This is a genomic window from Halomonas rhizosphaerae, from assembly GCF_030010555.1.
Classification (GTDB): domain Bacteria; phylum Pseudomonadota; class Gammaproteobacteria; order Pseudomonadales; family Halomonadaceae; genus Halomonas; species Halomonas rhizosphaerae.
In genome coordinates this window covers 112766-222670 of the sequence record NZ_JASCQP010000021.1, presented here as the reverse complement: position 1 = coordinate 222670, position 109905 = coordinate 112766, and the positions used below count along the sequence as shown (strand labels likewise).

Below are 109905 nucleotides of genomic sequence, written 5' to 3'. Positions count from 1 at the left end.
TACCTGAGACATCTTGTCGGCCAGCATGCTGTGTGCAGACATGCAGTAGCCGCAGCCATTGAGTCGGCTGACGGTCAGGAAGACCACTTCCTGCTCGGGCGGCGCGAAACCGGAGTCCTCGCGGAACAGCTCGTAGCCATGCAGGTAGGTGCTCAGCACGCCCGGAGCCTTGGCCATGCCCTCGTACATGTTGGGCACGAACCCCAGCTTGGCGTTGGCCTGCTCGAGCAGCGGCTTCGCCTTGGCATCGGCGTTGTCGAGGGTCTGGGGCGCGAGTTGCATCTGATAGTCGGCGGACATGGGTGTGTCTCCTTCGTCGTGGTGGGTACTGCCGTTGCGCCATTTATGGACTGATCGTTCCAGAAATGGCGAAAGAGAAGAGGGGAGGATCAGCGTCGCAGGCCGTCCAGAAGCAGCTCTACCGCCTGGCCGGCCTGCCCGGCATCCGCCCCGCTCTTCAAGAGGGTCCTGAGCCCGGCCATGCCCATCGTCAGGTAGCTGGCCAGGGCTGCTGCATCCCGTTCCGGGGCGATCTCACCCTCCGCCTGGGCCCGCGTCACTGCCAGCTGGAACAGTGCCGTGATGGCGGCGATGCTCTGGCGGGCATGCTGCGAGGGGGGGCCATCATGTTGGCCGAGCTCGCTCGCGGAGTTGAAAATCAGGCATCCCAGGGCAGCGCGATCACTGCCCGCTTCCTGTGCCGTCTCGCGAAACAGGGACGCCAGGAAGGCCATGGCCGAGGGGGCTGCCTCGAGGCGGCGTCCCAAGCGTCCCAGCAGGGACTCGCGATAGCGCCGCAGGGCTTCGAGGAACAGCTGCTCCTTGTTGCCGAAGGCCTGATAGAGACTGCTTCGTGAGAGATGCATGGCCTCGAGCAGGTCCCGAGTCGAGGCGTTGTCATAGCCTCGTGCCCAGAAGACCTGCATGGCGGCGTTGGCAGCCTCGTCCGGGCTGAATGCGATGGGGCGTCCTCGTCTCATGTCGACCAATTTAGTACCGATCGGTCCATAAATCAAGGCGCGACAGATCACGTTCCGGTTGCTATCGATGTAAGGAGCGTGTCGCAGCGTCGACAGAGTGGCCAGATACCACAATCACCAGCATCACGATCATGATGGCCGGACAGGAGATCCCGAGCATGACGGAGAAGCATTCGCCGACAAGAAGCTTCTGGCTGGGCGGCAAGCGCGCTGCCGAGCAGGACCGGTTCTTCCGTGAGGCCCTGGAACCCCTGGGCTGGCAGGTCGGGGACGAGCATGACTGGGACGCCGGTTGGATCACCGGCATGCCGGATGCCGCGCAGTTCCGGCGGGTCTCGCCGACGCGCAAGATGAACCACTTCCCGGGCAATGCGGCACTCACCGTCAAGAGTCGCCTCCATGACAGCCTCTCCACCCTTCGCGAGCGCATCCGGGAGAGCCATGGGGCCGACCACGAGCTCGTCCGGCGGCTGGCGTTCTTTCCCCGAGCCTATGTGATGCCCGGTGACTACCATGCGCTGCAGGAGGCCGCCCTGGCCGATCCCGCCCAGCGCTGGATCCTCAAGCCCACCAATGCCTCCAAGGGCAAGGGCGTGCGGGTGCTTCAGGATGTCGCCGAGGCGCCTCTCGCGCGGGACTGGCTGGTACAGGAGTATCTGGCCAATCCCCATACCATCCGAGGCCACAAGTATGTCCTGCGGCTCTATGTGCTGATCACCTCGCTGGAGCCGTTGCGCGTCTATCTCTACCGCCAGGGCTTCGCCAAGCTGGCCTCCGAGCCCTGGGATCCCGAGGATGCCGACAATCCCTATAGCCAGCTGACCAACCCGGACATCAACGCCCTGAACAGCCGTGCCGAAGTGCCGGTGGAGTTTATCGACCTGGAGCGATACCGGGCCTGGTTGAGAGATCAGGGGCACGACGACGAGGCCCTCTTCGCGCGAATCGAGGACCTGGTGACCCTGACCGCGATCTCCGCCGTGGATGCCCTGCGACGCCGCACGGCCGAGGCCGGCGCCGATCCGCGTGGCTGCTATGAGCTACTGGGACTCGACTGCCTGGTGGACGACACCCTCAAGCCGTGGATCCTGGAGTGCAACCTCAGCCCGTCGCTTGGCATCTGTGCCGCCCCGGAGACAGGGGGGCGCATCGAGGAGGCCGTCAAGGGCGGGCTGGTGCATGACCTGGTCTCGCTGGTTGATATCCCCGGACAGGCCCCGTCCGAGGCGGGCATTGCGGCGCAGGAGTCGGACGTTACTGCGCAGCTGGTCGTCGAGGCCGAGGCCGAGCAGGCTCGTGCCGGTGGCTTCCTGCGGCTGCTCCCGGCCGCCGACCCCGAGCGCTACCTGCCCTATTTCACGCTACCCACCTCGGCCGACCTGCGGCTGGCCGAGGCCCTCACGGGGCGCTCCCTGCCCCCCCCGCGGCTGCAGCGGCGCCACGTGGCGGAACTGGTCGACGAGGAGCGTCTCGCCCTCTATGACACGCGCCGCGGTCGCTACTACCGGCCCAACGACACGGCGACCCTGACCTGGCTGCTGGCGACCGAGGGGCTGGACCCCGATGCCATCGCCGATGAGCTGGCACGCGCCACTACCGAGGCGGGGGCACCGACGGAGAGTTCGGCACTGCGGCGCGATGTGTGGAACACCCTGCACGACTGGTGCCGTGCCGGCCTGCTCTGCCAGCAGGGCGTCGCACCGGCAGCGTTGCCGGAAGCGCGCGAGCTCCATGAGCAGACGATGTCGGTATCCCCGTCGGGGCGGGCCATGAGGCTCAGTCTGGACGGCCGTCACTGGGCCCTGGACGTGGGCAGCGGCCCCGCCATGGCGCGGTTGACGACATGGTTCGGCGAGCGGCTGTCACCGCTTGCCGATGAGGCGGCGAGCCGGCTGCCGCGGCTGGCGGTCCTGCGTGAGTCCGGCGGCTATGCCCTGGCCACCGACGACCGGTTGTTGGCCTCGCGGCTGACGCTGGCGCAGCTGGGCCCGGTGTTGACGGCGCATCTGATTCGCCAGGCCGCGATGCCTGGCCGACCGGTGGTCGACGCGGCCCTGCTGGTCACGCCGCACGGCAACGGGGTGCTCTGCCTGCTCCCCGACGAGAAGGAGAGTCGCGCCCTGTTGCAGCGGCTGCTGGAGGCCTCGGGTGGCGTGCTGACCCGCGGCGTACGCCTGGACCTCTCGGATCCGGCCATCGCCGAACCCCTGGACTTTCCGCTGCCGGGTGTCGCCGGCGTGACCCCGAGCGGGTTGCCCGACAGCGTGGCCCTTCGTGGCATGCTGCTGCCGGCCGAGGCATCTGCCGACCAGGCCCTCGCCCCGGTCGCCATGCTGGAGGCGCTTGGCGCCCTGCTGCCGAACTGCCTGACCGGTGATGGCCAGGCGCTGGATGCCCAGAGCGTGACGATTCTGGGCGACTGGCTCTCCTCCCTGGCCGTGTGCGCGTTGAGGGCAGGGCCAGGGGCGCCGGATGTCGCGTCACTGGCCGAATGGCTGGTCACCCGGATAGAAATCGCCCCTTCGGTCAACCCTCCCGCCATGGCGAGGGGGTAACAAGGGCATGAGCAACCGGTGATGCCCCCGGCATCGCCGTTGAAGAAGCCGGTCACGGGCCGGCGTCACGGCAAGACGACATGCCTGGCATGTCGCCCACCCTGTATCAAGGAGGTCATGATCATGACACTGCAAGACGAGAAGCGTCGTAGCCTGCTGAGTCGCCTCAGCCGTCAGCTGGGCTACACGGCACCGGCACTCGCCCTGGTCGCCAGCGGAGCGGCGTTCCAGGCCGTGGCCAGCGAGACGTCCCCCGAGCTGAACTACACCAACGGCGAGGAGGCTCCCCTGATGCTTGCCGAGGCCCACGCCGAGGGGGGCGCCGAGGGTGAAGCCAAGGCAGAAGGTGAGTACGAAGACATGGAAAAGGGCGAGGGCAAAGCGGAAGGTGAAGCAGAAGGGGAGGGTGAAGCAGAAGGGGAGGGTGAAGCAGAAGGCGAAGGTGAAGCAGAAGGCGAGGGCGAAGGCGAGGGCGAAGGCGAGGGGTGAGCCCTTCCTTCCCCATCAGCGGGAGACCAGGTCCGTCACCACGGTGGCGGCCTGGCTTTTTCCCTCTGCCGCTTCAGGTGATCCCCTGGCGTAACCCACAGTGGAACTCACAGGACTCTTGTCATGACATCACGTCACTCCCGGTCTTCTCCTGCCACGGCGCGTCTCGTCGAGGAGAATCTGCTGACCCTTGCACAGCTGAGGGGCATGGTTGCGGCCCTTACCCCTGAACGCTATCGAGAGGCATTCGGCGAGCACGGACGTCACACCCTGGGCAAGCATGTTCGTCACATCATCGATCATTACGATGCCCTCCTTGACGGCCTCGACCGAGGGGCAGAGGTCATCGACTACGAACAGCGCCAACGCGACGAGGCCCTCGAGCAATGGCCGCAGCAAGCGGCGAGGCATCTGGCCGCCGTCGAGGCTCGGCTGTCGTTGCTGGGCAGCGGACCTTCACCGGATGCGCTCACCCTGGCCTATCCCCTGGACGACGAGCGGCTCTCCCTGGCGTCAAGCCTGAACCGCGAGCTTGCCTTCCTGACCAGTCACAGCATTCACCACATGGCGATCATTGCCCTGCTGGCCGAGCAGTCGGGTATCCATCTGCCCGAGTCGTTCGGAGTGCATCCCTCCACGCTTCGCCACTGGCAGCGGGCGTCCGAGGAGCAGGCGCCACTCTCGCGGAGGAGTGCCTGATGAAGCGCGCGATACTGGCAACATGGCTGCTGGCGCTGATCCTGGCAGCCCCGGTCACCGCCGCCGAACCCCGTTGGCCTGACCAGGGGTGGCAGGTGATGCCCACCTCGCTTGCCTATGACGACCTGCTGGAAGCCCTGCGGGAGGCGGTCGAGGCCGAGGGCTTGTTCGTGGTGACCGAGGCCGGGCCTACCGAGGCCGCCGAAAACCGGGGTGTCACCATCCCCGGCAACCGGGTCGTGGGCGTGTTTCGCAACGACTATGCGGTTCGGATCCTGCGGCTGAGCGTCCCGGCGATGATCGAGGCCCCCATGCGCTTCTATGTCACCGAAAATGAGGAAGGCAGCGCCACGCTCTCCTGGAAGACGCCGACGCATCTGCTCGAACCCTACGTGGACGCGGCCGGCGAGGAACTGGAAACGGTGGGTCGCGAACTCGACACCCTGTTCGCTGCCATTGCTAAGCGTGCCACCGAGGAATCGGAGTGACCGGATCGAGCGTCACCTCGGGCACTTGAGGCGCTGACGCGTCGCAACCCCCTCCCTCGTTCGGCCAACTGCGGCCGTTCCTCCAGGACGGTCACGACGGCGGGTCGGCCATATCCTGCAGCGGTGATTGCGCCACCGCATCTTCATTTCCCGACCCCCGAGCCAGGACGATCGGACACTTGCCCGGTCCGGCCGACTTCCTTGTGTAAGGACACGCCGGCCTCGGCGACCGAGTGGCGGCGTCTCACTGGCGTGCCATGTCAGGAACGTCGAATCCACCATGGAGTATCGAGGAAGAAAGATGACCAAGACGTTGAGCCTGCTGCTGTTGAGGATCTCGCTGGGCGGTTTGCTGCTGATCTGGGGAGTCGACAAGATCGTCAATGTCGAGCATGGCCTCGCCATCGCCGACAATTTCTATGGCGGACTCATGGCGAGCGAGACCCTGCTGCCACTGGCGGGTGCCGTCCAGATGCTGGTCGGCCTGCTGGTGGTCATCGGCCTGGTCAGGCGCTGGGTATATCCTCTTCAGCTGATCTTCAACGCGGCGTCGCTGGTCGCGGTTAGTGCCTCGATCATCGATCCCTGGGGATGGTACCTGGAGGGCACGAATGCCCTCTTCTATCCTTCCCTGATCATCTTTGTCGCTAGTCTTGTGGTGATGGCCTTCCGGGAAGAGGACCGGCTGTCCCTGGATGCGGCCAGGCAACGCCCGGGCCCGGTCAGCTGGGAAGCACGTCGTCGTTGTAGCTGATGAGTGGCGATACGCGGCCACCGGTCGGTATCGCCGTCCGGGGTCAGGGACAGTCGGGCGGTTCGGGACTCGCGGAAAATGCCAGATGCGTGAACCAGGCCGTGGCATCCACCCCGGCATTGTCGCCGTCGCTCATCAGGGCGAGGCCATCGATGCTGTCCGGGCGACTCCCGAAGAGTCGCAGATAGTCCTCTCGGACATCCCTCACTTCCGCCACCCATTCGCCCACGCGCGCTTCACCACTCTGCAGGGCCAGCAGCTGGGCGCGTGAGGTAAAGGCATTGGGCCAGTCCGTGCCGGCAGGCTGGCTCGAGGCCCACACGTAGTTCACCGCCTCGACCTGCCAGGGCAGCAGCCCCGTCTTGCGAGCCACATAGACCCTGGCCGGGTAATCGTCACCCGACTTTCGTGTCTCGTCGAGCCCCTCATGTATTCCTGATACCTGCCAGCACCAATGCAGGTAAGGCGTCTCGCGAAGGTCGATCTCGCGTTCCAGGTATTTCGCCGAGGCCTGCTGCCGGGCGCTGGCCTGGAGGAGCCGAGTGCCTTGCCGCTCGATGACCCGGTACTCGGTCTCGCCCTCGAAATTTCGTGTCGGCCATGAGTGAATATCATCCGGCGAGAAGATCAGGTCATCTGCTGCGATGACCGGCCCTGCGACCAGTGTCGTCAAGGTTAGCAGGCAGCAGGGGGAAAAGGATCTGGTCATGGGAAAAGTCACTCCACGTATGTCAAGCGCCCTGGGTCGGATCGGTGGTGTCTCGAATGTCGTGTAACGTCATCACGGAAAAAGGGTTTCGTCATGTGATGAAGAGAAGGCGAAGTCTTACCGTGATAGAGCCGGATTCATCTCCTCGTTACGTCATAAAGTGATAAGGTTCTTCCGCTTTATTTTCTTGGATGGCGTCTCTTTTTTGGATGTATCGTAAGGATGATGGCCTCCAGTGCACCAAGTATCAAGACCTGATTAAAGGTCTTTTACTAGCCGAGAGTCACGAGGTGTAGCCATGAAAATTCGAACCGTATCATTGGCCATGATGGCCTTGATGCTGAGTGCCGTCCCCCTGATGGCGATGGACTCCGAGTATCAGGAGAAGCGTCGTCAGGCGTTGCAAGAGAAAAGTAAAAGCTCGGCCATTCAGGCGGAAAATGCCATCGATCAGCGGCGCGACAGGGAGGTGAGTCAACGTGGAGAAGGGCAGCATCGCCGGTCAGATGACGAATGGCAGCAGACGCGAGAAGCCCTGCGCTACTGGTGGAACTGATCCCCTGCCCTAGAGCAACTGACCCCGGACCTGATCCCTCAGGCCCGGGTTTCTTGCCTTGTGCGGGGGTCTTGGCCATCCTGAGAGGACATTCGCTGAAAGTGAGGAGATTCCATGCGCAAGACGCTGATCTGGACGGCCATTGCCATGTTCGTGGCTGTACCGCTGGTGGTGCAGGCGGAAGAGCATGGGGTGATGCACCTGCAGTCGAGCGACGATATCGAGCGTGTCGAGGAGCGGCTTCGTGAGGCCATCGAGGACAAGGGACTGACCCTGATGACCGTTGTCGATCACACCGCCAATGCGGAGGGCGTGGGGCTCTCGTTGCCGGCGACCCGTACCTTCATCTTCGGAAATCCGCAGGTGGGTACGCCGATGATGCAGTGCCAGGGAAGCATGGCGCTGGACCTGCCCCAAAAGATGGTGGTGCGGGAGACCGACGAGGGCGTCAGGCTGGAGTGGAATTCGCCACACTACCTGGCCGAGCGCCATTCACTGGAGGAGTGCGACCTGCCTCTGGACAAGGTCGCCGGTGTACTGGAGGGCGTGGCAAACGCTGCCGCAGGCCAGTGAGGCCAGACTGTGAAAGATTGACGGGCCTCAGTGCCCGTGATCGTCCCGCTCGGGGTCAAGTTCCGGGCCGAATCGCCTGCCGGCCTCATGAAGCAGCGTGAACTGTCTGTCACACTCTCGGCAGGCGCCGCACATGGAAAGGTGTAACCTCAGGGATACCCGTTCCTGGAAGTTGAGAGGGCGGTCCTGCTTGAGAGACATCAGGCGGGTCGCTTCCTTGCACATCATCATGCCGTTTCCTCCTTAAGCCAGCCCTTTTCGATGCAGGCCCTGAGTCGCAGCCGGGCGCGATGCAGTATCACCCAGCAGTTGTTCTCCTTGATGTCCAGCTCCCGGCAGATATCGTCGGTGGAGAGCCCCATCAGCTCGCGCAGGGAAAACACCCTGGCGGCGTTTTCCGGCAGGGCGATCATGCAGGCATCGAAGACCTGCCAGAAGTGCTCGGTCTCGAAAGCTGCCTCGGGCTCACCCCAACTGGAAGGGCGAGCACTCTCCTGCCAGCGGCCATTCTGCTGGAATTGTCGGTCGATGGCGTCGTCGTCGTCCTCATCCTCGAGGGGCTGCCAGCGTCCATGACGCTTCTGTACGCGCATGGCATCGAGGAGCTTGTATTTGAGGATGCCGAAGACCCAGGTCTCGTAACCGGATCGTCCGGCAAAGCTTTCATTCTTTTCGATGGCCGACATCATTGCCTCCTGTACGGCATCCTCGGCCTGGCTTCGATCACGCAAGTGCATGAGGGCGAAGGAGACCAGTCGTGGCCTGACAGCTGTAAGTCTCTGTAGCCTATCTTCTTTTTCGTTCATCTATGAGTCCCTCGTTCCCTATGCTGATGCTTGGACCGGATTCAGGCAAAGTCTAGCAGCTGGTGTCAGCCAGGGTACAGGATCTCCCGGGTGAGTCGTTCAAGTCAGGCTTTCCTTACAGGAATCGCAAGGTTTCCGACAGGAAAACTGGCGTCACTGTCGTCAGGAATCCTGCTGCTTTTCCTTGTAAATAATGTCGGGTTTTCGATGCTTGGTGGCAAGTATGTGGTTGACAGGAATGATCCGTTACTTCTTGAGTGATCGATGTCCTTTGTTTCTTATGTCAGGAGGTTTCCTTCCATCGACGTAGGAGATGATGTGGAGATGATCAGGCTTATTCCCGACCATGGGTGATGGGTCCGGCATGCCGGGTCATCGATAACGGCCGCCGGTCATCGAGATCAGGTGGGGATGATTCACCAGCCGATCGAGGTCCTCGGGCCTGTCCACATCCCAGAGGCGGGCGGGACATACCAGCCGCCAGTCCAGCTCATCGGCGCGATCGCGCGTCTGTGCCATGACGCGGTTCGTGCCCCAGTCGATGGCGGCGAAGAGGCGGTGGTCGGCTCGTCGGACCCCGACCAGCGCATAGCCGCCATCCTCCACCGGCAGGAAGACGGCGTCGGCGTCCGTCAGGGCCGCCTGGCAGCGCTTGAGCAGCGCAGGGGTGAGCGCCGGACAGTCGCTGCCGATCAGCACTCCCGGCGCGTCCATGGCCTGAAGGGCGTGGTACATGCGCTCTCCCAGGTCGCCCTCGGGCTGAGCGCGAAGCCTGATGCCATGCCGGTCGGCCAGTTCCCGGAACATGGGGTGGGCATGATCCAGTGCCGTCCACAGGGTGATGCGTTGCGGCGAGGTCGCCGCGAGGGCAGTGCCCACCGCATGCCGCAGCAGCCGCTCGTGCAGCCGGCAGGCGCCCTCGGCGCCCAGGGCCGGCATCAGGCGCGTCTTCACCTGTCCCGGAATCGGAGCCTTGGCGAGTATCGCCAGGGGCGCCTGGCCGCGGGTGTCAGCGGACATGGCGATATTCCCGGGCCAGGACATCCGCCGACGCCCCCCGCCAGTAGCGCCAGCGCAGTCGCCACATCAGCAGCAGGGTCCGCCAGACACCCTCTCGCGCCCAACGCCGTCCCGAGGTCGTCACCCTGGCGCGCAGGCAGGCCGGCGGCGATTGCCGCTTGAGTCGCCGCGACATCTCGATGTCCTCCATCAGCGGCTGGTCGGGAAAGCCGCCCGCGGCGTCGAAGGCCTCCCGGGTCATGAACAGCCCCTGGTCGCCGGTGGCGATGCCCGTCAGGCGTGAGCGCAGGTTCATGGCGCCGGCGATCACGGGCAGCAGCGGATGCCTCCCTTCCAGACGGACATCGAAGCGGCCCCACACGCACTGGCCTGACAGGGCCGACGCGATCGACAGGTCGGCGCGCGGGGGGAGTCGCGTATCGGCATGCAGGAACAGCAGGTGTCGTCCGCGGGCCTCGCGAGCCCCGGCATTCATCTGTCGGGCTCGGCCAGACGCTCGACGCAGTACCCTTGTTGCCAGGGGGCGGGCCCGGCTCACCGTATCGTCGAGGCTGCCCCCGTCCACGACCAGTATCTCGACGCCGTCGGCCTCCCAGGGCGTCAGACGGGTCAGCAACTCCTCGATGGTGGCCGCTTCGTCCAGTGTCGGGATGATGATGCTGAGCCTCGGCGTTTCCGGCATGCCGACGGTCCTCCTGATGCGCGTATCGGTGCTGTGATGCCTTGGGTCGGATCATCCGCCTCGGCCTTACAAGATGGCGGTGGCTGCCGCTCCTGTAAGGCGTCTTCCGACGATACGACAGAAACGCAGAGCCGCCGATGCCGGGGACAAGAGAAGGGCAGGTCATGAGGCTTCTTCACGCCTGGTGGCTCGCCCTGGCGTCATCCATCTCCTGAGTCGCCGGAGGGCCCCATCGATGTCCAACATGCTTGAACGCTGTGGTTATGGCCTCGGGTGCTGGCTCTCCTGCCCCAGACCCTGGCTCAGCCCCCAGTTACCCGTCGACGAGGGCGTGCAGGCATGTCTCGAGCCCGGTGATGTCCTGCTGGTCGAGGGCTCCTCGAGGATCAGCACGGTGATCAAGTACCTGACGCAGTCCACCTGGTCCCATGCCGCCCTCTATGTTGGCGAGGGTGGCTGTGCGGGGTCGGCAGCCTCGGTCCGGGGCGGCGGTTTTGTCGAGGCCGACCTGGCGGAGGGGGTGCGTGTGGTGGGATTCGATGAGTTCGAGGGCTATCCGCTGCGCATCTGCCGGCCGGTAGGCCTGGGGCGTCAGGACCTCGAGCGGTTGATCGCCTTTGCCTGCGGGCGCGTGGGTCACCGCTACGACCTGCGCAACATCCTCGACCTGGCCCGTTACCTGCTGCCCTTGCCCCCCGTGCCCACGCCCTGGCGACGGCACATGCTCGGGCTGGGCAGCGGCGATCCGACCCGGGCCATCTGTTCGACCCTGATCGCCGAGGCCTTCCAGTCGATTCGCTATCCGATCCTGCCGATCACCGTTGCGGGCGAGGCGAGGGTGTTCCAGCGCCGCCACCATACGCTGTTCACCCCCCGCGATTTCGATCTTTCCCCCTGGTTCGAGGTCGTCAAGCCCGGGCTGGTAGGGGGCTTCGACCCCCACGAGCTGCACTGGCAGGAACCGGCCTGAGCCCGTCTCGGGTCAGGGGGCCCAGAGGCTCAGTGGGACAGTTCGATCACCCGCCCACCGGCATCCTCGGCGTCTTCACCATCGTGAGTCACCAGCAGGCTGGGCAGGCCGGCCTCGCGCAGGCGGTCGAACACCAGCCGGCGCATCTCATGGCGCAGGTGGGTATCGAGCTTCGAGAAGGGTTCGTCGAGCAGCACCGCACAGGGGGCCGACAGCAGCAGGCGCATCAGCGCCACCCGGGCCTTCTGGCCGCCGGAGAGGGTGGCCGGGTCCCGGTCGCCGAACCCGGCGAGGCCGATGTTTGCCAGGGCCTTGTCGACCCGCGCGGCCTTGTCGGTACTGTCCCTGGGCATGCCGAAGCGCAGGTTGCCGGCTACCGAGAGGTGGGGGAAGAGCAGCGGATCCTGGAACAGCAGGCCGATGCCGCGCCGCTCGGCCGGCAGGCCGCTGATGTCGTGGCCGTCGAGCAGCACCTGGCCTCCGGCCCGGAACTCGGGCGCCAGGAAGCCGGCGAGATAGGCGAGCAGGGTCGACTTGCCCGAGCCGGAGGGTCCCATGACGGTGAGGACCTCGCCGGGGCCGATCTCGGCATCGAGCTCCACCAGGACCTGGTCGCCCAGCTGGATGCAGATATCACGAAGTTCGAGTCGATGGGTGGCGTTCATGGGGCTCCTTGCATGCCGCGCCGCCTCGACCATAGCAACCTGGGCAGGCCGACGGCGAGGATGAAACCCGCCAGGGGCAGACAGGCCTGAACCAGTGCCCAGACGCCGATCACCCGGCGGTTGCCGCCGGCGGCCAGCGAGACGGCCTCGGTGGTGACGGTGGTCACCCGTCCTCCCCCCAGCAGCTGGGTGGGCAGATACTGGCCGATGCTGACCGCCAGCCCCACGGCCAGGGCGGTGAGGATCGGGGCCAGCAGCATCGGCAGACGCACGCGCCAGAAGGCACCGTTGCACGAGGCGCCCAGCGTCAGCGCCAGCCGAGACCAGCGGGGGTCGAAGCGCCGATAGGCCTCCGAAAGCGAGAGGAAGACGTAGGGCAGCACGAACAGCAGGTGGCCGAAGGCGACCAGGGCGAGGGTCGGTCGGGTGCCGAGCTGTTCCATCACCACCGCCAGGCCGAACAGGAAGGCGATCTGCGGGACGATCAGCGGCAGGTAGAGCAGCCACAGGGCCCGCGAGGGGTGTCGGCCGGTCCGCTGCTCGTTTTCCAGTGCCGCCAGGGCCAGGACCATGGCGAGCAGCGTCGCGCACAGGGCGATCAGCGCCGTCGAGGCGACCGGCCCGGCCAGCGAGGGCAGGACCCGGGCCCAGTGTGCGGCGGTGAAACTTCCCGGCAGGGCGTCGGGGAAGCGCCAGAAGCCCGCCACGGAGTGGATCGCCAGGCCGGCGATGCCGAAGAAGGCGATCACCGTGGCCAGCAGGATCCACAGCTTGCCGGCGACATGCAGCCCCGTCTCGCCCCGGCGCCGTCCGCCGCGGGCGATCCAGCCGCCCATCAGCCTGGCCACGAGCCGCTCCAGTCCCCACCAGATCGCCAGTGCCGTGGCGGTGACGCCGAGCTGCAGGATCGCGCCGGCCGAGGCCAGGAAGCGCTTGTCGAGGTCGGGGTCGCTGAACCAGCCGAGGATCGAGACGGCCAGCGTCGGTGGCAGGGTGGGACCGAGGATCATCGCCACATCCACCACCGACGAGGCGTAGGCGATCACCGCGTAGACCGGCAGGCGGATCAGCGGATAGAGCGACGGGGCGACCACCTTCCACCAGGCCAGGGTCGGGCGGTAGCCCAGCGAGCGGGCCATGGCGACGCGCCGTTCGGGGTCGAGCTGGGGCAGGGCCGCCAGGCTCATCAGCAGCAGGAAGGGAATCTCCTTGATCACCAGCCCCGCGATCAGGGAGAGCCCCCAGGGATCCTGGACGATCAGCAGGTCCGGTGGACGCTCCCAGCCGGTCAGCCCTGGCGAGGCGAGTCGCGCGACCAGCCCCGAGGGGGCGATCAGGAAGGCCAGGCCGAAGGCCGCGGCGGCATGGGGAATGGAGAGCAGCGGCGAGACCAGTCGCCGGATCCAGCGGTCGAGCCGGCTGCCGGTCGCGGCGGCCAGGTAGAGCAAGACCACCGCCAGCGAGATGGCGGTAGCGAGCAATCCGCTGGCAAGGCTGATGGTGGCCGAGCGCCAGATGCCGGGCTCGGCGAACAGGGCCCGCCAGGGGGCGAGCGACAGGCTATCCCCGCCCAGGGCCGGCAGGTAGCCGAAGGCCGGCAGCAGGGCCATGCCCAGGCCGGCCAGGATCGGGGCAACCAGCAGCGCGACGAGCAGCACGGGGGCCAGGCGCAGCATCATCGAGCGGGCCTCGTCGCGGGAGCAGTCGGGTCGCGGTGTCTCGCCATCAGTTGCCGATGTAGCGGGCCTGCCAGGCATCCTGCAGGGCCGTCATCCAGCTGGGGTGCGGCTCGGGCAGGGTCTGCTGCAGGGCGCCAGCGGGCAGCATCGCCGGGTTGCTCTCGTCCAGGGTGAACAGGGCCCGGCTGTCGTCATCGAGGCGGGCCACGTCGAGCACGGTGCGATCCCCCCAGACGGCAAGGTCCTGCTTGTGTGCCTGGGCCTCGGGCGAGAGGAGGAAGTCGGCGACCACCATGGCGCCGGCCTTGTGGGGCGAGTTGAAGGGGATGGCCACGAAGTGCACGTTGCCCAGGGTGCCGTCCTGGGGCACATAGCTGCGCGTGCTGGGCGGCAGTTCGAAGTCGGCGACCGCCGCCGCCGGCTCCGAGGGGGTGAAGGTGAAGGCCATCGCCAGTTCACCGTCGCCCATCAGGCTGCGCATCTCGGGCCCGGTGGCAGGGAACTGTCGACCGCTGCGCCACAGGTGGGGGTGGAGCGCGTCCAGATACTCCCACAGCGGGGCAGTGATGGCCGCGAAGTCGCTCTCGTCGACCGGTGCGTAGAGCGCGTCGTCCTCGTCGGTCAGGGCGATCAGGGCCTGCTTCAGGAAGGTGCTGCCGGTGAAGTCGGGAATCCGCGGGTAGGTGAAGCGCCCGGGGTTGGCCTCGGCCCATTCCAGCAGGGCCTGGATATCCTGCGGGGGCGCCGCGACCTCGTCGCTGTCGTAGTAGAAGGTGATCTGTGCCCGGCCCCAGGGGGACTCGTACCCCTCGGTGGGCAGGGTGAAGTCGGTGACCACTTCGGGATTGTGCTCGGGGTGGGTGAGTGCGAAGTTCGGCAGCGCCTCGGCGAAGGGACCGAACAGCAGGTCGTTGGCCTTCATGGTGGCGAAGTTCTCGCCATTGATCCAGATCAGGTCGACATTGCCGTCGTCATGGTTGTCGGCCTGCTTTTCCGCCAGCACCCGGGAAACCGCCTCCGCGGTGTCGCCGACCTTGACGTGGGTGAGTTCGATATCGAACTGCTCCTCGACCCGCCCGGCGACCCAGTCGATATAGTCGTTGGTGCGCTGCTCACCGGCCCAGGCATACCAGTAGACCGTCTGGCCGCGCGCCTCGTCGAGCACGGCCTCCCAGTCCGACGGGTCGGGCGCGGCCGCGAGGCCCGTGGACGTGAGCAGCAGTGCCGGCAGAAGGGCGGCGAGCCGGGGGAAAGGAGCGCGCATCGCAGGGTTCCTCTTTTCTGGGGAGACAGCGTGAAGGGTCGGTCGAGAGGGCACGGGTCAATCGTCATCAGGGGCAGAGAGCAGGCGTGCCAGCACGCGACTCTCTTGCCGCACATGTTCGATCACGGCCCCGGAAAGGTAGTGGTCGACTCGGTCGCGGACGTGGGCGATCAGGGCATCGTCGCTCAGCTCGGCGGACCAGTCCTCGCCGCGGGCATGGGCGTCCCGGGAGCGAAGGTTACTGGCTCGCCACTTCGCGCACCAGGTCAGCGACCAGAGCCACATGGCCCGCCGGCTTGCCAGCAGCGTGGCGGCCTCTCCGTCGAAGCCCGTGGCGGCGATCCAGTGACGGTAGAAGGCGGCCACCTCGGCGGGGAGCAGTTCGGCGCGGCTCTGCAGGTCCCAGGTGGTGGAGGTGTAGAGGCTGGCGTGAGCCAGGTCGAAGCCCGCCAGGCCGTAGCGGCATTTCTCCAGGTCCACCAGCACCGCGCGTCCGGACTCGGTGACCAGGAAGTTGCCGGGATGGGCATCGAAACTGATCAGTCGGGGCTCGGCGCCAGGCCCGGGAGGCAGGCGTTCCGGCAGGGCGGCCAGCTCGGCCTCGATCAGCCCTCGGGCGTCGGCATCCAGTCCGGCCTGGTCGAGGAAGCGGGCCTGATCCCTGACCTCCTCGAGCATCGCCGCCCAGGGGTCGGCGGGTGACAGCAGTGGCGGGCGTGCCTCGGCATCGGGCACGTCCAGTACATGGAAGCTGGCCAGCGCCTCGGCGATGTCGGGAAGGTCATCCGGGAGCCTCGCCGGGCGACCGCGGATGGCACTGACCAGCAGCCCGCCACGGGGCAGCGCCGGGCCGGGTGGGAGGATGCCGTGAAGGGAGGGGGCATGGCCGCCCTGGCTGGCCCGGTCAAAGCAGGCCGCCTGGTAGTCGAGGTTGGCGGCGGGGTCGAGTCGCATCTGGCTCTGCTTGGGTAGTCGCGCCACCCAGTCGATCTGTTCCCGCTCGAGCCACACATGGTGATGGGCAAGACCCGTATCGGCCATCGGGTACATGGCCTGAATGTCCGCGTCATGACCGCCGTGGCGCAGGGCCACTGCCAGGGGATGGCAGAGGTCCGGTCGGGCCTGTGGCGAAGCGGGGCGAACAGCAATATCCGGCATGACGCTCCTCGGGTGATGTTGTGGCGGTCGGTGATGGATGGTCGTGCGGCGCAAGGTTTTCCTTACATACCGGGGGCGTCTTCCCCGGCAGCCCCCGATGGCCTGCTGCATGTCGGCAGGCTGTAAGCCTGGGGCATCGACATCGACATAGGGGAACCGTTGTGGGGTAACGGTGGAGCGAGGGCTCCGGATATCTCCTGGATGGACACAAGCGAAGGTGAACAATATGTCACAGCATGACGATAAACGCCGCAAGCTCCTGGGCCGTCTGAATCGGCAACTGGCCTACACGGCCCCGCTGCTCGCCCTGGCGGCGGGGGGTGCCGTCCTTCACGCCGCCGCAGGCGATGACGCGGCCGTTGCCGACGTTGCCTCGCCCTCCGATGCGTCCCTGATGCTGGCCAGCAACCATGCAGAGGGGGCCGCCGAGGCGCAGGGCGAAGCCGAGGGAGACGCCCAGGGCGAGGCAGAAGGCGAGGCCGAGGCAGAGGGTGAAGCGGAAGGAGAAGCGGAAGGAGAAGCCGAAGGTGAGGCGGAAGGAGAATCCGAGGGCGGCGCCAGCGCCGCAGTGGCCAGGCCCGAGGGGTATTCGCCGGCCTATAGCGAGACCGGCGACAATCCCCAGGAAATGCTGGCTCGCGGCGAGGAGCTCTATTACGACACCTCCCTGAGCAGCAACGGCCTTGCCTGCGCGAGCTGCCACGGCAGTGACGGTCAGGACATGGGCTACAACTCGACATTCGAGCAACCCTTCCCCCATCAGGTGGCGATGGCCGCCAACCAGTTCGGGATGTCGGAAGTGCACGCCGACGAGATGGTGCAGATCTGCATGGTGGCGCCGATGGCGGCCGAGCCTCTCGAGTGGGGCAGCGAGGAGCTGACGTCTCTGGCGGCTTACATGGTGGAGGTGCAGAAGCGCGTTGCCGGCGAACCCCATGACCTCTGAGCCCGGCTTGCGGCGCTGAACGCCCTCATCTCTGCACTCTGCCATCGTCCCCGGGTCCGCCAGCTGGCGGGCCCGACATCGGCTGACTGCGATGAAGCCACCTCAACCCCTTCGACTGGAGGCAGGCTGTTGTCGCCTCCGGGTCCACTGCCTACGCTGATATCGGTAAAGACTGAACCACTGCTCCCCGATGAGGTTCTCAGGGAAAGGCACTGGAGGGCGAGCACGAGATGACGAATCCAGATCGCAGGGGCATGGCCGGGCGCATCCTGATGCTGGTAAGCCTGCTGTGTCTGGCGCTCGGTGCGCTGCTGGCCTGGCAGGTGCAAGCGCAGCAGGGCGAGCGAATCGCTCTGGTGATGACGGTCGACGATGCCATCGGGCCGGCCATCAGCGACTATTTCCAGCGTGGCCTGGAACTCGCCGAGGAGCGCGATGCCGAGCTGGTCGTGGTGGAGATGGACACACCCGGCGGCCTCGATGCCTCGATGCGTTCGATGATCCGCGCCATGCTCACCTCCAGCGTGCCGGTGGCCATCTATGTCTCGCCGGCGGGTGCCCGGGCGGCCAGCGCCGGGACCTACCTGCTCTACGCCAGCCACGTGGCGGCCATGGCGCCGGCCACCCATCTCGGCTCGGCGACTCCGGTGCAGATCGGCGGCGGTGGCCTGCCTGGACTCGGCGATGACGATGACGGTGGAGAGGGCGACGCCCGGGCACAGGAGGCCGAGGATACCGACGAGCCGGCGACGGGAAACGAGGGGAACGCCGATGGCGAAGCGCCCGCCAGCGAAGGCGAGACCAGCGAAGAGGCCGGCGGCGACGACCGACGGCGTGGCGAGACGGCCATGGAGCGCAAGGTGCTGGAGGACGCGGTGGCCTATATCCGCTCGCTCGCCGAGCGCCACGGTCGCAATGCCGACTGGGCGGAGCAGGCCGTGCGCGAGGCGGTCAACCTTACCGACCGGGAGGCCCTGGAACAGAACGTCATCGACGTGGTGGCCACTGGCCTGGAAGATTTACTGACCCAGATCGACGGGCGCACGGTGGTGATGGAGGACGGCGAGCGTACCCTGGCGACCGCCGATCTTGCCGTCGAGCGCTTCGATCCGGACTGGCGGACCAAGCTGCTGGCCGTGATCACCAATCCCAATGTCGCCTACTTCCTGATGATCATCGGCTTCTACGGGCTGATCTTCGAGCTGTCCAATCCGGGCAGCCTGGTGCCGGGGACCATCGGCATCATCTCGCTGTTGCTGGCGCTGTTCGCCTTCCAGGTACTGCCGGTCAACTATGCCGGCCTGGCGCTGATCCTGGTGGGGCTGGGGCTGATCGTGGGCGAGGCATTGATGCCCAGTTTCGGCATTCTCGGGATAGGCGGCATCGTCGCCTTCGTGATCGGATCGGTGATGCTGATGGACGCGGACAACCTGAACATCTCGCTGCCGATGATCGGCGGCATCGCCCTGCTGGCGGCGGGTCTGATGCTGTGGGTGATGACCCGCTTCATCGGGCTGCGCCGTCGCGTGCCCCGGACCGGTCAGGAAGAGCTCGTCGGCAGCGAGGCCAAGGCACTCGAGGATTTCGCGGGACAAGGCCATGTGCGGCTGATGGGGGAGCGCTGGAATGCCCGCAGTACGCAGCCGCTGACCCGGGGTCAGGCGGTACGCGTGACGGCGGTCGACGGCCTGACCCTGGAGGTGGAGCCGCTCGACGCCTCGTCATGAGACGCTGGCAAGATCTCCGGCGCCAGCCGTCGCCGGACACATCGAAGGAGAGCAAGCCATGTGGATTTCCTATCTCGTTCCGGTCGTCCTGCTGCTCATGCTGCTGGCAGCGTCGATCCGTATCCTGCCCGAATACAAGCGCGGGGTGGTGTTCTTCCTCGGCCGCTTCCAGGCGGTAAAGGGGCCGGGCCTGTTGATCATCATTCCCGGCATCCAGAAGATGGAGGTGGTCGACCTGCGGGTGATCACCATGGACGTGCCCGAGCAGGACGTCATCTCCCAGGACAACGTCACCGTCAAGGTCAATGCGGTGCTCTACTTCCGGGTGGTGGACCCGGAGAAGGCGATCATCCAGGTGGAGAACTTCGTCAATGCCACCAGCCAGCTGGCCCAGACCACGCTGCGCTCGGTGCTCGGCAAGCATGACCTCGACGAGATGCTCTCCGAGCGCGACAAGCTCAACGACGACATCCAGGAGATCATCGACAGTTCCGCCGAGAGCTGGGGCATCAAGGTGGCCAACGTGGAGATCAAGCACGTCGACCTCGACGAGAGCATGATCCGCGCCATCGCGCGCCAGGCCGAGGCCGAGCGCGAGCGACGCGCCAAGGTGATCCACGCGGAGGGTGAGCTGCAGGCCTCCAAGAAGCTTGTTGAGGCGGCCAACGTGATGTCAGAGAACTCCGCCGCGCTGCAGTTGCGCTACCTGCAGACCATGAGCGACATGAGCAACAAGAACGCCTCGACTATCGTGGTGCCGCTGCCTATCGATCTGGTGGAAGCCTTCCGGCAGATGAAGGCCTCACCCGCGGCCAGGGCCCGTACTGGCGGAGCCACGCCGGACGATACCGACGCCTCCTGATCACGCCCTGCCTCGGCCTGGCGGTCGTGGCATCCCTTGGCGACCGCGCGCCGGAATGCACCGCAGCATATGTTCTGCTAGAATCCAGCGCTCTTGTCGTACGCACCCGTTGGACTTTCGTCTGATGGTGCATCCTTGATAAAGAGCAAGGGAACCCGCAGAACATGATGACTCCCCTGGCAGGGCTGGCCACGCCGCCCTAGCGCACCCCTTCCTACCTCCCGGCGATCCCACCGTCATCGGTGCGTCATCGCTCGACATCACGCTGATGTCCCGGGCGCCCCTGTGCGCCACTTTGCTTGCGATTTCCGCCTTCTCCTGAGTCCGCCATCGGCAACAGCGCCCGACTAGGGTGCCGGGGAGGGCATGTAAACGACAGGAGCTCGACGCCTCACGGCTCTCCACACCCCCTGACTGGACCGCAGCATGTACGAAAAAATGAAACTGAGTTGGTTCTCCAACCTCAAGGGCGACACCTTGGCGGGTATCGTCGTGGCCCTGGCGCTGATCCCCGAGGCCATCGCCTTCTCCATCATCGCCGGCGTCGACCCCAAGGTGGGCCTCTACGCCTCCTTCGCGATCTGCGTGATCATCGCCTTCACCGGCGGGCGCTCCGGCATGATCTCCGCGGCCACCGGCGCCATGGCGCTGCTGATGATCACCCTGGTCAAGGAGCATGGCCTGGAGTATCTGCTGGCCGCCACCCTGCTCACCGGTGTGCTGCAGATCATCGCGGGGTATCTCAGGCTCGCCGACCTCATGCGCTTCGTCTCGCGCTCGGTGGTCACCGGCTTCGTCAACGCCCTGGCGATCCTGATCTTCATGGCCCAGTTGCCGGAACTGACCGGCGTGACCTGGCACGTCTACGCCATGACCCTGGCCGGCCTGGCGATCATCTACGGCTTCCCCTATGTGCCGGTGATCGGCAAGGCCATTCCCTCGCCGCTGGTGTGCATCGTGGTGCTCACCGCCGTCTACCTGCTGACCGGCATGGAGATCCGTAGCGTGGGCGACATGGGCGAGCTGCCCGACAGCCTGCCGGTCTTCCTGTGGCCCGAGGTACCGCTCAACCTCGAGACGCTGATGATCATCCTGCCCTACTCGCTGATGCTGACCGTGGTCGGCCTGCTGGAGTCGATGATGACCGCCACCATCATCGATGACCTGACCGATACCCGGAGCGACAAGAACCGCGAGTGCAAGGGCCAGGGCATCGCCAACATCGGCGCCGGGCTGCTTGGTGGCATGGCGGGCTGCGCGATGATTGGTCAGTCGGTGATCAACATCAAGTCCGGCGGTCGCCGTCGCATGTCGACCCTGATCGCCGGTGTGGCGCTGCTGCTGATGGTGGTGTTCCTGGCCGACTGGGTTTCCCAGATCCCCATGGCGGCCCTGGTGGCGGTGATGATCATGGTCTCCATCGGCACCTTCAGCTGGAGCTCCATCAAGGACCTCAAGAAGCACCCGATGAGCACCAACATGGTGATGGTGGCCACCGTGGTGGTGACCGTGGGTACCCACAACCTGGCCATCGGCGTCTTCGTCGGCGTGCTGCTCGCCGCCATGAACTTCGCCAACAAGGTGGGCAACATCCTCTACATCGGCAGCGAGGAAACCGACGAGGGCACCGCGCGGGTCTACAAGGTGGTGGGCCAGGTGTTCTTTGCTTCCTCCGAGCGCTTCGGCAATGCCTTCGACTTCAAGGAGACGGTGGAGAAGGTCACCATCGACCTGTCACGCGCCCACTTCTGGGACATCACCGCCGTCCAGGCGCTGGACCGCATCGTGATCAAGTTCCGCCGCGAGGGCACCGAGGTGGAAATGATCGGCCTCAACGAGGCAAGCGCCACCATCGTCGACCGCTACGCGGTGCATGACGACCCCGAGGCCGTCGAGAAGCTGATGGGCGGCCATTGACCCGCCGGACGGATGATGTAGAACGTGAAGAGATGACCATACACGCCAGCTTCAGGACAAGACGATGACAGAACAGGTGATGGCCGCCATCGACGGCTCGAAGTTCTCGGAAGGAGTGTGCGACTACGCCGCCTGGGCCAGCCTGGCGCTGGGTGCCCCGCTGACCTTCCTGCACGTGGTGGACAACCACCCCCAGACCGCGGAGGCGGACCTTTCCGGCAATATCGGGCTCGGGGCCCGGGAGCACCTGCTCGAGGAGCTCTCCCACCTGGACGAGCAGCGGGCCAAGGTGGCTCAGGAGCAGGGCCGGCTGATGCTCAAGGCGGCCCGTGAGCGGGCCATCGAGGATGGCGTGGCCGAGCCCGCCGGCCGGCAGCGCAACGGCACTCTGGTCGAGACCCTGGAGGAGTTGCAGGACGAGATCCGCCTGCTGGTGATGGGCAAGCGGGGCGAAGGAGCGCATCAGGCCAGCGACCATCTGGGCTCCAATCTGGAGCGGGTAGTGCGCACCCTGCACCGGCCGATCCTGATGGTGCCCGATGCCTTCATGACGCCCGAGAAGGTCATGCTCGCCTTCGACGGCAGCAAGACCACCCGCAAGGGGGTGGAGATGCTGGCCAAGAGCCCGCTGTTCGACGGTATCCCGGTGCACGTGGTGATCGTCGGTGCCGAGACCGGTGACAACCGCTCCCAGCTCGACTGGGCGCTGAAGATGCTGCGTGATGCAGGTCACGAGGCCGAGGGCGCCATCCGCGCCGGGGAGGTGGAGGCCACCCTTCACGGCTACCAGGAGGAGCAGGGCATCGACCTGCTGGTGATGGGGGCCTACGGCCACTCTCGCATCCGCCACCTGCTGGTGGGCAGCACCACCACCTCCATGCTGCGCAAGGCCAAGGGCCCGGTGCTGCTGCTGCGCTGATCGCCTTCGCCTGCGGGAAACGACGCCGGCCCCCGGGCCGGCGTCGTCGCGTCAGGCCCCCCGGGCCTCGGGGCTCGCCAGCACGCCCTGGGCTAGCGCCCAGCCGATGACCAGCAACGCCAGCATGCCGACCAGGACCAGGGAGAAGGAGGCGCCCAGGTCCAGCGCCATGCCCAGCAGCGCCGGGGCGATGCCGGTGGAAAAGACCATGGCGGCGCTCAGGGTGGCGCGCACCGTGCCCAGGTGCTCGGCGCCCCACAGGCGCACCAGCAGGCTGGTGGCGATGGACTCCTGGGCCCCCATGGCGAGCCCCCCGCCTACCATCAACGCCCAGACGCCGGTATGGCCGCCGACGCTGATGGCCACGATCAGGGCCAGGCCGAAGGGCAGCAGGTAGAGCCTGGCCAGGCGTACCGGCCCCAGTCGGTCGACCCAGCGCCCACCCAGCAGGGCGCCGGGCAGCTTGGCCAGTCCCATGTTGGTCAGGGCCAGGGCATAGACGCCCAGCGTACTGCCCAGGTCCTCGGTCATGCGTGCCTGGTAGATGAAGAGCCCGGTCATCGTCACCGGCAGGATCATCAGCAGCGGCAGCAGCTGCCAGAACCGCCGCTCGCGAAAGGGGCGTGGACCGTCCTGGCGCCGGGTCCGGTCGGGTCGCCTGCCCGGGGCCTTCGGCCAGGGGCCGCGCAGCAGCAGCGGCACCCAGAGGACCGCCAGCACCAGCACGAACAGCCACCACAGCTGCCGCCAGCCCAGCCAGACCAGCAGGGCCGCCATCAGCGGTGGCAACAGTGTCTCGCCCAGCATGATGCCCATGCCGACCAGGCCCAGGGCGCGGCCGCGCAGGCTGACGAACTCGCGGCCGGCGAGGGTGTTGCCCAGGTGGGTCATCATCCCCTGGCCGCACAGGCGCACCAGGCCCAGCCCCAGTAGCCCGGTGATCCACCAGGGCGAGAGGGTGAGCAGCGCCACTCCGCCGAACAGGGTGCCGAGCACCACCAGCGCGAAGCGCCGCGGCGCCACCCAGTCGATGACCGGGCCGAAGCGCAGCATGGCGAAGCCGGCCATCAGGGTGACCAGGGCATAGGCGGTGCCGAACTGGCCGGCGGTGAGGCCCAGCCGCTCGGAGATCGGCGCCTGGAAGAGGCCGATGAAGAAGCTCTGGCCCAGGCTCGAGGAGAACATCGCCAGGAAGGCGATGCCCAGCAGCCCGCGATGATCCCGCAGCAGGGTGCGGTAACCCATGGTGACCTCCGGTGTGTCGTGACAGGCCTGACGGACGTGCGGCCGCAGGGCCGCAGTGGCAAGATGGAACCCCCGAGGCCGAGCGGCCGAAAGCGTCCTAGGGTAACAGCTGAACGCTGACGCATGGCGTCGTGCCAGCTGATCCGACGTTCCCGGAAGAGGAGGCGGTGATGAATCATCCTGAGCTGGATATGGACGCCGTGGTGAGGCGGTTGCATGCGCTGCGCGCCGAGTTGCTCGAGCAGAGCGATGCCAGCCGCGAATCCCGCGACACCGTGATGCTGGACCAGACCTCGGTGGGGCGACTGTCGCGGATGGATGCCATGCAGGGGCAGGCCATGGCCAAGGCCGAGGAGCAGCGTCGCCAGCTGGCCCTGCGTCGCATCACGGGGGCTCTCTCGCGCATCGAGAAGGGCGAGTTTGGCGAGTGCATCGAGTGCGGTGAATGGATCGGCGCCAGGCGCCTGGAAGGCGATCCCCTGGTGCTGAAGTGCATCGATTGCGCCGCGTGACGCCCGCGCGTGACGCGGCGGTAACCTGACCAACGGAGAGCGACCACGATGAGCATCGAGCGACACGACACCAAGGCACGCATGAGCCGCGCGGTGATCCACAATGGCATGGCCTGGCTATGTGGCCAGGTCGCGGGCCCCGAGGCTCGTCACGGCGACATCACCGAGCAGACCGAGAGCATGCTGAAGCGCCTCGATGGCCTGCTCGCCGAGATCGGTTCCGACCGCGAGCAGCTGCTCTCGGCGACCATCTACCTCAAGGACAGCCATGACTTTGCCGCCATGAACGCCGTCTGGGATGCCTGGGTGCCGACCGGTCATGCCCCGGCCCGCACCTGCGTCTGCGCGCCCATGCCCGCCGACGAGCTGAAGGTGGAGATCACCGTCAATGCACTGGTGCCGGGCCGCTAGCCGGAGCGGAGGCTAGCGCTGACAGGGGTCGTCGATGATGGCGGTCTCCCTTGGGCGCAGCCGTCGCGAGAGGGCGTCCACGGCGATGTTGAGTGCCGCGGTGATCAGCAGCAGGAAGAAGGCCACGTCGAACAGCAGGTACTCGAAGTTCGCGTCGATGTAGTAGCCCAGTGTGGCTACCCCCAGCATCCCCAGGATGGCCGTCTCGCGCAGGATCACCTCGGCGCGGTAGTAGAGCAGCGCCAGCATGCCCGGATAGAGCCGCGGCAGCAGTTCGTAGGCTAGCCGGCCCGAGGCGTTCACCCCCGGCATGCCCGGGGTGATGGCATCGGCATGGCGCGCGACCAGGAAGGCGATCAGCGCGCCGTTGTGCAGCGCCAGCGCCAGCCAGGCGGGCAGCAGCGACGGCCCCAGCAGCAGCAGGAAAAAGAAGGCCAGCATCAGCTCGGGCGTCGAGCGCAGGAAGATCAACAGGCCCCGCCCGGCCAGCCGGGTCGCCGGGTTGCCGAAGTGGCGGCAGGCCAGCGGCCAGAGTGCCAGGGCGACCAGCAGCGCGCCCACGCTGCCCAGCAGGCCGAGCAACAGGGTGTTGCCGATGGCCGGGCCCAGGTCGGGGATGCGGGCCAGCCACGCGATGAGGCCCCGCCAGTCGCCCTCGAGCAGCGCCGGGGGCCAGATGTCCTGGCTGACGAAGCGCCACAAGAGGCCGCCCTCGAGCGCCGGCCAGGGGCCCAGCAGCAAGGCCCCGCCAAGGGCCAGCAGCGGCATCAGCCGCCGGTGGCCCCACCAGGGCAGGCTGGCGATCAGCAGGTAGAAGAGCCACAGCAGGGCCCCGGCCTCGTGGTAGCGCCCCTCGCGGAAGGCAGTCTCGAGCTGGAAGCCCAGGGTCGGCAGGCCGACGAAGCCCAGCAGCACGCTGGCGCGCAGCGCGCACTCGAAGCGATAGCGGGTGTAGGCGGCGAGCCGGGTCCAGGCCAGCGGCAGTTCGGCATAGACGAAGCGCGACAGCCGGGCCACTCCCGAGGGCAGGGCATCACGCGGGGCGCCCGGTATCTGCTCGAGGGTCTCGGCATAGACCTTGGCGAAGATGCCGGCATAGGGGATCGCCAGGGCCATCAGGGCCGTGGCGGCCGAGAGGCCGAACACCTGCAGGAAGAGCAGTGCCCAGAACAGCTCGTGGATCGCCCGCACGAAGGCGCAGCCGGCGCGGACCAGCCGCGAGCGGGCGAACAGCAGCGCCAGGGGGAAGCCCAGCACCATCCCGCCCAGCGTTCCCCACAGGGCCACGGCGACCGTCAGGCCCAGCGCCTCCAGCGGTGATTCCAGTGCCCCCCAGGCGGGCCAGGCCAGCCCCCGGGCCATGCGCGCCAGCTCTGCCCAGGGGTCGCGGGTCAGGATCGAGAGGTCGGCGAAGGGCACCAGCACCACCGCCAGTGCCACCAGGGTCAGGCTGTGGCGGGCCAGGCGCACGCCGCCGCTCTGCCCGGCCAGCCAGCCCGGTCGGGGCTCCCGCGTGCGACGGTCGGCCAGGGTCATGGCCGGTCTCGGTCGGCGGCCTCGCGGGGCAGGCCATCGGCATCGGGGTAGAGGCCGTCCAGGTCGGCCAGGCTGAGCTCGCGGGCGGGGGCGTCGATCACCAGCCGGCCGTCACGCAGGCCCCACACCCGGTCGAAGTGGCTGAGGGCAAGCTCCCGCTGGTGGAGGGCGATCACCGCAGTGGCGTGGCGCGCCTCGATCAGCGCCAGCAGGCGCAGCGCCTGGTGGGGGTCGACGCTGGCCACCGGCTCGTCGCCGAGGAACAGCGCCCGCTGCTGGTAGAGGGCCCGGGCGATGGCGACGCGCTGGCGCTGGCCGCCGGAGAGCTGCCCGACCGGGCGGCGCATCAGCCCGGCCAGGCCCAGGGCATCGCAGAGCTCGGCGACCTGGCGCCAGGGCCCGGCCAGCGGGCGCACCAGGTTCCACAGGTTGGCCAGCGCCGAGTGCTCGGCCAGCCGCCCCATGTAGATGTTGTGATAGACCGCAAGCTGAGGCACCAGGCCATGCTGCTGGGGACACCAGGCGGCGGTGTCGCCCAGCTGCCGGCGCAGGGCGCCGAGCAGGGTGGACTTGCCGGCCCCGCTGGGACCGAGCAGGGCGACCCGCTCGCCGCGGCGCAGGCCGAGGTGCAGTCCCGGCAGCACCACCCGGTCGCCATGGCCCAGGTCGACGCCGGTCAGCGAGAGCAGCAGGTCGCGCGGCTCGCCCATCAGCGCAGCAGGCCGAGCTCTTCCGCGACGTCCTCGATGGGGGCGTAGAGGGCGTTGTCGGCGGGGATGAAGCCCTCGCGGGGGAAGCTCGCCAGCAGCTCGGGGTCGTCCATCTCCAGCAGGGCCGCGCGGACCTGCTCGGTGAAGCCCTTGCCGAACCGCGCATCGACATCGCCGCGCAGGGTCCAGTTGTAGTCCGGGTAGGGCGGGGTGGCCCAGATCACCGCGACCTTGTCGGTATCCACCCGACCGTCCTCCACCGCGGCCTCCCAGACGCTGAAGTTGACCGCCCCCAGGTCCCAGGTGCCGGCTTCCACCAGGGCGATGGTGCGCGAGTGGTCACCGGAGTAGCCGACCCGCGAGAACAGCTCGTCCGGCGCCTCGCCGAAGCGCTGGCGCAGGAAGTGCTCCGGCATCAGGCGCCCCGAGGTGGAGGTGCGCGAGCCGAAGGTCAGGCTCATGCCCTCGAGGGTGTCGGGCACCTCGTCGGCCCGCTCAAGGCCTGTCGAGCGGTGGGCGATGAGGTAGCTCCTGAACTCGGCATCCTCGCTGCCCTGGGCCAGGGCGATGGAGCCCGGAACCAGGCGGCGCGCCTGGACGCCGGAGAGGCCGCCGAACCAGGCAAGCTGGACCTGGTCGTTGCGGAAGGCGGTGACCGTGGCGCCATAGGACTTGACCGGGACGTACTCCACCTCCACGTCGAGGCGCCCCTCCAGGTAGTCGGCAACCTTGGAGAAGCGCTCGACCAGCCGCGACTGGTCCTCGTCGGGAATGGCAGTAAAGCGGAAGGTGTCGGCGGCGACGCCCTGGGCGAACAGGGCCAGGGCAACGGTGGAAGTGGCGAGCCAGCGCATCTCGGTCTCCGGAGTGGACGATAGGCTGGCCATTGTTGTGGCTCGGCGCCGGCCTGGCAAGTCGGGTGGCGCCTCAGGGCTGGTCGTCGCGCCCGCCGGCGGGGTAGCGTGTCGCCTTAAGGCTGTCCTTGATCTTCTTGAGGTGGGGCAGGAAGTCCTCGCCGCGGCGCAGGGTCACCCCGGTGGCCAGGACATCGATCAGCGCCAGCTGGATCATCCGCGAGGTCATGGGCATGTAGTAGTCGGTGTCCTCCGGGGTGGCCACCTCAAGGGTCTCGGTGCACTCGGCGGCCAGCGGCGAATCCGGTGCGGTGATGCCGAGCACCACGGCGCCGTTCTCCCGCGCGAGTCGCGCGATGTCCACCAGATCCCGGGTGCGTCCGGTCCAGGAGAGCACCACCACTACATCGCCGGTGTGGCAGGCGGCCGCCACCATGCGCTGCATCAGCACGTCCACATAGGCGGTGACCGGCAGGTTGAAGCGGAAGAACTTGTGCTGGGCATCCTGGGCCACCGCACCGGAGGCCCCCAGGCCGAAGAAGTGCAGCTGCCTGGCCTGGATCAGGTAGTCGACGACGCGCTCGATGCGCTCCGGGGTCACCTCGCGGCGGGCCAGGTCCAGGGCGGCGATGGTGGCCCCGAAGATCTTGTTGGTGTATTCGGCGGCGGAGTCGCCGGGTTCCACCGCCTGGCTGACGTAGGGGGTGCCGCCGGCCAGGCTCTGGGCCAGCTTGATCTTGAAGTCCGGGTAGCCCTTGGCGGCAAAGCTGCGACAGAAGCGGTTGACCGTGGGTTCGCTGACCGAGGCCAGCTGGGCCAGGGTGGCGATGCTCATGCTGGTGGCCGATGTCGGGTCGGCCAGGATGACGTCGGCCACCTTGCGTTCGGATCGATTGAGCTCGTCGAGCTGCCGTCGGATGCGGTCGAGCAGATCGTGTCGGACCATGAGCAGTGAAGTCTCCCTGACGACGGGGCGCCATCGGCGGCGCGGGGGTGAAACATGGGTGATGTGGTGATTTAACTACATTATGCTGGCTATGCAGAGCCGCGCGCAAAGGTCCTTCAGGGCAGGCCCGGTAAGGGCGCTGTGTTTGTTGTAAACTTACATAAATTGTTTGCAAGGCTTGCCCTTCGTGCGCTATTTTTAGGTAAGTTAACCAGATGGGGCGGACATGAAACAACGCAATCGAGCCGGCGAGGCCAAGCCCACCGACGCCGGCAGCACGGAAATCGACCTGGCACTGTTCGGTGCCCTGGGCGACCTGGCCCAGCGCAAGCTCTATCCGGCGCTCTACCAGCTCGACCGCGAGGGCCTGCTGGACGCCAATACTCGCCTGCTGGGATTGGCGCGCCAGGAGCTCGACCGCGAGGCCTTCCAGGCCAGGGTCGAGATGTCGCTCAAGACCCACGTCAAGGCCGAGGAGCTCGATCGGGCCGTGCTCAAGCGTTTCCTGGCCCGCCTGGACTACTTGCAGCTCGACTTCACCAGGCCCGAGGGCTATGGCGCCATTCGCGAGTGGCGCCAGCAGGGCCTGCTGCGTCCCATGGTGGTCTACCTCTCGGTGGGTGCCAAGATCTACGGCGATATCTGCCGTCACCTGGAGGCCAGCGGCAGCCTCGACGAACAGAGCCGGGTGGTGGTCGAGAAGCCCATCGGCTTCGACCTCGACTCCTCCGCCGAGATCAATGATGCCATCGGCGCGGTCTTCCCCGAGTCCCGGGTCTATCGCATCGATCACTATCTGGGCAAGGAAACGGTACAGAACCTCATTGCGCTGCGCTTCGCCAACCCGCTGTTCGGCACCCAGTGGAACCAGAACCACATCTCCCACGTGGAGATCACCGTGGCCGAGAAGGTCGGCATCGAAGGGCGCTGGGGCTACTTCGACGAGGCCGGCCAGCTGCGCGACATGGTGCAGAACCACCTGCTGCAGCTGGTCTGCCTGATCGCCATGGACCCGCCGGCCAACCTGGATGCCGATGCCATCCGCGACGAGAAGGTCAAGGTGCTCAAGGCACTCAGGCCCTTCACCGATGACATGCTGGGTCGCGACGTGGTGCGTGGCCAGTACATGGCCGGCACCACGGATGGCCAGGCCGTGCCGGGCTACCTGGAGGAGGAGGGGGCCAACACCGAGAGCCACACCGAGACCTTCGTGGCCATGAAGACCGGCGTGGCCAACTGGCGCTGGGCCGGGGTGCCCTTCTACCTGCGCACCGGCAAGCGGATGCCGGAGAAGCTCTCCCAGATCATCATCCATTTCCGGCAGCAGCCACACTACATCTTCGACCCCGACCAGCGGGGGCTCGCCGCCAACAAGCTGGTGATCCGCCTGCAGCCGGAGGAGGGCATCGCCCTGGAGGTGCTGACCAAGGACAGCGGCCTGGACAAGGGCATGCGCCTGCGCCGCGGCCCGCTGCATCTGGACTTCAACAGCGCCTTCCCCAAGACCCGTATCCCGGACGCCTACGAGCGACTGCTGCTCGAGGTCATGAAGGGGCAGCAGTACCTCTTCGTGCGCCGCGACGAGGTCGAGCACGCCTGGCAGTGGTGCGACAGCCTGGTCGCCGCCTGGGACGACCGCGACGAGCCGCCCCGGCGCTATCCGGCCGGTTCCTGGGGGCCCGTGGCCTCCATCGCCATGATCACCCAGGACGGCCGCAGCTGGTACGAGGACTACTGAGATGACCGACACGACACCCCTGCCCCGTGAACAGCTCTCCCGGCAGCTGGCCGAGGCCGTGGCCGAGGCCCTGCGGGTCGACCTGGCCCATCAGGACAACGCCCTGCTGGTGGTCTCGGGGGGCTCGACGCCGGTACCCTTCTTCGCGGCACTCGCGTCCTGCGAGCTGCCCTGGGAGCGCGTCCAGGTGACCCTCGCCGACGAGCGCTGGGTGGCCGAGGACGCCGAGGACAGCAATGCCCGCCTGGTGCGTGCCCACCTGCTGCAGGGACCGGCCGCCGCCGCTACCTTCGTGCCGCTGACCACCGCCGATGCCACTCCCGAGCAGGGCGCGGCCGCCGTGGCCGAGCGCCTCGCCGGGCTGGCCTGGCCGGCCAGCGTGGTGATCCTGGGCATGGGCGGAGACGGCCACACCGCCTCGCTGTTCCCCGACAGCCAGGAGCTGTCCCTGGCGCTGGCCACCGACGCCCCGGCGGTGGCGGTACGCACGCCGAGCCAGCCCCAGCCGCGCATCACCCTGAGCGCCGACCGCCTCCACCAGGCCCGCCGCCACGTGCTGCACATCACCGGTGGCAACAAGCGCGCCGTGCTGGCCAGGGCGCTGTCCGGCGATGACGTCCGCGAACTGCCGATCCGCGCCTTCCTGGCCTGTCCGCTGGCCACCTACTGGGCCCCTTGAGCTTCTGGAGACCATCATGAGCATCGACAAGCAGCTGCCCTCGACCCGCACCACCGAACTGGACAGCATCTGCCTCAAGGCCGAGGTAATCCCGGTGCTGGCCATCCAACGCATCGAGGATGCCGTGCCCCTGGCCCGCGCCCTCTTCGAGGGTGGCCTGACCGTCCTGGAGATCACCCTGCGCACCGACTGTGCCCTCGAGGCGATCAAGCGCATCAAGGAGGCGCTGCCCCAGGCCAGCATCGGCGTGGGCACCGTGCTGACGCCGGCCCAGTACCGCCAGGCCGAGGAGGTGGGCGCCGATTTTGTGGTGACGCCCGGCACGACCGAGGCGCTCTATCGCTACGGTGTCACGAGCCCGGTGCCGATGCTGCCCGGCGTGGCGACCGTCTCCGAGCTGATGACCGGCTGGCAGTATGGCTATCGCCGCTTCAAGTTCTTCCCGGCCGAGGCCAGCGGCGGGGTCAAGGCCCTCAAGGCCTTCGCCGGCCCGATCCCCGAGGCGCGCTTCTGCCCCACCGGCGGGATCGGAATCAACAACGCCGAGGACTACCTGGCGCTCAAGAACGTGATGTGCGTGGGAGGCTCCTGGCTCACGCCGAAGTCACTGATCGACGCCGAGGACTGGGATGCCATCCGCTCACTGGCCCGCGAGGCGGCGGAGCGCTTCCACCACTGATTCCCGTTTCCTGCTTCGGTAACCCTGTGCTCTCTCGACAGCTGGTTGCTGTCCCTTGCCCCGGCCCCGCCGGGGCTTTTTTGGCTCATGGTCTTGCTTGCACGCATGAAACGACCCCGGGCCGGCAAGGCCGGCCCGGGGTGAAGGCGGCGTGTCAAGGAGTCTCAGGCGCGCAGACGTTCCAGGTCGTCGCGATCCGGCAGGGCGGCATAGGCACCCGGGCGCGTCACGGCATGGGCGCCGCAGCGACTGGCGATCTCCACCGCGCGCCGCAGGAAGGACGTGTCGCGGTGCCAGTCGCCGTCGAGGCCCTTGTCGGCGTTGAACTCGGCGAGCTCGGCCAGCAGGCCGCCGATGAAGGCGTCCCCGCCCGCCGTGGTATCCACCGCCTGGACCCGGGGCGGCGTGACCCGCTCGTCCAGGCCGACGCCCTTCAGCATCACCTCCCCGGGGCCGTCGGTGATCACCGCGACCTTGACCCCGGCGGCGAAACGTTCGGCCAGCCAGCCCTCCCGGGGGTGGTCGGCGCGCAGGTAGTCGAGCTCGTCCGTCGAGAGCTTGAGCAGGTCGGCGGCATCGAGCAGCCGGGTGACCAGGCTGATGTCGGTGCTGCCGCTGGCCCAGAGGTTGTGGCGCAGGTTGGCATCCACGCTCACCAGGCAGCCGGCGCGGCGGGCCATCTCGGCCATGGCCAGGGTGGTCTCGGCGATCTCCGGCTCGGTCAGGCTGTTGCTGCAGAAGTGCACGATGGCCGGGTCGGCGAAGACGCCGGCGGGCAGGTGTTCCAGGCGATAGAGGAGGTCCGCGGCCGGCGGGCGGTAGAAGTCGAAGGTGCGCTCGCCCTCGGCATCGCGGGAGACGAAGGCGAGTGCCGTGCGTGCCTCGCGGGTGCGCACCACGCCGGAGGTGTCCACGCCATGGGCGGCCAGCTCGGCGACCAGGAAGTCGCCGAAGTGATCCTCGCCGAGCATGCCGAGGAAGCGGCTGGGCACGCCCAGGCGGGCGCAGGCCACCGCCACGTTGGCGGGGGCGCCGCCGGCATAGGGGGTGAAGGTCTCCGGGGCATCCGCTGGTCCATCCGGCGTGTCGCCGAGGCGGCTGGAAAGCAGGTCGACGAGGGCCTCGCCGAAGCTGATCACGGGGGTCATGGGGTTGCTCCCTTCTCTCGGCTCAGGGTGGTGCCCAGCAGGTGCTGGGCGCCGGGGACCAGCCACACCGGGTCGAGCCGGGTGTTGGCCGACTCGACGCACAGGAAGTGGCGGGCGGCCTCGATCGAGGTGTCCCCGGGGGGCGCGTCGCCGGGATGCCAGACCACGGCGGAATCGCTGCCCTGGCGGGCGATCCTCAGGCGGCGGGTGCCGTCGTCGAGACACAGCTCGGCATTGCTGCGGTAGATGCGATCGAGCGCCCCGCGCACCGCGAGTTCGCCCTGCTGGTCGCGCTCGGCGAAGTCGGCCAGCTTGTCCAGGTAGGTGGCGCCGGCCAGGCCCTCGATGCGGCAGGCGAAGGCATCGGCGACGGCCAGGTAGCTGTGCAGGGCCCCGGTGATCTTCACCGGGGTCTCCCCGACATGCTCGGTGATCAGTTCCACGTGCAGGCGCCGGGCGTTGGCCTGGATCACGGCGCGCGGCACCAGCTGGCCATGCAGGCGTTCCTCGGGCGAGAGGTGCAGCTCGACGCCCTCCTCGTGCTCGTCCACGGCATCCAGCCGCCACTGTGCCTTGCGCGCCGGGCCATGCATCGGGCCAGAGCGATCCGGGGACTCGTCGGCGGTGTTCTCGTCGGCGAACCAGGGCCAGCACAGCGGGATGCCGCCACGGATGGCTCCCGGCAGGGTCTGTGGCGTGGGTGTCACCCATAGCCAGCCGCCGGCCACCAGCGATTCTTGGCTCGCGCCTCGGCTTGAGGCACTGGCTCGCGTTGGCGCGTCTTCCGGACCGTCCGGGGCGCCGGTGAAAGGCAAGAAGTGAAGGACCTGCGCGCCCTGCAGCGAGACCGCCAGCTCTCCCCAGGCTTCATTGGCCAGCCACACCTCGCGGCCGGCCCACTCGGCACGGCGCTGGCCGCGGGTCTCGTCGATCAGGGTTCGCAGACTCTGTGGAATCATCATTCGGCCTCTTGCGTCGAGTTATTCGACCTCTTCGTTGTGCAGGGCCTCGGCGGCGCCCAGCAGGCCCGTCCAGGGCGCGGTGACCACCTGGACCGGGATGGCCCCGGTATAGGCACTCATGCGGCCCTTGGCGGTGAAGGCCTCGAGGAAGCGGCTCTCGGGCAGCCACTCCAGCAATCGCGGGAGGATGCCGCCGCACAGGGCGACCCCGCCGCGAGCTCCCATGGTCAGGGCGGCATCGCCGCAGACGTCGCCGAGGATCTTCAGGAATCGCAGCAGGGTATCACGGGCCACCCCGTCGCCGCCCGCCGCCGCCCGGGTGACCTCGGCCGGGGTGGCATGGCGGGGCGGGGCGCCCTTCAGCGAGCAGTGGGCCAGGTAGAGGTCGAGCAGCCCCTGGCCACAGAGGATGCGCTCCACCGAGACGCGGCCGTAGCGGTTGCGGAAGTGCCGCAGCAGGTTCTGCTCGCGTTCGTCGGTGGGCGCGAAGGTCACGTGGCCGCCCTCGGTGGCCAGCGGGATCCAGGCGTGTCGCCCGGGAAAGAGTCCCGCCACGCCCAGCCCGGTCCCTGGGCCGATCACCAGCCGGGCAGCGTGGGGGACCGCCTCGCCGCACTGCACGTCCACCAGGTCGCTGTCGGCCACATGGGGAACGCCCAGCGCCTGGGCGGTGAAGTCGTTGATGGCCTTGAAGAGGCTGAGTCCCAGCGCCTGCTGGACTTCCTCCCGGGAGAAGGTCCAGTGGTTGTTGGTCATGCTCACCCGGTCGCCGCGGATCGGGCAGGCGAAGGCCAGGCAGGCCTCGCGGGGGGCGGCGTCGCCGGTCAGCCCGACCCGGTCGAGGTAGTCGCGCACCGCTTCCACCAGGCCCGGGTAGTCGGCACAGGGCAGGCTCAGGATGTCGCGGGGCGCGAAGGTGTCCGGGGTCACCAGGGCGAAGCGCGCATTGGTGCCACCGATATCTCCGATCAGGGCAGGGCGCGTCATGGGCATGCCTCCGGACAGGCCGCGGCGGTAAGGGCGGCACCGTGGGCGCCACCGCTCTCGAGGGTTCCACCGATCAGGGCAGGGCGCGTCATTCAGGCGTCCTCGTCGTGGATCTGGCCCTCCTGGCGCGCCAGGTCGTCGGCCTCGAAGCCGCCGAACACCCCGGCCCCCTCCTCGCCGCGCATGGCCAGGTGGCGGAAGCCGCCGAACAGCTCGCGCCCCAGCCCCACGTGGTAGTGGTCAAGATCGCCGACCCGCAGCTCGCGCTCGGCCCATTCATGGGCGTCGATCTTGACCTCGAGGCTGCCGCTGTCGGCGTCCAGGCGCACGATATCGCCATTCTTGAGCTTTGCCAGCGGGCCCCCGTCCAGCGCCTCGGGGCTGATGTGGATGGCCGCCGGCACCTTGCCGGAGGCGCCGGACATGCGACCGTCGGTGACCAGCGCCACCTTGTAGCCCCGGTCCTGCAGCACGCCGAGGTAGGGGGTCAGCTTGTGCAGCTCCGGCATGCCGTTGGCCTTGGGGCCCTGGAAGCGCACCACGGCGATCACGTCGCGGTCCAGGTCGCCGGCCTCGAAGGCGCCCTTGAGGTCGTTCTGGTCCTCGAAGATGCGGATCGGCGCCTCGACCACGCGGTGCTCGGGCTTCACCGCCGAGACCTTGATCACCCCGCGGCCCAGGTTGCCGTCGACCACGGTGAGCCCGCCGGTAGGCGCGAAGGGTTCCTTCACGCCGCGCAGCACGTCCTCGTCGAGGCTCTTCTCGGGCCCTTCGCGCCACGTCAGCTTGCCCTCCTCCAGGAAGGGTTCCTGGGTGTAGGCGGTCAGGTTGGTGCCGAACACCGTGGGGATATCGCCGTGGATCAGGCCGGCGCCGAGCAGCTCGCGGAACAGGTAGCTCATCCCGCCGGCGGCCTGGAAGTGGTTGATGTCGGCCTGGCCGTTGGGATAGACCTGCATCAGGCTCGGCGTCACCGCGGAGAGGTCGGTGAAGTCTTCCCAGGTGATGGTCAGGCCGGCGGCGGCGGCCATGGCCACCAGGTGCAGGGTGTGGTTGGTGGAGCCGCCGGAGGCGAGCAGGCCGACGATGGCGTTGACGATGGCGCGCTCGTCGATCTGCTTGTAGAACGGGCGGTAGTCGCCGCCGGGCTCGGTGTTGCGGACCGCCTGCTCGGTGGCGTAGCGGGTCAGCGCCTCGCGCATCTCGGTGCCGGGGTTGACGAAGGAGGTGCCCGGCAGGTGCAGGCCCATCATCTCCATCATCAGCTGGTTGGAGTTGGCGGTGCCGTAGAAGGTGCAGGTGCCCGGGCTGTGGTAGGACGCCGACTCGGCCTCGAGCAGGTCCTCGCGGCTCGCCTTGCCCTCGGCGAAGAGCTGGCGGATGCGCGCCTTCTCCTTGTTGGGCAGGCCGCTGGGCATCGGGCCGGCCGGCACGAACATGGCCGGCAGGTGGCCGAAGCGGGCCGCGGCGATGAACAGCCCCGGGACGATCTTGTCGCACACGCCAAGGTAGAGCGCGGCGTCGAACATGTTGTGGGAGAGACCCACGGCGGTGGCCATGGCGATGACGTCGCGGGAGAACAGCGACAGCTCCATGCCCGGCTGGCCCTGGGTGACGCCGTCACACATGGCCGGCACGCCGCCGGCGAACTGGGCGGTGGAGCCCATGGCACGGGCGGCGGCCTTGATGGTCTCGGGGAAGGTCTCCAGCGGCTGGTGGGCCGAGAGCATGTCGTTGTAGGCGGAGATGATGCCGAGGTTGGCCGAATTCATCAGCTTCAGCGAGTTCTTGTCCGTCTCGCCGCAGGCCGCGAAGCCGTGGGCCAGGTTGCCGCAGGAGAGCTCGCCCCGGTGCACGCCGCGGCGGTGCTGGTCGGCCATGCGGCTCTCGTAGAGGGCGCGGCGTTCGGCGGAGCGCTGGCGGATGCGGCGGGTGACGTCGGCGACGGTGGGGTTGAGGGCGGGGGTCGTGCTGGCCATGGGTCACCTCGGAATCGAGTGTCGGTTGTCTTGTAAACTTACCAATAAAGCGTCCGGTTATTCGGCCATTCTACCCGGTAATCGGCAATTTTTGTAGTTTTATTACCGCTATTTTTGTGGTTGATAGACCGGCTCACAGGCCCAGCAGGCGCAGCCACCAGCGGCGCCAGGGCGGATCGAGCAGCCCCACGGCATTATGGCGTGCCTGGCGGAAGACGCTGCGCTGGTGACTGAAGCGCAGGAAGCCGGTCTCGCCCTGATAGGCCCCCATGCCGCTCTCGCCGATCCCACCGAAGGGCAGGGCGGGCACCACGTAGTGCCACAGGGTGTCGTTGAAGACCATGCCGCCCGAGCGAGTCTGCTCCAGCAGGCGGCGACGGCGGGCCGGGTCGTCGGTGAAGGCGTAGAGCGCCAGCGGGCGTGGCCCCTCGGCGACCCGGGCCAGGGCGGCGTCGAAGTCGCGCACCCCGATCACCGGCAGCCAGGGGCCGAAGACCTCCTCCTGCATGATCGCCAGGTTCGCGGTGGGGTCGACCACCAGGGTGGGCGGCAGCTTGGCGCCGTGGCTGAGTTCCAGGCGCTCGCCGAGCTCGATCACCCGGCAGCCATGGTCGCGGGCCTCGTCGAGCAGGCCCTCGAGGCGGGTGCGGGAGGCGTCGCCGGGCACCGCCGAATAGTCGTCGCTGGCGGTGCCCTGCGGATAGAAGGTCTTGACCACCTCGCGGATCGCCTCGATGAAGGCCGGCAGCCGTGCCGCATCGATCAGCACATGGTCCGGGGCGATGCAGGTCCGGCCGGCGTTGAGCCACTTGCCGAAGGCGATGCGCCGGGCGGCATGCGCCAGGTCGGCATCATCGGCGACGATGGCCGGGGCCTTGCCCCCGAGCTCCAGGGTGACGGGAGTGAGATGGTCGGCCGCGGCCCGGGCCACCTCGCGGCCGACCCGGGCACTCCCGGTGAACAACAGGTGATCGAAGGGCAGGGCGGCGAAGGCCCGGCCGATATCGGCATCGCCGGTGACCACGCACAGTTCGTCGGGCGCGAAGTAGCGCTCGACCAGACGGGCCAACAGGGCGCTGGTGGTGGGGGTCTGTTCGCTGGGCTTGATCATCACCCGGTTGCCGGCGGCCAGGGCATCCACCGCCGGCATCAGCGCCAGGCTCCAGGGATAGTTGGATGGTGCGATGATGCCCACGACCCCCAGCGGCTGGCGGTGGATGCGCGCCCGGCCCGGCAGCAGCCGCCAGGGCACGGCGGCACGGCGGGGCGACATCCAGCGCTTAAGGTGGCGCCGGGTGTGGCGGATGGCCATCAGCAGCGGGACGACCTCCGCCAGACGCGTCTCGGCCTCGGCGCGGTGGCCGAAGTCCTGGCGGATCGCCTGGCTGATCTCGTCGCGATGGTGACGGGTCATGCTCGCCAGGCGGGCTAGGCGGTCGCGACGGGTCGCCGCCGAAGGGAAGGGGTCGGCGGCGAAGGCGTGGCGCTGCTGGTCCAGGCGCGCCTGCAGGGCGCGGGCGTCGGTCATGCACGTCTCCGTGTGTCGATGAGGATGGATGGGGGCTCGGGTACTGGGCACAATGTAGGCCTTCTGCCAACGGCTTGTCAGCTGCCGTCCCCTCTTTACTCCGGGAGTTCCCATGTCGGAGTTGGTCCTGAGCGAAGTGTCCGCCATCGAGGCGGTGCCGGCCGCACGGTGGAATGCGCTGGTCGGCGACGACCATCCCTTCCTGCGCCACGAGTTCCTGCATGCCCTGGAGGCCAGCGGGGCGGCGAGCCCCGCCACCGGCTGGGTGCCGCGCCACCTGACCCTCTGGCAGGGCGAGGCGCTGGTCGGCGTCATGCCCCACTACCACAAGCACCACTCCTTCGGTGAATACGTCTTCGACTGGGGCTGGGCCGAGGCCTGGGAACGCGCCGGGGGCGACTACTACCCCAAGGGGCTCTCGGCGATTCCCTTCACCCCGGCACCGGGGCCGCGCCTGGCCCTGGCGTCGCACCTCGACCCCCTGGCCGCCCGCCGGGTGCTGGCCGGGGCCTGGGAAGCCAGCGACCTGTCGAGCTGGCACCTGCTGTTCGCCGAGCCGGTCGAGGTCGAGGCCTGGCGGGCGGCCTGCCCGTCCCTGCTGGCGCGGCGAGGCGTGCAGTTCCAGTGGCGCGATCGCGGCTATGGCGACTTCGAGGGCTTCCTGGCCGCCCTGACCTCAAAACGGCGCAAGGCGATCCGTCGCGAGCGGCGGATCGTCGCCGATCAGGGCCTGACCCTGCACCGCCTGGAGGGCGAGGCCATCGACGCGCCGGCTTTGGCCCACTTCTTCCGCTGCTACGAGATCACCTACCTGGAACGCGGTCGCCATGGCTACCTCGGTCTCGACTTCTTCGAGCGCCTGCGCCGCACCCTGCCCGAGTCGCTGCTGCTGATCCAGGCCCGCAGCGAGGGCACCCCGGTGGCCGCCGCGCTCTGCCTGCAGGGGACGCGCACGCTCTACGGGCGCTACTGGGGCAGCGAGGTGGTGGCCGACTGCCTGCACTTCGAGGCCTGCTACTACCAGGGCATCGAGCACTGCCTGGCGCGGGGGCTGACCCTCTTCGACCCCGGTACCCAGGGTGAGCACAAGCTCTCCCGGGGCTTCGCCCCGCGGCGTCTCACCTCGCTGCACCATATCGCCGATCCACGCCTGCGCGACGCCGTGGCGCGCTTCTGCGCCGAGGAGCGAGCCCATGTCGAGGCCTACTGCCGGGCGGCCGAGGCGGCGTTACCCTTCCGGGACGTCTGATGGGGGCACCGCAGCATTGGTCGTCGCTCGGCGGTGAGGGCATTGTTCCCGAGGCCCTGCCGACAGGCGTCGAAACTGGCATAATGCCGGCCATCGGCAACCTCGTGACGGACTCCCTGCATGCTGAAGTCGCTGGCCATCGTGCTCATCATCCTGCTCGCGCTGCTGCAGTACCGGCTGTGGCTCGGCGAGGGCGGCATGCGCGAGCTCACCGAGGTGCGCCAGCGCGTGGCCGTGCTGGAGCGAGAGAACCAGCCGCTGCGTGACCGCAATGCCCGCCTGGCCGCCGAGGTGGTGGATCTCAAGACCGGCCTCGACGCCATCGAGGAACGGGCCCGCAGCGACATCGGCATGGTGCGCAGCGACGAGCAGTTCTTCTGGGTCCCCGGCGTGGCGGTGGACAACACCGGCCTCGAGGTCAATGCCGGCCTGGTGGGCAGGCCGGCACCCGGCGCGGAGGGAGGCCAATGAGCGGCCGCCTGTGGCTGGTAGTGCCCGCCGCGGGGCAGGGGCGACGCATGGGCGCCGACCTCCCCAAGCAGTACCTGCCGCTGGCTGGACGGCCGGTGCTGGCCCGCACCCTGGCACGCCTCCACGCGGCCTTTCCCGAGGCCCGGCTCTGCCTCTGCCTGGATCCCGACGATGGCCACTTCGACCCGGCCTGGGTGCCCTTCACCGACTGGCGACGGGCGCCCGGCGGCGCCGAGCGGGTCGACTCGGTGGTCAACGCCCTGGAGACCATCGCCCCGGACGCCGCGGAGGACGACCTGGTGCTGGTCCACGACGTGGCCAGGCCCTGCGTCACCGTCGACGACCTGTCGCGGCTGCTGGCCGCGATCGCCGACGACCCCGTGGGTGGGCTGCTGGCGGCCCCGGTGGCCGACACCATGAAACGTGATGACGGCGCCGGCCGGGTGCAGGCCACCGAGTCCCGCGAGGGGCTCTGGCACGCCTTCACTCCCCAGGGCTTCCGCCACGGCCTGCTGCGCCGCGCGCTGAATGATGCGCAGGCGCGCGGCGTCGCCGTGACCGACGAGGCCTCGGCGGTGGAGGCGGCGGGCCTCTCGCCGCGGCTGGTCAGCGGACGTCGCGACAACCTCAAGATCACCCATCCCGAGGACCTGGCCCTGGCCGAACTGGTGCTGTCCGCCCAGGCTCTGGCCGCCCAGGCGGCCTCGACGACCCACTCCGAGGCGTCCCCGTGCGGGACGAAGAGAGCATGATGCGAATCGGCCACGGCTTCGATGTCCACCGCTTCGGCGCGGGCGACCACCTGATGGTCGGCGGTGTCGCCATCCCCTTCGACCGCGGCTTCGTCGCCCACTCCGACGGCGACGTGCTGCTGCATGCGGTCTGCGACGCCCTGCTGGGGGCCTGTGCGCTGGGCGACATCGGCCGCCACTTTCCCGACACCGACCCGGCCTGGGCCGGCGCCGACAGCCGCGCCCTGCTGCGCCATGTCGCCGGGTTGGTGGGCGGGGCGGGTTACCGGGTCGGCAACCTGGATGCCACGCTGATCGCCCAGGCGCCGAAGATGGCGCCGCATATCGGCGCCATGGCCGGGCATATCGCCGCGGATCTCGGCCTTTCCCGGGGGGCGGTCAACGTCAAGGCCACCACCACCGAACGGCTCGGTTTCACCGGCCGCGGCGAGGGCATCGCCGCCGAGGCGGTGGCACTGCTGGTCCCTCGCGACGGGGAGACTGCCGGTGAGTGAGGTCGCTTCATCCGGTGTCGAGGATGCCATCGACTGGCCGCCGACCTGGCCGCGAGTGCTGGAGGGCGAGCTCGGTGCGCCGCCGCCCGGAGACTACCGCGCCGTCCCCGAGGACTTCCGCGTCGAGGAGGTCCTCGACTTCGCCCCGGCGGGGGAGGGCGAGCACCTCTGGCTGTTCATCGAGAAGCGCGACCTGACCACCGCCATGGTCGCCCGCGACCTGGCCCGGCTCTGCGAGGTCTCGCCGCGGGTGGTCGGCTATGCGGGCATGAAGGACCGGGTCGCCGTGACCCGCCAATGGCTCTCCGTGCAGCTGCCCGGCCGCGAGGCCCCCGAGGGGCTCGCGGCGCGACTCGCCGAACGGGGCATCCGGGTGCTCGACCAGGCCCGTCATCCGCGCAAGCTCAAGCGCGGCGTGCACCGGGCCAACCGCTTCCGCCTGCGGATCACCGGGGCGGCGGTGGCCGACCCGGCGCTCGAGGCGCGCTGGCAGCGCCTCTGCGACGCGGGGGTCGCCAACTATGTCGGCCCCCAGCGCTTCGGCGCGGACGGGCGCAACCTGCAGCGCGCCCGGGCCATGCTGGCCCGCGGCTGGCGCAAGCGTGATGACCGCGAGGGCATGCTGCTCTCGGCGGCCCGCAGCTTCCTGTTCAACGAGCTGCTGGCCGCCCGGGTCCGCGACCAGAGCTGGGCGACGCCGCTGCCTGGCGAGGTGGTGATGCTCGACGGCAGCGCCAGCCAGTTCGGCGTTGCGCCCGACGATGCCGCCGAGCTCGCCGAGCTTTCCGATCGGGCCAGGTGCCTCGACCTGCATCCCGCCGGGATACTGTGGGGCGTCGGCGAGTCGCGTGCCGCCGGCGAGGCCCGGGCCCACGAGGCCGCCCTGGTCGCGCGCTATCCAGGCCTGTGCGGCGGGCTCGAGCGTGCCGGTGTCCGCCTGGCCCGCCGGGCCTTGCGGCTGCGCCTGGGCGAGGCGCGGCTGACGCGCGGCGACGGCGAGAGCTGGCTGGCCTTCAGCCTGCCGCGGGGCGCCTTCGCCACCGCCGTGCTGCGGGAACTGATCTCTCATCCCACCCTGGGGGCCCCTCCCTCCGACAGGAGCCTGTGATGCGTCGACTGCTGCTCTCCAATGACGACGGGGTGCATGCCCCGGGGCTGCGTGCCCTCCACGATGCCCTGCTGCCCCATGCGCGGCTACGGGTGGTCGCGCCGGATCGCGACAAGAGCGGGGCCAGCAACTCCCTCACGCTGACCCGACCGCTGGCGCTCTCATCGCTCGACAACGGCTTCTACAGCGTCGACGGTACCCCCGCGGACTGCGTCTACCTGGGGGTCAACGGCGTCTGGGACGAACGGCCGGACCTGGTGATCTCGGGGATCAACCACGGTGGTAACCTCGGCGACGACGTGCTCTACTCCGGCACCGTGGCCGCCGCCATGGAGGGGCGCAACCTGGGCATGGCGGCCATCGCCATGTCGCTGGTCGGCTCGCGCCACTTCGAGACCGCCGGACGGGTGGCGGCTAGCCTGGTCGGTGCGGCCGACCAGCTCTCGCTGCCGCCGCGCAGCCTGCTCAATGTCAACGTGCCGGACCGGCCATGGAGCGAGATCCAGGGCTTTCGGGTCACCCGGTTGGGCTATCGCGGCCCGGCGGCCCGCCCCCTGGAGGTCCGGGATCCACGGGGCCGGCTGCGCTACTGGATCGCCGCCGTGGGCGAGAATGCCGACGATGGTCCGGACACCGACTTCGCCGCCGTCGAGGCGGGCTATGTTTCCATCACGCCGCTGCAGACCGACCTGACCCGGCATGCAGCGCGCGACGACGTGCAGGACTGGCTGGATGCACTCACCTGATCTGCTGCGCGGTGTCGGCATGACATCGCAGCGTACCCGGGATCGCATGGTCGGCCGCCTGGCCGACCTGGGGATCCGCGACCGACGGGTCCTGGAGGTGATGGCCCGCGAGCCGCGTCATCTCTTCCTCGACGAGGCCCTGGCGCATCGTGCCTACGAGGACACCTCGTTGCCCATCGGCCATGGCCAGACCCTCTCCCAGCCGTGGATGGTGGCGCGGATGACCGAGCTGGTGATCCAGGAAGCGCCGTCCCGGGTGCTGGAGGTCGGCACCGGTTCCGGCTACCAGACCCTGGTGCTGTCGCGCCTGGTGAAGGAACTCTGGTCGGTGGAACGGATCAATGCCCTGCATCGCCGTGCCGGCGGTCGCCTGCGTCTGCTCGAGGTCCACAATACCCGGCTGCGCCTCGCCGACGGGGGACATGGCTGGCCGGAGGAGGCGCCCTTCGATGTCATCCTGCTGACCGCCTGTGCCAGCGAGTTGCCCGCGCCGCTGCTCGCCCAGCTCGGCGAAGGGGCCGTGTTGATCACGCCGCTGGCCGAGCCGGATGGCCGGCAATGGCTGACCCGTGTGCGCCGCAGCGCGGACGGCTTCGAGACACAGCGGCTTGAGGCAGTGCGGTTCGTACCGCTGCTGGAAGGCGTCATTCGTTGAAAGGAGTCCGCTGTTGAAGCGTCATCTCGGTATCTTTCTCAGGGGCGCCGGCATGGGGGCCGCCGATGCGGTGCCCGGCGTGTCCGGCGGCACCATTGCCTTCGTCACCGGCATCTACGAGGAGCTGATCCACAGCATCAAGCAGTTCGGCCCCAGCGCCTTCGTCGCCTGGCGACGCGGCGGCCTTCCGCTGCTGGCGGTACATCTCAACCTGGCCTTCGTGCTGCCGCTGCTGGCCGGTATCGCCATCAGCCTGGTCAGCGTGGCCCACCTCGTCGTCTGGCTGATGGACGATTTCCCCCAGATGCTCAACGGCTTCTTCTTCGGCCTGGTGGCCGCGTCGGCGGTGGTCGTCAGCCGCCATCCGGCCGACTGGAAATGGTGGCACCTGCTGCCGCTCGCCGGTGGCCTGCTGCTCGCCCATGGTCTGCCGTCGCTGATGCCGCTGGTCACCCAGCTCGGCAATCCCGACCTGGTGCTGGTGGTGGGCGGGGCCATCGCCATCAGTGCCTTGCTGCTGCCCGGCGTGTCGGGCAGCTTCCTGCTGCTGACCATGGGCCTCTACGGCACGGTGATGCAGGGCATTCGCGGCTTCGACCTGGGGTTGATCGGGCTGTTCGGGGTGGGCTGCCTGATTGGCCTGTTCGGCTTCTCGCGGCTGCTCTCCTGGCTGCTGCGCCACCATCACACCGCGACCCTGCAGCTGCTGGTCGGCTTCATCATCGGCTCGCTGCCGGTACTCTGGCCGTGGCGCGAACTGGTACGCTACCAGCTGGGTTCCGAGGGCCAGATGATCCCCCTCGACTACCGTTACCTGACCCCGGCCGACTTCGCCGAGCTGACCGGTGACCCTGCCCGGCTGCCGGCGGTGGTGGCCCTGATGATGGCCGGCGCGGCCCTGGTGCTGCTGATCGGCTGGGCTAATCGGCCGGTGAAACCCGGTTACCGACAAGGTGCTGACAAGGAGGAAGGCTCCGATGCATAAGGTATTTCTGATTTCCGGCCTGGCCCTGGCGCTGGCCGGCTGCGCCGCGCAGCAGGGCGAGAGTGGGCCGGTCCAGGTCCGCGACCTGTCGGCCAGCCGGGCTGACGCGACGCCCGGCGAGTACACGGTGGAGGCCGGCGATACGCTCTACGGCATCGCCTGGCGCCATGACATGGACTACCGCGACCTGGCGCGCCTCAACCGCATCGGGCCCCCCTACCGCATCGAGCCCGGTCAGCGGCTGGTGCTGGTCGGCGAGGGCAGCGCCACCTCGGCCTCCAGCCAGGACGGCGACGAGAACGCGTCCAGCGGCCGTGGGGTCGTGGCCACCGGCCTCGGCGGCGAGGCGTCCGGGAGCGATGAGGAACTCGACTGGCTGATGCCCGACGAGAGTGCCATCGAGCGCAACCGTCGACTCTCGGCCGAGCGGCAGGCGGCGGGCGACTCGCCGCAGGGGCCCACTCAGGCGGCCATGGAGAGCGCCGATGCCGTCTCGGGCGCCGACCAGGGGCCTGGACCGGTCTACAGCTACGACAGCCCGGGAGCGGACGGTACCCTGAGCGAGCGCGATCTGGCCGAACGGCGTGAGCTGGCCTCGCGCGCGGAAGAAGACAATGCGGAGGAACAGCAGGCCACCGGCACGGCGGCGGCACAGAGCGGCTCCGAACCGAGCGACGCGCCCGACGCCACGGCCGAGGACGAGGCGGCCCAGGTGGACCGGGCATCGTCGGAGACGGACGACGGCGGCACCGATGCCGGGACCTCGGTTGCCGGTGAACCGGCGTCCGAGCAGCGCGCCGGGCGCAGCTATACCCCGGTGGACGAGGTGCCCTGGCAGTGGCCGGTCGAGGGCGACGTGGTCGGCCAGTTCGGCGAGGGGGGAACCGTCACCGCCGGCATTGATATCGCGGGTCAAAAGGGGCAACCTGTCAAGGCAGCCGGCCCGGGAATCGTGGTCTACGCGGGCAGTGGCGTCAGGGGCTATGGCAACCTGATCCTGCTCAAGCACAACGACCAGTTCCTGAGTGCCTATGCTCACAACGACACCCTGAACGTCAAGGAGAACGATGTGGTCGAGGCCGGTGAGGTCATCGCCACCATGGGCGACAGCGATGCCGAGGACGTCAGGCTGCATTTCGAGGTGCGCAAGGACGGCCAGCCTCAGGATCCCCTCGAGTTCCTGCCTGCCCGCTGACCCTGACGGTCGGCCAGCATCGGATGCGGGATGGACGGGGTGCCGCACAATAATAACTTCGCGCGTCGATCGTCCGGCCATGGACCCACGACGCCCTGTCGCAACCATGGGGTAGCAATCGATGAGCATGCTTGAACGGGACCTTCAGGATGTGAATCTGGTATCCGCCGACGAGGCGGATGAGGACGCTGTCGAGACCGAGGATGAGCTGGAGCGGGAGGACATCGAGGACGAGGAGGCGGTGGTCGGCGATGAGGAAGCCTTCGAGAAGGCGCTGAGCCGCGAGGATCGGCATCACCGTCACAGTCTCGATGCCACCCAGATCTACCTCAACGAGATCGGTTTCTCGCCGCTGCTGACGCCGGAGGAAGAGGTCTTCTACGGCCGCCTGGCGCGCAAGGGTGACCCGCTGGGCCGCTCGCGGATGATCGAGTCGAACCTGCGCCTGGTGGTGAAGATCGCCCGGCGCTATCTCAACCGTGGCCTCACCCTGCTCGACCTGATCGAGGAGGGCAACCTGGGCCTGATCCGCGCGGTGGAGAAGTTCGACCCCGAGCGCGGCTTCCGCTTCTCCACCTACGCCACCTGGTGGATTCGCCAGACCATCGAGCGGGCGCTGATGAACCAGACCCGCACCATCCGGCTGCCGATCCATGTGGTCAAGGAACTCAACATCTACCTGCGGGCGGCCCGCGAGCTGACCCAGAAGCTGGATCACGAGGCCACGGCCGAGGAGGTCGCCGACTACCTCGACAAGCCGGTGGAGACCGTCAAGAAGATGATGGGCCTCAACGAGCGGGTTTCCTCTGTCGACTACCCGATGGGCAGCGAGAGCGACAAGCCGCTGATCGAGACCCTGGCCGACGACAATGACCAGGGCCCGGAATCCACCCTGGTGGACGGCGACGTGCGCCAGCATGTCGACGAGTGGCTGGCCGAGCTCACCGAGAAGCAGATGGAGGTGGTGGTGCGCCGCTTTGGTCTGCGCGGCCATGAGGCCGCGACCCTCGAGCAGGTCGGTGAGGAGATCGGCCTGACGCGCGAGCGGGTTCGCCAGATCCAGGTAGAGGCGCTCAAGAAGCTGCGCCGCATGCTCGACAAGCAGGGCCTCTCGCTGGATGCCATCTTCGAGTGACGTCGCGTGCCGGAGGCCTCTCCGGCACCGTCGTCCCTCTTCTTCATGATGGGCAGATGATCGAACCGTCATCACGCCCCTTTATCTGATGTTTATCCTGCCTCAGGCACGCTTGCCAGTTGGTGATGCCGTGAAATCGGCTGGCCTTTGGGGGATAATCGTGGCGTTCCCCATCGCCGCTCGAGGACCCCGACCATGGCCCGGCCGCTGATCGCCGACATCGACCTCGACGCCCTGCGTCACAACTATTGCCTGGCCCGTGACCAGGCCCCCCACAGCCGCGCCGTCGCCGTGATCAAGGCCGATGCCTACGGCCATGGTGCCGTGGCCTGCGCCCGGGCGCTCGAGGACCTGGCGCCGGCCTTTGCCGTGGCCTGCCTCGAGGAGGCGCAGACCCTGCGCGAGGGGGGCATCACGGCGCCGATCGTGCTGCTCGAGGGCATCTTCGAGGCCGCCGAGCTCGAGCGGGTCGAGGCGCTGGGGCTGTGGATCGCGGTACACGCCGACTGGCAGTTGGAGGCGCTGCTCGCCTATCGCCCCGCGCGCCCCATCCCGGTGTGGGTCAAGGTAGACTCGGGCATGCACCGCCTGGGCTTCCCGCCGGAACGGGCCGAGAAGGTCTGGGCGCGTCTCGCGGCGGCGCCCGACCACGCCTGCGACCTGCACCTGATGAGCCACTTCGCCAGCGCCGATGCCCTGGAGACCGGCGACTTCCGGCGCCAGCTCGAGCTGCTCGACGACCTGGCGATACGGCTCGAGGCGCCCACCTGCCTCGCCAACTCGCCCGCCACCCTCGCCTGGCCCGAGGCGCACGGCGCCTGGAACCGCCCGGGGGTGATGCTCTACGGCAGCGACCCGCTGGAGGCCTCCAACGAGGCGAGCCGTCGGCTGGCGCCGGTGATGACCCTGCGTTCCGCGATCATCGCCGTGCGCGAGCTCGCGGCGGGTGAGCCGGTGGGCTATGCCGGGCGCTGGAAGGCGCCACGCCCCTCGCGGATCGGCGTGGTCGCCTGCGGCTACGGCGATGGCTATGACCGGCACGCGGTCGACGGCACCCCGGTGCTGGTCGACGGTCAACGCACGGCCATCGCCGGCAAGGTCTCCATGGACATGCTGACGGTGGACATCACCGACATTCCCGAGGCGGGCATCGGCAGCGAGGTGGTGCTCTGGGGGCGCGCCGCGAACGGCGTGCTCCTGTCGGTGGACGAGGTGGCCCGCCATTGTGACACCATCAGCTACACCCTGCTCACCGGGGTGCTGCCGAGGGTGCCCAGGCGCTATCATGGCGCGCACTGACCACCGCACCATGGGAAGCCACATGTACAGGGACGACACCCCCCACAGCTCCTTCGCCCATCCGCGTTACTGGCCCACCTGGCTGGCCATCGGGGCCATGCATGTCGTGGCCTGGCTGCCCTGGCGGCTGAAGCTGTGGGTCGGCCGGGCGATCGGCCTTGCCGCCTGGCGCCTCGCCGGGCGTCGTCGCCATATCACCGAGACCAATATCGGCCTCTGCTTCCCGGAGCTCGATGAGGCGCAGCAGGCGCGGCTGGTGCGCGAGACCTTCGTCGCCAACGGCATCGGCATCGTCGAGACGGCGACTGGCTGGTGTCGTGATCCCGAGCACCTGCATCACCGCGTCACCTTCCTGGGGCAGGAGCACCGGGCCCGGTTGCAGGCCGAGGGGAGGGGGGCGCTTATCCTCGGGGTGCACTTCTCGACCCTGGACCTGGGGGCCGCGCTGCACTCGCTCTACTTCCGCGCCGACGCCGTGCAGCGCCCCCATGACAACCCGCTCTTCGACCGCTTCATGAGTCGCGCCCGGGCACCCTACTTCGATGCGGTCCTCGACCGTCACGACCTGCGCGGGGTGGTGCGTCGCATCAAGGCCGGCCACGGCGTCTGGTACTCCCCGGACCAGGACTTCGGCCGCGATGCCAGCGTCTTCGCCCCCTTCTTCGGTATCCCGGCGGCCACGGTCAAGATGACCTCGCGCATCGCGCGCATGACCGGCGCCCCGGTGATCCCGCTGATCTTCCACCGCAACCCCGACGACCGCACCTATACCCTTGAGTACCTGCCGCCGCTGGAGAACTTCCCCAGCGGCGACGAGGTGGCCGATGCCACCCGCATCAACGCGGTGATCGAAGCGGCGATCCGTCGTCACCCGGAGCAGTACCTCTGGCTGCACCGGCGCTTCAAGACCCGGCCCAAAGGCGAGCCGAGACTCTACTCGTGATAGTCGAGGTAGTCAGGAAGCTCGAGGCGATGCTCACCGCTGTTCAAGCGCGCGCTGATGAAGTCCCGGTCCAGGCGATGGTGGGCGGCGTCGGCCAGGGTGCCGATGATTCGGTCGGCATAGGCCTGCAACAGTCGCCAGTCCGAGTCCTGTGCATACAGCGAAAGGCTCTTCACGGACTTCAGCAGGCTCAGGCCGATGGTCACATCGTCCTGCCCGTAATGCAGGATCGGCGTGAAGACCCGGTAGATCAGGCTCTCGAAGCTTTCCACCGGCCAGGTGACGCGTACCCGGTTGTGCTGATCCACCATGGCGTTGCAGGGGGCGAATTCTAGTCGACGCCGCAGCAGGTCGGTCAGCTGATTGATGCACAGGCGGGCGGTACCCGGGTCGTTGATCCCGGGCGACAGCGCCTTGACCGCCATTTCCATCAGTTGCGTCAGGCCGTGCACGTGGATGTCCTCGATCGATTCGCCTTCGCCATACAGCAGATGTGCCAGCACCTCGTCAGCACAGGCGCGGTCGGGTTCGGCAGGCGCATCGACGTACAGCAGCGGAAAGTCGGCCAGGGTGAAGTCTCCCGGGGAGAAATTCAGATGAATCACCCCATCGAAGCTGGCGGCAAGCTTGGCGAGCTCGGCAAAGTTGGCGTTCTGGATGAATCCGGTCTGGCGTGAGCGAATCTCGAAACGGTGACACGACGCGGCTGCCGCCGCAGGTATCGTGTCGGCCATCCGCATGTAGCGAGGCGATTGCTGACGATGCTTCAGGCTGGCCAGTGAACGGCTCGTGGCCAGATGCAGGCCGGCGACCACCGAGTTGACCTGAACCGTCTGGGAGGCCTTATGTATGAAGTAGACAAACAGGCCCAGGCAGTGGATGACCATGGCCACTCCCAGATAGGCGGCAAGCGAGCGCCATGTGCCGGGAGAGCCGCCGTTTTCCGGCACCATCAGGAGCATAAGGATGAACAGGATGGTACCCAGATAGTTGCCCAGCACCCATTGATGGTGGCGCTCGGTCACCAGGCCGAAGACCAGCTTGTGGGAAAACTGGCCACCGGCCTGGGATAGCACCGACATCACCATCGAGAAGCTGAACACCACCAGCGATATCATGCCGGCGATCAGCGTCGAGAGCAGCGTGCGCAAGGTGTCTTTGTCGTTGAAGCGCACGAAGTCGAGCCAGCCGGGCATCGAAATGAATCCTTCGTGCGGCACCACTGCAAGTAATCCCACCAGGAAATAGGCCAACGCCAGCAGGCTGGGCAGGTAGGCGATACTCTGGCGAAACGCCTTGGTGACCTGCAGCGGGTAGTGGAGCAGAGCGATCATCGAGACATCCTTGCAAGGCGACGCCAGCGAGGGTGGACAGAGTGGATAACACCAACCAGCAAGCAAAAGCCCCGCCTGTAAAGACAACAGACGGGGCTAATACATCAGCATGGCCTGCGAGCCATCAGGCGTCAATACGCTTGTACTTCATGCGGTGCGGGGTGTCGTCACCGACGCGCTTCTTGTGGTCCGCCTCGTACTCGGTGTAGTTGCCCTCGAAGAATTCCACGTGGGAGTCGCCCTCGAACGCCAGGATATGGGTGGCGATGCGGTCGAGGAACCAGCGGTCGTGGGAGATCACCAGGGCACAGCCGGGGAAGGCCAGCAGGGCCTCCTCGAGGGCGCGCAGGGTCTCGATGTCCAGGTCGTTGGACGGTTCGTCGAGCAAGAGCACGTTGGCGCCCTGCTTGAGGGTCTGGGCCAGCTGCAGGCGACCGCGCTCGCCGCCGGAGAGCTCGTTCAGGCGTTTCTGCTGGTCGTTGCCCTTGAAGTTGAAACGCCCCACGTAGGCCCGCGAGGAGACCTCGTAGCCGTTGATGTTGAGGATGTCCTGGCCGTCGGAGACCGCCTCCCACACCGTCTGCTTGTCGTCCAGGGCGTCGCGCAGCTGCTCGACGTAGGCGATGTCGACGGTCTCGCCGACCACCACCTCACCGGCATCGGGCTGTTCCTTGCCGGTAATCAGCTTGAACAGCGTCGACTTGCCCGCGCCATTGCCGCCGACGATGCCGACGATGGCGCCCTTGGGCACGGTGAAGGTCAGGTCCTCGTAGAGCAGCTTGTCATCGAAGGCCTTGGCCACGTCGTGGAACTCGATGACCTTGTCACCCAGGCGTGGGCCGGGCGGAATGTAGATCTCGTTGGTCTCGTTGCGCTTCTGGAAGTCACCGGACTGCATCTCCTCGAAGCGGTTGAGGCGCGCCTTGCTCTTGGCCTGGCGGCCCTTGGCGTTGCTGCGCACCCACTCCAGCTCGTGCTTGATCGCCTTGTTCTTCGAGGCCTCCTGCTTGGCCTCCTGCTCGAGGCGCTTCTCCTTGGCCTCCAGCCAGCCCGAGTAGTTGCCCTCGAAGGGGATGCCCTGGCCGCGGTCGAGCTCGAGGATCCAGCCAGCCACGTTGTCGAGGAAGTAGCGGTCGTGGGTGATGGCCACCACGGTGCCGCTGTAGTCATGCAGGAAGCGCTCCAGCCAGGCCACGGACTCGGCGTCCAGGTGGTTGGTGGGCTCGTCGAGCAGCAGCATGTCGGGGCTGGAGAGCAGCAGGCGGCAGAGCGCCACGCGGCGCCGCTCGCCGCCGGAGAGGTGGCCCACGCGGGCCTCCCAGGGCGGCAGGCGCAGGGCCTCGGCGGCCACTTCCAGCTTGCGGTCCAGGTTGTGGGCGTCGGAGGCCTCGATGATGTTCTCCAGGCGCGCCTGCTCGGCGGCCAGGGCATCGAAGTCGGCGTCCGGCTCGGCATAGGCGGCGTAGACGGCGTCGAGCTTCTCCTGTGCCTCCTTGATCTCGCCCAGGGCCTCTTCCACGGTCTCGCGGACGTTCTTGTCATCGTCGAGCTGGGGTTCCTGGGGCAGGTAGCCGACATTGATGCCCGGCATGGGACGGGCCTCGCCCTCGAACTCGGTGTCGACGCCGGCCATGATGCGCAGCAGGGTCGACTTGCCCGCGCCATTGAGGCCCAGCACGCCGATCTTGGCGCCGGGGAAGAAGGACAGGGAGATGTCCTTGAGGATCTGCTTCTTGGGGGGCACGACCTTGCCCACCCGGTTCATGGTGTAGACGTATTGCGCCATGGAAAGCCACTTCGTTGGGGGATGTCAGTGGCCACGATGATAGAGCCCGGGGACGCCAAAGGCCAGCATCCCCGGGAGACGGGCAGGGGTTACTCTTCCTCTTCCTCGAGGGCCCAGTCGTCCTCGATGGCGCGCCGCAGGCGACGCTCCTCGATGAGAGCCTCCACGCGTCGGCGGGCCCTCAGGGTATCGGCACGACTGCTGGGGCGGACGCGACCGTAGTCGTCGTTGACCGCTTCCAGGTAGTCCTGATCATCGTCGTCGGTGTCGAGAAGGGGTTCATGGCTCATGCGACGTCCTCCCATGGCCCGGGGCCGAACGCTGCAAGGTCCGGCGGATCATTCGATCGCTTCCCGTCCCGGGTGCGGAACCTGAAGCGCCAGCAGGCAACGCCCGTTGCCTGCTGGCTATATAGCTTCAAGGAACGCCGAGGACAAGCCCCTGGGGAGACTTTTTTCGCCGCCGCGTCACGGCGTCTCAGGTCAGGCCGTGTTCGGCCTTGAGCCGCTCGAGCTCCAGCTGTGCCTCGACCCGCTCGGTGACATCCTTCTGCACCCCGACATAGTAGGTGAGGTGGTCGTCCTCGTCGTAGACGGGAGTAATGGAGAGCTCGTTGTAGAACAGGGTGCCGTCCTTGCGATAGTTGCGCAGTACCTCGCGGCAGGGACGACCCGCCTTCAGGGCCTTGCGGATGGTATCGAGCCCCGGCTGGTCGCGGTCCTCGTTCTGCAGGAAGCGGCAGTCCTGGTAGAGGATCTCGTCGGCGCTGTAGCCGGTCAGGCGCTCGAAGCCCTGGTTGACGTAGATCAGGATGTTCTCGTCGCCCTCCTGCTCGGCGACCACGATGCCGTCCTCAGAGGCATCGATGATGCGTTCCAGCAGTTCCGGGCTGATCAGGGGGGATCGTTTCATGCAGGGGGTTCCTGTCGCGGTGCCCTTGGCGCAGCGCATGGCGGCAAGGAGCGGGATATTGCCCTCATCATGGCCAGCCGGCGTCGGGATTTCAACGCGCCGGCGTGCCGGTGGGTCATTCCACCTCGGGCAGGCGCTGGGCGCTGGCGGCCGCGCCGAGGCCCATCAGGGCGAGGGCTGCCAGCAGCCCGGCACTGCCGAGCCACTGGGCCAGCAGGCCGACGAGGCCGCCCACGACCAGCATGAGCACGCCGGTGAGGGTGTTGGAGAGCGCCACATAGAGGGCGCGCCGGTCGGCGCCGGCCATGTCGACGATGTAGGTCTTGCGGCCCAGGCGAACGCCGGCGTGGACGATCACCAGCAGCGCATAGACCAGCGCATAGGGCCAGACGGTTTCGCTCCAGGCGCCGGGCAGCCAGGCGAAGGCCGCCCCTAGCAGGCAGCCGGCCGCGGTGCCCAGGCCACCGTCGCGCATCACCCGGCGGCTCGAGGCATCGGCGCGCTTGCCCCATACCGGGCTCGCCAGCATGCCGGCCAGGCCGGAGACCACGATCAGCACCCCCAGGCCGCCGAGTTCGGCCCCGCTCTGCTGCTGGCCGAGCAGCGCCACATAGGGCAGGGCCAGGGCGCTGGCCAGCAGCAGGGCGCGGGAGAGGTTGAAGTGCAGGAAGGCGCGGTCGTCGCGCAGCAGGCGCAGCCCCAGCTTGATGCTGTCCCAGGCATTCTCGCCGCCCTCCACGGCCCCCGGGGTCTCCTTGATGCGCGCCGCGCACAGGGCATTGACGGCCCAGCCCAGCGCCGCCGCCCCGAGCAGTACGGCCAGCGCCAGCTCCCCGGGGCGGTCGCCGAACAGCATCAGCACTCCGCCCGCAGCCAGGGTCACGCCGCCGGCCACGCTGCCGCTCCAGCCCATCAGGGTGCCGCGGCGCTGCTTGGCGATGGTCTTGCCCATCACGTCCTTGGTGGCGATCGATGACAGGCCGCGGGCCAGCGACAGCGCCACCAGTACGGCGAGTACCAGGCCACCCCCGATGCCCCCGCTGCCGAACAGGGCCAGCAGGGCCAGCAGGGCGGCGGCCAGGGCCTGCAGGGTACCGCCCAGCACCCAGACCCACTTGCGCTCGGGCTTGAGTCGGATGAAGCCGGCCACGAACAGCTGGGGCAGCAGGGCGCCAGACTCGCGGATCGGCACCAGCAGGCCGACCATCCACAGCGGGGCGCCGATCACCCCCAGCAGCCAGGGCAGCACCAGGCGGGCGCTGGAGAGTTCGTCGGCCAGCTTGTTGCCCAGCGCCGCCAGCAGGTGCAGGAAGAAGTTGTGCGGCTGCTCGTCGCAGGCCGCGTCCGGGATGTCCCGGCACATCCGGCTGTCCTCGTCACCGGTGAGCCACTCGAAGAGGCGGGTCTGGCTGATCTCGGGGGCGGCCATCGGAACTCCCTGACTGGTATCATCGGGTGGCCATTGTCGCGACACTCGAGGTTTCATGTCACGTATCCGAATCCACTATTGTAACCAGTGCCAGTGGTTGCTGCGCAGCGCCTGGTACGCCCAGGAGCTGCTCTCCACCTTCGGCGAGGACCTGGAGGAGGTGGCCCTGGTGCCGTCCCATGGCGGCCATTTCGAGATCCTCTGCGACGAGGCGTCGCTCTGGGAGCGCAAGCGCGACGGCGGCTTCCCCGACATCAAGGCCCTCAAGCAAGCGGTGCGCGACCGCCTCGCCCCCGGCCGTGACCTGGGACACCTCGACCGGTGAGCCCGAGGCCCATGACCGGTGATCGCCAGGCGATGCTCTTCGGGCTGGGGGCGGTGGCGCTGTGGTCCACGGTGGCCACCGCCTTCAAGGTGGCGCTTGCCCACATGTCGCCGCTGGCGCTGATGTGGCTGGCCTCGCTGGTCTCCTGGGCGCTGATCGGCGTGCTGGTGGCGCGGCAGGGGCTGCTGCGACAGGCGTTCAGGCACGGCTGGCGCACCGCCGCCTGGGCGGGGCTGATGAATCCAGTGGCCTACTACCTGGTGCTGTTCGGCGCCTATGACCGCCTGCCGGGCCAGGAGGCCATGGCCCTCAACTACACCTGGGCGCTGGCGATGGCCTTCCTGGCGGTGCCGCTGCTGGGCCAGCGGCTCACCCGCATCGACGTGCTGGCGGGGCTGATCGCCTATGCCGGCGTGTGGGTGATCGCCACCCGCGGGGCGGTGTTCGACGTGGCCTTCGCCGACCCGCTCGGCGTCGGCCTGGCACTCGCCTCGACGCTGCTCTGGGCGCTCTACTGGCTGCTCAACGCCCGCGACCCTCGCCCGCCGCTGGTGGCCCAGTGGCAGAACTTCAGCGTCGGCGTGCCGGTGCTCACCGTGCTGCTGCTGGCCGGGCCGGGCATGGCCTGGCACGGCTGGACGGCGCTGGGGGCCGGCATCTACGTGGGGCTCTTCGAGATGGGCATCGCCTTCGTGCTCTGGCAACTGGCCGTCCATCGAGTCTCGCGCACGGCGAAGGTCTCCAACCTGATCTTCCTCTCGCCGCCGGTGTCGCTGCTGCTGCTCTTCCTGGTGGTCGGCGAGCCGATCCTGCCCTCCACCCTGGTGGGCCTGGTGCTGATCCTCGGGGGGCTCGCGCTGCAGCAGTGGCAGAAGACCCCCGCGCCAGTGGCTCAGTCCTGAGCCGTCTTCGCCACGACGGCACCGTTGGCCTCGAGCAGTGGCGCGAGTCGTGGCCAGACGTTCTCCAGGATGCGCGGCTGGGCAGCCGCGGTGGGATGGATGCCGTCGGCCTGCATCAGGTTGTCCTCCAGGGCCACGCCCTCGAGCAGGAAAGGCACCAGCGGCAGCTCAAAGTCGTCGGCCAGCCGCGTGTAAACCCCGGTGAAGGCGTCGCGGTAGGCCCTGCCGTAGTTGGGCGGGATGTCGATGCCGAGCAGCAGCACCTCGGCATCCGCCGCCTGGCTGGCCTCGATCATGGCGGTCATGTTGGCCTCGAACTGGCCCGGCGGCAGGCCGCGCAGGCCGTCGTTGCCGCCGAGCTCCAGCACAACGATATCGGGTTCATGCTGTCCGAGAAGGTCGGGCAGGCGGGCAGCGGCGCCGCTGGAGGTCTCGCCGCTGATGCTGGCGTTGACCACCTGCGCCTTCCCGTCCAGGCGCGCCTGCAGCAGACTGACCCAGCCGGCGTCCTGCTCGATGCCGTAGGCGGCGCTCAGGCTGTCGCCCATGATCAGCAGCACCGGTCGGGGGGCTGCCTGCGCCGCCCCGCCGGCCAGCAACAGCATCGACAAGAGTAGCGTCAACCAGACCGACGTGATCCAGCGCCCCGCGAGCCGGCCGGGTGCATGTCGGCCCAACGCACCTACAGGGAAGCCCTTTGCCATGTCCATCTCCTCTCGAACGGATGCCTCACCGATTCTACACGCCGACCGTCTCGCCAAGGAGGTCGAGAGCGGTGAGCGGCGACTGAGCATTCTGAGTGACCTGTCGCTGGCAGTGTTCCCCGGGGAGAGCGTGGCGATTCTCGGCCAGAGCGGGGCCGGCAAGTCGACCCTGCTGGGCCTGCTGGCCGGCCTGGACACGCCCAGCGGCGGCGAGCTGTCGCTCTTCGGCCAGTCGCTGCGCGCGCTCGACGAGGATGGCCGGGCCTCCCTGCGGGCGGGGCGGGTGGGCTTCGTGTTCCAGAACTTCCAGCTGCTGCCCACCCTGACGGCCCTGGAGAACGTGCTGCTGCCGCTGGAGCTGTCGCCGACCCCCGGGGCCGAGGCCCGGGCCCGCGACTGGCTGACCCGCGTCGGCCTCGGCGAGCGCCTGGACCACCTGCCCAAGCAGCTCTCCGGCGGCGAGCAGCAGCGCGTGGCCCTGGCCCGGGCCTTCGTCACCGGGGCCGAGCTGGTGTTCGCCGACGAGCCCACCGGCAACCTGGACCCGGTCACCGGAGAGCGCATCATCGAGGCGCTGTTCTCGCTCAACCGCGAGGCCGGCACCACCCTGGTGCTGGTGACCCATGACCACGCCCTGGCGCGGCGCTGCGATCGCTGCCTGCGCCTGGAGGGTGGCCGGCTGGTCGAGATGGCGCGCGACGAGGTGATGGCATGAGCCGCACCGCCTGGCCGGCCCTGCTGCGCCTCTCGGCCCGGGGCCTGATCCGTGACCTGCGCGCCGCCGACGTGCGTGCCCTGGCGCTGGCGCTGGCGCTGGCGGTGGCCGCGTCGACCATGATCGGCTTCTTTCTTGACCGCCTCGACCGCGGCCTGACCCGCCAGGCCGGCCAGCTCTCGGGCGGCGACGTGGTACTGGAGCAGGGCCGGCCCTTCGACGAGGCGGTCCGCCGGGCCCTCGAGGACGCCGGCCTGACGCTCTCCGACCAGGTCGACATGGTCTCCATGGTCAGCCGCGGTGACCGCTTCCAGCCAGCCAGCCTCAAGGTGGTCGACGCCGTCTATCCGCACTATGGCACGGCACGGGTGGACCGCGGCAACGGCATCGAGTCGCTGGCCCATGGCCCGGCGCCGGGCGAGGCCTGGGTGGCACCGCGTCTCGCGCTGCTGATGAAGCTCGAGGTGGGGGACCGGATTCGCCTGGGGGAGACTGAGCTCGAGGTGGGCGGGGTGATCGAGCGCGAGCCCGACCAGTCGGCCGGTTTTGGCAGCTTCAATCCGCGCCTGATGATGCACCACGACGACCTGGACGCGACCGGCCTCGTCCAGGACGGCTCGCGGGTGGAGTTCGAGCTGCTGGCCGCCGGCAGCGCCGAGGCGGTGGCCCGCGTCGAGCCGCTGCTGCAGCGGCTGCGCCGCGAGGGCGTGGAGGTGCGTGACGTGCGCAGCGACCGCCCCCAACTGGGCAATGCCCTGGCGCGGGCCGAGAAATATCTCGGCCTCGCGGGGCTCGCCGCCGTGCTGCTGGCCGGGGTCGCCGTGGCCATGTCCACCCGCCGCTACGTCGACCGCCACCTGGATACCGCGGCGCTGCTGCGCTGCTTCGGCGCCACCCAGCGCGAGCTGCTGCGGCTGTTCGTGCTGCAGCTGCTGTGGCTGGCGCTGGCGGCCTCGGCGCTGGGGGCCCTGCTGGGGCTGGCCGGACAGGCGTTGCTGGTGCGGCTGCTGTCGGCCTTCCTGCCGTTCAGCCTGCCGGCGCCCGGCATACTGCCGCTGTGGCTCGGGGTGCTCACCGCGCTGGCGGTACTGGCCGGCTTTGCCGGGCCGACCCTGCTGCGCCTCAAGCGGGTCAGCGCCCTCAAGGTGCTGCGTCGTGAACTGGACCCGCTGCCGCCCTCGGCCTGGCTGGTGGTGGGCGTGGCGGCACTGGTCTTCGGCGGGCTGCTGTGGCTCTACTCCGGGGACCCTTGGCTGGCTGCCGGCCTGCTGCTGGGCGGGCTGGTGATGCTGGTGGTGCTCTGGGGGCTCGGCGGGGCACTGCTGGGCCTGGTGCTGCGGGGCACTGCCCGGCTGCCGCGCGGCCGCGGCCCGGCGGATGGCATGGTCACCGCCGTGCGGCTGGGTGGCCAGCAGCTGGCGCGGCGCCGCCAGGCGAGCCTCGGCCAGCTGCTGGCCTTCTCGGTGACCTTCTTCGCCGTGGCGATGATCGCCCTGGTGCGCGGCGATCTGCTCACCACCTGGCAGGCCCAGCTGCCGGCGGACACCCCCAATCACTTCGCCCTCAATATCCAGCCCCAGGAGCGCGATGCCTTCTCCTCGGCGCTGGCCGGGGCCACGGATGCCCGCAGCGCCCTCTATCCGATGGTCCGCGGACGTCTTACCGCCATCAACGACCAGGCCCCGCAGGAGGCCGTGCCCGCCGAGTCGCGAGGCGACAACGCCCTGCGTCGCGAACTCAACCTGACCTGGCGCGAGACCCTGCCCGAGGGCAACCGGGTGGTGGCGGGTGAATGGTTCGCCGAAGGGCAGTTGGCGTCGGCGGGCGGCTGGCTGGACGAGGTGGCCGCCGAGCCGCGCCCCGCGGACAGCGAGGCGGCAGTGCCGATCTCCATGGAGGATGGCCTGGCCGAGCGCCTCGGCCTCGCCCTGGGCGATCGTCTGACCTTCACCATCGGCAGCGACGAGGTCACCGGCGAGGTGACCAGCCTGCGCAGCCTCGACTGGGAGAGCTTCCGGCCGAACTTCTACGTGATCTTCCCCCCGGGGACCCTGGAGCGTTTCGGCCACAGCTACATCACCGCCTTCCATCTCGGCGACGACGACCGCGACCTGACGCGCCGCCTGGTGCGGGAGTTCCCGGGCGTCACCCTGCTCGACGTGGATGCCATCCTCGGCCAGGTGCGCGAGGTGCTGACCCAGGTCACCCGGGCGGTGGAGCTGGTGCTGGGCTTCGTGCTGCTGGCCGGCATCAGCGTGCTCTATGCGGCGTTGACCGCCAGCCTGCCGGTGCGGGCCCACGAGAGTGGCCTGCTGCGGGTCTTCGGGGCCAGCAATCGGCTGCTGTCGCGAATGCAAGCGGCGGAGTTCGCCGTGCTGGGGCTGGCCAGCGGGCTGATGGGTGCCCTGCTGGCGGAGCTGGCAACCGCCGGGATCTACCTGGCCTGGTTCGACCTGGCCCCCCGGGTCCACTGGCTGCTGTGGCTGACCCTGCCACCGGCCGGCGCGCTGTTGATCGGCCTCATCGGGCACCTGCTCTCCCGGGGCCTGCGCCGCCAGGCCCCGGCGGCCAGCCTCGGCCTGCTGGGCGAGGCCTGAGGCGCGGCCATGAGGACCGAGACCCTGCGCGCCCGCCTGCTGGAGGCACAGCTCGACCTCGCCCGTCGCCGGGAGCGAGCGGTGATCCTGCTGCTGACCGGCCACGCCGTCACCCACAAGGGACGGCTGGTTAACGAGCTCAACCACTGGCTGGACAACCGCCACACCGAGGTGCATGCCCTGGGCCCCAGCAGCGAGGAGCGCGAGCGACCCTACTGGTGGCGCTTCTGGCGACGCCTTCCCGATCGCGGCCGCATCGGCATCTTCATCCATGGCTGGTACGGCGATGCGCTCTTCGCCCGGGCCGAACGGCGTCTCCCGCCGGGCGCCTTCCGCGACAGGCTGGCGGAGATCCGCGCGTTCGAGGCCGAGCTGGCCGCCGAAGGGGTGGTAGTCCTCAAGCTGTGGATGGACATCGACCGTCCCGCACAGCGCCGTCACCTGCAGGCATTGCAGGAGGACCCGGCCCGTGCCTGGCAGCTGAGTGCCACCGACTGGCAGCGCCATCTGCAGCATGCCGCCATCGCCGCCCTGGGGCGCGAGATGCGCGACGCCACCGCGGCCGATCATGCGCCCTGGCGGCGGCTCGACTTCCGCGACCCGGCGGCACAGCTCCAGCGGGTGGGGGCCCTGCTGCACGAGACCCTGGCCGCGCCCCCCGTGGCGCCCTCCGGCGTGCCGGAGGGGGTGCCCGGCGAGGTGGCGGCGGCGCCCTCGATACGCCGTGCCGAGCCCCGGGTGGAGGCCTCGCTGAAGAAGGCGAGCTATGCCGCGCGGCTCGCCGAGGCCCAGGGCCGCCTGGCGATCAACGCCCGGGAGGTGGCCCGCCGGCGCATCCCGGTGGTGCTGGCCTTCGAGGGACTCGACGCAGCGGGAAAGGGGGGCGGCATCCATCGGGTCACCGCGGCACTGGATGCCCGCCAGTACCGGATCCATCGCATCGCGGCCCCCAGCGACGAGGAGCTGGCATTGCCCTGGGCCTGGCGCTTCTGGCGTCGACTGCCGGCCGACGGTCGCATCGCCATCTTCGACCGCAGCTGGTACGGCAGGGTGCTGGTGGAACGGGTCGAGGGGCTGGCCCCCGAGGCGGCCTGGCGGCGTGCCTATGCGGAGATCCGCGAGTTCGAGCGCCAGCTGCTGGCCCACGGTACCGTGCTCGGCAAGCTGTTCCTGGCCATCAGCCAGGAGGAGCAGCTGCGCCGTTTCGAGGCCCGAGCCGCCTCGCCCCACAAGCGCCACAAGCTCACCGACGAGGACTGGCGCAACCGCAAGCGCTGGGACGACTATCGACAGGCCATCGACGAGATGTTCGCCCGCACCCAGGCGCCGGGCGCCGAGTGGGCACTGATCGCCTGCGACGACAAGCGCCGGGCGCGCCTCGCCGTGCTCCAGGAGGTCAATCGGCGGCTGGAGATGCGCCTGGCCTCGCCGCACTGATGTAGACTGCTGATCATCCACCATGCTCACACCGGAGGTGATCCCATGCGTCCGACGCGGTACCTGCCGGCCACTCTGGCCGCCCTCGCCTTGTCGACTTCCCTGCCGGCCCTGGCCGACGACCCGGCCGAGCGCCTGGAGGCCGACCTCCGGGCGCTGTTTGCCGCCGAGGGGCGCCTCGAGATCGGCGAGGTCTCGGCGGCGCTGATCCGAGACCGCGTCACCGCCCGCGAGCTCCATTTCGTCGGCCCCGAGGGGCAGCAGCTGTGGCTCGACCGCTACGAGGTCAGTGGCGACTACGACCGGCCCGACGAGGTGCGCATCGAGGGCATCCGCCTGGAGACCCCCGGCCACGAGCAGGTGCAGCTGACCGCCGAGGCCCTGGTCCTCGATGTCCCCTCCCGGGCGGTGCTGCCCCTCCATGAGGAGAGCTGGCCCGAGGGTGTGCGTATCGCCGGGCTCGACGTCGAGGCGCTGGCCGCCGAGTTCGCCGGCCAGGACCTGGGGGAGGGGTTCGGCGAAGGGCGTGGGCGGGTCAGCGTCGAGCGCCTGCAGGCCACCGGCCTGTCACGCGAGGCCATCGACAGCCTGGAGCTCAGCGGGCTCGAGGGGCAGGCCGAGGGGGAGGGGGAGTTCGGCCGCGGCACCCTCTCCCTGGCGTTCGCTCGGGTGGAGGGGCTGCGCGGCCTGCAGGGCGAGGAGGACGAACGGGAGCTCGACCGCCTCGAGCTGCGCGACCTGGCGATCGACTCCGACCGGCTGGTGGCGACCCTGGCCGGACTCGAGGTGGATGGTGACCTGCAGGACGGGGAAGGCGGGGTGCGCCTCGAGGCGCTGGACCTCGACCTGGCTCGCATGATCGCCCTGGCGCCCGAGGAGGAGCGCACGCAACTGCGCATGGCCAGCAACGTGCTCACCGGCGGTAGCGGAACGCTGCGCCTCGATGCGGTCTCCACCGGACGCTGGGAGGCGGTAGACGGCGACACCCGGCTGCTCGGCGAGCTGGACATCACCGCCGAAGAGGCCTTCGGCTGGGCGGTGGATGCCGACCTGCCGGTGCGCCTGCCCGAGGGCGTAGAGCCGGCCGCCTTCCTGGCCGAGATGGAGAGCCTGGAGGGCGTGACCCTGCTGGGCGGGCGGGTCGACGCCACTCTCTCGGACCTCGGGCTCTTCGGCCGTCTGCCGGCGGTCATGGCGGCCAGCCAGGGGATCAGCGAGGCGGTCTTCGTGGAGCAGGCGCGGACCCAGGCCCGGGGATTCGGCATGATGCTCGGCCCCGAGATCGAGGCCGTCCTCACCGGCCTGGTGGCGATGATGGCGGGCGAGGCGAGCGAGCTCACCCTCCAGCTGACCCTGCCCGCCGACAGCGAACTGGACGCACTCTCTGCCGATCCCCTGGCACTGCCCGAGCGACTCGAGATGCGGGTGGAGAGCCGCTGAGGCGTTCGGCAGGCCGGCCGCGCTGTCGCGTGCCCATGAAGGATCCGGCGGTTGCCCATGATCGCCTTTCATGTGAAAGCCGACGGGGGCTTGGGGTATCATGTGGCTCCCAGATTCTCCCGTTTTGCGAGGTTTCCCGCCGATGTTCAGCCGTGACATGCAGATTGCCGGTTTCGATGACGTCCTGTTCGATGCGATGCAGAAGGAAGTCGCTCGCCAGGAAGCGCACATCGAGCTGATCGCCTCCGAGAACTACGCCAGCCCCCGCGTGCTGGAGGCCCAGGGCAGCCAGCTGACCAACAAGTATGCGGAAGGCTATCCCGGCAAGCGCTACTACGGCGGCTGCGAGTACGTGGACATCGTCGAGCAGCTGGCCATCGACTACGCCAGGGAGCTGTTCGGCGCGACCTACGCCAACGTCCAGCCCCACTCTGGCTCCCAGGCCAACGGCGCGGTGTTCCAGGCGCTGGTCAAGCCGGGCGATACCATCCTCGGCATGAGCCTCGATGCGGGGGGGCACCTGACCCATGGCGCCAAGCCCAACTTCTCCGGCAAGCACTACCATGCCGTGCAGTACGGCATCGACGAGAACGGCCGCATCGATTACGACGAGGTGGCCAGCCTCGCCCGCGAGCACCGGCCCAAGATGATCATCGCCGGCTTCTCCGCCTACTCCCAGATCATCGACTGGGCGACGTTCCGCGAGATCGCCGACGAGGTGGGCGCCTACCTGCTGGTCGACATGGCCCACGTGGCCGGCCTGGTGGCGGCCGGCGTCTACCCGACCCCGCTGCCCCACGCCCACGTGGTCACCACCACCACCCACAAGACCCTGCGCGGCCCGCGTGGCGGCCTGATCCTCTCCGCCGAGGGCGACGAGGCCATCGAGAAGAAGCTGCAGTCTGCGGTCTTCCCGGGCGGGCAGGGCGGCCCGCTGGAGCACGTCATCGCCGCCAAGGCGATCTGCTTCAAGGAGGCCATGGAGCCCGGCTTCAAGGCCTACCAGCAGCAGGTGGTGAAGAATGCCCAGACCATGGCCGGGGTGTTCATCGAGCGCGGCTTCGAGGTGGTCTCCGGCGGCACCGAGGACCACCTCTTCCTGCTCTCGCTGATCAAGCAGGGCCTGACCGGCAAGGATGCGGACGCCGCCCTGGGGCGCGCCCACATCACCGTCAACAAGAACGCCGTGCCCGGCGATCCCCAGAGCCCCTTCGTCACCTCGGGCCTGCGCATCGGCACCCCGGCAGTGACCACCCGCGACTTCGGCGAGACCGAGTGTCGAGAGCTCGCCGGCTGGATCTGCGACATCCTCGACGTCATGGCCGCAGGAGACGACACCGCCGCCATCGAGGCCGAGGTCAAGGCGAAGGTCGAGGCCGTCTGTGCCCGCCTGCCGGTTTATCGCTGAGACGCCCTGTCGCTGACTGACCCTGGCTGCGGCCAGGGGATCCCGAGCGCCCCGCCAGGCTGCACCATGGCGGGGCGTTTTCGTGTCCTGCGCTGGTGCAATCGCGCCGACGCCCGGGCATGCCGCGCCGTGGGCCCCTGTGAGACGGGGCCTCTGGCTCGCCCTGGCATGCGCCCTGCATGGGGCATGGCGAGTCCACGACACGGAACCGGAAACGCCATGCCCTCGATACCCGCCTCGCCCCCCGACTCCGCCCGGCGCCCGCGCCTGCTCTTTACCGACCTGGATGGCTCGCTGCTCGACCACCACGGCTACGGCTGGGCCCCGGCCCGCCCCTGGCTCGCCCGTCTGCAGGAACTCGGGGTGCCGGTGATCCCGGTGACCAGCAAGACCCGCAGCGAGATCGTGCCGCTGCGCCACGAGCTCGGCATCGAGGACGCCCCCTTCATCGCCGAGAACGGCGCCCTGGCCGGGCTGCCGCCGGCCTGGTGCCATGCCCGGCTGGACCGCGGTTCCGCCGCCGATGGTCTGGTGATCAGGACGCTGGGGGTCGACATCGGCTTCATCCGCCAGCGGCTCGCGGTGTGGCGGTCGCGGCTGGGCGTGGGCTTCACCACCATGAGCGAGATGACCCTCGACGACCTGGTGGCCTTCACCGGCCTGTCGGAGCCACAGGCACGGCTGGCGCGGCTGCGCGAGGGCAGCGAGCCGCTGCTCTGGGAGGATGACGAGGTCGGACTCGAGGCCTTCCGCGCGGGGTTGAAGGGCGATGGCCTGCGCCTGATGCGCGGCGGCCGGTTCTGGCACGTCACCGGTGACTGCCACAAGGGCAGCGCCGTGGGCTGGCTGATCGAGCGCTTCGAGGCGCTGCGTGGCCAGCGGCCGCTGACCCTGGGGCTCGGCGATGGCCCCAACGACATTCCCATGCTCGAGACGGTAGACCAGGCGGTGGTGATCCGCGGCTGCCATGGCCTGGCGGTGTCGCCCCGCCAGCCGGCGCTCTATCGCAGCAGGGCCACCGGCCCCGACGGCTGGGCCGAGGGGGTGGCCCACTGGTGGGGGCGAGGCGACCGCCGGCCAGCGCCGGCGGTGACGCACGTCAGCAGTGACGGGGCCAGGAGGGCGACGGCATGAGCGACTTCCACCAGAACGGCATCATCACCGACTTCCACAATCTGACCCGCCGGCCGCTGGCGGCCCTCGAGGAAGAGCTGGTCGCGTTCTCCGAGCGCCGTCCCATGAGCCTGATCCTGCCGTCGCTCTTCGCCGAGCTGGAGGGACCGGCGCTGGCCCATATCGTCGAGGAACTTCGCCGGGTGCCCTATCTCGCCGAGGTGGTGATCGGGCTCGATCGCGCCGACCGCGAACAGTTCCTGCATGCCCGGGAGTTCTTCGCCCGGCTGCCGCAGCACCACCGTATCCTGTGGAACGACGGCCCTCGGCTCCAGGCGCTGGATAACGAGCTCGAAGCGCAGGGTCTGGCGCCCCAGCAGCCCGGCAAGGGGCGCAATGTCTGGTACTGCGCCGGCTACGTGCAGGCCTCGAACCGCGGCCGGGTGGTCGCCCTGCACGACTGCGATATCCTCACCTACGACCGGGGCCTGCTGGCGCGGCTCTTCTACCCGGTGGTCCATCCCCACTTCAACTACGAGTTCTGCAAGGGGTACTACCCGCGCATCGCCGAGGGCCGGCTCAATGGCCGGGTCTCGCGGCTGATGGTTACGCCGCTGCTGCGGGCGCTCAAGCAGATGCACGGCCCGCTGCCCTACCTGGAGTATCTGGACAGCTACCGCTATGCGCTCTCCGGCGAGTTCTCCATGCGCAGCGAAGTGCTCGATGGCATCCGGATTCCCGCCGACTGGGGCCTGGAGATCGGGGTGCTCTCCGAGGTGCATCGCAACTACTCCACCAAGCGGCTCTGCCAGGTGGACCTGGCCGATGCCTACGACCACAAGCACCAGCCGGTGTCCGCCGAGGACGCCTCCGGGGGGCTCAACCGCATGAGCCTGGATATCGCCAAGGCGCTCTACCGCAAGCTCGCCACCCAGGGCGTGACCTTCAGCGCCGAGGGCTTTCGCACTCTCAAGGCGACCTACTACCGCCTGGCGCTGGACCTGATCGAGGCCTATGACCACGATGCCGTGATGAACGGCCTGCGGCTCGACCGCCACGCCGAGGAGCAGGCCGTGGAGCTGTTCGCCGCCAACCTGCTCGAGGCCGGCAGCGCCTTTCTCGACAACCCCGGCGAGCGCCCCTTCATCCCCAGCTGGAACCGGGTCAGGGCGGCGATTCCCGACCTGCCCGAGCGCATGTTCCAGGCGGTGGAGCGGGACAACGCCGCGGCGGTCTAGACATGATGGATTGACCGGTCGTAGCGCAAGAGCCGGATATCGCGGCAGATCAGCGTCAAATCCGACAAGCTCCGGGTGTGTGACCAAAGTCTAAAGGCAAGGCCGTGGCATCTGGGCGACCCTATGTCCGACATAGATTGCATCAAGTCGTACAGGAGCCGCCGAGAGCCCCATGTCATCGCGTCAGCCCCCGTCCGGGCGCAAACTCGCCCACAAGCCCGATATCGCCGAGGACCTGGCCCGGGCGATCTTCGCCGGCGAGCATGCGCCGGGCAGCTTCCTGCCCAGAGAGCTGGATCTCTGCGAGACCTATGGCGTCAGCCGCAGCACCGTGCGCAGTGCCCTGCAGCAGCTGGTCTCGGCGGGCATGCTGACGCGCATCTCGGGGCAGGGCAGCCGGGTGCGCGAACTCACCGACTGGCATCTGCTGGACCCCCGGGTCAGCGACTGGATGGCCCGCTTCGCCCAGCCCAACCCGCGCATCCAGCGCGACATCTTCGCCTTCCGCGTGGCCGTGGAGCCCTTCATGGCGCGGCTGGCGGCGGTGCATGCCACCGCCGCCGACCTGCTGGCCATCGAGACGGCCTGGCGCGACATGATCCGTGCCCTGGAGGCGCCCGATCGGCGCTGCGAGGGGCGCAGCCACGACGAGCACGACGTGGCCTTCCACGAAGCGATCTTCGCGGCCACCCACAACCTGTTGTGGGCCCAGCTCAGCCACATGCTCAAGCCGGCCATCGGCCTGCTGGTGGAGACCTCCAACCACAGCGCGGCCGAGCTGAGTGACAGCATGGAGCGCCATCGCCGGCTGATGGAGGCGATCCGCCTTCGCCAGCCCGACGAGGCAGAGCAGGCGGCCCTCTCCGTGCTCGAGCGCACCGGGCTGGATCTGGGGTTCGAGAGCCTGTTCGACCATCGTCCGCCACGTCTGCGCCTGCCGGGCGCAGACGTTCCCGAACCGGGTTGACCGGTTCGCCTCGCACGCGGTGTCCTGCACCGACAACAACAACCGTCATGCGCCACAGAAGGAAACGCACCATGAAACAGACCACGCCACGCCCCTCCTTTGCCCTCAAGGGCCTGACCGCCGCCGTGCTCGGCGCGCTGGCCTTCTCCGCACAGGCTGCCGAGTACGAGTGGACCTTCCAGACCTCCGAGACCTCGGGCGAGCCGCAGTTCGAGCTCAAGAAGGCCTGGGCCGAGAACGTCAACACCATGTCCGACGGGCGCATCGAGATCGAGATCCTGCCGGTCAACGCCGTGGTCCAGGCCAACCAGACCCTGGACGCCGTGGAGTCGGGCATCCTCCAGGGCCATCTCACCGACCCCAGCTACTTCTCCGGTCGCGACAAGGCCTTCGGCATGCTCGGCAACCTGGTGGGCGCCTGGGGCGACCCGCTGGAGTTCCTGGAGTACATGAATCACGGTGGCGGCGAGGAGCTCTACAACGAGCTGGTCAACCCCTACGGTGTGCAGCTGATCGGTGCCGCTGCGACCGGCCTGGAGTCCTTCCCCTCCAAGCGACCGATCCGCACCGTGGAGGATCTCGAGGGCCTCAAGGTCCGCGCCCCGGAAGGCATGGTCTACAACATCTTCGAGAAGGCCGGCGCCGCTCCGGTGAACCTGCCGGGCTCAGAGGTCTACACCTCACTGGAGAAGGGCGTGATCGACGCCGCCGACTACACGGTGTTCTCCACCAACCACAGCCAGGGGCTGCACAGCTTCGCCAACTACCCGAACTATCCCGGTTTCCATTCACTGCCCATGGTCTCCGTCTCCCTCAACAAGGAGATCTGGGACGGCCTGCCGGAGGATCTGCAGGCGATCCTCGAGACCTCGGTGGACAAGCTGGCCTACGAGATGGTCTTCGAGCTCAAGAAGCGGGACCTCGAGGCAGTGGCCGAGGCACGCCAGGACGAGGACATCGAGCTGATCGACATGGCCCCGGAGGAGCGCGCCAAGTTCCGTTCCATCGCCAAGGAGGAGTGGGCCGAGTGGGCCGAGGAGAGCGAGATGAACCAGAAGATCTACGACTCCGTGGTCGAGTTCCTCGAAGCCCGCAACCTGATGTAAGCCGGCCGACATCCACCCCCTGGCAAGCCACACATCGTCCGGGCCGAGCCCGGACGATGTGCGAAGAGACCCGTCATGACCCAACCTTCCCCCGACAACCGCGACCCGGCCGAGCTGATCGAGCAGGTCGAGGAACTCGGCCCCGAACGCACCGCCCTGGACCGCCTGGTGGCCCGGGGCGCCCGCGGCGCCGCCTGGCTGGTGCTGATCGCCATGGGCATCAGCGTGGTCGAGGTGTTCCTGCGCTACGGCTTCAACAGCCCCACCTCCTGGGTGCACGAGTCCGTGGTCTTCCTGGTCGCCGTGACCTTCGCCCTGGGCGGCCCCGCGGCGCTGGCCCGCAACAGCCATATACGCGTCAAGGTGCTCTATGACAGCGCCGGCCCGCGGCTCAAGTGCTGGATGGACCGCTTCAACGACCTGGTGACCCTGGGCTTCTGCCTGACCATGAGCTATGCCGCCTTCCACATGTTCTGGCGTGCCTCGCACAACCCGCTCGGCGAGTGGCAGCTGGAACGCTCCGGCACCTCCTGGAATCCGCCCTTTCCTGCGCTGGTCAAGGGCATGATCCTGTTTGCCCTGGCGCTGATGACCCTGCAGGCGCTGCTGCACCTGGTGCAGTCGATTCGCGCCCGTCCCGCCGCTCCGGCCCCGCAAGACGAGGAGACACGCTGATGGATATCGGGACGGCCACGATCCTGATGATCGCCGCCATCTTCGGCCTGCTGGTCACCGGCCTGCCGCTGGCCTTCATCACCGGCCTGGTGGCGATGGTCTTCACCTTCGGCTGGTTCGGCGAGACGGCGCTGCCGCTGGTCACCAGCCGGGTGTTCAGCTTCATCACCGAGTACTCGCTGGTGGCGGTGCCGATGTTCGTGCTGATGGCCTCGCTGCTCGACCGCTCGGGCATTGCCAAGGACCTGTTCAACGCCATGCGGGTGTTCGCCGGACGGCTGCCCGGGGGCGTGGCGGTGCAGACCATCGTGGTGGCCTTCTTCCTCGCCGCGCTGTCGGGGATCATCGGCGGCGAGATCGTGCTGCTGGGCATCCTGGCGCTGCCGCAGATGCTGCGCCTGGGCTACGACAAGCACCTGTCCATCGGCGTGGTATGCGCCGGCGGGGCGCTGGGCACCATGATGCCGCCGTCGATCGTGCTGATCATCTACGGCCTGATCGCCAGCGTCTCCATCGCCGAGCTGTTCACCGCGGCGATCACCCCGGCGGTGATCCTGATGGGCTCCTATATCGCCTACGTGCTGGTGCGCTGCCTGAAGAACCCGGCGATGGGCCCGCCGCTCACCGCCGCGACCCAGGACAACCCCTTCGCCAGCAAGCTCGAGGCGGTCAAGGCGATCCTGCTGCCGGGGATGATCGCCTTCCTGGTGCTGGGCACCATCTATGGCGGCATCGCCTCGGTCACCGAGGCGGCGGCCATGGGGGTGTTCGGGGTGATGCTGGCCATCGTGCTGCGCGGCGAGTTCAGCGTGCCGATGCTGCACCACAGCCTGGGCCAGACGCTCTTCACCTGCGGCATGATCATCTGGATCGGCATCGGCGCCGCGGCCCTGGTGGGGGTCTACAACCTGATGGGCGGCAACCGCTTCGTGTCGGGGATGATCCTGGGCATGGAGGTGGCGCCCATCGTGATCATCCTGGTGATGATGGCGATCATGCTGGTGCTGGGGCTGTTCCTCGACTGGATCGGCATCGCCATGCTGGCCCTGCCGATCTTCCTGCCCATCGTCACTGAGTTGGGCTATGACCCGATCTGGTTCGGCATCCTGTTTGCCGTGAACATGCAGGTGTCGTTCCTGTCGCCGCCGTTCGGCCCCGCGGCCTTCTACCTGAAGAGCGTGGCGCCACCGGACATCAGCTTGAAGGACATCTACATATCGGTGCTGCCCTTCATGGCGATCCAACTGCTGGTGCTGGCGGCCCTTCTGACCTGGCCCCAGTTGGCCATCTGGCCGCTGTAGTCGTGGAGATGGGGCAGGAAGAAGCATGAAAAAGGGAGGCCGATGGCCTCCCTTTCTTATGTGATATTGATGTTTTATTGCGGTATTTAATGAGTCATATGAGATAAGTGTCAGGCCACAGTTCTCTTGAGAAATGTCGAGACGATTTCCTCCGGTGCGAGAGAAATATCCACGCGAATCGCCTCGTCATCGCCCGGGGGTTCCAGGTCGCGAAGCTGGCTGTCCAGCATATGGTCTCCCTGGAAGAAGTGTCCCTGGCGATGGGTCAGCCGGTCGAACAATAGCTCGCGGCTGCCATGCAGGTAGAGGATTCGCAGCGCCGGCGCTCCCTTGCGCAGCTGGTCGCGGTAGCGGCGCTTGAGTGCCGAACAGCCGATCACCAGCGAACGGCCTCGGCGGGCATGGTCACGAAAGAAGTCGGCAAGGGTCTCTAGCCAGCCTTCCCGGTCACCATCATTGAGGGGTTCGCCACGCGACATCTTGGCGATGCTGCCGGCACTGTGGTGGTCGTCGGCATCGATGAAGTCGGCATCGATAGCCTCGGCAAGCAACTTGCCGACGTGAGATTTTCCTGATCCTGAAACCCCCATGACCAGCACGAGTGTCGGCGTGGATTTCATCTGTCTTCTTCCATTGTGTTGGCGAGATGGTTGCCATTCATCATAGCGAAAATGAGCCATGAGTGGCCAGTGAATATCGGGCTGTTGCCAGGAATTTCTTCATTCATTTTTCAGCGCCGCGAGGGGCTGATGTACCACCCGCTCGAAGCGGGATGATCCGGGTCAAGGGGTGTGGCGTGGACGACGCCGGCTGTTCGGGAATCCGTTATGCTGAGGCAAAGGGGCAGGCCGGGGCCGTGCCTTCGCCCTGTTCTTCGGCGACCAGCCGTTCTTCGGCTACAAGGAGCGAGACCATGTCGACACTCACCTTCCAGGGCGCGGTCAAGGAGGTCACCGGTTCGCGCTATCTCATTGCACTGGACGGCAATGGCCGCTCGCACAAGCTGCTGCTGGAGTGTGGCCTGCATCAGGGTGGCAGCGACGCCGACGAGGCCAACGCCAAGTCCTTCGGCCAGCTGCCCCGGGAGCTCGAAGCGGTAGTGCTCTCCCATGGCCATCTCGACCACTCGGGGCTGCTGCCCAAGCTGGTGCGGGAGGGGTATCGCGGGCCGATCCACTGCACCCGAGGCACCCGCGACCTGCTGGAGATCATGCTCCAGGACGCCGCCTTCATCATGGCCAAGGACATCGAGTGGGAGAACAAGTGGCGCAAGCGCAACGACAAGCCGCTGGTCGAGCCGCTCTATGAGCTGGAGGACGTGGCGCAGACCCTGGCACTCTGCGAGTCTCATCCCTACGGCCAGCTGGTCGAACTGCCGGGCGGGGCCAGCCTGGTGTTTCGTGACGCCGGCCACATCCTCGGTTCGGCCATCGTCGAGCTGGCCCTGCCCTCGGGGGGACAGACCCGGCGCCTGGTATTTTCCGGCGATCTGGGCAATCCCAGCTCGGTGCTGATGAAGGATCCCGAAAAGCTCTATGACGCCGACCTGGTGCTGATGGAGAGCACCTACGGAGACCGTGACCACCGCCCCCTGGAGGAGACGCTCGAGGAGTTCGCCCGCGTGCTGGAGGAGGCCCATGCCGACGGCGGCAACGTCCTGATTCCCGCCTTCGCCGTGGGGCGCACCCAGGAGATCCTCTACCACCTGAGCGTGCTCTACCATGAAGGGCGCCTGCGCCAGCAGATGGTCTTCCTGGACAGCCCCATGGCGATCCGGGTCACCGAGCTCTATCACCGTGCACGCAAGTCGCTGGATCCCGAGGACCTCAAGGTGCTCAACGTGGCCGCCAGCGGCGACACCAGCCAGTACCTGCCGATCCTGCGCATGACCCGCACGGTGGAGGAGTCCATGGCCATCAACCGCATCCACGGCGGGGCGATCATCATCGCCGGGGCCGGGATGTGCAATGGCGGGCGCATCATCCACCACTTCCGCTACAACCTGGAGAAGCCCGATACCCGGCTGGTGATCGTGGGTTTCCAGGCGGCGGGCACGGTGGGGCGCCAGATCGTCGACGGCGCCGAGCGGATCCGCGTGCTGGGCCGGGACCTGGCGGTCAAGGCGAAGGTCCACACCATCGGCGGTTTCTCCGCCCATGCCGGCCAGACCCAGCTGCTGGGCTGGGCCGGGGCCTTCCGCCATCGCCCGCGCTTCTACCTGGTGCATGGCGAGCCCGGCGCCCAGCAGGCGCTGCAGGCGGCCCTCGCCCGCAGCGACATCGAGGCCGAGATTCCCGCCTACGGCGACCGTATCGAGCTCTGAGCGGGCCTCGCCACCCCGCGTGACGTGGCGAGATGGGGTCAGCCTTCGGGTGGCCCCGGTGGCGTTGTTCCGCCCGTTCCTGCCCGGCTGCTGGCCTGCCATATCCTGATCCCGCGGCAGGACATGGCAGATTTCCCGCGGGCCTGTGTGTCGCGCTGTCCGCCGATCTACATCCTTGTGGTCGGACCCTCCTGCCACCCGCCGAGGCTCTTTGAGTCCTCGCGGGATTCGGGACAGGCGCTGCTGTGCCAGCGGGAACAGATCCGCCATGACGCCACTGGCTTCGGCCAGTGAGTGCGGCGGATTGACCTGTATCAAGGTGCGTCTAGATGTCCCATGCAGGAGATGTGGCCATGCACTAGACTCTGGGTTATGTTAAAAAGTTATTTGCTTAGAGGTATTTATTATGAAGATGATGCACCTGCTGGCCGGTTCCCTGCTGGCGGCGACCCTGGTTGCCGGCTCGGCCCTGGCCGAGGAAGAGGTTCCCGCCTACCGGGAGACCCAACTGGGGCTCTATGTCACGGCAAGCGAGGCCTATGAACTGATGCAGGAGAACGAGCGGGCCGTGCTGATCGACGTGCGCGACCCCATCGAGATCAAGTTCACCGGCTTCGCCGAGCCCACCAATATCCATGTGCCCTGGGTGCTGGCCGATCGGGAGAACTTCGACGAGGAGGCAAAGACCTGGCCGATGGTCAGGAATGCCGACTTCGAGGCCCAGGTGCGCGCCGAGCTGGATGCCCTGGACGTGGCCGACGACGATCCGATCATCGTCATGTGCCGCTCTGGCGCCACCCGCAGCGCCCCGGGCGCCGACATCATCACCGAGATGGGCTTCAGCCAGGTCTATTCGATGACCGATGGCTTCGAGGGCGGCAAGCTCGAGGAGGGCGACTCCAGGGGCGTGCGTGCGGTCAATGGCTGGCGCAACGCCGGCCTGCCCTGGAGCTACGAGATCGACCCCGACGTCGCCTGGCGTCCGGCCGAGTGACACCCACCCGACGACCCCGCCTGGCGGGTGAGGGCTCGTCATCACCAACGATCCAACGAGGTGAGCGCATGACCATCACGAAGACACTTACCCTGGCCGCCGCCGCTGCTGCCATCGGATGTTCCGGGGCCGCCATGGCCGACAGCCACGGTGGCGAGGAGCCGCAGGACCAGGCCCTGGTGATCCTCACCAGCGGCTCGCTGCAGACCCAGGGCATGGCGATGATCCTCTCCAACGCCATGCAGCAGCAGGGCACCGACCTGCATATCCTGCTGTGTGACGCCGCCGGCGACCTGGCCGTCCAGGGCTACGCGAGCGCCGAGGCGATCAACACGCCACCCAGCAATCCGGCGGGCCAGGTCAAGCCGGAGGGCATCCTGGGCATGCTGATGGAGAATGGCGCCCAGGTGGACGTCTGCGCGATCTACCTGCCCAACAGCGACCACGAGGAGGGTGACCTGCGGGAAGGTGTCGGCGTGGCCGCCCCGGGCTCGATGGCCGAGATGATGCGAGACCCGTCCATCCCCGTTTACAGCTTCTGAGTGTCCGAAGCGAACCGAAGGAGTCCACCATGAAGAGCAATGTGGGCGGTATCGACAAGATAGCCCGTATCGCGGTCGGCGCCGTGCTGATCCTGCTGGCACTGACCGGCACCATCGGCGTCTGGGGCTGGATCGGCGTGGTGCCGTTGGCCACCGGCCTGTTCAACTTCTGCCCGGCCTGGAAACTGCTGGGCATCAACACCCGCAAGCCGAACCAGTAACCCGTCTGGCGTTGGCCAAGAACCTTCCCTGCAGCGCCTGCGACCTCCGGGTCGCGGGCGCCTTGCGTTGGGGGGCGTGCAGGCCGCTTCCGGGGCGGCCTGGAACTATCGCGACCATGCACGGCCTCAATCGGTGTATAGAGCATAATGTGCTAAGGTTATTCAGAATTCGGAAATCACCGCCCGGTCGAGGCCGGGCGCCATCAGGAGGTGACCCGTGAAGACCTTCGCCCTCTCCCCGAGCAGCGGTGCCGGCAAGCCCGATGTCGCCGGCTTCTTCGACCCGCGTACCTTCAGCGTGCAGTACGTGGTCAGCGACCCGGCGACCCACCAGTGCGCGATCATCGACCCGGTCCATGACTTCGACGAGAAGTCCGGCGCGACCGCCACCCACCACGCCGACGAGCTGCTCGCCTATGTGAAGGAGAAGGGGCTCGAGGTGCAATGGATCCTCGATACCCACCCCCATGCCGACCACTTCTCCGCCGCGCAGTACCTGCGCGAGAAGACCGGCGCGCCCACCGCCATCGGCGAGAAGGTGGTGGAGGTACAGAAGCTCTGGAAGGAGCTCTACCACTGGCCCGACTTTCCCGCCGACGGCTCGCAGTGGGACCGCCTGTTCGCCGAGGGCGAGACCTTCCGCATCGGTGAGCTGGAGGCGCGGGTGATGTTCTCGCCGGGCCATACCCTGGCCTCGATCACCTACGTGATCGGCGATGCCGCCTTCGTCCACGACACTCTCTTCCAGCCCGACTTCGGCACCGCCCGGGCCGACTTTCCCGGCGGCGACGCCCACCAGCTGTGGAACTCCATCCAGGCGATCCTGGCGCTGCCCGAGGAGACCCGGCTGTTCACCGGCCACGACTACATGCCCGATGGCCGCGAACCGCAGTGGGAGAGCACGGTGCGCGAGCAGCGCGAGACCAACAAGCATCTGGCGGGTGGCGTCAACGAGGCGGACTACGTGGCGATGCGCGACGGGCGTGACAGCGAGCTGCCGATGCCCAAGCTGATCCTGCACTCCCTACAGGTGAATACCCGGGGAGGGCGCCTGCCGTCGCCCGAGGCCAACGGCAAGCGTTACCTGAAGATCCCGCTGGACGCCCTGGAAGGCGCGGACTGGGAGTAGGTCGCCGGGGGCTGCCACGAGCCCGTCGCCGCGGCGATGGGGCTTGCTGATGGCCGGGGCGCGTCATCTTCGGCGGATCTTTTATAGCAAAATATTCTATTCTTAGAACTTGTTTTGAGCTATGCTGACCTCATTCCCCGGCCAGTGACATTCGATGGAGGTCGTTTCCCCATGTCCCAACAGCCAAGCCTGCCCCGGCCAGTCGTCACCCACTTCTTCGACGAGCCCACCAACACCTTCAGCTACGTGGTGCAGGATCCCGACAGCCGCGCCTGCGCGATCCTCGATTCGGTGCTCGACTTCGACTATGCCGCCGGACGCACCGACGTGCGCTCCGCCGACGAGATCATCGCCTTCGTGCGCGACAACGGCCTCGAGGTGGAATGGGTCCTCGAGACCCACGTCCATGCCGACCACCTCTCCGCCGCGCCCTACCTGCACGAGACGCTGGGTGGCAAGACCGGCATCGGCGCCAACATCACCGTGGTGCAGGACGTCTTCGGCAAGGCCTTCAATGCCGGCACCGAGTTCGCCCGCGACGGCAGCCAGTTCGACCGCCTCTTCGAGGAGGGCGACACCTTCACCATCGGTCACCTGGAGGGGCGGGTGCTGCACACCCCGGGTCACACCCCGGCCTGCCTGACCTACGTGATCGGCGATGCTGCCTTCGTCGGCGATACCCTGTTCATGCCCGACTACGGCACCGCCCGCTGCGACTTCCCGGGCGGCGACGCACGCACCCTCTACCGCTCCATCCAGAAGGTGCTGGCCCTGCCGAGCGAGACCCGGCTGTTCCTGTGCCATGACTACAAGGCGCCGGAGCGCGAGGAGTACCAGCACGAGACCAGCGTGGCGGAGCAGCGCGCCAACAACGTGCACGTCCACGAAGGGGTCAGCGAGGACGAGTTCGTCAAGATGCGCACCGAACGTGACGCGACCCTGGACATGCCCCTACTGATCCTGCCCTCGGTGCAGGTCAACATGCGCGCCGGTCATATGCCGCCGGCCGAGGACAATGGCCAGGTCTACCTCAAGGTGCCGATCAACAAGTTCTGAATGGCTCAGGAGTCAGTCGATATGCAGATTCATCAGCTCGAACCCGGCTTCGCCGTCACCGATGCCGTGATGCCCGACGATCTCGACGAGGTCGCCCGTCGCGGCTTCCGCTCGGTGATCTGCAACCGCCGCCCCGGCGAGGCCGAGGACCACCCCGACGACCGCGCCTTGAGTGCCCGGGCCGCCGAACTGGGCCTCGAATGGCGCTGCATCCCGGTGACCCCGGGCGAATACTCGGAGGCCGACATCGAGGCCTTCGGCCAGGCCCTGGACGGGCTGCCCACCCCCATCCTCGCCTTCTGCAGGACCGGCAAGCGGGCCGTGCACCTCTGGGCCCACGCCCGCTCCCGTGAAGCCGGCTGCGATATCCCGGCGCTGCTGGCCGCTGCCCACGATGCCGGCCATGACCCCCAGCCGATCCGCGAGATGCTCAAGACCTGACAGGCGACCCTTACGACAACGATAACGACGCCCAGGAGCCATGCCATGCACCACCCGACCCCCGAGAGTTCATCCCGCCATCATGATGTCGTCGTCATCGGTGGCGGCGCGGCGGGCATCGCGGTCACCGCGAGCCTGCTGAAGCGCCGCGGCGACCTGGATATCGCCATCGTCGACCCTGCCGAGATGCACAGCTACCAGCCCGGCTGGACCCTGGTGGGCGGCGGGGTCTTCTCGTCCGCCATCACCCGCCGTCCCATGGCCGATGTCATTCCCGAGAGGGCCAGCTGGTATGCGGTCGGCGCCGAGCGCGTCGACCCGCAGACCGGCGAGGTGGTCTTGGGCGATGGCCGCCGCCTCGGCTATTCCCGGCTCGTGGTGGCGCCGGGGCTGGTCATCGACTGGGGCGCGATCGAGGGGCTGGAGCAGACGCTGGGCCGAAACGGCGTGACCTCCAACTACCGTTTCGAGCTCGCGCCCTACACCTGGTCGCTGGTGCAGTCGCTGGAGAAGGGCAAGGCGCTGTTCACTCAGCCGCCCATGCCGATCAAGTGCGCCGGTGCCCCGCAGAAGGCCATGTACCTCTCTTGCGACCACTGGCGCCGCCGGGGGCGCCTGGCCGAGATCGAGGTGAGCTTCTGCAACGCCGGTGAGGCGCTGTTCGGCGTGGCGGACTATGTGCCGGCCCTCGAGGGCTACATCGAGCGCTACGGCATCGAGAAGGCCTTCGGGCAGCGCCTGGTGGCCGTGGACGGACCATCGCGCACGGCACGCTTCGCCATGCCCGGCGAGGACGGGGAACGCACGGTGGAACGCTCCTTCGATATGCTGCATGTGGTGCCGCCCCAGAAGGCTCCGGCCTTCATCGCGGCATCCCAGCTGGGCAACGAGGACGGCTGGCTGGACCTGGACCCCGAGACGCTGCAGCACGTCCGTTACCCGGCGGTGTTCGGCCTGGGCGACGCCAGCGGCACGTCCAACGCCAAGACCGCAGCGGCGGTGCGCAAGCAGGCGCCGGTGGTGGCCGAGAACCTGCTGGCTTCCCTGGACGAGGCGCCGTTGCCGGCCGCGTATCTGGGCTACGGCTCCTGCCCGCTGACCGTGGAGCGGGGGCGCATCGTGCTGGCCGAGTTCGGCTATGGCGGCGCCCTGCAGCCGACCTTCCCGAGCTGGATAAATGAGGGCACCCGGGCGACTCGCCGGGCCTGGTGGCTCAAGGCCAAGCAGCTGCCCTGGCTCTACTGGAACGGCATGCTCAAGGGGCACGAGTGGCTCGCCCGGCCGGCGAGACGTCACTGAGCAGGATGTCCCCGAGATGACGAGACGTTCATGATCCCTTCACGCTGGATACCCCTGATCGGCTGGCTGCACGGCTATCGGCGCGATGTGCTGGCGCGTGACCTGGTGGCGGCGGTGATCGTCACCCTGATGCTGGTGCCCCAGGCGCTGGCGTATGCCCTGCTGGCCGGCCTGCCGCCGGAAGTGGGGCTCTACGCCAGCATGCTGCCGCTGGTGCTCTATGCCGTCTTCGGCACCAGTGCCACCCTGGCGGTGGGGCCGGTGGCGGTGGCCTCGCTGATGACCGCCTCGGCTCTTTCCGGCATCGCCACCCCCGGTAGCGAGGAGTACGTCGGGGCGGCCCTGGTGCTGGCCGCCCTCTCCGGCCTGGTGCTGCTCGCCATGGGCCTGCTGCGCCTGGGGTTCCTGGCCAACTTCCTGAGTCACCCGGTGATCTCGGGCTTCGTCACCGCCTCGGGCATCCTGATCGCCGCCAGCCAGCTGCGTCACGTGCTGGGTGTGGAGGCGTCCGGCCATAACCTGGTGGAGATGGGCTCGGCACTGGTCGCGGGGCTGGAGGACACCAACGTCATCACCCTGGCGATCGGTCTCGGTGTCTGGGGTTACCTGCTGCTGTGCCGGCGCCATCTCAAGGGTGGCCTGAAGCGCCTGGGGCTGTCGGCGACGGTCGCGGACCTGCTGACCAAGGCCGCACCGGTCTCGGCGGTGATCGTCACCACCCTGCTGGCCTGGGGGCTGGGACTCGGGGCGCAGGGCGTGGCCCTGGTCGGCGACGTGCCCAGCGGCCTGCCGACCCTGGCCCTGCCGAGCCTGGACCCCGAGCTGTGGTCGAGCCTGCTACCGGCGGCGGTGCTGATCAGTCTGGTGGGCTTCGTGGAGTCGGTCTCGGTGGCCCAGACCCTGGCCGCCAAGCGGCGCCAGCGGATCGATCCCAATCAGGAGCTGATCGCCATGGGGCTGGCCAATATCGGGGCGGGGACGAGCGGCGGCTCGCCGGTGTCCGGGGGGTTCTCCCGCTCGGTGGTCAACTTCGAGGCCGGTGCCGCCACGCCGCTTGCCGGCGCCTTCACCGCCGTGGGCATCGCCGTGGCGACCCTGGCCCTGACCACGCCCCTGGCGTTTCTGCCCAAGGCGACGCTTGCCGCCACGATCATCGTCGCGGTGGGCACCTTGATCGATCTGCCCGCCATCCGGCGCACCTGGGCCTATTCCCGGGCCGATGGCGTGGCCATGCTGGCCACCCTGGTGCTGACCCTGGCCCATGGCGTGGAGAGCGGCATCCTGGTCGGCGTGGTACTGTCGCTCGGCCTCCACCTGTATCGCACCAGTCGCCCGCACAGTGCCGTGGTGGGACGCGTCCCCGGCAGCGAGCACTTTCGCAACGTGCGCCGCCACTCGGTGGAAACCGACGACCGGCTGGCGATCCTGCGGGTCGACGAGAGCCTCTACTTCGCCAACGCCCGCTACCTGGAGGACACCGTGATGGAGCTGGCCGCCCGCCAGCCGGGCCTGGAGCATATCGTGCTGGCCTGCCAGGCGGTCAACGTCATCGACGCCTCGGCGCTGGAGAGCCTGGAGGCGATCAATGCGCGGCTCAAGGACTCCGCCGTCACCCTGCACCTGGCAGAGGTCAAGGGGCCGGTGATGGACCGGCTGCAACATACGGAATTCTGCCATGAGCTGACCGGCAAGGTCTTCCTGAGCACCTATGACGCCTGGCAGGCATTGCACGACCGTGTCGGCGCGGTCTCGGACCGGGTCTGCGGCGAGGCCGGGCTGGCCGCCAGCAAGTAGGGCCGGTGTGTTCATCGCCCCGTTCCTGCCGACAATGGGCGTGCCACCATGAGGAGGCGTGCGGGGCGTATCGCCACGCCTGCCCGCATCGGCGTCGGCAACTGACCCTGCCGGACGACCGACACCCTGACACCAGAGGAGATTTCACGTGGATTGGACGGCAAGCCTTCAGGGGCTGATCGGCGGTGTGCTGATCGGCCTCTCGGCCACCTGGCTGATGGCGACCCTGGGCCGCATCGCCGGCATCAGCGGGATCATCGGCACCCTGGTCACCACCCGACCCAGGGGGGACAGCGCCTGGCGCCTGGCCTTCGTGCTGGGTCTGGTCAGCGGCCCCGTGGTGCTGCTGCTCGTCGGGGGCGGGCTCGGCAACGTGGCCGGCGCCCCGGGCGAGGTGATCGGCGAGCCCGCGGGGGGGATTCCGCTGATGCTGCTGGCCGGCCTGCTGGTGGGCCTGGGCACGGGCCTGGGCAGCGGCTGCACCAGCGGCCACGGTGTCTGCGGCCTCGCCCGGCTCTCGGTGCGCTCGCTGGTGGCCACCATTACCTTCGTGGTGGCGGCGATCGTCACCGTCTTCGTGGTCCGGCACGTGATCGGAGGTGGCGCATGAAGAGCGAGACCCTGAAGACGCTCATGGGCTATATCGCGGGGCTGATCTTCGGCCTCGGCCTGGCCATTTCCGGCATGACGGACCCGGCGCGGGTGCTCGGCTTCCTGGATGTCGCCGGTGCCTGGGACCCGACGCTGATGTTCGTGCTGGGCGGTGCCGTGATCACCAACTTCATCGGCTACCGGCTGGTGCTGCGTCGCCCCAACCCGGTGTTTGGCGAACGCTTCCAGTTGCCCACCCGTCAGGACCTGGACGGCCGCCTGATCGGCGGTGCCGCGCTGTTCGGCATCGGCTGGGGACTCTCCGGCTACTGCCCGGGTCCGGCCTTCGCCTCCATCGCCGGGCTCACCGGCCCGCTTCTCGCCATGCTGGTGGCCATGGTGGTCGGCTGGTTCCTGGCCCGAGCGATTCCTGCCAGGGGATGACCCTGCCTGAACACCGGATAGCGTCCCCCGTCGGCCCTGCCGGCGGGGGACGTTTCTGCGACCCTGCTTTTGCGATTCTGGGCTTGCGACCAATGGACCAGTTCGAATCGTTCTAGCCTTATGACGGCTTAACGTCGTCTTAATGGCCGGGTGACACGATGTCGCATATCACGAGGATTCCCTGTCATGCACGTACTGCTCATCGAGGATGATGCCCTGGTGGCGTCGGGCATCAAGGCCGGACTCGCCGTCTATGACTTCGTCGTCGACCATGTGACCACCATGGGCGAGGCGCGCTCGGCCATGGACGCGGTGTCGAGCGATGTGGTCATCCTCGATCGGGGCCTGCCCGACGGCGACGGCATGCTGCTTCTCGAGGAGTGGCGCCGGACCGGGGTCGACACCCCGGTATTGATCCTCACCGCCCGCGACGCGGTGAGCGATCGCATCGAGGGGCTGCACGTGGGCGCCGACGATTACCTGGTGAAGCCCTTCGACCTGGACGAGCTGCTGGCTCGGCTGCAGGCCCTGCTGCGCCGGGCCGCCGGCCGCTCCCGGGCCCTGATCGAGCATGGCCCGCTGTGCCTGGACCCGGTGTCTCGCGAGGTCAGCGTGGCCGGGCGGCCGGTGAACCTCTCGCGCCGCGAACTGGTGCTGCTGGAGGCCTTCCTCCAGGCGCCGCGCAGCGTGCTGACCGCCGGGCAGCTCAAGGACAGTCTCTATGGCTTGAACGAGGAAGTGGAGAGCAACGCGCTCAACGTCCACATCCACCACCTGCGCCGCAAGCTCGGCAGCCGGGTGATCGAGACGGTGCGCGGCCTGGGCTACCGGCTGGGCAAGCCCTCCGCGGTGGAGCTGCCCCGCCGCCCCGGGGTCGGTCGGGCATGAGCCTGCGCACGCGCCTGGTGTTGACGCTGGGGCTGACCCTGCTGCTGCTCTGGGGCCTGGCTGCCGCCTGGCTGATGCGCGACCTGCACCAGCAGGTGGAGAAGACCCTGGACCAGCGGCTCGCCCAGTCGGCCCGCATGGTGGCCGGGCTGATGGCCCAGCTGCCGCTGGACGTCTGGGAACAGGCCGACCAGCGCGCGCTCTCGATCCCGCCCATCGAGGGGCTGGCCTGCCAGGTGCATTCGCCCCGCGGCGAGATCATGGCGCGCACCCATACCGACATGGAGGACATCCTGCAGGCCCGCGAGCCGGGCCATGCCTATCGCGAGGAGGGCGGCGTGACCTGGCGGGTGTTCACCTACGAGCGTGGCGGGTTGACCATCACCACCGCCGACCGCATGGACGAGCGCGACCTGCTGATGCGCAACGTGCTGCAGGTGGCGGTGGTGCCCTTCGTGGTGGCGCTTTCCGGCAGCCTGCTGGCGCTGTGGTTCGGTGTGGTGAGGGGGCTGCGGCCGCTGGGTCGGCTGCGCGATGCCCTGGCGCGCCGCCACCCGGATGCCCTGGCGCCGGTGGCGACCCATGGGGTGCCGGTGGAGATCCGCCCGCTGGTGGAGACGCTCAACGGCCTGCTGGCCCGCATCCAGCAGACCATCGTGCGCGAGCAGCGCTTTACCAACGACGCCGCCCACGAGCTGCGCACGCCGCTGACGGCCATCAAGACCCACCTGCAGGTGGCCAGTCGGGTCGAAGGCGAGGCGGCACGCCAGTCCCTGGACCATGCCGAGGAGGGCGTGGCGCGACTGTCGCGGACCCTGGACCAGCTGCTGATGCTGGCGCGGGTGGAAGGGCGGCTACACTTCGAGGACGGCGAGGCCAGTCGCGCCGCCGACGTGGTGGAGCTGGCGCTGCGCGACGCCTCGGCCAGCGACCGGCAACGCTTCGCGATGCCCGAGGCCTGGCCCGCGGTCGAGCTGGCGGTGCCGCGGGAGCTGGTGATCACCGCGCTGCGCAACCTGGTGGACAACGCCCTGCGCCATGGCCCGGGGGAGAGTCCCGTGGAGATCTCGGCCCGCACCGCCCCGGATGGCCAGGCCGTGACCTTCGGGGTCAGGGACCATGGCCCCGGGGTCGACGATGCCCAGCTCGAGCAGCTCCCGCGTCGCTTCTGGCGGGCCAGTCGCCGGCAGGGCTGTGGCCTGGGGCTGGCCATCGTGGCCGCCATCGCCGAGCGCTTCGGCGGAGGGCTGGCATTTTCCCGCCCCGAGGGGGGTGGGCTGGAGGCCCGGCTGACGCTGCCGCTGATGCCGAGGTCGACGGGACCGGCACGCCCGGCCCGGGAAGGAACCCCGCAAGGGATCAATGACAACGACGAGGGTGACCCGAAATGACGAGCATGAGGATCGCGAGCGGGCTCGGCCTGCTGCTGGGCCTTGGCCTGGCCGCCGGTCAGGCCCAGGCCCAGGAGGGCGATGCCGAGCGCGGCCAGCAGGCGGCCGGAGCCTGCGTGGCTTGCCACCAGGCCGACGGCAGCGGAATGAGCGTGTCGGGGGGAGAGTCCTGGCCGCGGCTGGCCGGGCTGCCGGCGGAGTACATCGCCAAGCAGCTGCATGATTTCAAGGAGGGGCGTCGCGAGAATACCACCATGATGCCCTTCGCCAACATGCTCGATGACCAGCAGGTCGTCGACGTGGCGGCCTACTACAGCGAGATGCCGGTCACCGAGGCCCAGGGGGGCGAGGATGCCGACGAGGATCTGCTGGCCCGCGGCGAGCAACTGGCCCTGCGTGGCGACTGGGATGAGTACATCGTCTCCTGCAAGAGCTGCCATGGTCCGGGTAACGAAGGGGCCGGTGGCACCTTTCCCGGCATTGCCAGCCAGCATGCCGGCTACATCGAGGCCCAGCTGCGTGCCTGGCAGGCCGGCGAGCGGGGCAATGACCCCCAGAACCTGATGGGCGCGATCGCCGAGCGCATGAGCGACGAGGACATCCGTGCCGTCTCGGTCTGGCTGGCAAATCAGTCCGTGGCGTCCGAATAAGGGGGAGCAGAACATGACACTTCGCAGGACAACCCTGGCCGTGGCCAGTGCGACCCTGGCCGCCGGCATCAGCATGGCCGCCTGGGCAGAGTACGAGAAACTCGTCGAGCTGGGCTATCCAGCCCCCAAGGAAGACGAACTGGTGCATGTGCCGCCGACCATGGCGGACCTCGAGGAGGCCGACATCCACCCCGAACTGAAGAAGGTCATCCGCCGTGGCTATGACCTCTTCACCAATACCCAGCAACTGCGAGGCGAGAATGTCTTCAACGACATGAACTGCTCCAGCTGCCACCTGGGTGAGGGCCGCCAGCCCTTCAGTGCCCCGGTCTGGCCGGCGGCGGTGACCCTGCCGGACTTCCGTGGCAAGAACCAGCATGTCAACAACCTCGAAGAGCGTATTGCTGGCTGCTTCGCCTACTCCATGAACGGCACGCCGCCGGAGTACGGCAGCGACGACATGCTGGCCCTCTCCGCCTACCACCAGTGGCTGGCCACGGGGGCGCCCATGTATCCGGACCAGCCCATCTACGGCCGCGGCTTCCCGGCGCCGGATCGTCCCGAGGAACTGAGCTACGAGAACGGCGAGGCGCTCTATGTGGAGAACTGCGCGGTCTGCCACGGCGAGGATGGCTCAGGCCTCTATCAGGAGGGCGAGTACGTCTTCCCCGCCCCCTGGGGTGACGGTTCCAACAACTGGGGCGCCGGCATCGTGCGCACCCACACCGCGGCCGGGTTCATCAAGAACAACATGCCGCTGGGCCAGCCGCTCTCGCTCTCCGACCAGGAGGCCTGGGACATCGCCTACTACATGACCCAGCAGGAGCGCCCCCAGGATCCGCGCTACACCGGCAGCGTGGACGAGGTGCTGGAGAAGTTCGGCCCCACCTTCCACAAGAACTCCAGCTATGGCCAGGAGCGTGAGGTGGACGGCCACCGCCTCGCCGATCACGCCAACTGGGGCGAGAAGGGCGAGGAGGTCAAGCCCTGGAACGTCGGACAGCCGCGCTTCGAGGACCTGGAGGACTGAGGAAGCTCTTCGCCACAAGCGAAGCGGGCCCCGCTGCCATCGGCAGCGGGGCCCGCTTGTGTCCTGGTGGCGCGTCGCGCCGCCTCAGGGGCGCGGTGAGCCCATCATCGCCTCGAGGCGCGCTTCTTCGGGAGCCCCCTCGACCTTCTCCAGGCGGCCCTCGTCGTTGCGGTAGTAGGTGGTGGGGGTGGCCATCAGCCCCAGGCCCTCGAACAGCTGGTTGTTGGCATAGACCTGCTCCTCGATCTCGCGGGACTGGGCAGAGGCGGCGATCCCGCTGTCACTCTCCTGGTGTGCCTGCAGCGCCGCGGCGGGATCCTCGGCGCCGAGCAGGGCGGCCGCCTTGGCCGGGCTGTCGCTCTTCAGGATGCCGACCATGATGTGGCGCAGCTGTACCTCGCCGGCCTCGACCCAGGGGCGGCTCTGGTCGTGGAAGCGCGCGCAGTAGGGGCAGTTGGGGTCGGTGAAGGTGTAGATCACGCGCTCTGCCTGCGACTCGCCGTCCTGGATCCAGTGGCTCTCCTCGAGCTGCTGCCACACCTCGGCCTCCTGGCCGCTGCGCACGTGCTCGTCCAGGGGCGCCGCGGAGAGGTCGTTGCCCTCGGCATCGAGCAGGGTGCCGACCACGGCATGATCGCCATCCGACGTGAGATAGACGGCCATCTCGCGCCCGCGGTGGCTGGCGGCGTAGCCGCTGAGGCCACCCGGGGCCGCGAATTCACCGTGGATCTCCAGGCCCTGGTCCACCAGGGCCTGGACCGGGGCCGGCCAGTGCTCGTCGGCGGCGAGCGTCGAGGTCAGCGAGAGCGTGACCAGGCCGGCCAGGAGGGAGAGGGGAAAGGTTCGCATCGCGATGTCCTGTTATGAAGAGATGTCATGAAGGGGTGTCGGAAAGGGGGTGTCGTGGGGACCCGCGAGGGGCCCGAGAGTTCCCATCCTGCCACGCGCCCATTAGCCGTGGATTAATTCCTGCACCCGCCGGCGGGACGCGATGTCGCAGCCCGCTCCCCGTCAACGGCGAGGCAGGGTAATCTCGACGCGTTCCCTTGAGCCCATGGAGTCGACCGAGATGCGCATCACTGCCCTGCCGCTGGTCCTGTTCTCGCTGTTCAGCGCCACTGCCCTGGCCCAGTCCCTGACCGTCGAGGAGGCCCAGGTGCGGGCGGTGCCGCCGGGGTCGCCCACCACCGCCGCCTTCATGGAGCTGACCAACCCGGGCGAGACGGACCTGGCGCTGGTCGGGGGCAGCTCGCCCCTGGCCGGGAGCCTGGAGCTTCACAACCACGTGATGGTGGAGGGCGTGATGCAGATGCGCCAGGTCGAGACGATCCCGGTCCCGGCCGGCGAGACCGTGCGGCTGGCGCCCGGCGGCTGGCACCTGATGCTCTTCGAGCTGGCGAGGACCCCGGTCGAGGGCGATAGCATCGAGCTCACCCTGACCCTCGACAACGGCGAGACCCTGACCGTCGAGGCCCCGGTGAGGCGGGTGCAGCCGATGGAGGAGGGCGATGGCGAGCACGCGGGCCACTGATCAGCCCGGGGCCAGCAGCCACAGGCTCCGGTAGGGGGCCAGGCTCGATTCCCGCGTCCAGGGGACATCCTCCAGCAGGTCGATCCAGCCGGGGGCGTCGAGCACGTCCAGGGCGAGCGGCTGGCGTCGGTCGGTAACGTTGTGGATCGCCAGCAGGCGCCGGCCATCGGGAAGGGGCCCTCGCTCCAGCACCAGCAGCGCCGGCGGGGCGGGGATCACCCGCTGGGGCGCGTCCGGATGGAAGCAGGGCTCCCGGCGCCTCACCGCCAGGCGACGCGTCAGGGCCAGGAAAACCTCGCGGGTCGACGTGTTGCGGCTATCGAGCAGCTCCTCGAGTTCGCGGCGTTGCCAGCGACGGCGGTTGATCGCCCGCAGGCGGCCGCTGCGCTCGACCCCTTCCAGGTCGTTGAGGGTGGCGGTCAGCGAGTGCACGTAGAGGGCGGGAATACCCTGCAGGGCCAGCATCAGGTGCTGGCTGCACAGGAAGCGCTCCACCTGCCAGGGGTCGGCCCCCCGGCGGGTCCCCTTCATGGCCTCGAACCAGGTGATGTTGATCTCGTACGGGATGTCCTGCCCCCGGGGATCGGCGCGCATGCTGACAAAGCCGCCGAAGCGATGCATCAGCTCCAGCAGGGCCTCGACCTCGTGGGCCGGCAGCCAGCCCTCAAGCGGGCGTACGCCGATGCCGTCGTGGCTGGCGGTGAAATTTACGTAGCTGCAGCCGGGCGGGAGCTCGGGCAGGCTCTCCAGCCAGCGGGCCAGGGTGGCCGCCTCGCCGCTGGTCAGGGTATGCAGCAGCAGCGGTGGCAGAGGGAACTGGTAGACCAGATGCGCCTCGTCGGGGACCGGGTCGTGCATTGCACCGGAAAGACGCTCGAGGCCCCCGTCTGGAAGACGGTCCAGACCGAAGTAGCTGAGGTTTTCCCGATGCGGCACGTTGGTCTCGGTCAGCAGCAGGGTGCCGGGCGCCATGTGGTCGACCACGGCCCGCAACAGGCGCACCACCTCATGGGTCTGGGGCAGGTGGATGCAGGGGGTGCCTGATTCCTTCCACAGGTAGGCGATGGCGTCCAGGCGGATCACTCGCGCACCCTGCTCCAGGTAGAAGAGCAGGATACCGATGAACTCCAGCAGCACGTCGGGGTTGGCGAAGTTCAGGTCGATCTGGTCCTCGGAGAAGGTCGCCCAGAGGTGTCGCGTGCCACGGCGGGTGGCGACCGGCACGAGCAGCGGGGAGCTGCGCGGCCGCACCACGTCGGAGAGGTCGGTGTCGGGATCCATCTCGATGAAGTAGTCGCGGCCCGGCAGGCTGCCGGAAAGGTAGTCGACGAACCAAAGCGACTCCCGGGAGACGTGGTTCAGCACCAGGTCGACGATCAGGTCCTTGCGCTCGGCCAGCCGGTGCAGGTGGTGCCAGTCGCCCAGCGCCGGGTCGACCTCCCGGTAGTGGATCACCGAGAAGCCGTCGTCGCTGCTCCAGGGAAAGAAGGGCAGCACATGCACGCCGCTGAAGCTGTCGGGCAGGCGTGCCTCGAGGAAGGCCTGCAGCACCGCCAGGGGCGGGGTGTCGCCGTCGAGCAGGCTGTCGCCGTAGGCGATCAGCCACTGGTCCCGCTCGCTCCATAAGGGGGCGGCGACTGGCGTCGTTGCGGAGGGCATGGCACCGCGATGGTGCGAGAGCAGCGTCAGCAGGCGTCGCAGTACCTCGTCCCGGCGCGGGCCGTAGAGCAGGTCGAGGTGCTCGCGGGCGCGTGCGCTGAAGGCGGCCTCGTTCAGGGGCGGGGCGAGGGAGCGGGGCAGGGGCATGGTGGCATCCGTTGGTCGGCCTGGGATGCCAGTGTCTTGCATGTCCCGTGCCACTGCAGGACGGCTGCCAGGTCGATTGCAGTTGACCATGGCGAGGCCTGCCGACGGTTCGGCACCGGGAAATGCGGCAATCCGCGATAGCCCCGGGGCGCTTGCCCCTTGGCTGGGCGCTCTCCTCGCGAACCGTTACAATGCAGCGACAGCCTTTCCATCGACCTCGGGTTATCCCTATGCATTGCCCCTTCTGTGGCGCCAACGACACGCGCGTGACCGATTCTCGCCTGGTGGCGGATGGCGACCAGGTACGGCGGCGGCGCCAGTGTGCGGCCTGCGGCGAGCGCTTCACCACCTACGAGACCGCCGAACTGGTGATGCCGCGAGTGATCAAGTCCGATGGCACGCGGGAGGTGTTCGACGAGGCCAAGCTGCGTGCCGGCATGCTGCGGGCGCTGGAGAAGCGTCCGGTCAGCGCCGAGTCCATCGAGGCGGCGGTGGAGCGCATTCGCCAGAACCTGCGCGCCCGTGGCGAGCGCGAGATCCACGCCCGGGACATCGGCGAGGAGGTCATGCAGGCCCTCAAGCGCCTCGACCAGGTGGCCTACATCCGCTTCGCCTCGGTCTATCGCAGCTTCCAGGACATCGACGAGTTCCGCGCCGAGATCGACCGCCTGGCCCAGGAGCCCGGCTTCCCTACGGACCCGTCGGGAGCGCCGTGATGGCGGAGCACGCCTTCCCCGAGGCCTGGATGGCGCGCGCCCTGACGCTGGCGCGTCGCGGGCGCTATACCACCGCCCCCAACCCCCGGGTGGGCTGCGTGCTGGTCAAGGATCACCGGGTGGTCGGCGAGGGCTGGCACCAGCGGGCCGGCGAGCCCCATGCCGAGATCCACGCCCTGCGGGCGGCGGGGAAGAAGGCGCGCGGCGCCACCGCCTACGTGACCCTGGAGCCCTGTTCCCACCACGGACGCACCGGCCCCTGCGCCCTGGCGCTGGCCGAGGCCGGCGTGACGCGGGTGGTGGTGGCCATGCAGGACCCCAACCCCCGGGTCGCCGGCCGGGGCATCGCCCGGCTGCGCGAGGCCGGCATCGAGGTGGCGGTGGGCATGCTCGAGGAAGAGGCCCTTGCGCTCAATCCCGGCTTCGTGATGCGCATGTCCCACGGCCGGCCCTTCGTGCGCCTGAAGATGGCCATGAGCCTCGATGGCCGCACGGCCATGCGCTCCGGCGAGTCGCAGTGGATCACCGGGCCCTACGCCCGCCGCGAGGTGCAGCGCCTGCGCGCTCGCTCCAGCGCCATCCTCACCGGGGTCGAATCGATCATCTTCGACAACGCCCGGCTCACCGTGCGCCCCGAGCAGCTCGAGCTGCCCGAAGGCGAGGCCCTCGCCGCCCGCCAGCCGCTGCGCGTGGTGGTGGACTCCCGGCTGCGCCTGCCCCTGGCCGCGGCCTGCCTGCGCGAACCCGGCCGCACCCTGGTGGCCACCCTGACCGACCACGAGCCCGAGCGGCGCGAGCGGCTGCAGGCCGCCGGTGCCGAGGTGGTGGCGATGCCCGCAGGCCCCGACGGCCGCGTCGACCTCGATGCCCTGCTGCGCCACCTGGCCGAGGCCGAGCAGGCCAACGAGGTGTTGCTGGAGACCGGGGCGACGCTGGCCGGTGCCATGCTCGAGGCCGGCCTGATCGACGAGATGCAGCTGTTCGTGGCGCCGACCCTGCTCGGCGGCGAGGCGCGTCCGCTCTTCGAACTGCCAGGCCTGACCCTGATGGCCCAGCAGAAGGGGCTGGAGATCCTCGACATCCGCGCCGTGGGCAGCGACTGGCGCATCACCGCCCGGCCCCGGCGGCGCATGGTGGCCGAAAGCTGAACGTGTCGGCATCATCCTGTTCGGCGCTAGGGCGCTAGGGCGCTAGGGCGCTAGGGCGCTAGGGCGCTAGGGCGCCCGACGACGCGGCTGTTTACTGGCGCCCGACGACGCGCCACGGTACCCTGACGCGGTTTCGAGGTGGCGACGCCCGATGGCGACCCGCTCGTCGTCGGATGACGACAGCCACCACGCTGAATCAATGGAGACTCCATGGTGCACGCCTCATCCGGGGGCCTGGCCCCCATCGAAGAACTGGTCGAGGACATCCGTCAGGGCCGAATGGTGATCCTGATGGATGACGAGGATCGCGAGAACGAAGGCGACATCATCATGGCCGCCGAGAAGGTCGAGGCCGAGCACATCAACTTCATGGCGCGCCACGCCAGGGGCCTGATCTGCCTGCCGATGACCCGCGAGCGCTGCGAGCGTCTCCAGCTGCCGCTGATGGTGCGCGACAATGGCTCCGGTTTCGGGACCAAGTTCACCCTCTCCATCGAGGCCGCCGAGGGCGTGACCACCGGCATCTCCGCCGCCGACCGGGCGCGCACCGTGCGCGCCGCGGTCGCCCGTGACGCGGTTGCCGACGACATCGTCCAGCCTGGCCACATCTTCCCGCTGATGGCCGAGCCAGGCGGCGTGCTGCGCCGCGCCGGACACACCGAGGCGGCCTGCGACCTCTCCGCCCTGGCCGGTCTCGACCCCAGCGGCGTGATCTGCGAGGTCATGAACGAGGACGGCAGCATGGCCCGCCGCGCGGAGCTCGAGCGCTTCGCCGTCGAGCATGGCCTGAAGATGGGCACCATCGCCGACCTGATCCACTACCGCATCCACAACGAGCAGACCGTGCAGCCGGTGGAGTCGACGCCGGTGCAGACCGCCTTCGGCGAACTCAACCTGCATGTCTTCCGCGACAGCATCCAGGGCGCCCATCACCTGGCCCTGGTCAAGGGCCATCCGCACCCCGAGGCGCTGACCACGGTGCGCGTGCACCTGGCCAACCCGATGCGTGACCTGCTCGCCCTGCAGAAGGGCGACACGCCGAGCTGGACCGCCCAGCAGGCAGTTGCCGAAGTGGCACGGGCCGAGCACGGGGTCTTCGTGCTGCTCGACGACGGACGCCCGCGCCAGGACCTCCATGACCTGCTCGAGGTGTTCCTGGAGCGCCGGCGGCCGCCCCGCACCAGCGACTCCGACGGCGCGGGCAACTACCTGACCATCGGCACCGGCTCGCAGATCCTTCGCCACCTGGGGGTGGGCCGGATGCGCCTGCTGAGCTCGCCCTGGAAGTTCTCGGCGCTCTCCGGCTTCGACCTCGAGGTAGTGGAGCGACTGGAACCCGGCGAGCAGGCGACCGGCGAGCCGGGCTCCGACTAGCGCCGCCGCCTTTCACATCTCGGCCTGGCCCCCCGGGGCCATGCCTTCCGGACCCTCAAGCACCGGATCTCTCAGGACACAGAACCATGCAACCGATTTCCCAAGTCGAAGGCAGCTTCGTCGACGTCGATGGCCGCTACGTGATCGTGGTCGGCCGCTTCAATCATCATGTGGTGGACAGCCTGGTCGAGGGCGCCGTGGACAGCCTGGTGCGCCATGGCGTCGACCCGCTGGGCATCGATATCGTCCACGTGCCCGGCGCCTGGGAGCTGCCGCTGGCCATCAAGCGCGTGCTGCAGGTGGCTCGCCCCGATGCGGTGATCGCCCTGGGGGCGGTGATCCGCGGCGGTACCCCGCACTTCGAGTACGTCGCCGGCGGCTGCAACACCGCCATGGGCAACCTGCAGCTGGAGTTCGACACCCCGGTGGCCAACGGCGTGCTGACCGTCGAGTCCATCGAGCAGGCCATCGAGCGCGCCGGCACCAAGGCCGGCAACAAGGGCGCCGAGGCGGCCATGGCGGCGATGGAGATGGTCTCGCTGCTGCGCTGCTTCGGCGACGATGCCGACGACGGGGGTGAGGCATGAGCGGCGAGCGCCCGCGGGCCCCATCGAAGGCCCAGCAGTCCCGCCATGCGGCCCGCGAACTGGCGGTGCAGGGCCTCTACCAGTGGCAGATGACCGGCAAGTCGATCAGCGCCGTGGAGGCCGAGTTCCGCAGCCAGGTGGCCGACGACGATCTCGAGGACCACGAGAACTGGCACAAGGTCATGGAGATCGCCGACCTGGCGCTCTTCCACGAACTGCTGCACAACGTGGCGGACCAGCGCCGCGAGCTCGACGCCGCCATCGCGCCGCTGCTCGACCGTCGCCTCGAGGATCTCGATCCCATCGAGCTGGCCATCCTGCGCCTGGGCGCCTACGAGCTCTCCCGTCGCCTCGAGGTGCCCTATCGCGCGGTGATCAACGAGGGGGTCGAGCTGGCCAAGTCCTTCGGGGCCACCGATGGGCACAAGTACGTCAACGGCATCCTCGACAAGCTTGCCGGGCGGCTGCGATCCGCCGAGGTCACCGCTCGCCGCCGCTGAAGGCCTGCCCCTGATGCACAGCGAATTCGAACTCATCACCCGCTTCTTCACCCCCGACCCGCCGGGGGCGGAGGCCGGTGTGACCCTGGGCGTGGGGGACGACTGCACGCTGCTGGCCCCGACGCCGGGGCAGCGGCTGGCGGTCAGCGTCGATACCTCGGTGGCCGGCATCCATTTTCCCGTGGATGCCCCGGCCGTGGCGGTTGGCCACCGGGCGCTGGCGGTCAGCCTCAGCGACCTCGCCGCCATGGGCGCCCGTGCCCGCTGGTGCCTGATGTCGCTGACCCTGCCGGCGGCCGATGACGATGCCTGGCTGGCGGATTTCGCCGGCGGCTTCCATGCCCTCTGCGACGCCACCGGCACGGCCCTGGTGGGCGGCGACGTGACCCGCGGGACGCTTTCCATCGGCGTGACGGTGATGGGCGAGGTGCCCGCCGAGCAGGCGTTGACCCGCAGCGGGGCCCGTCCGGGCGACCTGCTGGCGGTGACCGGTGCGCTGGGGGGCGGGGCCGGGGGGCTGGCCCTGTGGCGGCGTGGCGAGCGGGACACCGACCATCCGCTGCTCAGGCGCTACCTCCATCCGCTGCCTCGCCTCGAGGCGGGCCTGGCGCTGGGTGGCCTGGCCAGCGCCGCCATCGACATCTCCGACGGCCTGCTGGCCGACCTCGGGCATGTCCTCGAGGCCTCGGGCGTCGGGGCCGAGCTGATGCCCGACACGCTGCCCCTGGCCGAGGGCCTGGTGGCGGCGCTGGGCGAGGAGGGGGCCCGGCAGGCGGGGCTCCACGGCGGTGATGACTACGAGCTGCTGCTCGGCCTGCCCCCGGAACACCTCGACGAGGCCCGTGCCCGGCTGTCCGTCCTGGACCTGGCCCTCACGGTGATCGGCCGCGTCAGCGACGAACCCGGCCTGCAGGGCGTGACGGTTACCGGCGAGCGCGGCTGGCAGCACTTTGCGGGAGACGGTGCTCCATGAATCAGGCCCCCGCCAGCGTCTGGCGACGCCCCGTGCACTTCCTGGCCTTCGGGCTGGGCAGCGGCACCGTGCCCTTCGCGCCCGGCACCTTCGGCACACTGGCCGCGATTCCCTTCTACTGGTTGATGTCCGAGTTGCCGCTGGGCTGGTACCTGGGCCTGGTGGCGGTGACCTTCTTCTGGGGCATCTGGCTGTGCGACAAGACCTCCCACGATCTCGGGGTCCACGATCACTCGGGCATCGTCTGGGACGAGTTCGTCGGCTACTGGCTGACCATGGCGGCCGTGCCCTTCTCCTGGGAAGCCGCCCTCTGGGGGTTCGTGGTCTTCCGTATCTTCGATGTCTTCAAGCCCTGGCCGATCCGCTGGGCGGATCGGCGCGTTGCCGGCGGCTTCGGCATCATGATCGATGATGTCCTCGCGGCCGCCTATGCATGGAGTACCATGCACCTGTGGTTCTGGCTCCACTGATCCGGCATCACTGAAAGTTCTCCATCGTCTCGGCGACACAGGGATGGTCCGGACAAGGCGCGGGTAAGGAACGCCATGATGCGCAAGGAACGACTGATCGTCCCGCTGGTGGTGGGGCTGGCGCTGCTCTGGGGCATTGCCCAGTATCTCTCCGGTGTGTTCTTCGAACGCGAACTCGCCCGGGCCCTAGAGGACCTCGCCGCCCGGGGGGAGCTTGCGGTGAAGCGCAGCGACGTCGACCGGGGCTGGCTCGAGTCCCGCGGCACCATCCACCTGACCCCCCGCTTTGGCCAGGCCTGGCATCTCGAGTTGCCCTACGTGGCGCGTCACGGCGTGGCCAGCACGCGCATCGACGGCGAGCTGAGGCCGCATCTCGGGCCGGGCGACCGGCGCCTGTTCGGCGACGCCCTGCCCTCGACCCCGCCTACCTGGCAGGCTCGCTACCGCACCCTCGGCGCCACCCTGGAGGGGCGCCTCGAGCTGGCGCCCTTCATCGTCAGCCAGGGAGGGCGCGAACTCGACTTCCGCGGCGGGCGGATCACCTTCGGCGGGGTCTACGGCGACTGGCGGCTTCAGGCCAGGCTCGAGCCCTGGCGGCTCAGCGACGGCCCGGCCACCCTGGAAGCGGGGCCGACCACCCTGGAGAGCCGCTACGCCTATACCGAGGCCGCCTACCACTTCAGCCAGCAGGACCTGCTCAAGGTGGAGCGACTGGCCTGGCATCAGCCGGACCTCGAACTGGATGCCCATGGGCTGCTCCTGCACAGCCGCACGGTCCTCGACGAGCAGGAACTGCGCGTCGAGAGCGAGCTGACCCTGGACCGGCTGGTGACGGCCGAGCAGGTGCTGCTCTCCGGCCGCGTTGCCATGGAACTGTCGCGGATCAATGCCGACGCCCTGCGCAGCGTGCTGGCCGTGCTGCGCGACGAGGCGGCCCGAGGCGATGCCGCCCAGGGCGGCCGCGAGCTGCTCACGCGCCTGGAGCCACAGCTGCTGGCCATGCTCCAGGATTCGCCCCGGCTGGACATCCATGCCATCGCCCTCGACAGTCCGATGCTGGGGCTGGAGGCGCGTGGCGACGGGGCGCTGTTCTTCGATTCGCGCCAGTTCGCGGAGCTGAACCTGATCGCGCTCGGTGATCCCCACGAACAGGCCCGCTGGCGGGCGCGGCTCTACGGCGACCTCACCTGGCACCAGGTGCCCAAGGTGGTGGCCCTGTGGCTCGGCCTGCCGCTGGATACCCAGGACCTCGAGATCGACGTGGTACGTGGCCGGGTCCGGATCAACGGTCGCCCGCTGCCGCCGGTCCTCGAGCGGCTGCAGTGACTTGAAGTCGGGCGCCGGTGCCCGCATTCCTGAGGGCAGCCCCGGGAACCCATCCCGACGATCCAGGACGAGGAATACATGAGCGACGATCACGAAGCGCAGGATGGCCTGGACTGGATCCAGGCCAACGACGATTCCCTCTACGACGAGCGGCCGGGCGATGGCAGCTCCCATGCGGTGGTGCCCGCCAGCGACTCCCTGCCCGAGCGCATCTACCTGCTGCCGATCCACAACCGGCCCTTCTTTCCCGCCCAGGTCCAGCCGCTGGTGGTCAACCGCGAGCGCTGGGAAGAGACCATCCGCCGCGTCGGCAATACGCCGCACCACACCGTGGGCCTGGCCTTCGTCGGCGAGACCGGGGTCGAGGAGCTCGGCGACGAGGACTTTCCCGAGATCGGCACCGCCGTGAAGGTGCACAAGCTGCAGGGCGAGGAGCAGCAGATCCAGTTCATCGCCCAGGGTGTGCGCCGCTTTCGCATCCAGCGCTGGCTCTCCCGCAAGCCGCCCTACCTGGTGGAGGTGAGCTACCTCCGCGAGCCGGTGGATGCCGAGGATGACGAGACCCGCGCCTATGCCATGGCGCTGATCAATGGCATCAAGGAGCTGCTGCCGATCAACCCGCTCTACGGCGAGGAGCTCAAGCACTACCTGAACCGCTTCAGCCCCCACGAGCCGGGCCCGCTGACCGACTTCGCCGCGGCCATCACCTCGGCCAAGGGACACGAGCTGCAGGACGTGCTGGAGACCCTGCCGGTGATGGCCCGCATGCAGAAGGTACTGCCGCTGCTGCGCAAGGAAATCGAGGTCGCCCAGCTGCAGAGCGAGATCAGCGACCAGGTCAATGCCCAGATGCAGGAGCGCCAGCGGGAGTTCTTCCTGCGCGAGCAGCTCAAGGTGATCCAGCGCGAGTTGGGCATCTCCAAGGATGACCGCGAGAACGATGTCGACACCTTCCGTGCCCGCCTCGAGGGGCGCGTGGTGCCGGAACGGGTCATGGAGCGCATCGACGACGAGCTCGACAAGCTGTCGGTGCTGGAGACCGGTTCGCCGGAATACGGCACCACGCGCAACTACCTGGACTGGCTCACCGCCATGCCATGGGGGGTGCGCAGCCAGGACCAGCTCGACCTGGCCCATGCCCGATCGGTGCTCGACCGCGACCACGACGGCCTCAAGGACGTCAAGGAACGTATCGTCGAGTTCCTCGCCGAGGGCACCTTCAAGGGCGACGTGGGTGGCTCCATCCTGCTACTGGTCGGTCCCCCCGGAGTCGGCAAGACCTCAGTGGGACGCTCCATCGCCGATGCCCTGGGCCGCGAGTTCTATCGCTTCTCGGTAGGCGGCATGCGCGACGAGGCCGAGATCAAGGGGCATCGTCGCACCTACATCGGTGCCATGCCCGGCAAGCTCGCCCAGGCCCTCAAGGAGGTCGAGGTCGAGAACCCGGTGATCATGCTCGACGAGATCGACAAGATGGGGCAGTCCTTCCAGGGCGACCCGGCCTCGGCGCTGCTCGAGGTGCTCGACCCGGAGCAGAACGTCGACTTCCTCGACCACTATCTCGACGTGCGCCTGGACCTCTCCAAGGTGCTGTTCGTGTGCACCGCCAATACGCTGGACGCGATCCCCCCGGCGCTGCTGGATCGCATGGAGCAGATCCGCCTCTCCGGCTATATCGCCGAGGAGAAGGTGGCCATCGCCAGGCACCACCTGTGGCCCAAGCTGCTCAAGCGCAATCGCATGCCCAAGAAGCGCATCAACCTCACCGAGGCAGCGCTGCGCCAAGTGATCGAGGGCTACGCCCGCGAGGCCGGGGTGCGCCAGCTCGAGAAACAGCTGCACCGCATCGTGCGCAAGGCGGCCGTGAAGCTGCTGGAGAACGACCAGCAGTCGGTACGGGTCTCGGTGAACAATCTCGAGGAGTACCTGGGGCCGCCGATCTTCCGCAAGGAGCAGGTGATGAAGGGCGAGGGCGTGGTCACCGGCCTGGCCTGGACCGCCATGGGCGGCGCCACGCTTTCCGTCGAGGCCGGCAAGGTGCACGCCCTGGACCGCGGCTTCAAGCTCACCGGCCAGCTCGGCGACGTCATGAAGGAGTCGGCCAATATCGCCTACAGCTACGTGCTCGGCCATCTGGGCGAGTACGGCGCCGATGCGGACTTCTTCGACTCGGCCTTCGTCCACCTGCACGTGCCGGAAGGGGCCACGCCCAAGGATGGCCCCTCCGCCGGGGTCACCATGGCCACCGCGCTGCTGTCGCTGGCCCGGCACCGCTCCATCGACCGGCCGCTGGCGATGACCGGCGAACTGACCCTGACCGGCCAGGTGCTGCCGGTGGGTGGCATACGCGAGAAGGTGATCGCCGCCCGGCGCAGCGATATCTTCGAGCTGATCCTGCCCGAGGCCAACCGGCGTGACTACGACGAGCTGCCCGACTACCTCAAGGAGGGCATGACGGTGCATTTCGCCGGCCGCTACCGTGACGTGGCCAGGGTGGTGTTCGGTTGACCGGCTTGGCCGGGGCCGTAAGCTGGAAGCTGTAAGAAACCCCCGGATCCGGTACCTGAACCGGTGCCGGGGTTATTACCGACAACGGGAAGGCCCCATGAGATATCTGGTAGCCCTGGTCCTGGGGCTGGCGACGTCGGGCGCGGCATCCGCCGCCGAGCGAACGCTCACCGTCTACACCTACGACTCCTTCGTCTCCGAGTGGGGGCCGGGCCCCGGCATCGAGGCCGCCTTCGAGGAGCGCTGCGGCGACTGCGACCTGCGCTTCGTGGCGCTGGACGGTGGCGTCGACATCCTCCAGCGCCTGCGCCTGGAGGGGGAGGGCACCGGGGCGGACCTGGTGCTGGGGCTGGACATGAACCTGATGGCCGAGGCCCGCGAGCTTGACCTGCTGGCCCCCCACCGGGTCGACACCGCGCCGCTGGCGCTGCCCATCGACTGGGCCGACGACACCTTCCTGCCCTACGACTGGGGCCACTTCGCCTTCGTCTACGACAGTGAGCAGCTCAGTGAGCCGCCGGGCAGCTTTCGTGAACTGCTCGAGGCGCCGGACGACGTCAAGGTGATCCTCCAGGACCCGCGCACCAGCGTCACCGGCCAGGGCCTGCTGCTGTGGATCAGGCACGTCTATGGCGATGAGGCCCCGGCCGTCTGGGCGCGGCTCAACGAGCGGGTGCTGACCGTCACCAACGGCTGGAGCCAGGCCTACTTCTCGCTGTTCATGAACGGCGAGGCGCCCCTGGTGCTCTCCTATGCCACCTCGCCGGCCTACCACATGGCGGTGGAGGAGACCGACCGCTACCAGGCCGCCGAGTTCGAGGAGGGCCACTATCTGCAGGTGGAGACCGCCGCCATGCTGGCGAATACCGAGCAGCCCGAGCTCGCCCGTGACTTCCTGGCCTTCATGTTGACGCCGGACTTCCAGCGCCATATCCCGCTGGGCAACGTCATGAACCCGGCCATCGATCTGGGCGATGCGCTGCCCGAGGTCTTCGAGCGGTTGATCCAGCCACGGAGTCTGACCTTCACGCCCGAGGAGGTGCGCGAGAACCGCCGCGCCTGGATCCGCGAGTGGCTCAACGCCAGCGTGCGTTGAGCGAGGTGTCGCTGCCCTCTCGCTGGGCCACCCTGTCGCGCTGGCCGCCGGGGCTCGGCCTTGCCGCCCTGACGGCGGTGGCAGGGCTGGGGCTCGGCAGCCTGGGGGCGCTGCTGTGGCAGGCCCGGGAGCTGCATCCGGCCATGCTCTGGCAAGAACCGTGGCTGGCTGCCGTGCTGCGCTTCACCCTCTGGCAGGCCACCCTCTCGACCCTGCTGGCGGTGGGGCTTGCCGTGCCGGTGGCCGTGGCCCTGGCGAGGCGCCCGCGCTTCCCGGGGCGCGCCCTGCTGCTGCGCGCCATGGAGCTCTCGCTGGTGCTGCCGACGCTGATCGGCCTGTTCGGCCTGGTGGCGGTGCATGGACGGCGGGGCTGGGCGGCCCCGCTCTGGGAGTGGCTGGTCGGGGCCGAGTCGGGCTATCTCTACGGCCTCTCCGGCATCGTGCTGGCCCATGTCTTCTACAACCTCCCGCTCTCGGCCCGGTTGATGCTGCAGGCCCTGGAGACGGCGCCCGCGGCGCACTGGCGGCTGGCCTCCCAACTTGGACTGACGCGGGCGGCGCTCTGGCGCACCCTGGAGTGGCCGCGCCTCGCACCGCTGCTGCCGCGCCTGGCGGCGCTGGTCTTCACCCTCTGCTTCACCAGCTTCGCCATCGTCATGACGCTGGGCGGCGGACCGCGCTCCTCGACCCTGGAGGTGGCGCTCTACCAGGCCCTCAAGTTCGACCATGACCTGGCCCTGGCGGCCCTGCTGGCCCTGACCCAGCTGGTTATCTGTCTGTCGCTGTGGCTGCTGGCTCTCTCCCGGGGCGGGGCGCCCTCGCTGGTGGTCGGCAGCGCCGCCCTGCCGGCCGGGGGGCGCTGGCACCGCCGAGATGCCGTCGGCGCTTCCCGGCTCACCGATGCCGTCTGGCTCACCGCCCTGGCGGCGCTGCTGCTGCCGCCGCTGCTCGCGGTGGTGCTGGCGGGGCTCACCGGGCTGCCCGAACTGCCCCGCAGCGCCAGCCTGTGGCCGGCGGCGGCGCGCAGCCTGGTGATGGCCCTGGGCGCGGGGGCCGGGGCCCTGTCGCTGGCCGTGGCCCTGCTGGTGGGCAGTCGCTGGCTGCGGACTCGGCAACATGCCTGGTCGGCGCTGCTGATGGAAGGGGGCGGTCAGCTGATCCTGGTGATCCCCTCCCTGGTGCTGGGGACCGGGCTCTTCCTGCTGCTGCGCCCGACCCTGGGCAGCGGCTGGCAGGGCTACGGCCTGGTGGTGCTGGTCAATGCCTTCATGGCGCTGCCCTTCGCCATGCAGGTGGTGCGCGGGGCCCTGCCGGGGCTGTCGGCCCCCGAGCTGCGCCTGGCCGACCAGTTCGGCATCCGCGGACGGGCCCGGCTGCGGTGGCTTATCTGGCCGCGTCTGCGCCGCCCCCTGGCCCTGGCGCTGGCCTATGCCATGACCCTGTCGCTGGGGGATTTCAGCGTCATCGCCCTGTTCGGCAGCCCCTCGGCCCCGACTCTGCCGATGCTGCTCTATCAGCAACTGGGCGGCTATCGCTGGCAGGGCGCCGCCGCCACGGCGCTGGTGCTGCTGATGCTGGTGGTGCTGGTGTTCATGCTGCTGGGGTGGCTGACCCGTCGTCCGCCTCGCTATCCCTGGACCCGCTACGCCCGCGAGGAGCGCCATGCTCGAGTGTCGTGACCTGACCTTCCACTATGACCGCCATGATCCCGGGGAGACGCCGGACTTCCATTTCACCTTCCGGCTCGCCCCGGGCGAGTGCCTGTCGGTGGAGGGGCCGTCGGGGACTGGCAAGAGCACCCTGCTGGGGCTGCTGGCGGGATTCCTCGAGCCGGCCGGCGGCTCTCTCGCCTGGCAGGGGCAGGACCTGCTGGCGCTGCCGCCCTGGGAGCGCGGGATTACCACCGTCTTCCAGGAGCACAATCTCTTCGACCAGCTGCCGGTCTGGCTCAACGTGGGCCTGGGGCTGGCGCCGGACATGAAGCTTACCCATGAGCAGCAGGCCCGGATCCGTGCGGGACTGGCCGAGGTGGGACTCGAGGGGCTCGAGGACCGCCTGCCCGAGGAGCTCTCGGGCGGCCAGCGACAGCGGGTGGCGCTGCTGCGGGCCCTGCTGCGCGGCTCGAGGGTCCTGCTGCTCGACGAGCCCTTCGCTGGCCTGGACGAGGTGACCCGCGACGGGCTCTGGGCCCTGGTGCGTCGCCAGAAGGCCGCGGGGGCGGCGGTGGTACTGGTCAGCCACGACCGCGACGACATCGAGGCGCTGGCCGACCGGCGCTGCCGGCTGGAGGGCGGCAGGCTGCTGCCCGTCGGCTGAGCGACTGGCCTGACGACCGGCCGCGTGACAGAATCGGCCCCAATGACACCAGAATCGCCCCAGGCTCCTCGAGCGATCGAGGAGGCGAGGGGCGGCATGCATGACGAAGAGGACACCATGCCCGAGTATCGTTCCCGCACCACCACTGCCGGCCGCAACATGGCCGGTGCCCGCGCCCTGTGGCGCGCCACCGGCATGAAGGACGACGACTTCCACAAGCCGATCATCGCCGTGGCCAACTCCTTCACCCAGTTCGTGCCGGGTCACGTGCACCTGAAGGACATGGGGCAGCTGGTGGCGCGCGAGATCGAGAGGGCCGGCGGGGTGGCCAAGGAGTTCAACACCATCGCCGTGGACGACGGCATCGCCATGGGCCACGACGGCATGCTCTACTCGCTGCCGAGCCGCGACCTGATCGCCGACAGCGTCGAGTACATGGTCAACGCCCACTGCGCCGATGCCCTGGTGTGCATCTCCAACTGCGACAAGATCACTCCGGGAATGCTCAACGCGGCCATGCGCCTGAACATCCCGGTGATCTTCGTCTCCGGTGGCCCCATGGAGGCGGGCAAGACCAAGCTGCTCGACCACGGCATCGACCTGATCGATGCGATGATCTCCGCCGCCGACGATCGCTACAGCGACGAGGAGATCGAGGAGATCGAGCGCAGCGCCTGCCCGACCTGCGGCAGCTGCTCGGGGATGTTCACTGCCAACTCCATGAACTGCCTGATGGAGGCCCTGGGCCTGGCGCTCCCGGGCAACGGCACGGTGCTGGCCACTCACGCCGACCGCCGCCGGCTGTTCGAGGAGGCGGGAAGCCGCATCGTCGAACTGGCCAAGCGCTATTACGAGGGCAACGAGGCGCACCTGCTGCCGCGGGCCATCGGCTCGAAGGCGGCCTTCCGCAACGCCATGACCCTGGACATCGCCATGGGCGGCTCCACCAACACCATCCTGCACCTGCTGGCCGCCGCCCAGGAGGGCGAGGTGGACTTCACCATGGCCGATATCGACCGTCTGTCGCGGGAGGTGCCACAGCTGTGCAAGCTGGCGCCCAATACCCAGCAGTACCATATCGAGGACTGCCACCGCGCCGGCGGCATCATGGCCATCCTTGGCGAGCTGGACCGCGCCGGGGTGCTGGGTACCCGGGTGCCCACCGTCTACGGCGAGAGCCTGGCCGGGGCCCTTGAGGAGTGGGACATCATGCGCTCCCCGAGTCCCGAGGTAGTGGAGTTCTACAAGGCCGGCCCCGGGGGCATCCCCACTCAGGAGGCCTTCTCCCAGGCCGCCCGCTGGCCGAGCCTCGACGGCGACCGGGCCGGCGGCTGCATCCGTGACCTCGAACATGCCTTCTCTCACGAGGGGGGCCTGGCGGTGCTCAAGGGCAACATCGCCGAGGACGGCTGCGTGGTGAAGACCGCCGGCGTCGACGACGCGAACCTGGTCTTCGAGGGCCCGGCGCATGTGGTAGAGTCCCAGGACCAGGCGGTGGAGCATATCCTCGGTGGCCAGGTGAAGGAGGGCGAGGTGGTCGTCATCCGCTACGAAGGCCCGCGGGGCGGTCCCGGCATGCAGGAAATGCTCTACCCGACCAGCTACCTCAAGTCCAAGGGGCTGGGCAAGGCCTGCGCGCTGCTCACCGACGGGCGCTTCTCCGGCGGCACCTCCGGACTCTCCATCGGCCACGCCTCGCCGGAGGCCGCCGCCGGCGGCGCCATCGGCCTGGTGGAGAGCGGCGACCTCATCCGCATCGACATCCCCAATCGGCGCATCGACGTGAAGCTCACCGACGAGGAACTCGCCCGCCGCCGTCAGGCGGAGGAGGCGAAGGGCGCAGAGGCCTGGAAGCCGAGCATCACGCGCGACCGCAAGGTCTCGGCGGCCCTCAAGGCCTATGCCTTGCTGGCGACCTCCGCCGACAAGGGCGCGGTGCGCGACCTGACCCGGCTAGACTGAGCCCGAGACCCGGCCGGATGCCTGGCGACGCGAGTCACGGCCCCGGGCCGGGCCCCATGACCCCTGCAGGGAAGCCCGCACGATGAAGACACAGACCCTCAACGTCGGCCTGGTCGGCTACGGCATGGCCGGGCGTACCTTCCACGCCCCGCTGATCCAGGCCGCCCCCGGCCTGGAGCTGACCGCCGTGGTCAGCGGCGATGCCGAGCGGGTCGAGGCCGACCACCCCGAGGTCGAGGTGCTGCCCAAGGCGGCGCCGCTGTTCGCACGACGCGACATCGACCTGGTGGTGATCGCCACCCCCAACGACACCCACTTCCCGCTGGCCAAGGCGGCGCTCAATGCCGGCAAGCACGTGGTGATCGACAAGCCCTTCAGCGTCAGCGCCTCCGAGGCCCGCCTTCTCAAGGCCCAGGCCGATGGCGCCGAGCGCCTGCTGAGCGTCTTTCACAACCGCCGCTGGGACAGCGACTTCCTGACCCTCAAGGCGCTGCTCGACGAGGGGACCCTGGGACGGGTGGTGGCGCTGGAGTCGCGCTTCGACCGCTTTCGCCCCCGGGTCACCGACCGCTGGCGCGACCATCACAAGCCTGGCGGTGGCATCTGGTACGACCTGGGGCCGCACCTGCTCGACCAGGCCCGGCAGCTCTTCGGCATGCCCAAGGCGATCCTGCTGGAACTCGCCACCTCTCGCCAGGGGGCCGAGGTGGACGACGACTTCCTGGCGCTGCTGGAGTACGACCACCTGCGGGTGAGCCTGCAGGCCAGTTCCCTGGTGGCCGAGCCGACCCCGCGCTTCCGGGTCCACGGCACCCGGGGCAGCTTCGTGAAGTACGGGCTCGATCCCCAGGAGGCCTGGCTCAAGGAGGGACAGGCCCCGTCGCCGGGCTGGGGCGTGGATCCCTCGCCCGGTACCCTGACCCTCGACGAGGGGGAGGGCGAATCAATGGCCCTGACGAGCCGCGAGGCACCGGTCGTGCCGGGAGACTATCCCGCCTTCTATGCCGGCATCGCTCGAGCCCTGCTCGACGGCACGCCCCCGCCGGTCACCAGCGAGTCGGCGCTGGACGTGATGACCCTGCTGGAGAGCGGACTCGACAGCTACCGGCAGGGCCGCTGGGTGAAGCTCAAGGAGGGCAACAGCGCACTGCGTCGGCTGCACTCACGGTAGAGGAGGCCGCCGGGCTCACCAGAGACCGGCATCGACGGGCGCCTCGCTGCGCAGCTTGTCCCGGGCGATGAACAACGCGGCGATGGCGCGGGCCTCGTGGAAGTCCTCCCGGGCCAGCAGGGCCGAGAGCTCGTCGATGGCGTGGGTCTCCACGATCAACGGCTCCGGCTCGTCGCCGGGCAGGCGCCTCGGGTAGAGGTCGCTGGCCAGCAGCACCTGCATGCGGTGGCGCATGTAGTTGGGGGCGAGCGACAGCTCCACCAGGGGCTCGATGCGGTTGGCGCCGAAGCCGCACTCCTCCATCAGCTCGCGATTGGCCGCGGTGACGATATCCTCGCCCGGGTCGACGAGGCCCTTGGGCAGGGTCAGCACATAGTCCTCGAAGCCGGCGGCATACTCGCGGATGAGCAGCACGTGCTCCGGGTCGGGCATGGCCACGATCATCACCGCACCGATGCCCTGGCCGGTGCCGGTAAGCCGCTCGAAGGTGCGCTCGGCGCCGTTGGAGAAGCGCAGGTCCAGCTCCTCGACGTGGAAGAGGCGACTTCGCGCCACGCTGCGCCGGTCGAGGATGTGCGGTTTGACGGGCCAGGGCCGGGAGGCGTCGTGCTGGTCGGACATGGGCGGGATTCCCTGTTGGCGAGCGAAAGGGGCGAGCGAGAGGGGCATGCGTGGAGGCCAGACAGCCGCTGTGCGCCCTGCATGGCGATTCGTTACAATACTACGTCTCAACGGCCCCCGACTCACCCCCGGAGTAGCGATGATCGACTGGCGCGCCATCGATACCGTCCTGCTGGACATGGACGGCACCCTGCTGGACCTGCATTTCGACAGCCACTTCTGGCTCGAGCACCTGCCGCGGCGCTATGTGGAACTGCATCGCCTCGACGAGGCGACCCAGGAGGAGCTGCGCGCCCGAATCATCCGCGAGCAGGGCACCCTCAACTGGTACAGCCTGGCCTACTGGAGTCGCGAGCTGGGGGTCGACGTGGTGGCGCTCAAGCGAGAGGTGCAGCACCTGATCGGCCTGCGCAGCGACGCCCTGGACTTCCTCCGCTGGCTCAAGGCGGCCCATCCGCGGGTGGTGCTGGCCACCAATGCCGACCGCGCGAGCCTGGAGCTCAAGCTGCCGCTGACCGGCCTCGAGGAGTACCTGGATGCCATCGTCTCCTCGGCGGATCTCGGCGTGCCCAAGGAGGAGCAGGCCTTCTGGTTCGCCCTGCAGGAGATCGAGCCCTTCGACCCGCAGCGCACCCTGTTCATCGACGACAATGCCTCGGTGCTGGAGAGTGCCCGGGAGTTCGGTATCCGTCACCTGCTGGGCATCAAGCAGCCCGACAGTCGCCGGCCCGAGCGGGAACTCGAGGAGTTCATCGCCCTGGACCGCTTCGCCAGCATCCTGCCCGACAACCTGCCGCCTGCGGCGGGCGAGGGAGGTGTCCATGGATAGCGTCAGGCTCGACAAGTGGCTGTGGGCGGCGCGCTTCTTCAAGACCCGCGCCCTGGCCAAGAAGGCCATCGAGGGCGGCAAGGTCCACTACGAGGGCGGGCGGGCCAAGACCAGCAAGACCGTGGAGGTGGGAGCGTTGATCCGGGTGCCCCAGGGCTGGGACATCCTGGAGGTGGAGGTGGTAGCCCTGTCCGACCAGCGCCGCGGAGCGCCCGAGGCCCGCGCGCTCTACCGCGAGACCGAGGAGAGTGTCGCACGCCGCGAGCGAGAGGCCGAGGCACGCCGCCTCACCAACCAGGTCATGCAGCACCCGCTCAAGCGTCCCGACAAGAAGCAGCGCCGGGAGATCCACCGCTTCCAACGCCAGCAGGATGACTAAGAGAGCCTAATGACCGACCAGATCCAGCGTTTCCTCTTCGACAACACCAACGTGCGCGGCGAGATCGTCACCCTCGAGCGCGCCTACGGCGAGGTGCTCGAGCGCCACGACTATCCCCCCGCGGTGAACCACCTGCTCGGCGAGCTGCTCGCCGCGGTGGCCCTGCTCACCGATACCGTCAAGCTCGACGGCACCCTGAGTATCGAGGTGCGCGGCCAGGGGGCGCTCGCCCTGCTGATGGCCGAGTCCAATCCCGGCGGCGAGCTGCGCGCCATTGCTCGCCTGGCCGAGGATGCGCCGATTCCCGGCGAGGATGCCGGCTTCCGCGAGCTGGTGGGTGAGGGACAGATCATGATCACCCTGGATCCCACCGATGGCCACCGCTATCAGGGCATCGTGGCCCTCGAGCACGACAGCCTGGCCGGCTGCCTCGCCGCCTACTTCGCCCAGTCCGAGCAGCTGCCGACGCGGCTGTGGCTGGCCGCCGACGGGTGCCGCGCCGCCGGCCTGCTGCTGCAGCGCCTGCCCGACGAGTCCCGTAACCAGGATGCCGACGCCTGGGAGCGCACCGTGCACCTGGCCGACACCGTGAAGGACGAGGAGCTGCTCGGCCTCGAGCCGCTGGAGGTGCTGCGTCGGCTCTACCATGAGGAGACGGTGCGGGTCTTCGACCCCAAGGCACTACGTTTCGGTTGCACCTGCTCGCGCGAGCGCATCGCCTCCGCCCTGATGACCCTGGGCGAGCAGGAGCTGCGCGAGGTGCTGGTCGAGCAGGGCGGCATCGACACCCAGTGCCACTTCTGCCATACCCGCTACCACTTCCCGGTGCCCGAGATCGAGGCGATGCTCGACGACCCGGAGGGAGCTCCTCCGACCCTGCATTAAGGACGTCATGCTCCGGTGCTGCATAGCAGCATGCGTCTTCAAGTGAGCTGTAGTGAACGGCGCCGATGTAGTAGTAAAACTACATGAACTTCGCCCAAGAACGGCGTTTCCCGACGGCCGGGTTTTTGCCATAATGGCGCCGTTTTTTCCGGTCCGATCGCCCGGCTACAAGACGGCAATGACCCGCACACGGCGATCAAGGCATGACCCACGTTGCGTCACCGACGCCCGGCACACGAGAGAGAAGCGGCCGCAAGGCCCAGGAAACGACATGACCACGACCCAAGCCGCCCCCCAGCAAGCCGCCATTTCCCACGTCAACCTCTGCAGCGCCGAGCTGATCGAGCGGGCAGTGGCCAACGGGGAAGGGCGTCTGGCCGCCAATGGTGCCCTGGTGGTGAACACCGGCGTGCGCACCGGCCGTTCGCCCAAGGATCGCTTCATCGTCGACGAGGCGAGCACCAGTGGCCAGATCGACTGGGGCAGCGTCAATCTCCCGTTCGACGCCGAGAAGTTCGATGCGCTCTGGGCCCGGGTCGATGAGTACCTGGCCGGCGGCGAGCACTATGTTTCCGAGCTCCACGTTGGGAGTGACCCGGTCCACTACCTGCCGGTGCGTGTCACCACCGAGACCGCCTGGCACGGCCTCTTCGGCCGCACCATGTTCGTGCGTCCCGAGGCCTACAACCCGTCCGTGAAGGACGAGTGGACCATCCTCAACGCCCCCTTCTTCGAGTGCGATCCGGCCCGTGACGGCACTAACGCCGATGGCTGCGTGATCCTCAACTTCGCCCAGAAAAAGGTGCTGATCGCCGGTATGCGCTATGCCGGCGAGATGAAGAAGGCGATGTTTTCGGTACAGAACTTCCTGCTGCCGGCCGCCGACGTGCTGCCCATGCACTGCTCGGCTAACGTCGGCGAGGATGGCGAGACCACGCTGTTCTTCGGCCTCTCCGGCACCGGCAAGACCACTCTCTCCGCCGACCCGGCCCGCTATCTCATCGGCGACGACGAGCATGGCTGGGGGCCGGGTACCGTCTTCAACATCGAGGGCGGCTGCTACGCCAAGTGCATCGACCTCTCCGAGAAGAATGAGCCGATCATCTGGCAGGCCATCAGGTTCGGCACTGTGCTGGAGAATGTGGTCCTCGACGATCGCCGCGAGCCGGACTACGCCGACGACAGCCTGACCCAGAACTCCCGTGCCGCCTACCCGCTGGAGCATGTCGAGAAGCGCGTGCCCGAGAACCGCGCCGGGGAGCCCAATGCCATCGTCTTCCTGACCTGCGACATGTCCGGGGTGCTGCCGCCGGTCTCCGTGCTCTCCAAGGAAGCCGCTGCCTACCACTTCCTCTCCGGCTACACCGCCAAGGTGGGCTCCACCGAGGTGGGCTCTTCCGCCGGGCTCGAGGCGACCTTCTCCACCTGCTTTGGTGCGCCCTTCTTCCCGCGTCCGGCGCGCGAGTACGCCGACCTGTTGATCAAGCGCGTGGCCGAGAAGGATGCCCAGGTCTACCTGGTCAACACCGGCTGGACCGGTGGCGCCTACGGTGAAGGTGGCGCGCGCTTCTCGATCCCCACCACCCGCGCCATCATCAGCGCCATCCAGTCCGGCGTGCTGCGCGACGTCGAGACGCGCCAGGTCGAGGGCCTGAACCTGGCCGTGCCCACCGCCGTGCCGGGCGTCGACTCCCGCCTGCTCGATCCGCGCGAGACCTGGGAAGACAAGGCCGCCTACGACCGCAAGCGCTACGAGCTTGCCGCCAAGTTCGTCGACAACTTCAAGAAGTTCGAGGGCGTCAACGAGGCGATCATCAAGGCGGGCCCCAGCCTGACCTGAGGGCGAGAGAACGGCGAACCGTCGATGGCATCGACGGTCTGACTGGGGGAAGGACGCATGTCCTTCCCCCGTTTGCGTCCTGGCGTCACCTCAGGGGAACGCTGGCGCCTTCGTCATTCCCATCAGCGGAGAGAGACCATGAAACGACGGCATTTTCTTGGCGTGCTGGGAGCCGGCAGCCTCGCCGGGCTGCTGCCGGGGTTGGCCGCGGCCCGGCCCAAGCCCGACCTCACGCGGGCCGAGGGGCTCGAGGTGCTGGAGCTCTCCGAGGCCGAGTGGCGTGAGCGCCTGAGCGACGAGCAGTTCGAGATCCTGCGCGAG

At 68.6% G+C, this 109905-nt stretch carries 109 protein-coding genes (2 of these 109 only partly in view); 78 read left to right on the top strand and 31 right to left on the bottom strand.

What is annotated here, in order from left to right; all coding sequences use genetic code 11:
• Both QLQ83_RS07810 and QLQ83_RS07805 read right to left on the bottom strand, forming a co-directional pair.
• On the bottom strand, window positions 1-300 hold the 5' portion of the coding sequence (locus QLQ83_RS07810) for a carboxymuconolactone decarboxylase family protein (protein ID WP_282734947.1). The gene continues 270 nt to the left of window position 1, outside the view; 300 of the gene's 570 nt are visible here — the first part of the coding sequence; its start codon is at window positions 298-300; the stop codon falls past the left edge of the window.
• 89 nt (window positions 301-389) lie between these two features.
• Complete coding sequence (locus QLQ83_RS07805; RefSeq protein ID WP_282734946.1) at window positions 390-980, bottom strand: TetR/AcrR family transcriptional regulator; 591 nt, start codon at window positions 978-980, stop codon at window positions 390-392.
• A 158-nt stretch (window positions 981-1138) separates the two neighbouring features.
• Between QLQ83_RS07805 and QLQ83_RS07800 the strand changes: the two genes are divergently transcribed.
• The 5 genes from QLQ83_RS07800 (at window position 1139) to QLQ83_RS07780 (ending at window position 5965) form a co-directional block, all read left to right on the top strand.
• Window positions 1139-3535, top strand: coding sequence for a PqqD family peptide modification chaperone (locus tag QLQ83_RS07800; protein WP_282734945.1), 2397 nt, complete (start codon window positions 1139-1141; stop codon window positions 3533-3535).
• 123 nt (window positions 3536-3658) lie between these two features.
• Entirely contained in the window at window positions 3659-4024 is a 366-nt protein-coding gene (locus tag QLQ83_RS07795) for a hypothetical protein (RefSeq protein ID WP_282734944.1), read from the top strand.
• A gap of 123 nt (window positions 4025-4147) precedes the next feature.
• Window positions 4148-4723 (top strand): DinB family protein, encoded by a 576-nt coding sequence (locus QLQ83_RS07790; RefSeq protein ID WP_282734943.1) that lies wholly within the window; start codon window positions 4148-4150, stop codon window positions 4721-4723.
• Window positions 4723-5211, top strand: a complete 489-nt coding sequence (locus QLQ83_RS07785; protein WP_282734942.1) for a DUF302 domain-containing protein — start codon at window positions 4723-4725, stop codon at window positions 5209-5211. Before QLQ83_RS07790 ends, QLQ83_RS07785 begins: the two co-directional genes overlap by 1 nt.
• Window positions 5212-5512: 301 nt before the next feature.
• Window positions 5513-5965 (top strand): DoxX family protein, encoded by a 453-nt coding sequence (locus QLQ83_RS07780; protein WP_282734941.1) that lies wholly within the window; start codon window positions 5513-5515, stop codon window positions 5963-5965.
• A 43-nt stretch (window positions 5966-6008) separates the two neighbouring features.
• Here QLQ83_RS07780 and QLQ83_RS07775 read toward each other — a convergent pair whose 3' ends face one another.
• Complete coding sequence (locus QLQ83_RS07775; RefSeq protein ID WP_282734940.1) at window positions 6009-6674, bottom strand: DUF3047 domain-containing protein; 666 nt, start codon at window positions 6672-6674, stop codon at window positions 6009-6011.
• Between the two features lie 298 nt (window positions 6675-6972).
• Here QLQ83_RS07775 and QLQ83_RS07770 point away from each other — a divergent pair, with 298 nt between their 5' ends.
• Entirely contained in the window at window positions 6973-7230 is a 258-nt protein-coding gene (locus QLQ83_RS07770) for a hypothetical protein (protein ID WP_282734939.1), read from the top strand.
• Window positions 7231-7344: 114 nt separating this feature from the next.
• Window positions 7345-7803, top strand: a complete 459-nt coding sequence (locus QLQ83_RS07765; protein ID WP_282734938.1) for a DUF302 domain-containing protein — start codon at window positions 7345-7347, stop codon at window positions 7801-7803.
• A gap of 27 nt (window positions 7804-7830) precedes the next feature.
• Here QLQ83_RS07765 and QLQ83_RS07760 read toward each other — a convergent pair whose 3' ends face one another.
• The 4 genes from QLQ83_RS07760 to QLQ83_RS07745 all read right to left on the bottom strand — a co-directional run bounded on the left by QLQ83_RS07760 (window position 7831) and on the right by QLQ83_RS07745 (window position 10311).
• The gene (locus QLQ83_RS07760; RefSeq protein ID WP_282734975.1) at window positions 7831-8028 is read right to left on the bottom strand and encodes a zf-HC2 domain-containing protein; all 198 of its coding nucleotides are present in this window, start codon (window positions 8026-8028) and stop codon (window positions 7831-7833) included.
• A 2-nt stretch (window positions 8029-8030) separates the two neighbouring features.
• Entirely contained in the window at window positions 8031-8609 is a 579-nt protein-coding gene (locus tag QLQ83_RS07755; RefSeq protein WP_282734937.1) for a sigma-70 family RNA polymerase sigma factor, read from the bottom strand.
• 372 nt (window positions 8610-8981) lie between these two features.
• The gene (locus QLQ83_RS07750) at window positions 8982-9629 is read right to left on the bottom strand and encodes a TIGR04282 family arsenosugar biosynthesis glycosyltransferase (RefSeq protein ID WP_282734936.1); all 648 of its coding nucleotides are present in this window, start codon (window positions 9627-9629) and stop codon (window positions 8982-8984) included.
• A complete protein-coding gene (locus tag QLQ83_RS07745) occupies window positions 9619-10311 on the bottom strand; it encodes a TIGR04283 family arsenosugar biosynthesis glycosyltransferase (protein ID WP_282734935.1) in 693 nt (230 codons plus the stop codon). The genes QLQ83_RS07750 and QLQ83_RS07745 overlap by 11 nt, the downstream gene beginning before the upstream one ends.
• 235 nt (window positions 10312-10546) lie before the next feature.
• Here QLQ83_RS07745 and QLQ83_RS07740 point away from each other — a divergent pair, with 235 nt between their 5' ends.
• Window positions 10547-11281: a C40 family peptidase gene (locus QLQ83_RS07740; protein ID WP_282734934.1), complete on the top strand. Its 735-nt coding sequence runs from the start codon at window positions 10547-10549 to the stop codon at window positions 11279-11281.
• A gap of 29 nt (window positions 11282-11310) precedes the next feature.
• On the opposite strand, the gene QLQ83_RS07735 is transcribed toward QLQ83_RS07740, so the two are convergent.
• The 4 genes from QLQ83_RS07735 to QLQ83_RS07720 are packed head-to-tail and all read right to left on the bottom strand — an operon-like array spanning window position 11311 to window position 16047.
• Window positions 11311-11946, bottom strand: a complete 636-nt coding sequence (locus QLQ83_RS07735; protein WP_282734933.1) for an ATP-binding cassette domain-containing protein — start codon at window positions 11944-11946, stop codon at window positions 11311-11313.
• Entirely contained in the window at window positions 11943-13622 is a 1680-nt protein-coding gene (locus QLQ83_RS07730) for an ABC transporter permease (RefSeq protein WP_282734974.1), read from the bottom strand. Before QLQ83_RS07730 ends, QLQ83_RS07735 begins: the two co-directional genes overlap by 4 nt.
• A gap of 49 nt (window positions 13623-13671) precedes the next feature.
• Window positions 13672-14889 carry an ABC transporter substrate-binding protein gene (locus QLQ83_RS07725; protein WP_282734932.1) on the bottom strand — a complete coding sequence of 406 codons (1218 nt, stop codon included), beginning with the start codon at window positions 14887-14889 and terminating at the stop codon, window positions 13672-13674.
• Window positions 14890-14946: 57 nt separating this feature from the next.
• Window positions 14947-16047, bottom strand: coding sequence for a phosphotransferase (locus QLQ83_RS07720; protein ID WP_282734931.1), 1101 nt, complete (start codon window positions 16045-16047; stop codon window positions 14947-14949).
• Between the two features lie 226 nt (window positions 16048-16273).
• On the opposite strand from QLQ83_RS07720, the gene QLQ83_RS07715 reads away from it, so the two are divergent.
• The 5 genes from QLQ83_RS07715 to QLQ83_RS07695 all read left to right on the top strand — a co-directional run bounded on the left by QLQ83_RS07715 (window position 16274) and on the right by QLQ83_RS07695 (window position 22418).
• Window positions 16274-16993: a hypothetical protein gene (locus QLQ83_RS07715; RefSeq protein WP_282734930.1), complete on the top strand. Its 720-nt coding sequence runs from the start codon at window positions 16274-16276 to the stop codon at window positions 16991-16993.
• 230 nt (window positions 16994-17223) lie between these two features.
• Window positions 17224-18720, top strand: coding sequence for an NfeD family protein (locus QLQ83_RS07710; RefSeq protein ID WP_282734929.1), 1497 nt, complete (start codon window positions 17224-17226; stop codon window positions 18718-18720).
• Window positions 18721-18778: 58 nt separating this feature from the next.
• Window positions 18779-19582, top strand: coding sequence for a slipin family protein (locus tag QLQ83_RS07705; protein WP_282734928.1), 804 nt, complete (start codon window positions 18779-18781; stop codon window positions 19580-19582).
• A 426-nt stretch (window positions 19583-20008) separates the two neighbouring features.
• Complete coding sequence (locus QLQ83_RS07700; RefSeq protein ID WP_282734927.1) at window positions 20009-21499, top strand: SulP family inorganic anion transporter; 1491 nt, start codon at window positions 20009-20011, stop codon at window positions 21497-21499.
• Between the two features lie 64 nt (window positions 21500-21563).
• Complete coding sequence (locus tag QLQ83_RS07695; RefSeq protein ID WP_282734926.1) at window positions 21564-22418, top strand: universal stress protein; 855 nt, start codon at window positions 21564-21566, stop codon at window positions 22416-22418.
• A 51-nt stretch (window positions 22419-22469) separates the two neighbouring features.
• Here the strand turns inward: QLQ83_RS07695 and QLQ83_RS07690 are convergent, their stop codons facing one another.
• Window positions 22470-23663, bottom strand: a complete 1194-nt coding sequence (locus QLQ83_RS07690; RefSeq protein WP_282734925.1) for an MFS transporter — start codon at window positions 23661-23663, stop codon at window positions 22470-22472.
• A gap of 170 nt (window positions 23664-23833) precedes the next feature.
• Here QLQ83_RS07690 and QLQ83_RS07685 point away from each other — a divergent pair, with 170 nt between their 5' ends.
• Window positions 23834-24175, top strand: coding sequence for a TraR/DksA family transcriptional regulator (locus tag QLQ83_RS07685; protein ID WP_282734924.1), 342 nt, complete (start codon window positions 23834-23836; stop codon window positions 24173-24175).
• A 48-nt stretch (window positions 24176-24223) separates the two neighbouring features.
• Window positions 24224-24586 carry a RidA family protein gene (locus QLQ83_RS07680; RefSeq protein WP_282734923.1) on the top strand — a complete coding sequence of 121 codons (363 nt, stop codon included), beginning with the start codon at window positions 24224-24226 and terminating at the stop codon, window positions 24584-24586.
• Between the two features lie 12 nt (window positions 24587-24598).
• On the opposite strand, the gene QLQ83_RS07675 is transcribed toward QLQ83_RS07680, so the two are convergent.
• The 4 genes from QLQ83_RS07675 to QLQ83_RS07660 form a co-directional block, all read right to left on the bottom strand.
• Window positions 24599-26122 (bottom strand): ABC transporter permease, encoded by a 1524-nt coding sequence (locus QLQ83_RS07675; RefSeq protein ID WP_282734922.1) that lies wholly within the window; start codon window positions 26120-26122, stop codon window positions 24599-24601.
• Window positions 26119-26832, bottom strand: coding sequence for an ATP-binding cassette domain-containing protein (locus tag QLQ83_RS07670; RefSeq protein ID WP_282734921.1), 714 nt, complete (start codon window positions 26830-26832; stop codon window positions 26119-26121). Before QLQ83_RS07670 ends, QLQ83_RS07675 begins: the two co-directional genes overlap by 4 nt.
• Window positions 26832-27686 carry a putative selenate ABC transporter substrate-binding protein gene (locus QLQ83_RS07665; protein WP_282734920.1) on the bottom strand — a complete coding sequence of 285 codons (855 nt, stop codon included), beginning with the start codon at window positions 27684-27686 and terminating at the stop codon, window positions 26832-26834. The genes QLQ83_RS07670 and QLQ83_RS07665 overlap by 1 nt, the downstream gene beginning before the upstream one ends.
• 73 nt (window positions 27687-27759) lie before the next feature.
• A complete protein-coding gene (locus QLQ83_RS07660; RefSeq protein WP_282734919.1) occupies window positions 27760-28632 on the bottom strand; it encodes a MurR/RpiR family transcriptional regulator in 873 nt (290 codons plus the stop codon).
• Between the two features lie 226 nt (window positions 28633-28858).
• Between QLQ83_RS07660 and zwf the strand changes: the two genes are divergently transcribed.
• The 3 genes from zwf to QLQ83_RS07645 are packed head-to-tail and all read left to right on the top strand — an operon-like array spanning window position 28859 to window position 31728.
• Window positions 28859-30370 (top strand): glucose-6-phosphate dehydrogenase, encoded by a 1512-nt coding sequence (gene zwf / locus QLQ83_RS07655; protein ID WP_282734918.1) that lies wholly within the window; start codon window positions 28859-28861, stop codon window positions 30368-30370.
• Window position 30371: 1 nt separating this feature from the next.
• A complete protein-coding gene (gene pgl, locus QLQ83_RS07650; RefSeq protein WP_282734917.1) occupies window positions 30372-31049 on the top strand; it encodes a 6-phosphogluconolactonase in 678 nt (225 codons plus the stop codon).
• Window positions 31050-31065: 16 nt separating this feature from the next.
• A complete protein-coding gene (locus QLQ83_RS07645; protein ID WP_282734916.1) occupies window positions 31066-31728 on the top strand; it encodes a bifunctional 4-hydroxy-2-oxoglutarate aldolase/2-dehydro-3-deoxy-phosphogluconate aldolase in 663 nt (220 codons plus the stop codon).
• A 164-nt stretch (window positions 31729-31892) separates the two neighbouring features.
• On the opposite strand, the gene QLQ83_RS07640 is transcribed toward QLQ83_RS07645, so the two are convergent.
• The 5 genes from QLQ83_RS07640 to QLQ83_RS07620 form a co-directional block, all read right to left on the bottom strand.
• Window positions 31893-32876 carry a carbohydrate kinase family protein gene (locus tag QLQ83_RS07640; protein WP_282734915.1) on the bottom strand — a complete coding sequence of 328 codons (984 nt, stop codon included), beginning with the start codon at window positions 32874-32876 and terminating at the stop codon, window positions 31893-31895.
• Entirely contained in the window at window positions 32873-33835 is a 963-nt protein-coding gene (locus tag QLQ83_RS07635) for an aldose epimerase family protein (RefSeq protein WP_282734914.1), read from the bottom strand. The genes QLQ83_RS07640 and QLQ83_RS07635 overlap by 4 nt, the downstream gene beginning before the upstream one ends.
• Window positions 33836-33856: 21 nt before the next feature.
• Complete coding sequence (glk, locus tag QLQ83_RS07630) at window positions 33857-34825, bottom strand: glucokinase (RefSeq protein WP_282734913.1); 969 nt, start codon at window positions 34823-34825, stop codon at window positions 33857-33859.
• Between the two features lie 92 nt (window positions 34826-34917).
• The gene (gene edd, locus QLQ83_RS07625) at window positions 34918-36804 is read right to left on the bottom strand and encodes a phosphogluconate dehydratase (RefSeq protein WP_282734912.1); all 1887 of its coding nucleotides are present in this window, start codon (window positions 36802-36804) and stop codon (window positions 34918-34920) included.
• A 133-nt stretch (window positions 36805-36937) separates the two neighbouring features.
• Window positions 36938-38332, bottom strand: coding sequence for a coniferyl aldehyde dehydrogenase (locus QLQ83_RS07620; protein WP_282734911.1), 1395 nt, complete (start codon window positions 38330-38332; stop codon window positions 36938-36940).
• Window positions 38333-38444: 112 nt separating this feature from the next.
• Between QLQ83_RS07620 and QLQ83_RS07615 the strand changes: the two genes are divergently transcribed.
• The 12 genes from QLQ83_RS07615 to lpxL all read left to right on the top strand — a co-directional run bounded on the left by QLQ83_RS07615 (window position 38445) and on the right by lpxL (window position 49364).
• The gene (locus QLQ83_RS07615; protein WP_282734910.1) at window positions 38445-39581 is read left to right on the top strand and encodes a GNAT family N-acetyltransferase; all 1137 of its coding nucleotides are present in this window, start codon (window positions 38445-38447) and stop codon (window positions 39579-39581) included.
• Between the two features lie 120 nt (window positions 39582-39701).
• Window positions 39702-40052, top strand: coding sequence for a cell division protein FtsB (ftsB, locus tag QLQ83_RS07610; protein WP_282734909.1), 351 nt, complete (start codon window positions 39702-39704; stop codon window positions 40050-40052).
• Window positions 40049-40804 (top strand): 2-C-methyl-D-erythritol 4-phosphate cytidylyltransferase, encoded by a 756-nt coding sequence (ispD, locus tag QLQ83_RS07605; RefSeq protein WP_282734908.1) that lies wholly within the window; start codon window positions 40049-40051, stop codon window positions 40802-40804. The genes ftsB and ispD overlap by 4 nt, the downstream gene beginning before the upstream one ends.
• On the top strand, window positions 40804-41298 hold the full coding sequence (gene ispF / locus QLQ83_RS07600) for a 2-C-methyl-D-erythritol 2,4-cyclodiphosphate synthase (protein ID WP_282734973.1): 495 nt from the start codon (window positions 40804-40806) through the stop codon (window positions 41296-41298). Before ispD ends, ispF begins: the two co-directional genes overlap by 1 nt.
• Window positions 41291-42406, top strand: a complete 1116-nt coding sequence (truD, locus tag QLQ83_RS07595; RefSeq protein WP_282734907.1) for a tRNA pseudouridine(13) synthase TruD — start codon at window positions 41291-41293, stop codon at window positions 42404-42406. The genes ispF and truD overlap by 8 nt, the downstream gene beginning before the upstream one ends.
• Complete coding sequence (surE, locus tag QLQ83_RS07590) at window positions 42406-43152, top strand: 5'/3'-nucleotidase SurE (protein WP_282734906.1); 747 nt, start codon at window positions 42406-42408, stop codon at window positions 43150-43152. Before truD ends, surE begins: the two co-directional genes overlap by 1 nt.
• Complete coding sequence (locus tag QLQ83_RS07585) at window positions 43139-43807, top strand: protein-L-isoaspartate(D-aspartate) O-methyltransferase (protein ID WP_282734905.1); 669 nt, start codon at window positions 43139-43141, stop codon at window positions 43805-43807. The genes surE and QLQ83_RS07585 overlap by 14 nt, the downstream gene beginning before the upstream one ends.
• A gap of 10 nt (window positions 43808-43817) precedes the next feature.
• On the top strand, window positions 43818-44792 hold the full coding sequence (locus QLQ83_RS07580; RefSeq protein ID WP_282734972.1) for a DUF368 domain-containing protein: 975 nt from the start codon (window positions 43818-43820) through the stop codon (window positions 44790-44792).
• Window positions 44785-45987, top strand: coding sequence for a peptidoglycan DD-metalloendopeptidase family protein (locus tag QLQ83_RS07575; RefSeq protein ID WP_282734904.1), 1203 nt, complete (start codon window positions 44785-44787; stop codon window positions 45985-45987). Before QLQ83_RS07580 ends, QLQ83_RS07575 begins: the two co-directional genes overlap by 8 nt.
• A 121-nt stretch (window positions 45988-46108) precedes the next feature.
• Entirely contained in the window at window positions 46109-47122 is a 1014-nt protein-coding gene (gene rpoS, locus QLQ83_RS07570; protein WP_282734903.1) for an RNA polymerase sigma factor RpoS, read from the top strand.
• Window positions 47123-47317: 195 nt separating this feature from the next.
• Window positions 47318-48421: an alanine racemase gene (gene alr / locus QLQ83_RS07565; RefSeq protein WP_282734902.1), complete on the top strand. Its 1104-nt coding sequence runs from the start codon at window positions 47318-47320 to the stop codon at window positions 48419-48421.
• Between the two features lie 22 nt (window positions 48422-48443).
• A complete protein-coding gene (lpxL, locus tag QLQ83_RS07560; protein ID WP_282734901.1) occupies window positions 48444-49364 on the top strand; it encodes an LpxL/LpxP family Kdo(2)-lipid IV(A) lauroyl/palmitoleoyl acyltransferase in 921 nt (306 codons plus the stop codon).
• Here the strand turns inward: lpxL and QLQ83_RS07555 are convergent.
• The 5 genes from QLQ83_RS07555 to QLQ83_RS07535 all read right to left on the bottom strand — a co-directional run bounded on the left by QLQ83_RS07555 (window position 49355) and on the right by QLQ83_RS07535 (window position 54825).
• Window positions 49355-50764 carry a DUF2254 domain-containing protein gene (locus tag QLQ83_RS07555; protein WP_282734900.1) on the bottom strand — a complete coding sequence of 470 codons (1410 nt, stop codon included), beginning with the start codon at window positions 50762-50764 and terminating at the stop codon, window positions 49355-49357. The two genes, lpxL and QLQ83_RS07555, sit on opposite strands and share 10 nt — an antisense overlap.
• 58 nt (window positions 50765-50822) lie before the next feature.
• Window positions 50823-52484 (bottom strand): energy-dependent translational throttle protein EttA, encoded by a 1662-nt coding sequence (gene ettA / locus QLQ83_RS07550; protein ID WP_282734899.1) that lies wholly within the window; start codon window positions 52482-52484, stop codon window positions 50823-50825.
• An 89-nt stretch (window positions 52485-52573) separates the two neighbouring features.
• Entirely contained in the window at window positions 52574-52774 is a 201-nt protein-coding gene (locus QLQ83_RS07545; RefSeq protein ID WP_282734898.1) for a PA3496 family putative envelope integrity protein, read from the bottom strand.
• 187 nt (window positions 52775-52961) lie between these two features.
• Complete coding sequence (locus QLQ83_RS07540; protein ID WP_282734897.1) at window positions 52962-53396, bottom strand: PAS domain-containing protein; 435 nt, start codon at window positions 53394-53396, stop codon at window positions 52962-52964.
• A gap of 115 nt (window positions 53397-53511) precedes the next feature.
• Window positions 53512-54825, bottom strand: coding sequence for an MFS transporter (locus tag QLQ83_RS07535; RefSeq protein ID WP_282734896.1), 1314 nt, complete (start codon window positions 54823-54825; stop codon window positions 53512-53514).
• A gap of 55 nt (window positions 54826-54880) precedes the next feature.
• On the opposite strand from QLQ83_RS07535, the gene QLQ83_RS07530 reads away from it, so the two are divergent.
• Together QLQ83_RS07530 and QLQ83_RS07525 are read left to right on the top strand one after the other, a co-directional pair.
• Window positions 54881-55150, top strand: coding sequence for an Rdx family protein (locus QLQ83_RS07530; protein WP_282734895.1), 270 nt, complete (start codon window positions 54881-54883; stop codon window positions 55148-55150).
• A gap of 11 nt (window positions 55151-55161) precedes the next feature.
• Window positions 55162-56052: a DMT family transporter gene (locus QLQ83_RS07525; protein ID WP_282734894.1), complete on the top strand. Its 891-nt coding sequence runs from the start codon at window positions 55162-55164 to the stop codon at window positions 56050-56052.
• Here QLQ83_RS07525 and QLQ83_RS07520 read toward each other — a convergent pair.
• Window positions 56043-56756 (bottom strand): arylesterase, encoded by a 714-nt coding sequence (locus QLQ83_RS07520; RefSeq protein WP_411971118.1) that lies wholly within the window; start codon window positions 56754-56756, stop codon window positions 56043-56045. The two genes, QLQ83_RS07525 and QLQ83_RS07520, sit on opposite strands and share 10 nt — an antisense overlap.
• Here QLQ83_RS07520 and QLQ83_RS07515 point away from each other — a divergent pair.
• The 11 genes from QLQ83_RS07515 to QLQ83_RS07465 all read left to right on the top strand — a co-directional run bounded on the left by QLQ83_RS07515 (window position 56755) and on the right by QLQ83_RS07465 (window position 70753).
• Entirely contained in the window at window positions 56755-57471 is a 717-nt protein-coding gene (locus QLQ83_RS07515) for an ABC transporter ATP-binding protein (RefSeq protein ID WP_282734893.1), read from the top strand. The genes QLQ83_RS07520 and QLQ83_RS07515 overlap by 2 nt on opposite strands.
• On the top strand, window positions 57468-60068 hold the full coding sequence (locus tag QLQ83_RS07510; RefSeq protein ID WP_282734892.1) for an ABC transporter permease: 2601 nt from the start codon (window positions 57468-57470) through the stop codon (window positions 60066-60068). Before QLQ83_RS07515 ends, QLQ83_RS07510 begins: the two co-directional genes overlap by 4 nt.
• Before the next feature lie 9 nt (window positions 60069-60077).
• Complete coding sequence (locus QLQ83_RS07505) at window positions 60078-61505, top strand: polyphosphate kinase (RefSeq protein WP_282734891.1); 1428 nt, start codon at window positions 60078-60080, stop codon at window positions 61503-61505.
• Window positions 61506-61550: 45 nt separating this feature from the next.
• Window positions 61551-62945: a hypothetical protein gene (locus QLQ83_RS07500; RefSeq protein WP_282734890.1), complete on the top strand. Its 1395-nt coding sequence runs from the start codon at window positions 61551-61553 to the stop codon at window positions 62943-62945.
• 142 nt (window positions 62946-63087) lie between these two features.
• Window positions 63088-64353: a serine hydroxymethyltransferase gene (glyA, locus tag QLQ83_RS07495; protein WP_282734889.1), complete on the top strand. Its 1266-nt coding sequence runs from the start codon at window positions 63088-63090 to the stop codon at window positions 64351-64353.
• A gap of 219 nt (window positions 64354-64572) precedes the next feature.
• Complete coding sequence (locus QLQ83_RS07490) at window positions 64573-65487, top strand: HAD-IIB family hydrolase (RefSeq protein WP_282734888.1); 915 nt, start codon at window positions 64573-64575, stop codon at window positions 65485-65487.
• The gene (locus QLQ83_RS07485; protein ID WP_282734887.1) at window positions 65484-66704 is read left to right on the top strand and encodes a glycosyltransferase family protein; all 1221 of its coding nucleotides are present in this window, start codon (window positions 65484-65486) and stop codon (window positions 66702-66704) included. Before QLQ83_RS07490 ends, QLQ83_RS07485 begins: the two co-directional genes overlap by 4 nt.
• 172 nt (window positions 66705-66876) lie before the next feature.
• Window positions 66877-67671 (top strand): FadR/GntR family transcriptional regulator, encoded by a 795-nt coding sequence (locus tag QLQ83_RS07480; RefSeq protein WP_282734886.1) that lies wholly within the window; start codon window positions 66877-66879, stop codon window positions 67669-67671.
• 71 nt (window positions 67672-67742) lie between these two features.
• Window positions 67743-68777: a TRAP transporter substrate-binding protein gene (locus tag QLQ83_RS07475; RefSeq protein WP_282734885.1), complete on the top strand. Its 1035-nt coding sequence runs from the start codon at window positions 67743-67745 to the stop codon at window positions 68775-68777.
• A gap of 75 nt (window positions 68778-68852) precedes the next feature.
• Entirely contained in the window at window positions 68853-69452 is a 600-nt protein-coding gene (locus tag QLQ83_RS07470; protein ID WP_282734884.1) for a TRAP transporter small permease subunit, read from the top strand.
• A complete protein-coding gene (locus QLQ83_RS07465; RefSeq protein ID WP_282734883.1) occupies window positions 69452-70753 on the top strand; it encodes a TRAP transporter large permease in 1302 nt (433 codons plus the stop codon). Before QLQ83_RS07470 ends, QLQ83_RS07465 begins: the two co-directional genes overlap by 1 nt.
• Window positions 70754-70863: 110 nt before the next feature.
• Here the strand turns inward: QLQ83_RS07465 and QLQ83_RS07460 are convergent, their stop codons facing one another.
• Complete coding sequence (locus QLQ83_RS07460; RefSeq protein WP_282734882.1) at window positions 70864-71373, bottom strand: gluconokinase; 510 nt, start codon at window positions 71371-71373, stop codon at window positions 70864-70866.
• Between the two features lie 293 nt (window positions 71374-71666).
• Between QLQ83_RS07460 and QLQ83_RS07455 the strand changes: the two genes are divergently transcribed.
• From QLQ83_RS07455 to QLQ83_RS07385, 15 genes are all read left to right on the top strand, one after another.
• Window positions 71667-73076, top strand: a complete 1410-nt coding sequence (locus QLQ83_RS07455; RefSeq protein WP_282734881.1) for an MBL fold metallo-hydrolase RNA specificity domain-containing protein — start codon at window positions 71667-71669, stop codon at window positions 73074-73076.
• A 406-nt stretch (window positions 73077-73482) separates the two neighbouring features.
• On the top strand, window positions 73483-74070 hold the full coding sequence (locus tag QLQ83_RS07450; RefSeq protein WP_282734880.1) for a rhodanese-like domain-containing protein: 588 nt from the start codon (window positions 73483-73485) through the stop codon (window positions 74068-74070).
• Window positions 74071-74138: 68 nt separating this feature from the next.
• Window positions 74139-74612, top strand: coding sequence for a hypothetical protein (locus QLQ83_RS07445; protein ID WP_282734879.1), 474 nt, complete (start codon window positions 74139-74141; stop codon window positions 74610-74612).
• A 29-nt stretch (window positions 74613-74641) separates the two neighbouring features.
• The gene (locus QLQ83_RS07440) at window positions 74642-74833 is read left to right on the top strand and encodes a YgaP family membrane protein (RefSeq protein ID WP_282734878.1); all 192 of its coding nucleotides are present in this window, start codon (window positions 74642-74644) and stop codon (window positions 74831-74833) included.
• 217 nt (window positions 74834-75050) lie between these two features.
• Window positions 75051-75962, top strand: a complete 912-nt coding sequence (locus tag QLQ83_RS07435; RefSeq protein ID WP_282734877.1) for an MBL fold metallo-hydrolase — start codon at window positions 75051-75053, stop codon at window positions 75960-75962.
• Between the two features lie 189 nt (window positions 75963-76151).
• On the top strand, window positions 76152-77018 hold the full coding sequence (locus QLQ83_RS07430) for an MBL fold metallo-hydrolase (protein WP_282734970.1): 867 nt from the start codon (window positions 76152-76154) through the stop codon (window positions 77016-77018).
• Window positions 77019-77039: 21 nt separating this feature from the next.
• Window positions 77040-77459, top strand: coding sequence for a protein tyrosine phosphatase family protein (locus QLQ83_RS07425; protein WP_282734876.1), 420 nt, complete (start codon window positions 77040-77042; stop codon window positions 77457-77459).
• 45 nt (window positions 77460-77504) lie between these two features.
• Entirely contained in the window at window positions 77505-78758 is a 1254-nt protein-coding gene (locus QLQ83_RS07420) for an NAD(P)/FAD-dependent oxidoreductase (RefSeq protein ID WP_282734875.1), read from the top strand.
• Between the two features lie 30 nt (window positions 78759-78788).
• Window positions 78789-80552, top strand: coding sequence for a SulP family inorganic anion transporter (locus QLQ83_RS07415; RefSeq protein WP_282734874.1), 1764 nt, complete (start codon window positions 78789-78791; stop codon window positions 80550-80552).
• 148 nt (window positions 80553-80700) lie between these two features.
• The gene (locus QLQ83_RS07410) at window positions 80701-81162 is read left to right on the top strand and encodes a YeeE/YedE family protein (protein WP_282734873.1); all 462 of its coding nucleotides are present in this window, start codon (window positions 80701-80703) and stop codon (window positions 81160-81162) included.
• Complete coding sequence (locus QLQ83_RS07405) at window positions 81159-81587, top strand: DUF6691 family protein (RefSeq protein WP_282734872.1); 429 nt, start codon at window positions 81159-81161, stop codon at window positions 81585-81587. Before QLQ83_RS07410 ends, QLQ83_RS07405 begins: the two co-directional genes overlap by 4 nt.
• 186 nt (window positions 81588-81773) lie before the next feature.
• Window positions 81774-82475, top strand: a complete 702-nt coding sequence (locus tag QLQ83_RS07400) for a response regulator (RefSeq protein WP_282734871.1) — start codon at window positions 81774-81776, stop codon at window positions 82473-82475.
• On the top strand, window positions 82472-83866 hold the full coding sequence (locus QLQ83_RS07395) for an ATP-binding protein (protein WP_282734870.1): 1395 nt from the start codon (window positions 82472-82474) through the stop codon (window positions 83864-83866). The genes QLQ83_RS07400 and QLQ83_RS07395 overlap by 4 nt, the downstream gene beginning before the upstream one ends.
• Complete coding sequence (locus tag QLQ83_RS07390; RefSeq protein WP_282734869.1) at window positions 83863-84516, top strand: c-type cytochrome; 654 nt, start codon at window positions 83863-83865, stop codon at window positions 84514-84516. The genes QLQ83_RS07395 and QLQ83_RS07390 overlap by 4 nt, the downstream gene beginning before the upstream one ends.
• Before the next feature lie 13 nt (window positions 84517-84529).
• Window positions 84530-85546, top strand: a complete 1017-nt coding sequence (locus QLQ83_RS07385) for a c-type cytochrome (protein ID WP_282734868.1) — start codon at window positions 84530-84532, stop codon at window positions 85544-85546.
• A gap of 84 nt (window positions 85547-85630) precedes the next feature.
• Here the strand turns inward: QLQ83_RS07385 and dsbG are convergent, their stop codons facing one another.
• Window positions 85631-86395 (bottom strand): thiol:disulfide interchange protein DsbG, encoded by a 765-nt coding sequence (gene dsbG / locus QLQ83_RS07380; protein WP_282734867.1) that lies wholly within the window; start codon window positions 86393-86395, stop codon window positions 85631-85633.
• A gap of 220 nt (window positions 86396-86615) precedes the next feature.
• Here dsbG and QLQ83_RS07375 point away from each other — a divergent pair, with 220 nt between their 5' ends.
• Entirely contained in the window at window positions 86616-87077 is a 462-nt protein-coding gene (locus tag QLQ83_RS07375; RefSeq protein WP_282734866.1) for a copper chaperone PCu(A)C, read from the top strand.
• Here QLQ83_RS07375 and QLQ83_RS07370 read toward each other — a convergent pair whose 3' ends face one another.
• Entirely contained in the window at window positions 87078-88883 is a 1806-nt protein-coding gene (locus tag QLQ83_RS07370; RefSeq protein ID WP_282734865.1) for a sugar phosphorylase, read from the bottom strand. It abuts the gene before it with no gap.
• A 230-nt stretch (window positions 88884-89113) separates the two neighbouring features.
• Between QLQ83_RS07370 and nrdR the strand changes: the two genes are divergently transcribed.
• The 14 genes from nrdR (at window position 89114) to QLQ83_RS07300 (ending at window position 105030) form a co-directional block, all read left to right on the top strand.
• Window positions 89114-89599 carry a transcriptional regulator NrdR gene (nrdR, locus tag QLQ83_RS07365; RefSeq protein WP_282734864.1) on the top strand — a complete coding sequence of 162 codons (486 nt, stop codon included), beginning with the start codon at window positions 89114-89116 and terminating at the stop codon, window positions 89597-89599.
• Window positions 89599-90747 (top strand): bifunctional diaminohydroxyphosphoribosylaminopyrimidine deaminase/5-amino-6-(5-phosphoribosylamino)uracil reductase RibD, encoded by a 1149-nt coding sequence (gene ribD / locus QLQ83_RS07360; protein ID WP_282734863.1) that lies wholly within the window; start codon window positions 89599-89601, stop codon window positions 90745-90747. The genes nrdR and ribD overlap by 1 nt, the downstream gene beginning before the upstream one ends.
• A gap of 210 nt (window positions 90748-90957) precedes the next feature.
• Entirely contained in the window at window positions 90958-92121 is a 1164-nt protein-coding gene (gene ribBA / locus QLQ83_RS07355; protein WP_282734862.1) for a bifunctional 3,4-dihydroxy-2-butanone-4-phosphate synthase/GTP cyclohydrolase II, read from the top strand.
• Window positions 92122-92207: 86 nt separating this feature from the next.
• Window positions 92208-92708 carry a 6,7-dimethyl-8-ribityllumazine synthase gene (gene ribH / locus QLQ83_RS07350; protein WP_282734861.1) on the top strand — a complete coding sequence of 167 codons (501 nt, stop codon included), beginning with the start codon at window positions 92208-92210 and terminating at the stop codon, window positions 92706-92708.
• Window positions 92705-93208 (top strand): transcription antitermination factor NusB, encoded by a 504-nt coding sequence (nusB, locus tag QLQ83_RS07345; protein ID WP_250060219.1) that lies wholly within the window; start codon window positions 92705-92707, stop codon window positions 93206-93208. Before ribH ends, nusB begins: the two co-directional genes overlap by 4 nt.
• A 13-nt stretch (window positions 93209-93221) precedes the next feature.
• Entirely contained in the window at window positions 93222-94181 is a 960-nt protein-coding gene (thiL, locus tag QLQ83_RS07340; RefSeq protein ID WP_282734860.1) for a thiamine-phosphate kinase, read from the top strand.
• Window positions 94178-94651: a phosphatidylglycerophosphatase A family protein gene (locus tag QLQ83_RS07335; RefSeq protein ID WP_106229826.1), complete on the top strand. Its 474-nt coding sequence runs from the start codon at window positions 94178-94180 to the stop codon at window positions 94649-94651. Before thiL ends, QLQ83_RS07335 begins: the two co-directional genes overlap by 4 nt.
• 78 nt (window positions 94652-94729) lie before the next feature.
• Window positions 94730-95977: a DUF945 family protein gene (locus tag QLQ83_RS07330; RefSeq protein ID WP_282734859.1), complete on the top strand. Its 1248-nt coding sequence runs from the start codon at window positions 94730-94732 to the stop codon at window positions 95975-95977.
• A 78-nt stretch (window positions 95978-96055) separates the two neighbouring features.
• Entirely contained in the window at window positions 96056-98485 is a 2430-nt protein-coding gene (gene lon / locus QLQ83_RS07325; RefSeq protein ID WP_282734858.1) for an endopeptidase La, read from the top strand.
• A 97-nt stretch (window positions 98486-98582) separates the two neighbouring features.
• Window positions 98583-99581 carry a thiamine ABC transporter substrate binding subunit gene (thiB, locus tag QLQ83_RS07320; protein WP_282734857.1) on the top strand — a complete coding sequence of 333 codons (999 nt, stop codon included), beginning with the start codon at window positions 98583-98585 and terminating at the stop codon, window positions 99579-99581.
• A complete protein-coding gene (gene thiP, locus QLQ83_RS07315) occupies window positions 99557-101260 on the top strand; it encodes a thiamine/thiamine pyrophosphate ABC transporter permease (RefSeq protein ID WP_282734856.1) in 1704 nt (567 codons plus the stop codon). Before thiB ends, thiP begins: the two co-directional genes overlap by 25 nt.
• Window positions 101244-101897 carry a thiamine ABC transporter ATP-binding protein gene (locus QLQ83_RS07310; RefSeq protein WP_282734855.1) on the top strand — a complete coding sequence of 218 codons (654 nt, stop codon included), beginning with the start codon at window positions 101244-101246 and terminating at the stop codon, window positions 101895-101897. The genes thiP and QLQ83_RS07310 overlap by 17 nt, the downstream gene beginning before the upstream one ends.
• Before the next feature lie 117 nt (window positions 101898-102014).
• Window positions 102015-103859 carry a dihydroxy-acid dehydratase gene (ilvD, locus tag QLQ83_RS07305; protein ID WP_282734969.1) on the top strand — a complete coding sequence of 615 codons (1845 nt, stop codon included), beginning with the start codon at window positions 102015-102017 and terminating at the stop codon, window positions 103857-103859.
• Between the two features lie 82 nt (window positions 103860-103941).
• Complete coding sequence (locus QLQ83_RS07300; RefSeq protein WP_282734854.1) at window positions 103942-105030, top strand: oxidoreductase; 1089 nt, start codon at window positions 103942-103944, stop codon at window positions 105028-105030.
• Window positions 105031-105045: 15 nt separating this feature from the next.
• On the opposite strand, the gene nudE is transcribed toward QLQ83_RS07300, so the two are convergent.
• Complete coding sequence (nudE, locus tag QLQ83_RS07295) at window positions 105046-105651, bottom strand: ADP compounds hydrolase NudE (RefSeq protein WP_282734853.1); 606 nt, start codon at window positions 105649-105651, stop codon at window positions 105046-105048.
• 139 nt (window positions 105652-105790) lie between these two features.
• Between nudE and yrfG the strand changes: the two genes are divergently transcribed.
• The 5 genes from yrfG to msrB form a co-directional block, all read left to right on the top strand.
• Window positions 105791-106480, top strand: a complete 690-nt coding sequence (gene yrfG, locus QLQ83_RS07290) for a GMP/IMP nucleotidase (RefSeq protein ID WP_282734852.1) — start codon at window positions 105791-105793, stop codon at window positions 106478-106480.
• Entirely contained in the window at window positions 106473-106859 is a 387-nt protein-coding gene (hslR, locus tag QLQ83_RS07285) for a ribosome-associated heat shock protein Hsp15 (protein WP_282734851.1), read from the top strand. The genes yrfG and hslR overlap by 8 nt, the downstream gene beginning before the upstream one ends.
• Before the next feature lie 9 nt (window positions 106860-106868).
• Window positions 106869-107744, top strand: coding sequence for an Hsp33 family molecular chaperone HslO (hslO, locus tag QLQ83_RS07280; protein ID WP_282734850.1), 876 nt, complete (start codon window positions 106869-106871; stop codon window positions 107742-107744).
• Window positions 107745-108015: 271 nt separating this feature from the next.
• Window positions 108016-109584, top strand: a complete 1569-nt coding sequence (locus QLQ83_RS07275) for a phosphoenolpyruvate carboxykinase (protein ID WP_282734849.1) — start codon at window positions 108016-108018, stop codon at window positions 109582-109584.
• Window positions 109585-109722: 138 nt separating this feature from the next.
• On the top strand, window positions 109723-109905 hold the beginning of the coding sequence (gene msrB, locus QLQ83_RS07270) for a peptide-methionine (R)-S-oxide reductase MsrB (protein WP_282734848.1). It continues 315 nt past the right edge of the window; 183 of the gene's 498 nt are visible here — the first part of the coding sequence; the start codon lies at window positions 109723-109725; its stop codon lies beyond the right edge, outside the window.

Bases quoted from the DNA above. Each gene is read 5' to 3' on its own strand.
- QLQ83_RS07805 (WP_282734946.1), bottom strand. From the start codon at position 980: ATGAGACGAGGACGCCCCATCGCATTCAGCCCGGACGAGGCTGCCAAC.
- QLQ83_RS07800 (WP_282734945.1), top strand. From the start codon at position 1,139: ATGACGGAGAAGCATTCGCCGACAAGAAGCTTCTGGCTGGGCGGCAAG.
- QLQ83_RS07795 (WP_282734944.1), top strand. From the start codon at position 3,659: ATGACACTGCAAGACGAGAAGCGTCGTAGCCTGCTGAGTCGCCTCAGC.
- QLQ83_RS07790 (WP_282734943.1), top strand. From the start codon at position 4,148: ATGACATCACGTCACTCCCGGTCTTCTCCTGCCACGGCGCGTCTCGTC.
- QLQ83_RS07785 (WP_282734942.1), top strand. From the start codon at position 4,723: ATGAAGCGCGCGATACTGGCAACATGGCTGCTGGCGCTGATCCTGGCA.
- QLQ83_RS07780 (WP_282734941.1), top strand. From the start codon at position 5,513: ATGACCAAGACGTTGAGCCTGCTGCTGTTGAGGATCTCGCTGGGCGGT.
- QLQ83_RS07775 (WP_282734940.1), bottom strand. From the start codon at position 6,674: ATGACCAGATCCTTTTCCCCCTGCTGCCTGCTAACCTTGACGACACTG.
- QLQ83_RS07770 (WP_282734939.1), top strand. From the start codon at position 6,973: ATGAAAATTCGAACCGTATCATTGGCCATGATGGCCTTGATGCTGAGT.
- QLQ83_RS07765 (WP_282734938.1), top strand. From the start codon at position 7,345: ATGCGCAAGACGCTGATCTGGACGGCCATTGCCATGTTCGTGGCTGTA.
- QLQ83_RS07760 (WP_282734975.1), bottom strand. From the start codon at position 8,028: ATGTGCAAGGAAGCGACCCGCCTGATGTCTCTCAAGCAGGACCGCCCT.
- QLQ83_RS07755 (WP_282734937.1), bottom strand. From the start codon at position 8,609: ATGAACGAAAAAGAAGATAGGCTACAGAGACTTACAGCTGTCAGGCCA.
- QLQ83_RS07750 (WP_282734936.1), bottom strand. From the start codon at position 9,629: ATGTCCGCTGACACCCGCGGCCAGGCGCCCCTGGCGATACTCGCCAAG.
- QLQ83_RS07745 (WP_282734935.1), bottom strand. From the start codon at position 10,311: ATGCCGGAAACGCCGAGGCTCAGCATCATCATCCCGACACTGGACGAA.
- QLQ83_RS07740 (WP_282734934.1), top strand. From the start codon at position 10,547: ATGTCCAACATGCTTGAACGCTGTGGTTATGGCCTCGGGTGCTGGCTC.
- QLQ83_RS07735 (WP_282734933.1), bottom strand. From the start codon at position 11,946: ATGAACGCCACCCATCGACTCGAACTTCGTGATATCTGCATCCAGCTG.
- QLQ83_RS07730 (WP_282734974.1), bottom strand. From the start codon at position 13,622: ATGCTGCGCCTGGCCCCCGTGCTGCTCGTCGCGCTGCTGGTTGCCCCG.
- QLQ83_RS07725 (WP_282734932.1), bottom strand. From the start codon at position 14,889: ATGCGCGCTCCTTTCCCCCGGCTCGCCGCCCTTCTGCCGGCACTGCTG.
- QLQ83_RS07720 (WP_282734931.1), bottom strand. From the start codon at position 16,047: ATGCCGGATATTGCTGTTCGCCCCGCTTCGCCACAGGCCCGACCGGAC.
- QLQ83_RS07715 (WP_282734930.1), top strand. From the start codon at position 16,274: ATGTCACAGCATGACGATAAACGCCGCAAGCTCCTGGGCCGTCTGAAT.
- QLQ83_RS07710 (WP_282734929.1), top strand. From the start codon at position 17,224: ATGACGAATCCAGATCGCAGGGGCATGGCCGGGCGCATCCTGATGCTG.
- QLQ83_RS07705 (WP_282734928.1), top strand. From the start codon at position 18,779: ATGTGGATTTCCTATCTCGTTCCGGTCGTCCTGCTGCTCATGCTGCTG.
- QLQ83_RS07700 (WP_282734927.1), top strand. From the start codon at position 20,009: ATGTACGAAAAAATGAAACTGAGTTGGTTCTCCAACCTCAAGGGCGAC.
- QLQ83_RS07695 (WP_282734926.1), top strand. From the start codon at position 21,564: ATGACAGAACAGGTGATGGCCGCCATCGACGGCTCGAAGTTCTCGGAA.
- QLQ83_RS07690 (WP_282734925.1), bottom strand. From the start codon at position 23,663: ATGGGTTACCGCACCCTGCTGCGGGATCATCGCGGGCTGCTGGGCATC.
- QLQ83_RS07685 (WP_282734924.1), top strand. From the start codon at position 23,834: ATGAATCATCCTGAGCTGGATATGGACGCCGTGGTGAGGCGGTTGCAT.
- QLQ83_RS07680 (WP_282734923.1), top strand. From the start codon at position 24,224: ATGAGCATCGAGCGACACGACACCAAGGCACGCATGAGCCGCGCGGTG.
- QLQ83_RS07675 (WP_282734922.1), bottom strand. From the start codon at position 26,122: ATGACCCTGGCCGACCGTCGCACGCGGGAGCCCCGACCGGGCTGGCTG.
- QLQ83_RS07670 (WP_282734921.1), bottom strand. From the start codon at position 26,832: ATGGGCGAGCCGCGCGACCTGCTGCTCTCGCTGACCGGCGTCGACCTG.
- QLQ83_RS07665 (WP_282734920.1), bottom strand. From the start codon at position 27,686: ATGCGCTGGCTCGCCACTTCCACCGTTGCCCTGGCCCTGTTCGCCCAG.
- QLQ83_RS07660 (WP_282734919.1), bottom strand. From the start codon at position 28,632: ATGGTCCGACACGATCTGCTCGACCGCATCCGACGGCAGCTCGACGAG.
- zwf (WP_282734918.1), top strand. From the start codon at position 28,859: ATGAAACAACGCAATCGAGCCGGCGAGGCCAAGCCCACCGACGCCGGC.
- pgl (WP_282734917.1), top strand. From the start codon at position 30,372: ATGACCGACACGACACCCCTGCCCCGTGAACAGCTCTCCCGGCAGCTG.
- QLQ83_RS07645 (WP_282734916.1), top strand. From the start codon at position 31,066: ATGAGCATCGACAAGCAGCTGCCCTCGACCCGCACCACCGAACTGGAC.
- QLQ83_RS07640 (WP_282734915.1), bottom strand. From the start codon at position 32,876: ATGACCCCCGTGATCAGCTTCGGCGAGGCCCTCGTCGACCTGCTTTCC.
- QLQ83_RS07635 (WP_282734914.1), bottom strand. From the start codon at position 33,835: ATGATTCCACAGAGTCTGCGAACCCTGATCGACGAGACCCGCGGCCAG.
- glk (WP_282734913.1), bottom strand. From the start codon at position 34,825: ATGACGCGCCCTGCCCTGATCGGAGATATCGGTGGCACCAATGCGCGC.
- edd (WP_282734912.1), bottom strand. From the start codon at position 36,804: ATGGCCAGCACGACCCCCGCCCTCAACCCCACCGTCGCCGACGTCACC.
- QLQ83_RS07620 (WP_282734911.1), bottom strand. From the start codon at position 38,332: ATGACCGACGCCCGCGCCCTGCAGGCGCGCCTGGACCAGCAGCGCCAC.
- QLQ83_RS07615 (WP_282734910.1), top strand. From the start codon at position 38,445: ATGTCGGAGTTGGTCCTGAGCGAAGTGTCCGCCATCGAGGCGGTGCCG.
- ftsB (WP_282734909.1), top strand. From the start codon at position 39,702: ATGCTGAAGTCGCTGGCCATCGTGCTCATCATCCTGCTCGCGCTGCTG.
- ispD (WP_282734908.1), top strand. From the start codon at position 40,049: ATGAGCGGCCGCCTGTGGCTGGTAGTGCCCGCCGCGGGGCAGGGGCGA.
- ispF (WP_282734973.1), top strand. From the start codon at position 40,804: ATGCGAATCGGCCACGGCTTCGATGTCCACCGCTTCGGCGCGGGCGAC.
- surE (WP_282734906.1), top strand. From the start codon at position 42,406: ATGCGTCGACTGCTGCTCTCCAATGACGACGGGGTGCATGCCCCGGGG.
- QLQ83_RS07585 (WP_282734905.1), top strand. From the start codon at position 43,139: ATGCACTCACCTGATCTGCTGCGCGGTGTCGGCATGACATCGCAGCGT.
- QLQ83_RS07575 (WP_282734904.1), top strand. From the start codon at position 44,785: ATGCATAAGGTATTTCTGATTTCCGGCCTGGCCCTGGCGCTGGCCGGC.
- rpoS (WP_282734903.1), top strand. From the start codon at position 46,109: ATGAGCATGCTTGAACGGGACCTTCAGGATGTGAATCTGGTATCCGCC.
- alr (WP_282734902.1), top strand. From the start codon at position 47,318: ATGGCCCGGCCGCTGATCGCCGACATCGACCTCGACGCCCTGCGTCAC.
- lpxL (WP_282734901.1), top strand. From the start codon at position 48,444: ATGTACAGGGACGACACCCCCCACAGCTCCTTCGCCCATCCGCGTTAC.
- ettA (WP_282734899.1), bottom strand. From the start codon at position 52,484: ATGGCGCAATACGTCTACACCATGAACCGGGTGGGCAAGGTCGTGCCC.
- QLQ83_RS07545 (WP_282734898.1), bottom strand. From the start codon at position 52,774: ATGAGCCATGAACCCCTTCTCGACACCGACGACGATGATCAGGACTAC.
- QLQ83_RS07540 (WP_282734897.1), bottom strand. From the start codon at position 53,396: ATGAAACGATCCCCCCTGATCAGCCCGGAACTGCTGGAACGCATCATC.
- QLQ83_RS07535 (WP_282734896.1), bottom strand. From the start codon at position 54,825: ATGGCCGCCCCCGAGATCAGCCAGACCCGCCTCTTCGAGTGGCTCACC.
- QLQ83_RS07530 (WP_282734895.1), top strand. From the start codon at position 54,881: ATGTCACGTATCCGAATCCACTATTGTAACCAGTGCCAGTGGTTGCTG.
- QLQ83_RS07525 (WP_282734894.1), top strand. From the start codon at position 55,162: ATGACCGGTGATCGCCAGGCGATGCTCTTCGGGCTGGGGGCGGTGGCG.
- QLQ83_RS07515 (WP_282734893.1), top strand. From the start codon at position 56,755: ATGTCCATCTCCTCTCGAACGGATGCCTCACCGATTCTACACGCCGAC.
- QLQ83_RS07520 (WP_411971118.1), bottom strand. From the start codon at position 56,756: ATGGCAAAGGGCTTCCCTGTAGGTGCGTTGGGCCGACATGCACCCGGC.
- QLQ83_RS07510 (WP_282734892.1), top strand. From the start codon at position 57,468: ATGAGCCGCACCGCCTGGCCGGCCCTGCTGCGCCTCTCGGCCCGGGGC.
- QLQ83_RS07505 (WP_282734891.1), top strand. From the start codon at position 60,078: ATGAGGACCGAGACCCTGCGCGCCCGCCTGCTGGAGGCACAGCTCGAC.
- QLQ83_RS07500 (WP_282734890.1), top strand. From the start codon at position 61,551: ATGCGTCCGACGCGGTACCTGCCGGCCACTCTGGCCGCCCTCGCCTTG.
- glyA (WP_282734889.1), top strand. From the start codon at position 63,088: ATGTTCAGCCGTGACATGCAGATTGCCGGTTTCGATGACGTCCTGTTC.
- QLQ83_RS07490 (WP_282734888.1), top strand. From the start codon at position 64,573: ATGCCCTCGATACCCGCCTCGCCCCCCGACTCCGCCCGGCGCCCGCGC.
- QLQ83_RS07485 (WP_282734887.1), top strand. From the start codon at position 65,484: ATGAGCGACTTCCACCAGAACGGCATCATCACCGACTTCCACAATCTG.
- QLQ83_RS07480 (WP_282734886.1), top strand. From the start codon at position 66,877: ATGTCATCGCGTCAGCCCCCGTCCGGGCGCAAACTCGCCCACAAGCCC.
- QLQ83_RS07475 (WP_282734885.1), top strand. From the start codon at position 67,743: ATGAAACAGACCACGCCACGCCCCTCCTTTGCCCTCAAGGGCCTGACC.
- QLQ83_RS07470 (WP_282734884.1), top strand. From the start codon at position 68,853: ATGACCCAACCTTCCCCCGACAACCGCGACCCGGCCGAGCTGATCGAG.
- QLQ83_RS07465 (WP_282734883.1), top strand. From the start codon at position 69,452: ATGGATATCGGGACGGCCACGATCCTGATGATCGCCGCCATCTTCGGC.
- QLQ83_RS07460 (WP_282734882.1), bottom strand. From the start codon at position 71,373: ATGAAATCCACGCCGACACTCGTGCTGGTCATGGGGGTTTCAGGATCA.
- QLQ83_RS07455 (WP_282734881.1), top strand. From the start codon at position 71,667: ATGTCGACACTCACCTTCCAGGGCGCGGTCAAGGAGGTCACCGGTTCG.
- QLQ83_RS07450 (WP_282734880.1), top strand. From the start codon at position 73,483: ATGAAGATGATGCACCTGCTGGCCGGTTCCCTGCTGGCGGCGACCCTG.
- QLQ83_RS07445 (WP_282734879.1), top strand. From the start codon at position 74,139: ATGACCATCACGAAGACACTTACCCTGGCCGCCGCCGCTGCTGCCATC.
- QLQ83_RS07440 (WP_282734878.1), top strand. From the start codon at position 74,642: ATGAAGAGCAATGTGGGCGGTATCGACAAGATAGCCCGTATCGCGGTC.
- QLQ83_RS07425 (WP_282734876.1), top strand. From the start codon at position 77,040: ATGCAGATTCATCAGCTCGAACCCGGCTTCGCCGTCACCGATGCCGTG.
- QLQ83_RS07420 (WP_282734875.1), top strand. From the start codon at position 77,505: ATGCACCACCCGACCCCCGAGAGTTCATCCCGCCATCATGATGTCGTC.
- QLQ83_RS07415 (WP_282734874.1), top strand. From the start codon at position 78,789: ATGATCCCTTCACGCTGGATACCCCTGATCGGCTGGCTGCACGGCTAT.
- QLQ83_RS07405 (WP_282734872.1), top strand. From the start codon at position 81,159: ATGAAGAGCGAGACCCTGAAGACGCTCATGGGCTATATCGCGGGGCTG.
- QLQ83_RS07400 (WP_282734871.1), top strand. From the start codon at position 81,774: ATGCACGTACTGCTCATCGAGGATGATGCCCTGGTGGCGTCGGGCATC.
- QLQ83_RS07395 (WP_282734870.1), top strand. From the start codon at position 82,472: ATGAGCCTGCGCACGCGCCTGGTGTTGACGCTGGGGCTGACCCTGCTG.
- QLQ83_RS07390 (WP_282734869.1), top strand. From the start codon at position 83,863: ATGACGAGCATGAGGATCGCGAGCGGGCTCGGCCTGCTGCTGGGCCTT.
- QLQ83_RS07385 (WP_282734868.1), top strand. From the start codon at position 84,530: ATGACACTTCGCAGGACAACCCTGGCCGTGGCCAGTGCGACCCTGGCC.
- dsbG (WP_282734867.1), bottom strand. From the start codon at position 86,395: ATGCGAACCTTTCCCCTCTCCCTCCTGGCCGGCCTGGTCACGCTCTCG.
- QLQ83_RS07375 (WP_282734866.1), top strand. From the start codon at position 86,616: ATGCGCATCACTGCCCTGCCGCTGGTCCTGTTCTCGCTGTTCAGCGCC.
- QLQ83_RS07370 (WP_282734865.1), bottom strand. From the start codon at position 88,883: ATGCCCCTGCCCCGCTCCCTCGCCCCGCCCCTGAACGAGGCCGCCTTC.
- nrdR (WP_282734864.1), top strand. From the start codon at position 89,114: ATGCATTGCCCCTTCTGTGGCGCCAACGACACGCGCGTGACCGATTCT.
- ribD (WP_282734863.1), top strand. From the start codon at position 89,599: ATGGCGGAGCACGCCTTCCCCGAGGCCTGGATGGCGCGCGCCCTGACG.
- ribBA (WP_282734862.1), top strand. From the start codon at position 90,958: ATGGTGCACGCCTCATCCGGGGGCCTGGCCCCCATCGAAGAACTGGTC.
- ribH (WP_282734861.1), top strand. From the start codon at position 92,208: ATGCAACCGATTTCCCAAGTCGAAGGCAGCTTCGTCGACGTCGATGGC.
- nusB (WP_250060219.1), top strand. From the start codon at position 92,705: ATGAGCGGCGAGCGCCCGCGGGCCCCATCGAAGGCCCAGCAGTCCCGC.
- thiL (WP_282734860.1), top strand. From the start codon at position 93,222: ATGCACAGCGAATTCGAACTCATCACCCGCTTCTTCACCCCCGACCCG.
- QLQ83_RS07335 (WP_106229826.1), top strand. From the start codon at position 94,178: ATGAATCAGGCCCCCGCCAGCGTCTGGCGACGCCCCGTGCACTTCCTG.
- QLQ83_RS07330 (WP_282734859.1), top strand. From the start codon at position 94,730: ATGCGCAAGGAACGACTGATCGTCCCGCTGGTGGTGGGGCTGGCGCTG.
- lon (WP_282734858.1), top strand. From the start codon at position 96,056: ATGAGCGACGATCACGAAGCGCAGGATGGCCTGGACTGGATCCAGGCC.
- thiB (WP_282734857.1), top strand. From the start codon at position 98,583: ATGAGATATCTGGTAGCCCTGGTCCTGGGGCTGGCGACGTCGGGCGCG.
- QLQ83_RS07310 (WP_282734855.1), top strand. From the start codon at position 101,244: ATGCTCGAGTGTCGTGACCTGACCTTCCACTATGACCGCCATGATCCC.
- ilvD (WP_282734969.1), top strand. From the start codon at position 102,015: ATGCCCGAGTATCGTTCCCGCACCACCACTGCCGGCCGCAACATGGCC.
- QLQ83_RS07300 (WP_282734854.1), top strand. From the start codon at position 103,942: ATGAAGACACAGACCCTCAACGTCGGCCTGGTCGGCTACGGCATGGCC.
- nudE (WP_282734853.1), bottom strand. From the start codon at position 105,651: ATGTCCGACCAGCACGACGCCTCCCGGCCCTGGCCCGTCAAACCGCAC.
- yrfG (WP_282734852.1), top strand. From the start codon at position 105,791: ATGATCGACTGGCGCGCCATCGATACCGTCCTGCTGGACATGGACGGC.
- hslR (WP_282734851.1), top strand. From the start codon at position 106,473: ATGGATAGCGTCAGGCTCGACAAGTGGCTGTGGGCGGCGCGCTTCTTC.
- hslO (WP_282734850.1), top strand. From the start codon at position 106,869: ATGACCGACCAGATCCAGCGTTTCCTCTTCGACAACACCAACGTGCGC.
- QLQ83_RS07275 (WP_282734849.1), top strand. From the start codon at position 108,016: ATGACCACGACCCAAGCCGCCCCCCAGCAAGCCGCCATTTCCCACGTC.